At 63.8% G+C, this 114013-nt stretch carries 108 protein-coding genes, 1 other RNA gene, 2 pseudogenes and 1 riboswitch (2 of these 112 only partly in view); of the genes and pseudogenes, 49 read left to right on the top strand and 62 right to left on the bottom strand.

Annotated elements, in window-relative coordinates; translation table 11 throughout:
• The 6 genes in view from cobC to LPA34_RS00760 are tightly spaced (at most 36 nt apart) and all read right to left on the bottom strand, a layout consistent with a single transcriptional unit that may run on beyond the window.
• Window positions 1-133, bottom strand: the 5' end (the start) of a protein-coding gene (cobC, locus tag LPA34_RS00785; RefSeq protein WP_228973887.1) for an alpha-ribazole phosphatase. 452 nt of this gene lie to the left of the window's left edge; 133 of the gene's 585 nt are visible here — the first part of the coding sequence; its start codon is at window positions 131-133; its stop codon lies off the left edge, out of view.
• The gene (locus LPA34_RS00780; RefSeq protein ID WP_228973886.1) at window positions 118-876 is read right to left on the bottom strand and encodes an adenosylcobinamide-GDP ribazoletransferase; all 759 of its coding nucleotides are present in this window, start codon (window positions 874-876) and stop codon (window positions 118-120) included. The genes cobC and LPA34_RS00780 overlap by 16 nt, the downstream gene beginning before the upstream one ends.
• 25 nt (window positions 877-901) lie before the next feature.
• Complete coding sequence (gene cobT / locus LPA34_RS00775; protein WP_228973884.1) at window positions 902-1957, bottom strand: nicotinate-nucleotide--dimethylbenzimidazole phosphoribosyltransferase; 1056 nt, start codon at window positions 1955-1957, stop codon at window positions 902-904.
• Window positions 1954-2793, bottom strand: coding sequence for an ABC transporter ATP-binding protein (locus tag LPA34_RS00770; RefSeq protein ID WP_228973882.1), 840 nt, complete (start codon window positions 2791-2793; stop codon window positions 1954-1956). Before LPA34_RS00770 ends, cobT begins: the two co-directional genes overlap by 4 nt.
• Entirely contained in the window at window positions 2790-3869 is a 1080-nt protein-coding gene (locus LPA34_RS00765; protein WP_228973880.1) for a FecCD family ABC transporter permease, read from the bottom strand. Before LPA34_RS00765 ends, LPA34_RS00770 begins: the two co-directional genes overlap by 4 nt.
• A 36-nt stretch (window positions 3870-3905) precedes the next feature.
• Window positions 3906-5843 carry a TonB-dependent receptor domain-containing protein gene (locus LPA34_RS00760; protein WP_228973879.1) on the bottom strand — a complete coding sequence of 646 codons (1938 nt, stop codon included), beginning with the start codon at window positions 5841-5843 and terminating at the stop codon, window positions 3906-3908.
• Between the two features lie 101 nt (window positions 5844-5944).
• Window positions 5945-6191: riboswitch (cobalamin riboswitch) on the bottom strand.
• A 188-nt stretch (window positions 6192-6379) separates the two neighbouring features.
• Here LPA34_RS00760 and LPA34_RS00755 point away from each other — a divergent pair.
• From LPA34_RS00755 to LPA34_RS00740, 5 genes are all read left to right on the top strand, one after another.
• Window positions 6380-6751, top strand: coding sequence for a coiled-coil domain-containing protein (locus tag LPA34_RS00755; protein ID WP_228973877.1), 372 nt, complete (start codon window positions 6380-6382; stop codon window positions 6749-6751).
• Window positions 6748-7062, top strand: a complete 315-nt coding sequence (locus tag LPA34_RS00750) for a cell division protein ZapA (RefSeq protein ID WP_228874672.1) — start codon at window positions 6748-6750, stop codon at window positions 7060-7062. Before LPA34_RS00755 ends, LPA34_RS00750 begins: the two co-directional genes overlap by 4 nt.
• A gap of 127 nt (window positions 7063-7189) precedes the next feature.
• Window positions 7190-7371: non-coding RNA, 6S RNA (ssrS, locus tag LPA34_RS27130), on the top strand.
• Window positions 7372-7464: 93 nt separating this feature from the next.
• Window positions 7465-7923: an EVE domain-containing protein gene (locus LPA34_RS00745; RefSeq protein WP_228973874.1), complete on the top strand. Its 459-nt coding sequence runs from the start codon at window positions 7465-7467 to the stop codon at window positions 7921-7923.
• 181 nt (window positions 7924-8104) lie between these two features.
• Window positions 8105-8827: an SIMPL domain-containing protein gene (locus tag LPA34_RS00740; RefSeq protein WP_228973872.1), complete on the top strand. Its 723-nt coding sequence runs from the start codon at window positions 8105-8107 to the stop codon at window positions 8825-8827.
• 99 nt (window positions 8828-8926) lie between these two features.
• Here LPA34_RS00740 and lgt read toward each other — a convergent pair whose 3' ends face one another.
• Both lgt and LPA34_RS00730 read right to left on the bottom strand, forming a co-directional pair.
• On the bottom strand, window positions 8927-9826 hold the full coding sequence (gene lgt / locus LPA34_RS00735; protein WP_228973870.1) for a prolipoprotein diacylglyceryl transferase: 900 nt from the start codon (window positions 9824-9826) through the stop codon (window positions 8927-8929).
• Between the two features lie 35 nt (window positions 9827-9861).
• The gene (locus LPA34_RS00730) at window positions 9862-10917 is read right to left on the bottom strand and encodes a LysR family transcriptional regulator (protein ID WP_228973868.1); all 1056 of its coding nucleotides are present in this window, start codon (window positions 10915-10917) and stop codon (window positions 9862-9864) included.
• A 181-nt stretch (window positions 10918-11098) separates the two neighbouring features.
• Between LPA34_RS00730 and ilvD the strand changes: the two genes are divergently transcribed.
• Window positions 11099-12772, top strand: a complete 1674-nt coding sequence (gene ilvD, locus LPA34_RS00725) for a dihydroxy-acid dehydratase (protein ID WP_228973867.1) — start codon at window positions 11099-11101, stop codon at window positions 12770-12772.
• Window positions 12773-12926: 154 nt separating this feature from the next.
• Entirely contained in the window at window positions 12927-13259 is a 333-nt protein-coding gene (locus tag LPA34_RS00720) for a c-type cytochrome (protein ID WP_228973865.1), read from the top strand.
• Between the two features lie 49 nt (window positions 13260-13308).
• On the opposite strand, the gene LPA34_RS00715 is transcribed toward LPA34_RS00720, so the two are convergent.
• The 3 genes from LPA34_RS00715 to LPA34_RS00705 all read right to left on the bottom strand — a co-directional run bounded on the left by LPA34_RS00715 (window position 13309) and on the right by LPA34_RS00705 (window position 15923).
• A complete protein-coding gene (locus LPA34_RS00715) occupies window positions 13309-13866 on the bottom strand; it encodes a DUF2486 family protein (protein ID WP_228973863.1) in 558 nt (185 codons plus the stop codon).
• A 79-nt stretch (window positions 13867-13945) separates the two neighbouring features.
• Window positions 13946-14362, bottom strand: a complete 417-nt coding sequence (locus LPA34_RS00710; RefSeq protein ID WP_228973860.1) for a DNA polymerase III subunit chi — start codon at window positions 14360-14362, stop codon at window positions 13946-13948.
• A 49-nt stretch (window positions 14363-14411) separates the two neighbouring features.
• Window positions 14412-15923 carry a leucyl aminopeptidase gene (locus LPA34_RS00705; protein ID WP_228973858.1) on the bottom strand — a complete coding sequence of 504 codons (1512 nt, stop codon included), beginning with the start codon at window positions 15921-15923 and terminating at the stop codon, window positions 14412-14414.
• Window positions 15924-16060: 137 nt separating this feature from the next.
• Here LPA34_RS00705 and lptF point away from each other — a divergent pair, with 137 nt between their 5' ends.
• From lptF to LPA34_RS00690, 3 genes are read left to right on the top strand one after another with little or no spacing between them, the layout of a single operon-like run.
• Complete coding sequence (gene lptF / locus LPA34_RS00700; RefSeq protein ID WP_228973856.1) at window positions 16061-17161, top strand: LPS export ABC transporter permease LptF; 1101 nt, start codon at window positions 16061-16063, stop codon at window positions 17159-17161.
• Between the two features lie 3 nt (window positions 17162-17164).
• Window positions 17165-18313, top strand: coding sequence for an LPS export ABC transporter permease LptG (lptG, locus tag LPA34_RS00695; RefSeq protein WP_228973853.1), 1149 nt, complete (start codon window positions 17165-17167; stop codon window positions 18311-18313).
• A 29-nt stretch (window positions 18314-18342) separates the two neighbouring features.
• On the top strand, window positions 18343-18717 hold the full coding sequence (locus LPA34_RS00690) for a sirohydrochlorin chelatase (RefSeq protein ID WP_228974171.1): 375 nt from the start codon (window positions 18343-18345) through the stop codon (window positions 18715-18717).
• Window positions 18718-19562: 845 nt separating this feature from the next.
• Here the strand turns inward: LPA34_RS00690 and cobA are convergent.
• From cobA to LPA34_RS00660, 6 genes are all read right to left on the bottom strand, one after another.
• Window positions 19563-20339, bottom strand: coding sequence for a uroporphyrinogen-III C-methyltransferase (cobA, locus tag LPA34_RS00685; RefSeq protein ID WP_228973852.1), 777 nt, complete (start codon window positions 20337-20339; stop codon window positions 19563-19565).
• Window positions 20340-20396: 57 nt separating this feature from the next.
• The gene (locus tag LPA34_RS00680) at window positions 20397-21710 is read right to left on the bottom strand and encodes a sulfate adenylyltransferase subunit 1 (RefSeq protein ID WP_228973850.1); all 1314 of its coding nucleotides are present in this window, start codon (window positions 21708-21710) and stop codon (window positions 20397-20399) included.
• Window positions 21711-21773: 63 nt separating this feature from the next.
• Window positions 21774-22736, bottom strand: a complete 963-nt coding sequence (gene cysD / locus LPA34_RS00675) for a sulfate adenylyltransferase subunit CysD (RefSeq protein WP_228973848.1) — start codon at window positions 22734-22736, stop codon at window positions 21774-21776.
• Window positions 22737-22829: 93 nt separating this feature from the next.
• Window positions 22830-23576: a phosphoadenylyl-sulfate reductase gene (locus LPA34_RS00670; protein ID WP_228973846.1), complete on the bottom strand. Its 747-nt coding sequence runs from the start codon at window positions 23574-23576 to the stop codon at window positions 22830-22832.
• A complete protein-coding gene (locus LPA34_RS00665; protein WP_228973844.1) occupies window positions 23573-24124 on the bottom strand; it encodes a DUF934 domain-containing protein in 552 nt (183 codons plus the stop codon). The genes LPA34_RS00670 and LPA34_RS00665 overlap by 4 nt, the downstream gene beginning before the upstream one ends.
• A gap of 30 nt (window positions 24125-24154) precedes the next feature.
• The gene (locus LPA34_RS00660) at window positions 24155-25834 is read right to left on the bottom strand and encodes a nitrite/sulfite reductase (RefSeq protein ID WP_228973842.1); all 1680 of its coding nucleotides are present in this window, start codon (window positions 25832-25834) and stop codon (window positions 24155-24157) included.
• Between the two features lie 219 nt (window positions 25835-26053).
• Here LPA34_RS00660 and LPA34_RS00655 point away from each other — a divergent pair, with 219 nt between their 5' ends.
• From LPA34_RS00655 to LPA34_RS00645, 3 genes are all read left to right on the top strand, one after another.
• Window positions 26054-26995, top strand: a complete 942-nt coding sequence (locus LPA34_RS00655) for a CysB family HTH-type transcriptional regulator (RefSeq protein ID WP_228973840.1) — start codon at window positions 26054-26056, stop codon at window positions 26993-26995.
• A 46-nt stretch (window positions 26996-27041) separates the two neighbouring features.
• Window positions 27042-28223, top strand: coding sequence for an ABC transporter substrate-binding protein (locus LPA34_RS00650; protein WP_411178723.1), 1182 nt, complete (start codon window positions 27042-27044; stop codon window positions 28221-28223).
• A gap of 96 nt (window positions 28224-28319) precedes the next feature.
• Window positions 28320-28577: a hypothetical protein gene (locus tag LPA34_RS00645; RefSeq protein ID WP_228973837.1), complete on the top strand. Its 258-nt coding sequence runs from the start codon at window positions 28320-28322 to the stop codon at window positions 28575-28577.
• On the opposite strand, the gene LPA34_RS00640 is transcribed toward LPA34_RS00645, so the two are convergent.
• The 9 genes from LPA34_RS00640 to LPA34_RS00600 all read right to left on the bottom strand — a co-directional run bounded on the left by LPA34_RS00640 (window position 28574) and on the right by LPA34_RS00600 (window position 37276).
• Entirely contained in the window at window positions 28574-29296 is a 723-nt protein-coding gene (locus tag LPA34_RS00640) for an NAD(P)H-binding protein (RefSeq protein ID WP_228973835.1), read from the bottom strand. The two genes, LPA34_RS00645 and LPA34_RS00640, sit on opposite strands and share 4 nt — an antisense overlap.
• 241 nt (window positions 29297-29537) lie before the next feature.
• Window positions 29538-29951 (bottom strand): type II toxin-antitoxin system VapC family toxin, encoded by a 414-nt coding sequence (locus LPA34_RS00635; protein ID WP_228974168.1) that lies wholly within the window; start codon window positions 29949-29951, stop codon window positions 29538-29540.
• Window positions 29948-30202, bottom strand: coding sequence for a type II toxin-antitoxin system Phd/YefM family antitoxin (locus LPA34_RS00630; RefSeq protein ID WP_228973834.1), 255 nt, complete (start codon window positions 30200-30202; stop codon window positions 29948-29950). Before LPA34_RS00630 ends, LPA34_RS00635 begins: the two co-directional genes overlap by 4 nt.
• Window positions 30203-30335: 133 nt before the next feature.
• The gene (locus tag LPA34_RS00625) at window positions 30336-31484 is read right to left on the bottom strand and encodes a Gfo/Idh/MocA family protein (protein WP_228973832.1); all 1149 of its coding nucleotides are present in this window, start codon (window positions 31482-31484) and stop codon (window positions 30336-30338) included.
• A 36-nt stretch (window positions 31485-31520) separates the two neighbouring features.
• Window positions 31521-32570, bottom strand: coding sequence for a sugar phosphate isomerase/epimerase family protein (locus LPA34_RS00620; RefSeq protein WP_228973829.1), 1050 nt, complete (start codon window positions 32568-32570; stop codon window positions 31521-31523).
• Between the two features lie 110 nt (window positions 32571-32680).
• Window positions 32681-33643, bottom strand: a complete 963-nt coding sequence (locus tag LPA34_RS00615) for a substrate-binding domain-containing protein (RefSeq protein WP_228973827.1) — start codon at window positions 33641-33643, stop codon at window positions 32681-32683.
• 127 nt (window positions 33644-33770) lie between these two features.
• Window positions 33771-34784, bottom strand: coding sequence for an ABC transporter permease (locus LPA34_RS00610; protein WP_228973825.1), 1014 nt, complete (start codon window positions 34782-34784; stop codon window positions 33771-33773).
• Window positions 34765-36252: a sugar ABC transporter ATP-binding protein gene (locus LPA34_RS00605; RefSeq protein ID WP_228973822.1), complete on the bottom strand. Its 1488-nt coding sequence runs from the start codon at window positions 36250-36252 to the stop codon at window positions 34765-34767. The genes LPA34_RS00610 and LPA34_RS00605 overlap by 20 nt, the downstream gene beginning before the upstream one ends.
• Window positions 36253-36283: 31 nt before the next feature.
• Entirely contained in the window at window positions 36284-37276 is a 993-nt protein-coding gene (locus LPA34_RS00600) for a LacI family DNA-binding transcriptional regulator (RefSeq protein ID WP_228974166.1), read from the bottom strand.
• A 252-nt stretch (window positions 37277-37528) separates the two neighbouring features.
• Here LPA34_RS00600 and LPA34_RS00595 point away from each other — a divergent pair, with 252 nt between their 5' ends.
• The gene (locus LPA34_RS00595) at window positions 37529-38182 is read left to right on the top strand and encodes a protein-L-isoaspartate O-methyltransferase family protein (RefSeq protein ID WP_228973820.1); all 654 of its coding nucleotides are present in this window, start codon (window positions 37529-37531) and stop codon (window positions 38180-38182) included.
• 45 nt (window positions 38183-38227) lie between these two features.
• The gene (locus tag LPA34_RS00590; protein ID WP_228973818.1) at window positions 38228-38551 is read left to right on the top strand and encodes a rhodanese-like domain-containing protein; all 324 of its coding nucleotides are present in this window, start codon (window positions 38228-38230) and stop codon (window positions 38549-38551) included.
• An 82-nt stretch (window positions 38552-38633) separates the two neighbouring features.
• Here LPA34_RS00590 and LPA34_RS00585 read toward each other — a convergent pair.
• A pseudogene (locus tag LPA34_RS00585) lies at window positions 38634-38738 on the bottom strand (aminotransferase class III-fold pyridoxal phosphate-dependent enzyme); the annotation flags it as partial.
• Between the two features lie 436 nt (window positions 38739-39174).
• On the opposite strand from LPA34_RS00585, the gene urtA reads away from it, so the two are divergent.
• The 16 genes from urtA to LPA34_RS00505 all read left to right on the top strand — a co-directional run bounded on the left by urtA (window position 39175) and on the right by LPA34_RS00505 (window position 55354).
• The gene (gene urtA, locus LPA34_RS00580; RefSeq protein ID WP_228973816.1) at window positions 39175-40470 is read left to right on the top strand and encodes an urea ABC transporter substrate-binding protein; all 1296 of its coding nucleotides are present in this window, start codon (window positions 39175-39177) and stop codon (window positions 40468-40470) included.
• 108 nt (window positions 40471-40578) lie between these two features.
• Window positions 40579-42198 (top strand): urea ABC transporter permease subunit UrtB, encoded by a 1620-nt coding sequence (urtB, locus tag LPA34_RS00575; RefSeq protein ID WP_228973815.1) that lies wholly within the window; start codon window positions 40579-40581, stop codon window positions 42196-42198.
• 1 nt (window position 42199) lies between these two features.
• Entirely contained in the window at window positions 42200-43381 is a 1182-nt protein-coding gene (gene urtC, locus LPA34_RS00570; protein ID WP_228973812.1) for an urea ABC transporter permease subunit UrtC, read from the top strand.
• Window positions 43381-44247 (top strand): urea ABC transporter ATP-binding protein UrtD, encoded by an 867-nt coding sequence (gene urtD, locus LPA34_RS00565; protein WP_228973809.1) that lies wholly within the window; start codon window positions 43381-43383, stop codon window positions 44245-44247. The genes urtC and urtD overlap by 1 nt, the downstream gene beginning before the upstream one ends.
• 833 nt (window positions 44248-45080) lie before the next feature.
• Window positions 45081-45773 carry an urea ABC transporter ATP-binding subunit UrtE gene (gene urtE / locus LPA34_RS00560; protein WP_228973806.1) on the top strand — a complete coding sequence of 231 codons (693 nt, stop codon included), beginning with the start codon at window positions 45081-45083 and terminating at the stop codon, window positions 45771-45773.
• Window positions 45774-45979: 206 nt separating this feature from the next.
• A complete protein-coding gene (locus LPA34_RS00555; RefSeq protein WP_228973804.1) occupies window positions 45980-46861 on the top strand; it encodes an urease accessory protein UreD in 882 nt (293 codons plus the stop codon).
• Between the two features lie 236 nt (window positions 46862-47097).
• Window positions 47098-47901, top strand: a complete 804-nt coding sequence (locus LPA34_RS00550; RefSeq protein WP_228973802.1) for a transporter substrate-binding domain-containing protein — start codon at window positions 47098-47100, stop codon at window positions 47899-47901.
• Between the two features lie 97 nt (window positions 47902-47998).
• Window positions 47999-48301: an urease subunit gamma gene (gene ureA, locus LPA34_RS00545; protein WP_228973800.1), complete on the top strand. Its 303-nt coding sequence runs from the start codon at window positions 47999-48001 to the stop codon at window positions 48299-48301.
• A 10-nt stretch (window positions 48302-48311) separates the two neighbouring features.
• Window positions 48312-48617, top strand: coding sequence for an urease subunit beta (locus LPA34_RS00540; protein WP_228973798.1), 306 nt, complete (start codon window positions 48312-48314; stop codon window positions 48615-48617).
• 62 nt (window positions 48618-48679) lie between these two features.
• Window positions 48680-50386, top strand: a complete 1707-nt coding sequence (ureC, locus tag LPA34_RS00535; RefSeq protein ID WP_228973796.1) for an urease subunit alpha — start codon at window positions 48680-48682, stop codon at window positions 50384-50386.
• Window positions 50387-50393: 7 nt separating this feature from the next.
• Window positions 50394-50996 (top strand): urease accessory protein UreE, encoded by a 603-nt coding sequence (ureE, locus tag LPA34_RS00530; protein ID WP_228973794.1) that lies wholly within the window; start codon window positions 50394-50396, stop codon window positions 50994-50996.
• Window positions 50983-51663 (top strand): urease accessory protein UreF, encoded by a 681-nt coding sequence (locus LPA34_RS00525; protein ID WP_228974164.1) that lies wholly within the window; start codon window positions 50983-50985, stop codon window positions 51661-51663. Before ureE ends, LPA34_RS00525 begins: the two co-directional genes overlap by 14 nt.
• Window positions 51664-51674: 11 nt before the next feature.
• The gene (gene ureG / locus LPA34_RS00520) at window positions 51675-52316 is read left to right on the top strand and encodes an urease accessory protein UreG (RefSeq protein WP_228973792.1); all 642 of its coding nucleotides are present in this window, start codon (window positions 51675-51677) and stop codon (window positions 52314-52316) included.
• A 132-nt stretch (window positions 52317-52448) separates the two neighbouring features.
• Window positions 52449-53411: a glycosyltransferase family 2 protein gene (locus LPA34_RS00515; RefSeq protein WP_228973789.1), complete on the top strand. Its 963-nt coding sequence runs from the start codon at window positions 52449-52451 to the stop codon at window positions 53409-53411.
• Window positions 53408-53800 carry a GtrA family protein gene (locus tag LPA34_RS00510; protein WP_228973787.1) on the top strand — a complete coding sequence of 131 codons (393 nt, stop codon included), beginning with the start codon at window positions 53408-53410 and terminating at the stop codon, window positions 53798-53800. The genes LPA34_RS00515 and LPA34_RS00510 overlap by 4 nt, the downstream gene beginning before the upstream one ends.
• Before the next feature lie 33 nt (window positions 53801-53833).
• Window positions 53834-55354 carry a glycosyltransferase family 39 protein gene (locus LPA34_RS00505; protein ID WP_228973785.1) on the top strand — a complete coding sequence of 507 codons (1521 nt, stop codon included), beginning with the start codon at window positions 53834-53836 and terminating at the stop codon, window positions 55352-55354.
• Between the two features lie 28 nt (window positions 55355-55382).
• On the opposite strand, the gene waaA is transcribed toward LPA34_RS00505, so the two are convergent.
• The 4 genes from waaA to LPA34_RS00485 form a co-directional block, all read right to left on the bottom strand.
• Entirely contained in the window at window positions 55383-56708 is a 1326-nt protein-coding gene (waaA, locus tag LPA34_RS00500) for a lipid IV(A) 3-deoxy-D-manno-octulosonic acid transferase (protein WP_228973782.1), read from the bottom strand.
• Window positions 56709-56817: 109 nt separating this feature from the next.
• Complete coding sequence (locus LPA34_RS00495) at window positions 56818-57702, bottom strand: Kdo hydroxylase family protein (RefSeq protein WP_228973780.1); 885 nt, start codon at window positions 57700-57702, stop codon at window positions 56818-56820.
• A gap of 133 nt (window positions 57703-57835) precedes the next feature.
• The gene (waaC, locus tag LPA34_RS00490) at window positions 57836-58852 is read right to left on the bottom strand and encodes a lipopolysaccharide heptosyltransferase I (RefSeq protein ID WP_267478858.1); all 1017 of its coding nucleotides are present in this window, start codon (window positions 58850-58852) and stop codon (window positions 57836-57838) included.
• Window positions 58853-59092: 240 nt separating this feature from the next.
• The gene (locus LPA34_RS00485) at window positions 59093-60487 is read right to left on the bottom strand and encodes a phosphomannomutase/phosphoglucomutase (protein WP_228973778.1); all 1395 of its coding nucleotides are present in this window, start codon (window positions 60485-60487) and stop codon (window positions 59093-59095) included.
• Window positions 60488-60825: 338 nt separating this feature from the next.
• On the opposite strand from LPA34_RS00485, the gene LPA34_RS00480 reads away from it, so the two are divergent.
• The 6 genes from LPA34_RS00480 to LPA34_RS00455 all read left to right on the top strand — a co-directional run bounded on the left by LPA34_RS00480 (window position 60826) and on the right by LPA34_RS00455 (window position 65906).
• Complete coding sequence (locus LPA34_RS00480) at window positions 60826-62088, top strand: oligosaccharide flippase family protein (protein ID WP_228973775.1); 1263 nt, start codon at window positions 60826-60828, stop codon at window positions 62086-62088.
• Window positions 62085-62942 (top strand): glycosyltransferase, encoded by an 858-nt coding sequence (locus LPA34_RS00475; protein ID WP_228973773.1) that lies wholly within the window; start codon window positions 62085-62087, stop codon window positions 62940-62942. The genes LPA34_RS00480 and LPA34_RS00475 overlap by 4 nt, the downstream gene beginning before the upstream one ends.
• 57 nt (window positions 62943-62999) lie before the next feature.
• Entirely contained in the window at window positions 63000-64148 is a 1149-nt protein-coding gene (locus tag LPA34_RS00470) for a glycosyltransferase family 4 protein (RefSeq protein WP_228973772.1), read from the top strand.
• A gap of 11 nt (window positions 64149-64159) precedes the next feature.
• Window positions 64160-65197 (top strand): UDP-glucose 4-epimerase GalE, encoded by a 1038-nt coding sequence (gene galE / locus LPA34_RS00465; RefSeq protein ID WP_228973770.1) that lies wholly within the window; start codon window positions 64160-64162, stop codon window positions 65195-65197.
• A 155-nt stretch (window positions 65198-65352) separates the two neighbouring features.
• Window positions 65353-65610: a type II toxin-antitoxin system ParD family antitoxin gene (locus tag LPA34_RS00460; protein ID WP_228973766.1), complete on the top strand. Its 258-nt coding sequence runs from the start codon at window positions 65353-65355 to the stop codon at window positions 65608-65610.
• Window positions 65607-65906, top strand: a complete 300-nt coding sequence (locus LPA34_RS00455) for a type II toxin-antitoxin system RelE/ParE family toxin (protein WP_228973764.1) — start codon at window positions 65607-65609, stop codon at window positions 65904-65906. The genes LPA34_RS00460 and LPA34_RS00455 overlap by 4 nt, the downstream gene beginning before the upstream one ends.
• 118 nt (window positions 65907-66024) lie before the next feature.
• On the opposite strand, the gene LPA34_RS00450 is transcribed toward LPA34_RS00455, so the two are convergent.
• A complete protein-coding gene (locus tag LPA34_RS00450; RefSeq protein ID WP_228974157.1) occupies window positions 66025-67314 on the bottom strand; it encodes an ABC transporter substrate-binding protein in 1290 nt (429 codons plus the stop codon).
• 301 nt (window positions 67315-67615) lie between these two features.
• Here LPA34_RS00450 and gntR point away from each other — a divergent pair, with 301 nt between their 5' ends.
• Both gntR and LPA34_RS00440 read left to right on the top strand, forming a co-directional pair.
• Window positions 67616-68677 carry an HTH-type transcriptional regulator GntR gene (gntR, locus tag LPA34_RS00445; RefSeq protein ID WP_411178741.1) on the top strand — a complete coding sequence of 354 codons (1062 nt, stop codon included), beginning with the start codon at window positions 67616-67618 and terminating at the stop codon, window positions 68675-68677.
• A 112-nt stretch (window positions 68678-68789) separates the two neighbouring features.
• Window positions 68790-68942 carry a hypothetical protein gene (locus LPA34_RS00440; protein WP_324251697.1) on the top strand — a complete coding sequence of 51 codons (153 nt, stop codon included), beginning with the start codon at window positions 68790-68792 and terminating at the stop codon, window positions 68940-68942.
• A gap of 139 nt (window positions 68943-69081) precedes the next feature.
• Here the strand turns inward: LPA34_RS00440 and LPA34_RS00435 are convergent, their stop codons facing one another.
• Window positions 69082-69969, bottom strand: coding sequence for a nucleotidyl transferase AbiEii/AbiGii toxin family protein (locus LPA34_RS00435; RefSeq protein ID WP_228973760.1), 888 nt, complete (start codon window positions 69967-69969; stop codon window positions 69082-69084).
• Window positions 69959-70975, bottom strand: coding sequence for a type IV toxin-antitoxin system AbiEi family antitoxin (locus tag LPA34_RS00430; protein WP_228973758.1), 1017 nt, complete (start codon window positions 70973-70975; stop codon window positions 69959-69961). The genes LPA34_RS00435 and LPA34_RS00430 overlap by 11 nt, the downstream gene beginning before the upstream one ends.
• Window positions 70976-71326: 351 nt before the next feature.
• Between LPA34_RS00430 and LPA34_RS00425 the strand changes: the two genes are divergently transcribed.
• The 7 genes from LPA34_RS00425 to LPA34_RS00395 all read left to right on the top strand — a co-directional run bounded on the left by LPA34_RS00425 (window position 71327) and on the right by LPA34_RS00395 (window position 78533).
• On the top strand, window positions 71327-72358 hold the full coding sequence (locus LPA34_RS00425; protein ID WP_228973755.1) for a TRAP transporter substrate-binding protein: 1032 nt from the start codon (window positions 71327-71329) through the stop codon (window positions 72356-72358).
• 3 nt (window positions 72359-72361) lie between these two features.
• Window positions 72362-74269: a TRAP transporter large permease gene (locus LPA34_RS00420; protein ID WP_228973752.1), complete on the top strand. Its 1908-nt coding sequence runs from the start codon at window positions 72362-72364 to the stop codon at window positions 74267-74269.
• Between the two features lie 20 nt (window positions 74270-74289).
• Window positions 74290-75375 carry a LacI family DNA-binding transcriptional regulator gene (locus tag LPA34_RS00415; protein ID WP_228973751.1) on the top strand — a complete coding sequence of 362 codons (1086 nt, stop codon included), beginning with the start codon at window positions 74290-74292 and terminating at the stop codon, window positions 75373-75375.
• Complete coding sequence (locus tag LPA34_RS00410) at window positions 75372-76430, top strand: hydroxyacid dehydrogenase (protein WP_228973749.1); 1059 nt, start codon at window positions 75372-75374, stop codon at window positions 76428-76430. The genes LPA34_RS00415 and LPA34_RS00410 overlap by 4 nt, the downstream gene beginning before the upstream one ends.
• An 8-nt stretch (window positions 76431-76438) precedes the next feature.
• Window positions 76439-77302 (top strand): amidohydrolase family protein, encoded by an 864-nt coding sequence (locus LPA34_RS00405; RefSeq protein WP_228973747.1) that lies wholly within the window; start codon window positions 76439-76441, stop codon window positions 77300-77302.
• A gap of 74 nt (window positions 77303-77376) precedes the next feature.
• Window positions 77377-77868 carry a helix-turn-helix domain-containing protein gene (locus tag LPA34_RS00400; protein WP_228973744.1) on the top strand — a complete coding sequence of 164 codons (492 nt, stop codon included), beginning with the start codon at window positions 77377-77379 and terminating at the stop codon, window positions 77866-77868.
• Window positions 77859-78533: a nucleotidyl transferase AbiEii/AbiGii toxin family protein gene (locus LPA34_RS00395; RefSeq protein ID WP_228973742.1), complete on the top strand. Its 675-nt coding sequence runs from the start codon at window positions 77859-77861 to the stop codon at window positions 78531-78533. The genes LPA34_RS00400 and LPA34_RS00395 overlap by 10 nt, the downstream gene beginning before the upstream one ends.
• 48 nt (window positions 78534-78581) lie before the next feature.
• On the opposite strand, the pseudogene LPA34_RS00390 reads toward LPA34_RS00395, so the two are convergent.
• The 6 genes and pseudogenes from LPA34_RS00390 to tauA form a co-directional block, all read right to left on the bottom strand.
• Window positions 78582-79374: pseudogene (locus tag LPA34_RS00390) on the bottom strand (aliphatic sulfonate ABC transporter substrate-binding protein); the annotation flags it as partial.
• A gap of 167 nt (window positions 79375-79541) precedes the next feature.
• Window positions 79542-79874, bottom strand: a complete 333-nt coding sequence (locus LPA34_RS00385; RefSeq protein WP_228973740.1) for a 4Fe-4S dicluster domain-containing protein — start codon at window positions 79872-79874, stop codon at window positions 79542-79544.
• Window positions 79871-81448, bottom strand: coding sequence for an FAD-binding protein (locus tag LPA34_RS00380; RefSeq protein ID WP_228973738.1), 1578 nt, complete (start codon window positions 81446-81448; stop codon window positions 79871-79873). Before LPA34_RS00380 ends, LPA34_RS00385 begins: the two co-directional genes overlap by 4 nt.
• Window positions 81445-82308 (bottom strand): ABC transporter permease subunit, encoded by an 864-nt coding sequence (locus LPA34_RS00375; protein WP_228973736.1) that lies wholly within the window; start codon window positions 82306-82308, stop codon window positions 81445-81447. Before LPA34_RS00375 ends, LPA34_RS00380 begins: the two co-directional genes overlap by 4 nt.
• Entirely contained in the window at window positions 82305-83084 is a 780-nt protein-coding gene (locus tag LPA34_RS00370) for a taurine ABC transporter ATP-binding protein (protein ID WP_228973734.1), read from the bottom strand. Before LPA34_RS00370 ends, LPA34_RS00375 begins: the two co-directional genes overlap by 4 nt.
• A gap of 9 nt (window positions 83085-83093) precedes the next feature.
• Window positions 83094-84098 (bottom strand): taurine ABC transporter substrate-binding protein, encoded by a 1005-nt coding sequence (tauA, locus tag LPA34_RS00365; RefSeq protein WP_228973731.1) that lies wholly within the window; start codon window positions 84096-84098, stop codon window positions 83094-83096.
• Window positions 84099-84410: 312 nt separating this feature from the next.
• Between tauA and LPA34_RS00360 the strand changes: the two genes are divergently transcribed.
• Complete coding sequence (locus tag LPA34_RS00360) at window positions 84411-85172, top strand: GntR family transcriptional regulator (protein WP_228973728.1); 762 nt, start codon at window positions 84411-84413, stop codon at window positions 85170-85172.
• Between the two features lie 101 nt (window positions 85173-85273).
• On the opposite strand, the gene LPA34_RS00355 is transcribed toward LPA34_RS00360, so the two are convergent.
• From LPA34_RS00355 to tssB, 21 genes are all read right to left on the bottom strand, one after another.
• The gene (locus LPA34_RS00355; protein WP_228973725.1) at window positions 85274-86455 is read right to left on the bottom strand and encodes a hypothetical protein; all 1182 of its coding nucleotides are present in this window, start codon (window positions 86453-86455) and stop codon (window positions 85274-85276) included.
• Between the two features lie 14 nt (window positions 86456-86469).
• Window positions 86470-87600 (bottom strand): type VI secretion system protein TssA, encoded by a 1131-nt coding sequence (gene tssA, locus LPA34_RS00350; protein WP_228973723.1) that lies wholly within the window; start codon window positions 87598-87600, stop codon window positions 86470-86472.
• Complete coding sequence (locus LPA34_RS00345; RefSeq protein ID WP_228973721.1) at window positions 87597-91805, bottom strand: type VI secretion system protein; 4209 nt, start codon at window positions 91803-91805, stop codon at window positions 87597-87599. The genes tssA and LPA34_RS00345 overlap by 4 nt, the downstream gene beginning before the upstream one ends.
• 43 nt (window positions 91806-91848) lie before the next feature.
• A complete protein-coding gene (locus LPA34_RS00340) occupies window positions 91849-92601 on the bottom strand; it encodes a DotU family type IV/VI secretion system protein (protein WP_228973719.1) in 753 nt (250 codons plus the stop codon).
• Between the two features lie 104 nt (window positions 92602-92705).
• The gene (gene tssK / locus LPA34_RS00335) at window positions 92706-94034 is read right to left on the bottom strand and encodes a type VI secretion system baseplate subunit TssK (RefSeq protein WP_228973716.1); all 1329 of its coding nucleotides are present in this window, start codon (window positions 94032-94034) and stop codon (window positions 92706-92708) included.
• Between the two features lie 114 nt (window positions 94035-94148).
• On the bottom strand, window positions 94149-94640 hold the full coding sequence (locus tag LPA34_RS00330; protein ID WP_228973713.1) for a hypothetical protein: 492 nt from the start codon (window positions 94638-94640) through the stop codon (window positions 94149-94151).
• A 76-nt stretch (window positions 94641-94716) separates the two neighbouring features.
• Complete coding sequence (locus LPA34_RS00325) at window positions 94717-96141, bottom strand: dicarboxylate/amino acid:cation symporter (RefSeq protein WP_228973711.1); 1425 nt, start codon at window positions 96139-96141, stop codon at window positions 94717-94719.
• Window positions 96141-96839 (bottom strand): cysteate racemase, encoded by a 699-nt coding sequence (gene cuyB / locus LPA34_RS00320; protein WP_228973708.1) that lies wholly within the window; start codon window positions 96837-96839, stop codon window positions 96141-96143. The genes LPA34_RS00325 and cuyB overlap by 1 nt, the downstream gene beginning before the upstream one ends.
• Before the next feature lie 9 nt (window positions 96840-96848).
• Complete coding sequence (locus tag LPA34_RS00315; protein ID WP_228974154.1) at window positions 96849-98123, bottom strand: dicarboxylate/amino acid:cation symporter; 1275 nt, start codon at window positions 98121-98123, stop codon at window positions 96849-96851.
• Window positions 98124-98159: 36 nt separating this feature from the next.
• Window positions 98160-99062 (bottom strand): substrate-binding periplasmic protein, encoded by a 903-nt coding sequence (locus LPA34_RS00310; RefSeq protein ID WP_228973707.1) that lies wholly within the window; start codon window positions 99060-99062, stop codon window positions 98160-98162.
• A gap of 95 nt (window positions 99063-99157) precedes the next feature.
• The gene (locus LPA34_RS00305; protein ID WP_228973705.1) at window positions 99158-99409 is read right to left on the bottom strand and encodes a hypothetical protein; all 252 of its coding nucleotides are present in this window, start codon (window positions 99407-99409) and stop codon (window positions 99158-99160) included.
• Between the two features lie 13 nt (window positions 99410-99422).
• Window positions 99423-99809, bottom strand: coding sequence for a DUF4280 domain-containing protein (locus LPA34_RS00300; RefSeq protein WP_228973704.1), 387 nt, complete (start codon window positions 99807-99809; stop codon window positions 99423-99425).
• Window positions 99810-99812: 3 nt separating this feature from the next.
• Window positions 99813-100520, bottom strand: a complete 708-nt coding sequence (locus LPA34_RS00295) for a toxin-antitoxin system YwqK family antitoxin (RefSeq protein WP_228973699.1) — start codon at window positions 100518-100520, stop codon at window positions 99813-99815.
• A gap of 7 nt (window positions 100521-100527) precedes the next feature.
• On the bottom strand, window positions 100528-102453 hold the full coding sequence (gene tssI, locus LPA34_RS00290) for a type VI secretion system tip protein TssI/VgrG (RefSeq protein WP_228973697.1): 1926 nt from the start codon (window positions 102451-102453) through the stop codon (window positions 100528-100530).
• Window positions 102454-102457: 4 nt separating this feature from the next.
• Window positions 102458-105145, bottom strand: coding sequence for a type VI secretion system ATPase TssH (gene tssH / locus LPA34_RS00285; RefSeq protein ID WP_228973696.1), 2688 nt, complete (start codon window positions 105143-105145; stop codon window positions 102458-102460).
• Window positions 105146-105156: 11 nt separating this feature from the next.
• Window positions 105157-106233 carry a type VI secretion system baseplate subunit TssG gene (gene tssG / locus LPA34_RS00280; protein ID WP_228973691.1) on the bottom strand — a complete coding sequence of 359 codons (1077 nt, stop codon included), beginning with the start codon at window positions 106231-106233 and terminating at the stop codon, window positions 105157-105159.
• Complete coding sequence (gene tssF, locus LPA34_RS00275) at window positions 106188-107951, bottom strand: type VI secretion system baseplate subunit TssF (protein ID WP_228973689.1); 1764 nt, start codon at window positions 107949-107951, stop codon at window positions 106188-106190. The genes tssG and tssF overlap by 46 nt, the downstream gene beginning before the upstream one ends.
• Window positions 107944-108411, bottom strand: coding sequence for a type VI secretion system baseplate subunit TssE (tssE, locus tag LPA34_RS00270; protein WP_228973687.1), 468 nt, complete (start codon window positions 108409-108411; stop codon window positions 107944-107946). The genes tssF and tssE overlap by 8 nt, the downstream gene beginning before the upstream one ends.
• A 53-nt stretch (window positions 108412-108464) precedes the next feature.
• The gene (locus LPA34_RS00265; RefSeq protein WP_228973685.1) at window positions 108465-108947 is read right to left on the bottom strand and encodes an Hcp family type VI secretion system effector; all 483 of its coding nucleotides are present in this window, start codon (window positions 108945-108947) and stop codon (window positions 108465-108467) included.
• Window positions 108948-108995: 48 nt separating this feature from the next.
• Window positions 108996-110507, bottom strand: a complete 1512-nt coding sequence (gene tssC / locus LPA34_RS00260) for a type VI secretion system contractile sheath large subunit (protein WP_228973683.1) — start codon at window positions 110505-110507, stop codon at window positions 108996-108998.
• 64 nt (window positions 110508-110571) lie between these two features.
• Window positions 110572-111132, bottom strand: coding sequence for a type VI secretion system contractile sheath small subunit (gene tssB, locus LPA34_RS00255; RefSeq protein WP_228973680.1), 561 nt, complete (start codon window positions 111130-111132; stop codon window positions 110572-110574).
• Window positions 111133-111751: 619 nt separating this feature from the next.
• On the opposite strand from tssB, the gene LPA34_RS00250 reads away from it, so the two are divergent.
• Window positions 111752-112453 (top strand): response regulator transcription factor, encoded by a 702-nt coding sequence (locus LPA34_RS00250; RefSeq protein WP_228973678.1) that lies wholly within the window; start codon window positions 111752-111754, stop codon window positions 112451-112453.
• 72 nt (window positions 112454-112525) lie between these two features.
• Here the strand turns inward: LPA34_RS00250 and LPA34_RS00245 are convergent, their stop codons facing one another.
• On the bottom strand, window positions 112526-113215 hold the full coding sequence (locus tag LPA34_RS00245; RefSeq protein ID WP_228973676.1) for an HD domain-containing protein: 690 nt from the start codon (window positions 113213-113215) through the stop codon (window positions 112526-112528).
• Window positions 113216-113439: 224 nt separating this feature from the next.
• Here LPA34_RS00245 and LPA34_RS00240 point away from each other — a divergent pair, with 224 nt between their 5' ends.
• Window positions 113440-114013, top strand: the 5' portion of a protein-coding gene (locus tag LPA34_RS00240; protein WP_228973674.1) for a GlxA family transcriptional regulator. It continues 383 nt past the right edge of the window; only the first 574 of its 957 coding nucleotides appear in the window; its start codon is at window positions 113440-113442; its stop codon lies beyond the right edge, outside the window.

The following is a 114013-nucleotide window of genomic DNA, read 5'->3' as shown; positions in this document are numbered from 1 at the left end:
GCAGTTCGAGCCGCCTCGCTTCAAGCGCGGCCACGCTCGCAGGGGGCGCGTCGGCGAGCGCCACATCGCTGCGCCCATAACAGACGCCCGCATCGATCGCGACCGCCGGGTGACGGATCAGAATGAGATCCATGCAAGCCCCGTCAGATAGATCGCGATTTCGAAGATCTGCTGCGCGAACCCGAGGCAATCGCCGGTGTATCCACCGATGCGTCGCACGAAGTAACGGCCGAGCGCGAAGCGCAGCACGAGCAGCACGACCGCCGCGGCACATCCGGCGCGCCAGTCCGGCCAGAAGAGCCACGGCACGCCAAATATGCTCGCCAGCATCAGCGCGAACGCGCTCATGCGCTGCGCGACCGGCTTCGCCTTGCCTTCGGCGCGCACGTAGTCGAGCGTCGCGAGATAGCTGATCGCGCACGTGCGGCTTGCCGCGTGCGCCGCGATCATCAGCCACGCAGCGCGAAGCGGCGGCAACGCGGCGAGCGTCTGCCATTTGAGCGCGAGCGCGACTACCAGCGCAATCGCGCCGAACGCGCCGATGCGCGAGTCGTGCATGATGCGAAGCACGTCGTCGCGCGTATAGCCGCCGCCGAACGCATCAACGCAATCCGCCAGCCCGTCTTCATGGAACGCGCCGGTGACGAAGAGCGTCGCTGCCATCGAAAGCAGCACGGCCACGCTCACCGGAAACACACGCAGCGCCGCCAGATACACCACCGCGCCGAGCGCGCCGACCAGCGCACCCACCAGCGGAAAATAGCGGGCCGCCGCGTTCAGATAGTGCGGTTCGTAGCCGACCCAGCGCGGCACCGGCACGCGCGTGAAATAGCCGAGCGCGGTGAAAAAGTAACGCAGTTCAGCAAGCGGATTCATGTTGGCGTGGCTCAGTGCGTCGGGTTCAGGCGTCGCGGTTCGCGACGCCTGCCGATTCGAAACTCGCCATCTCGTTGACGAACGCCACCGCGGCACGCAACAGCGGCAACGCAAGTGCGGCACCCGTGCCTTCGCCGAGTCGCAGATCGAGCGCGAGTAGCGGCTGCGCATCGAACTGGTCGAGCATGCGCCGATGGCCGGCTTCGTTCGACGCATGCGCGAACACGCAGTAATCGACGACAGCCGGCGCCAGCGCCCGCGCCACCAGCAGCGCCGACGTCGCGATGAAACCGTCGACGAGGATCGTCATGCGTGCCTGCGCCGCCGCCATGAACGCACCGGCCATCATCGCGATTTCGAAACCGCCGAAGGTTGCCAGCACATCGATCGCGGTTTCGGTCTCCGGATGCGCCGCGAGCGCGGCCGCGAGGATGTGGCGCTTTTTCGCGAGGCCGGCGTCGTCGAGCCCCGTGCCGCGCCCGACGCAATCCGCGACCGGCACACCGCTCAGGCGGCTCATGATGCACGCCGCGGCAGACGTATTCGCGATCCCCATCTCGCCGAAGCCGATCACGTTGGTGCCGAGCGCCGCATGCGCGCGCACGCGTCCGGCGCCCGCGTGCAGCGCGGCGAACGCTTCGTCATGGGTCATCGCGGGTTCATGTGCGAAGTTGCGCGTACCGCGTGCAACCGGAATGTCGATGAGCAGGCCGGACGGCGGCAACGGCGTCGCCACACCCGCGTTGACGATCTCGAGCGTGAGACCCGCGACGCGGCTCAACGCATTGATCGCCGCGCCACCCGCGAGGAAATTCGCCACCATTTGCGCCGTCACCGCCTGCGGATACGGGCTTACGCCTTCGTGCGCGATACCGTGATCGCCCGCGAAGACGATCATCGCCGGACGTTCGATTGAAGGGCGCGTCGTACGCTGGATCATGCCCATCTGACGCGCGAGGCCTTCGAGGCGGCCGAGGCTGCCGGGCGGCTTCGTCTTCGTATCGATGATGCGCTGCAGTTCGGCGCGCAACGTCTGTTCGAGCGGTTCGACAACGGGGAGCGCGGGCGTGGATGAAGTCATGGTTGTCTGTTTGAAAAATGAGAGATATCGCGTTGGGTCGACGGGATCAATGCTTCGTGTTCGCCGTCACGGATCAGGACAAGCGGATAGCCGAACGCACGGCTCGCGAGCGCCGGCGTGAGCACGTCGCGGACCGGGCCCGCGTGGGCCGTGCCGTTTCCGTCGAGCAGCAGCGCATGCGTGGCAAAGCGGCGCGCGAGGTTGAGATCGTGACACGAGAAAATCACGCTGCGCGGCGAATGCTTCGATGGCTGTGCCCACGTCGTCAGCGCTTCGAGGCAGTCGATCTGATGATGCAGGTCGAGATGCGAAAGCGGTTCGTCGAGCAGCAGCAGCGGCGCGTCCTGACACAGCACCGCCGCCAGCGCCACACGCTGGCGCTCGCCGCCTGAAAGCGACAGCACGTCGCGCGCCTTGAGCAGCGCGAGGCCAAGCGTGTCGAGTGCGGCATGCGCCGCCGCGCGATCTTCGGCACGCTCCCAGCCCCAGCCATCGAGATGCGGAAAACGGTTGAGCATCACGATCTCGAAGACGCTCGCGCTGAACGCATCGCGCTCGCCTTGCGGCATCAGCGCACGGCGTTGCGCGAGCTTCGCGGGCGACCATGTAGCGACGCGCACGCCATCGAGTTCGACGTGACCACTCGCGGGTTCGAGCAAACCGGCCAGCGCGGAAATCAGCGTGGTCTTTCCAGCGCCGTTCGGACCCGCGATGCACCACACCTCGCCCGGATGAAACGTGTGCGTGAAATCGTCGAGTAACGTGCGTGCGCCGGCACGCAGCGTGACGCGCTGCGCGGACAGTGTCGAAGCGGCAGATGCGTGTGCATTCATCATCGCCGCCTGCGCAACAGCATCCAGAGGAACACCGGCACGCCCGCGAGCGCGGTGATCACGCCGACCGGCAACTGCGCGGGCGCGATGACCGTGCGTGCGACGAGATCGGCGGCCATCACGGCGAGACCGCCTGCAAGCGCGGCGGCCGGCAACAGCATGCGCTGGTCGTTGCCGAACGCGAGCCGCAGCATATGCGGCACGACGAGGCCGACAAAGCCGATCGTGCCGCCCGTCGTCACCGCGGCCGCCGCCGCGAGCGAGGCGACGAGATACACGCGCAGCCGCAGGCGCGTGACCGGCACGCCGAGCGCCTGGGCGGCCGCATCGCCGCGCAGCAGCACGTTCAGCTGCGCCGCGGCCGGCACGATCGCCACCAGGGCGACGACGAGCGCTGCGAGCGCGACCCACGGCATGCCGCCACCGTTCAGGTCGCCGGTCAGCCAGAACAGCATGCCGCGCAATCGACTCTCGGGCGCCACGCTCAGCAGCAACGTGATGACCGCGCCCCAACCCGCCGCGATCACCGCGCCCGTCAGCAGAAGACGCGGCGACGAGTCCTGCGGCTCGCCACGCCACAACTCACGTCGCGCGAGACCGAGCACCAGCAGGATCGACGCGAACGCGCCGGCAAACGCGCTGGCGTCGACGATCCACCACGCGCATCCGGCGATCATCGCGACGAGCGCGAAACTCGCGGCGCCGCCCGATACGCCAAGCACATACGGCTCGGCGAGCGGATTGCGCAGCAACACCTGGAGCAGCGCGCCCGCCATCGCGAGCAACGCGCCGCACGCGAAGCCGGCCAGCGCACGCGGCAGACGCAGCGTGCGCACGATCTCGATAGCCAGATCCGGCGATGACGAACCCAGCGAGGCGGTTACGCCCGGATGCCACGGCACCAATGCGCCAACGACACGCAAGGGCCCGAGCGCGACGCTGCCAAGCGCCAGCGACGCCACGAACACGAGCAACGCGAGCACGGCCAGCCCGCACCAGATCGCGAGGGCGCGCCGCGCGCTCATGCCGGCCGGCGGGCGCATCGAGATGCGGTTCATCGCGGCGCGCTCAGACGACATGCCTGCTTACCCCGCGAACCGGCAACGCAGCGCATCTCACTGCTGCTGCCAGCCGAGCGTGAGATACGCACCGCGTCGCGGCGTGTTGTACGTGTAGGCCAGTTCATAGTCCTTGTCGAAGAGATTCTGGATCTGCGCGGCCACATACCACGACTTCGTGATCGCATAACGCGCCGAGAGATTCACGACGCCATAGCCGGCGAGCGTCGTGCCGCTGTCGTTGCGCTCGCCGCTCACGAGCCACTCGCCGCCCACGCGCCAGCCGCCGATACTGCGATTCGCTGAAAACGAAGCGAAGTGACGCGCGCGCCGGTTCAGATCGGTATTCGTGTCTTCGTCGACGGGATTCTGGAACGTGAGCGCCGCGCGCACGTCCGTTCTGCCGACATGGCCGCTCCATGATCCCTCGACGCCCTGCACTTTCGCGCGCCCCACGTTCTGCGCGACGAACTCGCCCGGACTCATCTGCTGATATTCGATCAGGTTCGTGTAGCGCGTCTCGAACGCCGTGAGCTTCATCACGCCCAGCGCGTCCGACGCATACTGCAACGCCGCCTCGACCGAGTGACTGCGCTCCGGCTGGATCGACGGATTGCCGCTATACGGGTAGTACAGGTCGTTGAAGGTCGGCGCGCGAAACGCGTCCGACCAGCTTGCGGTCACCTTCCAGTGTTCCGTGACATCGTATCCGTAGCCGAGATAGTAACTGTTCGCGCCGCCGAAATCGGAGTACTGGTCGCGCCGCACGTTCGCCTGGAACTGGCTGTTGCCAAAGCGTCCCGTGTAACCCGCAAAGGCCGAGTTCACGTGGCGGTCGGGCGCGCCGTAATCGTTCGAATCGAGGCTCTGGTCGAGATGCTCGTAGCCTGTCTGGAGCTTTTGCTGCGGCGCGAACGTGAAATCGTTCTGCCACGTGTACTGACGGTTGTCGGTATCGAAGTGATCCGTATAGACGCCGTTCAGCGCGGTATTGCTGCGGTCGTTGCCGGCAGCGACGATCACGTGCGTCGTCCACCAGTCGGTCACGCGTCCGTTCGCGAACGCCGAAGCGAGCTGGACCTTGCTGTACAGATTGTTGAGATCGGTCGGCACGCCGTACGGATTGTCGAAGCTGTCGTTGCCGTTCGACTGGAGATAACGCACGCCCACGTCCCACCTGTCGTTGAAGCGGTGACGCAGGGACGCCGAGACGCTCTCGTTCAGATAGCCGTTCGCGTTCGGATTGACCGGCGCGAGCGCGGGGTTGATCGATGAAAAGCCGTCGTCCTTCGCGCGTGCAATCGAAACGCTGAAGGTCGTCTTGCCGTCGCTGTCGAGCGCACCATCGACGCCCGCCTGCTGCCGTTGCGTGTGATAGCTGCCGTATTCGACGGAAAAATTGAAGCGCGGCGGATGGTTGCCGCCAGGCTTCGTGAACACCTGCACGACGCCGCCGACCGCGCCCGATCCGTACAGCGCCGACACGTTACCGTTGACTACTTCGACGTGATCGATCTGGTCGAGCGGAAGCTGCTCGATCTGCGCGTTGCCAAGACTCACGGAATCGACGCGCACGCCGTCGATCAACACGAGCGACTGCTGCGCCGATGCGCCCCGCAAAAAGAGGCTCGCCGACGAACCCGGGCCGCCGTTGCGCACGATCTGCGCGCCCGGCGCGAGTTGCAGCAGGCCTGGCAGATCGCGGGCGGTCGTATCGGCGATGTCCTGCTGGTCGAAGTGCGTGGTCTGGGGAATGGCATCCGCGAGCGACTGCGGTCCGCGCGCGGCGGTGACCACGATGGGCGCGAGCGTCGCCTTCGCCGGGGCGGCCCCGGATGCGGGTGCGGGTGTGGAAGCCGTCGCGTCCTGTGCGGGGGACTGCGCGACCGTGCGCGCGGAGGAAGGTGTGTTGTCCGTCTGCGCGGACTGGGCCAGTGCGACGAGCGGCAAGCCGGTCAGGGCGAGCAGCGCCGCGCGGGCGATGGGCGTGTACATCCGGTGAATTCCTGTAGCTGAGGTGCGCGGCCCGCTTCCCCGCAGACCATTGCGCGACAGGACGACTGTTCGTCGCGAGACAGGCAGCTTGCCGCGCGCGAACGACGCCCTTCCCTCTGGCCGGTATCCGGGCTGGCGACGCGTCGATCCGCCTTCCCACGCATGAATGCGCAGTGGCGCTGCGCGCTTTTTGACGGCGCGTATCGGATCGACTTGCGGGAAATAACGCGGTCGCTTACCGTTGCGGGGGCAGCACAGGTTGACGCGATCGCAATGCCGCGCACCCTGTTTCCCGTTTAACTGCGCGACATGAAAATGCGCGCGGGCACCAAAGTGCCGCAAGTGTAGGAGCGGCCTGCTTTAGCGTCAAGAAAGCGGCACTCACCGCAATTCGCGTGCGCGCCGATTTATTCGATTATCGTGTTTTGCAGGCATAAAACTCGCATAAAGCGAGGTTGTTACGTCTCGAAACGAGACAATTGTCGGAACCTGCGACATTCCGCGCTAGAATGCCGTGTCTTTAGAGGACGCAGCACATGCTCAACGAACTCGAAACACTCTCACAGAACATTGGCCGGCTGATCGAAATCAGCCAGCGTCATCACGAGGCGCGCCGCGCGCTCGAAGATCAGCTCGCCCAGGCACGCGCGGAATGCGAGGCCACACGCGTTGAACTCGAGCAGACCCGCGAAGAGCGCAACGCGCTGCAGGCGGAGCGCGACACGCTCTCGTCGAAGATCGACGACGCACAGGTCCGCCTGAACGCCATCCTCGAAAAACTCCCGCGCGCGCGATCGCATGCCGAGCCGGACAACCAGCTCGACCTGCTCGCAACCCCGCCGCACGAACATGAGGATCATGACGTGGAAGCCGGCCGCGAAGTCACCCGCCACGGAGAAAACGCATGACCACGAAGCAGATCGAAGTCTCGATTCTCGGCCAGCCGTATCGTCTCGCCTGTTCGCCGGAAACCGAAGCCGCGCTGCTCGAAGCCGTGGCACGCGTCGATGCCGAAATGTCGAAGATCCGTTCGGGCAGCAACGTGCGTGGGCAGGACCGTATCGCGGTGATGGCTGCGCTGTCGCTGGCATCGGAACTGCTTAAGCTGCAAGCCAGCGTGCGGCACGGAGAATCTTTTCCCGCTGAGGAAATCCGGCGTACAATGCACTCAATGAACGAACAGCTGGGCGCAGTCATCCAGCAGTACGGCGTGCAGTAAAATTGCAGTGCCGGAGCAGTACAGGTTTTGCAGTCAATGTTTTTAAAGTCCGGTCATGTGACCGCTCTTCGAGTTCGGCGCGATGTACTTCATGAGGTTGTGGCGCGTCTGGATTCACCTCGTTTTACCTTCCCTGCCTGGTTTGCCAAGGTCATATATTCCTTGAACCAATGCCATGTGCACGGTTGTGGAAATTTGCAGCACGGGCGTGCGCGTCACTCTGTCTGATGTACCCGAAGTGCGGCTAACTGCGACCAATTCTGAACCCCCGGTTCAGGATGCCGGCCTAGCGGCTATGGCGGGGATCTATTCGACGGCATCGGACACTCGTCCGGTGCCGTTTTCATTTGCACCCCTGCTTTCCTCTTTTTCCTCTCTCCACTTCAACGTTCATATCGACTCATGCGCTACTGGCTAATGAAGTCCGAACCGGACGAAGCAAGCATCGATCACCTCGCGGAGGCGCCGCATCACACGTTACCGTGGACAGGCGTGCGCAACTATCAGGCACGCAATTTCATGCGCGACACGATGCAGGTCGGCGACGGTGTGCTGTTCTACCATTCGAGTTGCCCTGAGCCCGGCATCGCGGGCATCGCGGCGGTCGCGTCGACGCCCTACCCCGATCCCACGCAGTTCGACAAAAAGAGCCCGTACTACGATCCGAAATCGGATCATGAAACGCCGCGATGGGCGCTCGTCGACGTCGTCTTCAAGAAGAAGATCGCGCTGATCCCGCTCGCGACGCTGCGCGAGCATCCCGAGCTCGCAGGCATGCGCGTGCTGGCAAAAGGCAACCGGCTGTCGATTACGCCCGTCACCGAAGCCGAATGGCAGTTCATCACGAAGCATCTGGTGTGAGTGTGTGCTGGCGCGATTTGTGTAATCGGATCTTGCCTGCGGGAACCGTATCGCCTGACAGACGCCTAACAGTTCCGCAAGCGTCGTGCCCGTTCGTGGCATGACGCGGCCGTGAAGGCACTGGATGGCGCACCGGCGCCAGACCCTTCGCGTGCAACCGGCTCAAGAAGGAATTCATCAAATGACCCGAAAAAACGCACTCGCTTTCGCCTTCGCACTGGCGTCCGTCACGCCGCTCGCACTCTCGCTCGCGCCCACCACTGCCTTTGCCCAGACCGCCGTGCAGAATCCGCCGTCGGGCGTGCTGTCGCTGTCCGCGCAGGCAAGCACCGATGTGCCGCAGGATGTCGTCAACATCACGCTCTTCTACGAGCAGGAAGCGGGCGATCCCGGCTCGCTCACCAGCACGCTGAACCAGCGCGCCGATTCGGCGCTGCAAAAAGCTAAAGGTGTCGCGGGCGTAACGGCGCGCACCGGTTCGTTCTCGATCTACCCTTCAACCGATCGCGACGGACGCATTTCCGCGTGGCGCGGCCGCACGGAGGTACAGCTCGAATCGCACGATTTCGCCGCTGCGTCGAAGCTCGCGGGGCAGTTGTCTTCGGTGATGCAGGTCGGCAACGTGTCGTTTTCGCTGTCGCCGGAAGCGCAGCGCGCCGCGGAAAAGAAGCTGACCGGTGAGGCGATCGCGTCGTTCCGGCAGCAGGCGACATCGGCGGCTGAAGCGTTCGGCTACAGCGGCTACACGATTCGCGAAGTCAACGTCGGGCACAACGGCGTGATGCCGCGTCCGATGATGATGATGAGCGCCCGCGCCGATGCGAAGGCCGCCGCGCCGATGCCGCTCGAAGGCGGTACGTCGACGGTGACGGTCAATGTGTCGGGCTCCGTGCAGATGAAGTAACGCGGCCCGCCCGTCCGCCATGTGAAACACCCCGGCATGCCGGGGTGTTTCAGTTTCAGAAAGGTCAGGCAGGCAGCGCCAGCGATACAGCCGTGCCGGTCAGTTCGTGCCCACTGCCGGCTGGCGGCGGCCGCGACGGTATGCCCACAGCAGCATGAGCACGCCCGCGATCACCATCGGCAGCGACAGCCACTGCCCCATCGAAAGCCCCAGCGCCAGCAATCCGAGGAAATCGTCCGGCTCGCGAGCGAACTCGACGGTGAAGCGCGCGAGGCCATATCCGATCAGAAACACCGCGGACGCCGCACCCACCGGCCGCGGCTTGCGCGTGAAGAACCACAGCACGAAGAACAGCACGACGCCTTCCAGCGCGATCTCGTACAGCTGCGACGGGTGACGCGGCAGCATGTGATATTGCGCGAACACATCGGCGAGGTGCCAGCGCGAAGTGAGGTCCGGATGCGCCGCCATCCAGCCCGCATCTTCGTTGGCCGCGCTCGGGAACAACATCGCCCACGGCGACGTCGGGTCCGTCACGCGCCCCCAGAGTTCGCCGTTGATGAAGTTGCCAAGACGTCCGGCCGCGAGACCCGTCGGCACCATCGGTGCGACGAAGTCGGTCACCTGCAGCCACGTCCGGTTGCGCTGCCACGCGAAGAGCACCATCGCGAGCGTCACGCCGAGAAAACCGCCGTGAAACGACATACCGCCTTCCCAGACCTTGAAGATGTCGAGCGGATGCGCGAAATACCAGCTTGCCTTGTAGAACAGAACATAGCCGATCCGGCCGCCAAGAATCGTACCGAGCACGCCGTAGAACAGCATGTCGTCGATGTCCTTCGCGGTCCAGCCCTGCGCCGCGACGTGCGGCAGACGCAGCCGCAGGCGGCCGACGACGATGGCCGCAACGAACGCCACGAGGTACATCAGGCCGTACCAGCGCACCGCGAGCGGTCCCAGATGAATGGCAACGGGATCGATATTGGGGTGAATGAGCATGTGTTTTTATGGGTGGTTCAACTGCGGGTTCTGTATCAGCGCCTGCGCGCACGGGTTGACACCGGGTTCGCCGGTGACGCGGACGCAGGCTTCGCTTGCGACTGTGCTGGCGACTTCGATTTCGGCTTCGTCCGCTCTGACGCCGCGGACGCGACAAGGTTCGCCACATACGCGCGCACGATGTCGATAAAGCCCGCGAGCACCGGGCTCACCTCGCCCGTGCGCCAGACGAGGCCGGTCTCGATGGCGGGCACCGATTCGCGCAGCGGACGGTAGACGACGCCGGTGCGCCGCAGGTTACGCAGCGATTGCGGCACCAGTGCGACGCCCATGCCGGCCGACACGAGGCTCACGATCGTCTGCATCTGGATGGCTTCCTGCCCAATGCGCGGCGTGAGGCCCGCGACGCCGTAGCAATCCATAATGATGTCATAAAAGCCTGGCGCCAGACGCCTTGGGAAAATCACGAGCGGCACATCGGCGACGTCGCGCAGGCTGACAGGCGCGTCGCGCCAGTCTTCGGCGGGATGTCGGTCGACGCGCGCCGCGACCTCCGACGACATCGCGATCACCAGCGACTCACGCGCGATCGGCAGCCACGACAGCTGCGCGAGGTGGCGCGGCGGCAGGGGCGCGATCACGAGCCCCGCGTCGATCCGGCCCGCGACGAGCTCGTCGATCTGCACGTCGCTCGTCGCTTCGGCGAGTTGCAGACGCACGCGCGGGTGGCGTGCGCCGAAATCGCGCAGCAGCATCGGCAGCAGGCCGTAATCCGCCGTGGACACGAACGCGAGCGACAGCACGCCCGCCTCGCCGCGCGCGAGACCCTGCGCGAGCGGGCGCAGCCCCTCGGCGCTCGCCAGCAGGCGGCGCACCTCCGGCAGCAGATCGGCGCCCACCTGCGTGAGCTCGACGGACCGTTTGGTGCGCGCGAACAGGTCGACGCCGAGCGTGTCTTCCAGCGCGCGGATGGCCTGCGAGAGCGGCGGCTGCGTCATCGACAGGCGCGCGGCCGCGCGCCCAAAGTGCTTCTCTTCGGCGACGGCGATAAAGTAGCGCAACTGGCGCAGATCCGGGGTGACGGCTTGCATCGATTAATACTTTTTCCGACCTGATCAAGCCTGAATAATATATTGGACACGTGCCTCGAGAAACTGCATTCTTGCGCCACGTGCTGGAAACATCCGCCCTGCACCTCCCGGACAGCGGATTTCCCCACCAATACACAGCACTCCGGGCGCGATTCCCGGACAAGACAATACGGAGCTCCCCATGTCGTACAACCGTCGTTCGAAGAACATCACCCAGGGCGTCGCGCGCGCGCCAAACCGGTCGATGTATTACGCGCTCGGCTACGAGAAAGCCGATTTCGACAAGCCGATGATCGGCATTGCAAACGGCCACTCGACCATCACGCCGTGCAATTCCGGCCTGCAGCGTCTCGCCGACGCTGCGGTGAAAGCCGTCAAGCTGTCCGACGCGAACCCGCAGATCTTCGGCACGCCGACCATTTCGGACGGCATGTCGATGGGCACCGAGGGCATGAAGTACTCGCTCGTGTCGCGCGAAGTGATCTCGGACTGCATCGAAACCTGCGTGCAGGGCCAGTGGATGGACGGCGTGGTCGTGATCGGCGGCTGCGACAAGAACATGCCGGGCGGCATGATGGCGCTCGCGCGCCTGAACGTGCCGGGCATCTACGTCTACGGCGGCACGATCCGCCCGGGCAACTGGAAGGGCAAGGATCTGACGATCGTGTCGTCGTTCGAAGCCGTCGGCGAATTCACGGCCGGGCGCATGTCGCAGGAAGATTTCGACGGCGTCGAAAAGAACGCATGCCCGTCGTCGGGCTCGTGCGGCGGCATGTACACCGCCAACACGATGAGCTCGTCGTTCGAGGCACTCGGCATGTCGCTGCTGTATTCGTCGACGATGGCGAACCCGGACGACGAAAAGGTCGATTCGGCCGCCGAATCGGCACGCGTGCTGGTCGAAGCGGTGAAGAAGGACCTGAAGCCGCGCGACATCATCACGAAGAAGTCGATCGAAAACGCCGTGGCCGTGATCATGGCGACCGGTGGTTCGACGAACGCCGTGCTGCACTTCCTCGCGATCGCGCACGCCGCCGAAGTCGAATGGACCATCGACGACTTCGAGCGCATGCGCAAGAAAGTGCCGGTGATCTGCAACCTGAAGCCGTCGGGCCAGTACGTGGCGACGGATCTGCACAAGGCCGGCGGCATTCCGCAGGTCATGAAGATCCTGCTGGACGCGGGTCTGCTGCACGGCGACTGCATGACGATCACGGGCAGGACGATCGGCGAGGAACTGAAAGACGTGCCGTCGAAGCCGCGCGCCGACCAGGACGTGATTTTCCCGATCGACAAGGCGCTCTATAAGGAAGGCCATCTCGCGATCCTGAAGGGCAACCTCGCACCGGAAGGCGCGGTCGCGAAGATCACCGGCCTGAAGAATCCGGTGATCACGGGCCCGGCCCGCGTGTTCGAGGACGAGCAAAGCGCGATGGAAGCAATCCTCGCCGACAGGATCAAGCCGGGCGACGTGCTCGTGCTGCGTTATCTCGGACCGAAGGGCGGCCCCGGCATGCCGGAAATGCTCGCGCCCACTTCCGCGCTGATCGGCAAGGGCCTCGGCGAATCCGTCGGCCTGATCACGGATGGCCGCTTCTCGGGCGGCACGTGGGGCATGGTGGTCGGCCACGTCGCGCCGGAAGCGTTCGTGGGCGGCACGATCGGTCTCGTGCAGGAAGGCGACTCGATCACGATCGATGCGCACAAGCTGCTGCTCGAACTGAACGTCGACGCGGCCGAACTGGAGCGCCGCCGCGCGGCATGGCAGCAACCGAAGCCGCGTTACACGCGCGGCGTGCTGGCGAAATACGCCGCGCTCGCGCTGCCGGCCAACAAGGGCGCGATTACGGGCTGATGCGGGAACGAAGGCTGGCGGCGTGCCGCCAGCCTTGCTGGAAAGGCTTCACGCAGTACAAAGGGGCACACGACGTCGTGTGCCCCTTTGCTTTTATAATGCGTCGACAAGAAGTCAACCCAAAAGTCCGGCACACGCACCGGCGGAGACCAGAATGAATCGGAAGTCGTATGCAGCAATGGCGCTTGCGGGCGCACTGGCAGTCGGCGGAACGGCACATGCACAGGAACCGCCGGGCGACGGGCTCGCCCTCGCGAGAGCGCAGAACTGCATGAGCTGCCATTCGGTGAACCGGCCGCTCATGGGGCCGGCGCTGCACGACGTGGCGACCCGCTACGCGACGCGCAGCAACGCGGTGACCTGGCTGTCCCACAAGATCGTCGAAGGGAGCTCGGGCGTGTGGGGCGCGGTGCCGATGCCCGCCAATACGCAGCTTTCACCCGATCAGGCCGTCGCGCTCGCGACCTGGATCCTTTCGCTGAAGTAACCCAGCCGCGCCTCACGTCCAGCATCGATTCCGGTGACCGCCGCGCAGGTCACGCTCCGGACTGACGCCTGCGCTCTTCTTCCACCGCTTCGCGCACCCAGTTGCTCATCTGCGCTTCGAGCACCGCGCCCACTTCCTTCGCGATCTGGCCGACAAGCCACGTCGCGTGGACCTGCATCGCCGCGCGACAGCGCTCCTCGATCACTTCCTGCCCTGGTCCGCGAAGGTAAGCCGTAAACTTTCCGCGTAGATGGTCGGCGAGCGCATCGGCGTTGGGGACGGTTGTATTGGGCGTGCTGGTCGAGGCTGGCAACGGCGCGGCAACAGCTTCGGCCGGAGTAACGGGATCCGCCGCCGGAACAACCGGTGCGGCATCGGCCGGCGCTGCAGCCACGGCTTCAGGTGCATGCGTGTCCGCTGGCGCCGTGTCCTTCGGCGTAGGCGCTTCAAATACGTCTTCCAGCACCGGCACGTCGTCGAACGTATCGACTGGTGCCGCCGGTGCCGGTACGTGATGGCTCCGCGTGGGACTGCCGGTGACGAGTACTTCGGTCAGAAGCGGAATCGCCTCGTCGTGGCTATCTTTGCTGTCGCTGGAATGGGACACGAATACACTCCGTCGATGGATCGGGCGAGCCGATATGAGTCGAAGCCGTGGCGCCGCGTACCTGCGTCAAACGCAGAACTCAGCCGCCCTGCTTGTAGTTGTTCAGAGGATAGCCGCGATCGCGGTAAAAGCGATAGCGTTCCCGACCGGCCGCGAGTTCATCGGGCGCGTTGCCGACCACTTCGAGCAGCCGTTCGAACCGCGCGAACTGCGCCGGCACGCCGGCGCCCAGGTTCAGCAGCACCTGATGGTGCGGCACATCGTCGAGATCCTCGGTGAGCACGATCGGCGTGGTGGCGGCGAGCGCGCTGCCGGCCATGCAGTGCGGCACGAAGTCGAGCGGCGAGAACGTCCACAACTGTTCGTCGAGGGCGCGCAGCCGCGCGGCGTCGGCCAGCACGACCGTCGGCTGGCCCGCCTGATACGCCTTGCGCAGCAGGCGGCACGCATACAGCAGCGCGTCGCCGACGTTCGAGTGGAAATCGATCCGCGTCATGCCCCGCTCCGCGCTGCCACACGTGTACCCACGCTCGTGCTGCGACGCGTCATTGCGCCGCGCGGTCGATCAGGAACTGCGCGAGGAGCGGCACCGGACGGCCTGTCGCGCCCTTCGCGGCGCCGCTCTTCCATGCGGTGCCGGCGATGTCGAGGTGGGCCCACGGATAGTCGCTGGTGAAGCGCGACAGGAAGCACGCCGCCGTCACGCTACCCGCCGGACGGCCGCCGATGTTCGCGATGTCCGCGAAATTCGACTTCAGCTGGTCCTGGTACTCGTCGTCGAGCGGCAGACGCCATGCAGGGTCGGACGCTTCCTTCGATGCGTCCAGCAGTTCGCCCGCGAGCGCGTCGTCCTTCGAGAAGAGACCGCTGTTGTGATGGCCGAGCGCGATGATGCAGGCGCCCGTCAGCGTGGCGATATCGATCACGGCTGCCGGCTTGAAACGCTTCGCGTACGTCAGCGCGTCGCACAGGATGAGGCGGCCTTCGGCGTCCGTGTTCAGCACTTCGATCGTGAGACCGGACATGCTGGTGACGATGTCGCCCGGCTTCGTCGCCGTCGCCGACGGCATGTTTTCAACGGCCGGAATGATGCCGACGACGTTGATCTTCAGGCCCATTTCCGCGACTGCACGCAATGTGCCGAGCACCGAACCGGCGCCGCACATGTCGTACTTCATTTCGTCCATGCTTTCGCCCGGCTTGAGCGAAATGCCGCCCGTGTCGAACGTCACGCCCTTGCCGACCAGCACGACCGGCGCGGCTTTCGCGGCACCACCCTGGTACTGCAGCACGATGAACTGGGCCGGCTCGACCGAACCACGCGTGACCGACAGGAACGAGCCCATCTTGAGCGCCTCGGCCTGTTTCTCGCCCAGCACCTCGACCTTCAGCTTCCAGTCTTTCGCGAGCTTCTTCGCAGTGTTCGCGAGCCAGGTCGGCGTGCAGACGTTGCTCGGCAGATTGCCGAGGTCGCGCGTGAGGTCCATGCCGCTGGCGAGCGCGGCGCCCTGCTTCGCGGCGAGCTTCGCGGCCTTTTCGTCGACGGTGTCGACGCTGAAGACGATGCGCTTGAGCGCCCGCACGCTGTTGTCGGGCTTGCTCTTCATCTGCGTGAAGCGGTAGGTCTGTTCGCGCAGCGCGAGGATCGCGGCGCGCACGTTCCAGTCGCTCGTGCGTTCCTGCACCGGCAGTTGCGCGAGCGTGAACGTGACCTGCACGACCTTCGTGGTGAGGAGCGCGCGCCATGCGGCGCGCACAGCGTCGCCGTAAGCTTTCTGTGTGAACGCATCCTGTTTGCCGAGACCCACGAGCAGCACGCGGGACGCGCCGATGCCGGAGACTTCGTGCAGGAACAGCGTGGCGCCGCTCTTGCCGTCCATATCGCCCGCCTTGATGATGCGGGTGAGGAGACCTTTGGTTGCCACATCGATTTCGAGAGCGGCACCGGAAAGCGTCTGCGACTCGAACACGCCGATTACGATGCAGTCGGATTTTCCGGTCAGGAACCCGTTTGACGAGCCTTTGCTCCAATCACAGGCTTTTATGCTAAAGTCCATCGCGCTTGTCCTCGGATAAAATCTGGGCTTAGGATGAAAGCCGCAATTATCCGCTATTTTTCCTGCGGCGGCTGCAAGGAAGGCGTTACGGCATACAACCCGGGCGACTTCCTGGGCACGCTCTCTCTTCATCAACAATGATCTTCGAACGCTCCCTCCAGCGCGAACTCGCGTATACGGCTGGTGCCGTGTTCATGGTTCTGCTGACCCTCGTGCTGACGACGATGATGATCCGCATCGTCGGCTTTGCCGCGTCGGGCGAGATCGATCCGCGCGACGTCCTGGTCCTGATCGGCCTCACCGTGATCGGCTACCTGGCGATCATGCTCGTCGCCACGCTTTTCGTGTCGATCCTGTTCGTCCTCACGCGCTGGTACAAAGATTCCGAAATGGTGGTGTGGCACGCGTCGGGCGTGAGCCTCACGCGCCTCATCAAACCGATCGCCGTGTTTTCGACGCCGATCATCATTCTCATCATGTTCTTCGTGTTCGTCGGCTGGCCGTGGTCGAACCAGCAGAGCAAGCTGATCCGCGCGCGTTTCCAGCAGCGCGATGAAGTTTCGATGCTCGCGCCGGGCCAGTTCCGCGAATCGCCGGCAAGCCACCGTGTGTTCTTCATCGAGAAGATGTCGCCCGATCAGGGCCACGTCGAGAACGTCTTTGTGACGAGCACCGAAAACGGCAAGGTCAACGTGATCGTGTCGAAGAACGGCCACACTGAAACGGAGAAGAACGGCGACCGCTTTGTCGTGCTGGAAAACGGCCGGCGTTACGACGGCGAGCCCGGGCATCCGGATTTCCGCATCATGGAATTCGAGCGTTATGGCGTGAAGATCCAGAGCCAGCCCGTGGTGAGCACGCCCACGACAACCGGCACGCCGACGCTCGACCTGTTGCGCAATCCGACGGACGACAACCTGGCGGAATTCGCGTGGCGCGCCGGGTTGCCGCTGATCGCGATCAACCTGATGTTGCTGGCGATTCCGCTTGCGCACCAGAATCCGCGACGCAGTCGCACTATCAATCTGGTGATGGCGGTGCTGATTTATCTGACGTATTCGAATCTGTTGAACGTGGTGCAATCCTGGATCGAGCAGGGCAAGCTTTCGTTTGGTGTCGGGATCATCGGGCTGCACATTATCGTGGCCGCGATTGTCGGCTTCCTGTTCTGGCTGCGCGTGCGCAACCGGCCGCTGTTCACGCGGGCGATGTTCCAGCGTCCGTCGCAGGGGGCCTGACCGATGCGTATTTATGAGCGGTACTTCGCACGGCAGATCTACCTCACGTTCATTTTCATTCTGTTCGCGTTTTCGGGCCTGTTCTTCTTTTTCGACCTGATCAACGAACTGAATTCCGTCGGCCACGGCAACTACAAGTTCAGCTATGCGGTGCTGCGGGTCGCGCTGCAGACGCCCTCCCGCTTCTACGAAATCATTCCGGTTGCCGCGTTGATCAGCGCGATCTACGTGTTTGCGCAGATGGCGGCGAATTCCGAGTACACGATTTTCCGGGTATCCGGCCTCGCGACGAATCAGGCGTTGCGCTCGCTGATGAAGATCGGCATTCCGCTGGTGTTCCTGACCTACCTGATCGGCGAAGTCGTCGGTCCGTACACGGATCAGTTGTCGGAGCGCGTGCGCCTGGAGGCGCTGGGCTCCGCGGTCTCGAGCAACTTCGCATCGGGCGTATGGGTGAAGGACACACTGACTGCGCGCGCGGATGGCGAGCAGGTGACGCGCTTCGTGAACGTCGGCGAATTGCGACCGGACGCGACGATCAGCAACGTGCGCATTTACGAGTTCGATTCGCAGTTTCGCCTGGCCAATGTGCGGATCGCGAAGACGGGCAAATACGCGCCGCCGGGGCACTGGCAACTGACCGACGTCACCGATACGCAGCTGATCGACGTCGTGCCGGCCGGTGCCAAACCCACCGATGCGTTGAACCCCGTGTATCGCGCGAAGCAGGTGACGTTACCTGAGTATTCGCTGCGTTCCGAGCTGACGCCGCAGATTCTCTCGGTGCTACTGGTTTCACCCGAGCGGATGTCGATGTTCAATCTTTTCCGCTACATCCAGCATTTGACGGAGAATCACCAGGACACACAGCGTTACCAGATTGCGTTGTGGCGCAAGCTGCTGTATCCATTTGCGGTGTTCGTGATGCTGGTGCTGTCGTTGCCGTTTGCGTATCTGCATACGCGTGCGGGCGTGGTGGGTGTGAAGGTGTTTGGCGGGATCATGCTTGGGATGAGTTTCCAGCTCTTCAACACGCTTTTCTCGCACATTGGCACATTGAATACATGGCCGGCGCCATTGACGGCGGCGACACCTGGGTTGATTTATCTGGTGCTTGGGTTGGTCGGATTGAAGTGGGTTGATCGACACTAGCGCGGTGGGTTTTTGCCGGAATCTGCATGATGGCACTGCACGGTATTGTTCTGTTCGGGCATGGCGCGCGCGACGCGCGGTGGGCTGAGCCTTTTGAACGCCTCGTGGCGAAGTTGTCCGCTGCGCGCGGAGATGCCGGGCCTGTTTCGCTGGCTTTTCTTGAGTTGATGTCGCCGGATTTGCCTTCTGCTATTGCTTCGCAGGTTGCTGCCGGGTGTGGTGTGATTACTGTCGTGCCTGTGTTTTTTGGGCAAGGTGGGCATGTCAGGCAGGATTTGCCTTCTATTGTTGACCGCTGCCGCGGTGAGTTTCCCTCTGTTGTTATTCGCTGCTCCACAGCGGTGGGGGAGGACGATGCTGTCCTCGATGCTGTTGTTGGGTTTTGCCTTCGGCAGGTTTTTTAGTTTTTCTGTCTTTTTGGCCTTTTTGGTCTTTCTCTGGTCGACGATTTTTTTTTGGCCTTTCCTTGAAACTGTGTTTTTTGGCCTTTCCTTGTATTGGTGTTGGTTTATTAGCGTCGCCCCTGTGCGGGGCGGCACCTACTTTTCTTTGTCTTGCCAAAGAAAAGTAGGCAAAAGAAAGGCGCTTCGAAAACTCATTTCTTCAAGGCGCATCATCGCCGGGGAATGGCAACCCATGAAGTGTCGCCCTCGCACTTCATCCGGCATTGGTCCCCGCGCGATTGCGTCCGTCGCACAGCACCGCCTTTGACACAGCACTCATACATCCGACTCCGCACTGCGTGCGTCGCCGTCCGGCATAACTCCCCGCCACGCGATTTGGTCGCGCCGCTCCAGTACTCCAGCCTGCGCCCTGCATAACCGCCGCCCGGCGGTCTTCATTGTGTGACCCAAGCCTTGCCGCAGTAAATCGGGTAGCGCCTTAATTGAGTAGATCTGGGAGCATCGTTGCAGGCAGGTGAACTACCGCCAGCGCGCGGCCGAGCCTGACCGATCCGCGACGCACGCAGTGCGGAGTGGGGGGGATGAGTGCTTTGTCACGGGCGCTAAACATGCGTGAGATGAAATCGCGCGGGGACCCATGCCGGATGAAGTGCGAGGGCGACACTTCATGGGTTGCCATTCCCCGGGAATGATGCACCTCGAAAAGATGGCCTTTCGAAGCGCCTTTCTTTTGCTTACTTTTCTTTGGAAGACAAAGAAAAGTAAGTGCCGCCCCGCACAGGGGCAACGCTAATAGACCAATACCAATACAAGGAAAGGCCAAAACAAAAGCAAAAGCAAAAAACCTAAGCCGCATGCAATGCAGAAGAAGAAACAGAAGAAGAATCCGGAACCTCATCACGCGGCAACAAGCGCCGCTCAGCAAACGCCTCGCCGATCATCAAAAGGCTGGGCTGGGCCTCATCAAGCCACTGCTGCGCGTCGCCAGCAGCAAGCGCCTCAAGGGTCAAGGTCAACGCCCGTTCCCGAGCCGTGCTGCAAGCTTCAACAATAGCAACAGGCGTAGACCCGACGCGCCCAGCGTCAATCAACCGTTGGGCAATTTCGGGCGCACTGTCCCGCCCCATATAGAACACCAGTGAATCCGCCTTCACCTGCTCGCGGATCTCGTCGGTGTCCGCTGCCCGGCTATGCGTAGCCAGCGCGACACTGCGCGACACCCCTCGCAGCGTCAGCGAACGCTTCAGCGCCGAAGCACCGGCAAGCGCAGCCGTAATCCCCGGCACCACCTCGTATTCAATACCCGCCGCCTCAAGCGCCCGCATTTCCTCATCGGCACGGCCAAACAGCATCGGGTCGCCGCCCTTCAGACGCACCACCACATCGTGCTCCAAAGCCGCATCCACAATCTGCTTGTTAATGAAGTGCTGCGCCGTCGAACGCTGCCCACAACGCTTGCCCACGGCAATCCTGCGCGCGTGCGAAGGCGCGTAATCGAGCATCGACGGCTCAACCAGCGCGTCGTGCAGCACGACATCCGCCATGCCCAGCAAACGGGCGCCGCGCACCGTGATAAGGTCCGCTGCGCCCGGCCCTGCACCAATTAGATACACCTTGCCCATTTGCTCAATCCCATCCGTTCAGTTCGTGCCAGTACAACCGCGCTCAAGCGCGATCACTCAGGCACTAAACGCACGAATCATGCCGGCCGCGACCGTGTGATGCGTCGCCTCGTCAATCAGCACGAACGCGCCCGTTCCAGGGTGCGAATCGTATGCGTCGGCCACGATCGGCTTTTGCAGCGTCAGCGACACGCGACCAATATCGTTCATGGTCAGATCATGCCGGTCGGTAGCCTGCGACAACGTATGCACGTCCAGCACTTCCCGGATCGCGCCAATGCGCGCGAACACCGTATTGGTAGTCTGCTTCAGCAGATACTTGCGCTGCGTCGACAGCGGTGTCTCGTCAAACCAGCACAGGTCGGCTTCCACCTTCTTCGCCGGCACAGGCGCGGCTTCGCGAAGCACGAATGTATCGCCACGCGATACGTCGACGTCTTCCGCCAGGCGGATCGTTACCGTTTGACCCGCGAACGCGCGGTCAACCTGCGCGGTGCCGCCCGGCACCGGCGCGATGATCTCCGAGACCGTCGCTTCACGGTTCGCCGGCAGCACGACGATCGTGTCGCCCAGCTTCACTTCGCCCGCTTCGACGCGCCCCATGTAGCCGCGGAAATCGTCGGCCTGGCTGCCGTCCTGGCGCGCCACCCATTGCACCGGAAAACGCAGTGCCTGACCCGTCGGAATCTCCACCGGCAAGGCCTCAAGCACGTCCAGCAGCGGTTCGCCCGCATACCACGGCATGCGCTCGCTCGCGGTCACGATGTTGTCGCCCTTCAGCGCCGACACCGGCACGAAGCGTACGTCGTTCAAACCCAGTTGACGCGCCAGTTCGACGTACGCATCGCGGATTTCGTTGAAGCGCGTTTCGCTGTAGTCGACGAGATCCATCTTGTTGATCGCGACGATCGCATGCTGCAAGCCCAGCAGCTTCACGATCGCGCTGTGACGCTTGGTCTGCGGCAGCAGTTGCGCCGCGCCATCCACGAACGTGACGCGCGTCGCGTCGACGAGAATGATCGCGGCATGCGCGGTCGATGCGCCCGTCACCATGTTGCGCGTGTACTGCTCGTGGCCCGGCGTATCGGCGATGATGAACTTGCGCTTCGCGGTCGCGAAGTAACGGTACGCGACGTCGATCGTGATGCCCTGCTCGCGCTCGGCTTCGAGGCCGTCGGTCAGGAGCGACAGGTCGATTTCGTCGCCCACGGTGCGCTTGTTCTTCGCGCGCGACAACGCGGAAAGCTGGTCCGACAGCACAGCCTTGCTGTCGTACAGCAGGCGTCCGATCAACGTGCTCTTGCCGTCGTCGACACTGCCTGCAGTAATGAAACGCAGCACGCCGAGGTCTTCTGGTTGACGAATACTCATGATGTTCCTTGTCCCTCTGTCGACGGGAGTTCGCGCTTTAGCGCGTTACTCCCGTCCCATGCCTTAGAAATAACCTTGCTTCTTGCGTGTTTCCATCGCGGCTTCGGATGCCTGGTCGTCCATTCGCGTTGCCCCGCGCTCCGTGATTTCGGTCACGGCCGTTTCAGCGATGATCTTCTCCAGATCGTCGGCGTCGCTTTCCACCGGGCACGTGCAGCTGATGTCGCCCACGGTACGGAAACGCACGAGCGCCGTTTCGCTGGTTTCGCCTTCGCGCATCGGCGTCAGCGGCGTCACCGGCACGAGCAGCCCGTTACGGCGCACGATTTCGCGGTGATGCGCGTAATAGATCGACGGCAGTTCGAGCTTTTCGCGGGCGATGTATTGCCATATGTCGAGTTCGGTCCAGTTCGAGATCGGGAACACGCGCAGATGTTCGCCCTTATGCAGACGCGCATTGAAGAGGCTCCACAGTTCCGGACGTTGTGCCTTCGGATCCCACTGGCCGAATTCGTCACGGAACGAGAAGATGCGCTCTTTCGCGCGCGCCTTTTCCTCGTCGCGGCGCGCGCCGCCGATCATCGCGGTGTAGCCGTATTGCTCGATCGTTTCGAGCAGCGTCACCGCCTGCGCGGCGTTGCGCGAATCGAGTTCGCGACGCAGACGCACCGTGCCGCGTTTGATCGAATCCTCAACGTGGCCCACCACGAGTTGCGCGCCAATCTCTTTAGCGCGACGGTCGCGGAAGTCGATCACTTCGTCGTAGTTGTGGCCGGTGTCGATGTGCACGAGCGGGAATGGCAGCACCGTCTTGCGATTCGCACCGAGGCCGAATGCCTTCAGCGCCAGATGCAGCACGACGACCGAATCCTTGCCGCCCGAAAACAGCAGCGCGGGGTTGCTGCATTCGGCAACCAGTTCACGCAGGATGTGAATCGACTCGGCTTCGAGCCAGTCGAGGTGATCCATCCGGTTCGCGGTGTTGGCGAGCGGAGCGTTCAGTGCGGGATCGAGCGTCGTGCTCATGGTGTGTCCTTCCTTTGTTCCCGTCACAAGTGGTGACTTGCGACGCGATATTCAATCGTTCAATTGATCTGTTTCTGCTGCCCGGGCCGCGCTTCAGATGGCGGAGCTTTGCCCGCTGACCACTGCAACCGGAATCGTCGTGATGTGCAAGCCGCATTCCTTCGTATCGCGCGACTCCCACCACCAGCGCCCTGCCCGGCTGTCTTCACCAGGACGGATGGCGCGTGTGCAGGGTTCGCAGCCGATGCTCGGATAACCGCGCGCATGCAGTGGGTTGACCGGTACGTCGAACGCCTTGAGATACGCCCACACATCGGCCTCGGTCCAGTCCGCGAGCGGATTGAACTTGGCGATATTGCGCGCGCCGTCGTGTTCTTCCTCGTGCAGTTCGGCACGCGTCACCGACTGCTCGCGACGCTGGCCCGTCACCCATGCGCTCACGTCCGACAGCGCGCGGTTGAGCGGTTCGACCTTGCGGATTTCGCAGCAGCGCTTGCGCAGATCGATGCTGTCGTAAAACGCGTTCAGACCATGCTGCACGACGTATTCATCGACCGCATCCGCCTGCGGGTGAAACTGTTCGATATCGTAGCCATAGCGCTCTTTCACGCGATCGAGCATGCCCAGCGTTTCCGCATGCAGACGTCCGGTATTGAGCGAGAAGACGCCGATCTTCACGTTGCGCGAAAGGATCGCGTGCGTGAGCAGCATGTCTTCCGCGGCAAGACTGCTGGCGAGCTTGACGTTCGCATGACGCGCGGCGATCGAATCGAGCAGCGTATCCAGCCGTTCGATCTTCACCGCGAGCTCAGGCGTCACTGAAAGCGTGGCGTCGCTCATGCCGGTGCCTTTTGCGCCGTCGCGGCAGCCGCGGCTTCGCGGCGACGGAACAGCGGCACCGGATCGTCGACCGCGCCCTGATACTGCACGGTGAAATCGTCGAATGCCTTGAACGCGTCGTGGATGTCCTTGTCTTCCCGCACCGCAAATGCGTCGAACCCGCAGCGGTACATGAGGCGCACCTGGTCGCGCAGCACGTCGCCGATCGCGCGAATTTCGCCCTTGTAGCCATGGCGTTCGCGCAGCAGGCGCGCAATGCTGTAGCCGCGGCCGTCGCGGAACACCGGGAAGTCGATCGCGATCAGCGCGAGCCTGTCGAAGTCGGCCACCACGTCGGCCGGTTCGCTGTCCGGCTCGAGCCATACGGCGATTTCGCCGGCGCCACGCGATGCGATCAATGCATCGCGCGAGGCGGTCCACAATGCGAACGGCACGATCACCTTGCCTGCCGGCAGTGCTTCCACCGCGGGCAAGGTGCCGTCTTCCGCCGCACGCACCACCGTCCAGTCATCGCTAACGATCGTGCGGTTCTTGATAATCGAAGCCATCTGCAGAATCCTTTAAGCCTGTATCGCGGGTTAAGCGTGAGCCGGCTGGCGCGATGCGTACACGCGCTCCTTGAACGGCGTGATGCCGATGCGGCCATACGTGTCGATGAAACGTTCGCCGTCGATACGGTTTTCCACGAACGTATCGATCACCTTCGACACTACGTCCGGCATTTCTTCCGCCGAGAACGACGGGCCGATCACGCGGCCCAGATGCGCGCCGGTCGCTCCCGTGCTCTGTTCGCCGCCGAGCGTCACCTGGTACCATTCGGAGCCGTCCTTGTCGACGCCCAGCACGCCGATGTTGCCGACGTGGTGGTGACCGCACGCGTTGATGCAACCCGAGATATTCAGCGAAATGTCGCCGAGATCGTAGACAAAGTCGAGATCGTTGAAGCGTTCCTGGATCGCCATCGCGATCGGAATCGACTTCGCGTTCGCGAGCGAGCAGAAATCGCCGCCCGGGCACGCGATGATGTCGGTCAGCAGGCCGATGTTCGGCGTGGCGAACCCTTGTGCCTTGGCCAGCTCCCACAATTCGAACAGATCGCGCTTCTTCACGTTCGCGAGAATCAGGTTCTGTTCGTGCGACACGCGGATCTCGCCGAACGAGTATTTGTCGGCCCAGTCGGCGACGGCTTCCATCTGCGCATCCGTGGCGTCGCCCGGGGCGATGGTGGCCGGCTTCAGCGAAAGCGTGACCGACGCATAGCCCGCCACCTTGTGCGGACGCACGTTGCGCTCGACCCAGCGCGCGAACGCGCGGTTTTCGAGCAGATGGTTTTCGAATGCGGTATCGGTGTCCGCCAGCTTTTCATACACCGGCGGCACGAAGTATTGCGACACGCGATCGAGTTCAGCCTGCGTGAGCGTCGAAGGACCGTCCTTCAGGTGCTGCCATTCTTCCTCGACCTGCTTCGAGAATTTCTCAGGGCTCAAGGCCTTCACGAGAATCTTGATGCGCGCCTTGTACATGTTGTCGCGACGGCCGTAGCGGTTATACACGCGCAGAACAGCTTCGCAGTAAGTCAGCAGATGCTGCCACGGCAGGTCTTCGCGGATGATCGCGCCAACGATCGGCGTGCGGCCCAGGCCACCGCCGGCCAGGATGCTCGCGACCACTTCGCCCTGCTCGTTCTTCTTCAGATAGACACCCAGATCATGCACCTGCACGGCCGCGCGATCTTCCTTCGAACCCGAGACGGCGATCTTGAACTTGCGCGGCAGCCACGCGAATTCCGGATGGAACGTCGACCACTGACGCAGGATTTCAGCCCATGGACGCGGATCGATGATCTCGTCCGGTGCAACGCCGGCGAACTGGTCCGCGGTGATGTTGCGGATGCAGTTACCCGAGGTCTGGATGGCGTGCATCTGGACAGACGCGAGTTTCGCGAGAATTTCCGGCGTTTCCTCGAGCTTGATCCAGTTGTACTGGATGTTCGAGCGCGTGGAAAAGTGGCCGTAGCCGCGGTCGTGTTCGCGCGCGATGCGGGCAAGCATGCGCAACTGGTCGCTGCGCAGATTGCCGTAAGGAATCGCGATGCGGTGCATGTAGGCATGGCGCTGCATATAGAGGCCGTTCTGCAGACGCAGCGGACGGAACTCTTCTTCGCTCAATTCGCCTGACAGCCGGCGACGAACCTGGTCGGCGTATTGCGCGACGCGTTCGTCAACGATGGTCTGGTCGTACTGATCGTATTGGTACATTCGGGGACCCCATTTTTTCGTAACCGCACGGCGTTCCGGTGGCGCCACGCCCTGTCTACCGGTGTCTGTCAGCGCAAGCGGAAGAAGGTTTTAGACGCATCCTTCATTTGCTTATGACAAATACAGATATCCATATTGGAAAAGTTGGACAAATCGTAATAAACTCCCCTTATATTTCAAACGACTTAAAAATTGTTTTCATATGCTAAGAGGTTATAAATGAACCTGCACCAGTTTCGCTTCGTGCGCGAGGCGGTCCGGCAGAACTTCAACCTCACGGAAGCCGCCAAGGCGCTGTTTACAAGCCAGCCAGGCGTCTCCAAGGCAATTATCGAGCTCGAAGACGAACTGGGCGTCGAAATCTTCACACGGCACGGCAAACGCGTCCGCTCGCTGACCGAGCCGGGCCGGATCATTCTTCAGTCGGTTGAAAAGATCCTGCAGGAAGTGGAAAGCCTCAAGCGCGTTGGTAAAGATTACGCAGCGCAGGATCAGGGCAATCTCGTCATCGCCGCCACGCACACGCAGGCGCGCTATTCGCTGCCGGCCGCCATCGCCGAATTCAAGAAGCGCTTTCCCAAGGTCCACCTTTCGATTCTGCAAGGCAGCCCGACGCAGGTTGCCGAAATGGTCATCCACGACCAGGCGGACCTGGCGATCGCCACCGAGGCGATCGCGGACTATAAGGAACTGGTCTCGCTGCCCTGCTTTTCGTGGCATCACGTCGCCGTCATGCAGCCGGATCACCCGTTGCTGGACCGCAAGCAGCTTTCCCTCGACGACCTTACGCAATATCCGATGATTACGTACGACAACGCGTTCGCGGGCCGCACGAAGATCAACGAGGCGTTCCGTCTGCGCGGCCTGCATCCGGACATCGTGCTCGAGGCGATCGACGCCGACGTGATCAAGACCTACGTCGAGCTGGGTCTTGGCGTCGGGATCATGGCGGATATCGCGTTCAACGCGGAGCGCGACCGTCATCTGCGTGCGATGCCGGTCGGCCATCTGTTCGGCAGCAACGTGACGCGCGTGGCGCTCAAACACGGCGCGTATCTGCGCAGCTATGTGTATACGCTGGTGGAGCTGCTCTCGCCGAGCCTGAACCGCCGGCTGATCGAACAGGCGCTAAAGGGCGAGCACGAATCCTACGAGCTTTGAAACACCCTCTGTCCGGTTTTATAACAATCGCTGTTTCGATTCCGCCATGGAGACCCAACCGATGAGCTTCACGTCGTACAAAAAGAACCTGCGCTACGTCGCCGCTGCCGCGGCACTCGTGGTCAGCACGGTCGCCCACGCCGACATCAAGGTCGGCATCGATCTGTCCAGCACGGGCCCCGCCGCCGCCATCGGCATCACCAGCAAGAACGCGATGCTGATGTGGCCGAAGACGATTGCCGGCCAGAAAGCCGAATACATCATCCTCGACGACGGCTCCGATCCGGGCGTCGCGGTGCGCAACATCCGCAAGCTCATCAGCGAAGACCACGTCGACGTGATCGTCGGCCCGAACGTCACGCCCGCGGCGCTGGCCGCGCTCGATCCCGTCGCGGAAAGCCAGACGCCGATGATCACGCTGATCGGTTCGGCAAGCGTGGTCGAGCCGCAGGAAGGCAAGCGCGTGTGGGCCTTCAAGATGGCGCAGACCGACAGCGCGATGGCTGACGTGATGACGCGCTACATGTCGAACCACAACGTGAGGACGGTGGGCTTCATCGGCTTCGCGGACAGTTACGGCGACAGCTGGCTCAACGAATTCACGAAGTTCGCGACGCTGCGGCACATCCAGGTGGTGGCGACGGAGCGCTTCAACCGGACCGATGCGAGCGTCACCGGCCAGGTGCTGAAGCTGATGGCGGCGAAACCCGATGCGATTCTCGTCGCGGGCGCGGGCACGCCGAGCGTGCTGCCGCAACGCACGCTCGTCGAGCGCGGCTTCAAGGGGCCGATCTACCAGACGCACGGCATCGCCACGCCGGAATTCATCAAGCTCGGCGGCAAGGATGTCGAAGGCACGCTGTTCCCGACGCAGCCGGTCGTCGTCGCGCGCACGCTGCCGGCGGATCATCCCGCGAAGAAGGCCGCGATGGCGTTCGTCGCCGCATATGAAGCGCAATACGGCCCGAATAGCGTCACGCAGTTCGCGGGCGATGCGGCGGGCGTCTATCCGCGCCTCGTCGACGCAGTGACGCGCGCGCTAAAAACGGCGCAGCCGGGCACGCCCGCGTTTCGCGCCGCGCTGCGCAGCGAGCTCGAACACGCGCATGAACTCGTCGTGCCGAACGGTGTGGTCAACACGAGCGTGAAGGACCACGTGGGCCTCGACCAGCGCGCGAGCGTGATGGGCATCATCAAGGATGGCAAGTTCACGTATCTGAGCCAGTAAGGTTCGATGGCGGGCGGTGCGTGCCGTTCGCGCCGCCCGCCGCGCCCGCTACTGAGTTACTGATACAGTGTGCGTCTTCACACCGTAGCTGAAATCATGCGTACTACCCGAGCCATCCATGCCGTCGAGCGGCTGAAAACCCGCACCGGCAACCCGCAATTTTCGGCGATCAGCCTTTCCGGCGGTCTCTTCTATCTCGTCGACAAATCGTCGGGCAGCGACAAGAAAGTCTCCGATCCGCTGACGCTCGACGACTTCGTCAAGTTCGTCGACGCATTCGGCCCGCAAAAGCCGCGCAAGGCAAGCAAGTTCGACCTCGCGCTCGAAGAGCAGATCAAGAACAGCAAGCGCTAAGGCGCAGGAGCGCCGCGATGCAGCGCGTCGTTTTCGATGATCGTGACGCCTTGCGTATCGCTTAACGCAGCGTCAACCAGAGCGCGCGCGACATCGTCGGCGGCAATCGAGCGCCACTTGAGCGGCAGAATCACGCCCAGGCGGCGCGCGATGCTTTCCAGCGGCCGGCTTTCTGCACGCTCCCCCATCAGGAAAGACGGCCGCACGATCGTGACGGCCGGAAAGCCGAGACCCAGCGCACCGGCTTCGACCTCGCCCTTCACCCGACTATAGAACGTGCGTGCCCGCGGACTCGCGCCGATGGCGCTCACGAGCGCATAGCGCGACGCGCCGTGCCGGCGCGCGAGCGCACCGACGCGCAACGGATACTCGTAATCGACCTTGCGAAACGCTGCTTGCGAGCCAGCGGTCCGTATCGTCGTGCCCAATGCGCAGATCACTGCATCGACGGCGAAGAGATCAGCGCTGCTGGCCAGGCTGTCTAGCCGGTCGAAATCGACGGCCTGCTCGATCACACGGTTCGCGTGCCCGGCGATTCCCGCGATGCCCGCGCCCGACGCGCGCCGCACGAGCAGGCGCACTTCGGCGACGCGCGGATCGCGTGCGAGCAGCTTCAGGCATGCACTGCCGACCAGCCCCGTCGCGCCGACCAGCAACACGATGCGTTTGCGCGGGGCGGAACCTTTGACAGGATCGATGGAGGCAATATTGGCCGACATGCGCGCGCCCGTGGAAAGATGAGGTGATGTATCTTACCGTGCGTTGATGGCGCGGGCACGAAGCCCCAAGCTATTGTCAGATCTGGTGTACGAGCGATCGGCGGCATGATCAGGCGGCCAGCGGCAATCCCTCCCGACCTTTCCGCTTGCCTGGCATCGCCCACCCATTCGTGAGGCTGACAACGCTGACCGATTCCGCGAGCCAATTTGCACCAGAGCCGTTTGCTTTTTCCATGCCCTCTCATTTCCACGGATTCAAAAGCGGGACACCGGTCAATATGAAATCATCGGTGTTACGGGTAACGACAGTCATGCCATGCACAAGCGCCGTTGCGGCGATGACTGCGTCACGTTCGGCGCGAGGATCAGGAACGTGTAGCTTTGCACACCGCATTGCCACCGATTGGTCAAATGCCAGCACGCGTCCCGCGAATTGAGGCAGAACCTGCCCATCGAGCCAGGTGCGCAGAGCGGCACCCTGGACGGCATCTTTACGCTCCATCCGCAAGACACCAAGCTCGAGTTCGAGAACGGTAATAGCGGAAAGGAATTGCGCAGCCACGGGCTGAGAAGACGCCCACGCGAGCACGTTTATGTCGGCCCGTTTCGGCACACGCAATTCGGAAACAACGTTTGTGTCGAGGAGGAACATCAGGAAAGGTCTGCTGCCCGATAGAGTCCACCGACGCGCGGCACGTCGAATTCAATATCGACCTCGCCCCGTTGTGCGAGCGCATCGGCTAGCGTTGTCATTCCGCCAGCAAGCTTCCGGTATTCGTCGATGCTCAGAAGTACATGCGAAGGCTTACCGCGATCCGTGATAAACACCGGGCCGTCTAAAGACGCTTTCTTTGCCTCGCTGGCCGACTGGTTAAACTCGCGGCTACTCATGGTGATAACGCTCATCGCACATTGTCCTTTCAATATATGTAGCAATGTTACTACATATGGCTGGGGCGCGCCAGTCTCCCGGTCAGCGGTCATGAAGTGGCTCATCAGCAGTAGGGGCAATCGCAGGCCAGCTTGTCTCCCGAAGCCCTCAACCGTTGCCCACTTCCCGATACTGCGCGTTCATCGCGCTGCTCTTTAGCACGGCTTCGATAAAACGCATGCCTTCAACGCCATCGTCGACCGTCGTCAGCAAACGGCTTTCGGGCGGCACCGGCTGCCCCGCATCGAGCGCCTCGATCTGCAATGCCGCATCGAGATACAACTGCGCGAACGCTTCGAGGTAGCCTTCCGGGTGCCCCGGCGGCACGCGCGTCGCGTGCGCGGCAATCGCGCTTTGGACGCGTCCGCGCGTCAGCCGGCGAGCCGTACCGCCCAGCGGCGTGAACCACAGATCGTTCGGATATTCCTGATCGAACGCGAGCCCTGCCTTCGTGCCGTACACTCGCAGACGCAACGCGTTCTCGGCGCCGCTCGCCACCTGGCTCGCCCACAGCATGCCGCGCGCGCCGCTCGCGTAACGCAGCATCACCTGCACGTGATCGTCAAGCTTCCTGCCCGGCACGAACGTGTGCACTTCCGCTGACAGTTCCTTCGGCACCATGCCCGTCACGAACGCGGCGAGGTGGTACGCGTGCGTGCCGATATCGCCCAGGCATCCGGCGGGTCCCGATTGCGCCGGGTCCGTGCGCCATCCCGCCTGCTTGTTCGTGCCGGTGTTTTCGATCGGCTCGGCCAGCCAGTCCTGCGCGTACTCGACCTGCACGACGCGGATATCGCCCAGTTCGCCCGCGTCGACGAGTTCGCGTGCATGACGCACCATCGGATAACCCGAGTATGTGTGCGTCAGCGCGAACAGCTTTTTCTTCTCGCGCGCGAGCTTCGCGAGCGCTTCACCTTCCGCCAGCGAAATCGCGAGCGGCTTGTCGCAGATCACGTGAATACCGGCTTCGAGAAATGCCGTTGCGACCGGCGCGTGCAAATGATTCGGCGTGACGATCGCGACGGCGTCGATGCCGTCGTCGCGAGCCGCTTCAGCCTTCGCCATCTCGCGCCAGTCCGCATAGCTGCGCGCGATGCCTACTTCCGCGGCGCTTGCCTGCGCGCGCGCCGCGTCGGAAGAAAGCGCGCCCGCCACGAGTTCGAACCGGTCGTCGAGGCGCGCGGCGATCCGGTGCACGGCGCCGATAAAAGCGCCCTGCCCGCCGCCGACCATGCCCAACCGCAATTTACGTGTCATCGGATGCTCCTGGATGCCTGACTGATGCCGCGCCGATCACAGCCCCAGCACCTTTTTGATCTGCGCCTGATCGACGCCGCTGTCCGCGAAGTCGTCGAACGATTTTTCGGCGACGCGAATGATGTGCCGGCGAATGAACTCCGCGCCTTCGCGCGCGCCGTCTTCCGGATGCTTCAGCGCGCATTCCCATTCGAGCACCGCCCAGCCCGGATAGTCGTACTGCGCCATCTTCGAGAAGATCGCGCCGAAGTCGATCTGCCCGTCGCCAAGCGAGCGAAAGCGTCCCGGCCGGTCGATCCAGTCGCTATAGCTGCCATAGACGCCGGCCCTGCCCGTAGGACGAAACTCCGCATCCTTCACGTGAAAAACCTTGATGCGCTCGTGATAGATATCGATGAACGACAGGTAATCGAGCTGCTGCAACACGTAGTGGCTCGGATCGAACAGGATGTTCGCGCGACGATGTCCGTTCACGCGCTCCAGAAAGCGCTCGAACGTCACGCCGTCGTAAAGATCTTCGCCCGGATGCAGTTCGTACGCGACGTCGACACCGACCTCGTCGAACGCATCGAGAATCGGCTGCCAGCGGCGCGCGAGTTCATCGAACGCGGCCTCGACGAGACCGGCTGGCCGCTGCGGCCACGGATACATGTACGGCCATGCGAGCGCGCCCGAGAACGACACGTGCGTGTCGAGCCCGAGACGGCGCGACGCCTGTGCCGCGAGTTTCAGCTGCTGGATCGCCCATTCGGTACGCGCCGCCGGATTGCCGCGCACATGCGGCGCGGCAAACCCGTCGAACAGCTGGTCGTAGGCCGGATGCACGGCCACCAGTTGCCCTTGCAGATGCGTCGCCAGTTCGGTGATCTCGACGCCGGCGTCCGCGACCGTGCCGAGCAGTTCGTCGCAGTACGTCTGGCTCGAGGCGGCCTTTTCGAGGTCGATCAAGCGTGCATCCGCAGGCACCTGGATGCCTTTGTAGCCCAGCTTCGCGGCCCACGTCGCGAGATTGTCGAGGTTATCGAAGGGCGCCTTGTCGCCCAGGAACTGGGCCAGATAGATCGCCGGCCCTTTGATGGTTTTCATCGTGCGGCTCCTCGGAAACGGATAGTGAATTCGTGCGTTCGACATCCTGAGCGCCCCGCGCGTGCGATGCGTTTAACGCACATCGCACGCGCGCGGCAACGCGCAAGCCGTCAGAACGGCGAGTCCGGGAAGTAGTATTCCTTCGCGTTGTCTTTCGTGACGAGCACCGAAGGCACGATCGTCGTCGCCGGCAGCTTTTCGCCCTTCAGGCGCGCTTCGGCGGTGAGCTTGATCGCGTCGTAGATGAATTTCGGCGAGTAAGTCACATCGGCGTTGATGATCTTGTCGCCATCCATCACGCGCTTGATCATGTCCTTCGACCCCGCGCCGCCCAGTACTTCCTTGATGTCGGTGCGCTTCGCCTGATCGATGGCCTTCAGCACGCCAACCGACATGTCGTCATCGGCCGACCACACCGCATCGATGTGCCTGAAGCGCGTCAGGTAATCCTGCATCACCTTGAACGCATCGTCGCGATTCCAGTTCGCGTATTTCGCGTCCAGCACCTTCACGCCCGGACACGCCGACAACGCCTTCGTGAACGCGTTGTAGCGCTCGTTATCCAGCGTGGTCGGAATGCCGCGCAGCGCGACGATGTCGCCCTTGCCGTTGAGCGACTTGCAGAAGTATTCGCCCGCGAGCCGGCCAAACGCGGTGTTGTCGCCCGCGACGTACGCGTCCTGTGCGCTTGTGTCGGTGAGGCCGCGATCGACCACCGTCACGTAGACGCCCTTCTTCTTCACCTGCGCGACCGGCTGCGTGAGCGAAGCCGATTCATGCGGGAAGATCACGAGCGCGTTGATATGGTTGACGGTCACCAGATCCTGCAACTGGTTCGCCTGCTCCGGCGCGCTCGCCGACGACTTCAGGATCACCTTCAGATCCGGATGCGCCTTCTCCATGTCCGTCTTCGCCTTGTTCGCCCACCAGACGATGCCGCCCGTGAAGCCGTGATCGGCCGTCGGAATCGCGACGCCCAATATGACCTTGTCGTCCGCCCGTGCCGCGCCCGCCGTACCGAGAATGCCCAACGCCAGCACGCCGGCACTGATCGCCCGAATGACCTGCTTCATGTTGTGTCTCCTGTCGTAGGGCGCGTCGTACGCCCGGTTTTTGAGGTGCCGGCAATGCGCCGGGTACTGCGGTTCAAGCTGCCTGCTGCCTGCGATTTACCGTTTGCTCTCGTGGTTGCATGTTCGATCAGCGCCGTCCGCGCTGCAGGAACGCGACGATGATGATGACGACGCCTTGCACCGCCGCGTTCAGATACACGCTGATGATGCTCGTGAGGTTGAGAATGTTCGCGATCACCGAAAGCAGCACGGCGCCGATCACCGTGCCGAGCACACGACCTTCGCCACCCTTGAGCGCGGTACCGCCGACGACCACCGAGGCAATCGCCTCCAGTTCCCACAGGAGGCCCGTGGTTGGCGTGGCGGAACCCAGCCGCGGCACATACAGCACCGTCGCCACGCCGACACAGATGCCAAGCAGCATGTACGTGACGATCTTCACGCGATCGACGCGAATGGCCGCATAGCGCGCGACCTGTTCGTTCGAGCCGATCGCCTGCACGTGCCTTCCGAACGCGGTGCGGTTCAGGATCAACGCGCCGCCTGCCGCGACGATCAGGAACACCCAGATCGGTATCGGCACGCCGAACACGCTTGCGTAATACACGGGGCCGTACAGATCGGAGAGCGAGTTGTCGAGCGTAAGCGCGCCGCCGTCCGCGAGCCACGTCAGCACCGCGCGAAAGATGCCGAACGTCCCGAGCGTCACGATGAACGGCTCGATCGGGCCTTTCGTGATCAGCAGGCCGTGCGCGATGCCGAACGCGCCGCCCAGCACGAGCGCCAGCACCATGCCGATCATCACGATCAGGAGCGGCGCGATCATGTGGCCGTCGATCCCGCGGGCGAGCACGTTCATCGTGTAGATCATGCTGCCCGCGATCAGCGCGGCCATCGATCCGACCGACAGGTCGATGCCGCCCGAAATGATCACGAACGTCATGCCGACCGCGATGATGCCGATGAACGACGTGCGCGTGAGCACGTTGGTGAGGTTGTCGATGGTCGCGAAATCGTGGTTGAGCAGCTGGCCGCCCACGCACAGGACGATCAGGCCAAGCAGCGGACCGAGCCCGTGCAGCCGGCGCGCGAGGCGCATCGCACGGCCCGGTTGCCCTGGTTCAGTGTGTGCCGGTTGCATGGGCAATCAACTCCTCTTCGGTTAGCTGGTCGAGCGTGAGCGTCGTTTGAAGCCGGCCCGTGCGCATCACGGCGACGCGATGGCACAGGCCGATCAGCTCGATCAGCTCGGACGAGATCACGATCACCGCCCGCCCCTGCGCGGCGAGCCGGTGAATCAGGAAGTAGATGTCGCGCTTCGCGCCGACGTCGACGCCGCGCGTCGGTTCGTCGAGCACGACGACGTTCGGGTCCGGATGCAGGAACTTCGCGAGCGCGAGCTTTTGCTGGTTGCCGCCCGACAGCATGCGCGCGCGGATCGACGGGTCGCCCGTGCGAATGCCGAATTCGGCGATGCCCGCTTTCAGCGCGGCGCGTTCCGCTTTTGCGTCGAGGAACGGATGCGCGTAGCGATCGAGCGTCATCAGCGTCAGGTTGTCCTGCAGGTTCAGATTGACGTGCAGCGCCTTGTTCTTGCGGTCCTCGCTCAGATACGTGAGGCCATGCCGCATCGCGTCGAGCGGATTGTGAATCCCGACTGCGCGCCCCGCGAGCTCGATGCGCCCCCCCGTGCGTTTGCGCAGGCCGAGCATCGCCTCGAACGCTTCGGTGCGACCCGCGCCGACGAGGCCCGCGAAACCGAGTATTTCGCCCGCACGGACTTCGAATGACAGCGACTCGACCCAGCCAGGCACGACGAGCCCATCCACACGCATCGCAATGGGCGCATCCGGCGCAGGCGGGGTTTTATCGGGAAACATGTCGGAGACGTCGCGCCCCACCATCAGGTTCGCCATCTGCTGCCGCGCGAGGCTCGACGTTTCGCCACGCGCGACGAAGCGGCCGTCGCGCATCACAATGACCTCGTCGGTGATGTGCTCGACTTCGTCGAGCTTGTGCGAGATGTAGACGATCGTCACGCCATCGGCCTTCAGTTTCAGCATCAGCGTGAAGAGCCGCTCCGTTTCCGAGGGCGTGAGCGTCGCGGTCGGTTCGTCCATGATGAGAAAGCGCGCGCGACGCGACAGCGCCTTGGCGATCTCCACCATCTGCTTTTCCGCGACGATCAGGTTGCGCACCTGCGTGTCGGGCGATTTCTTCAGGCCGACCTGTTCGAGATAACGCGCTGCCTCTTTTTTCATCGCGCCTTCATCGAGCAGCCAGCCGCGCTTTTTCTCGTGCCCGAGGTACATGTTCTCGACGATCGACAGATGATCGGCAAGATTGAATTCCTGGTGGATCAGCACGATGCCCGCAGCTTCCGCATCGCGCGAACTGGTGAAGTGCTGCGTTATGCCATCGACGGACAGCGTGCCTTCAGTTGCGTTTTCGTAGCCGGCGAGAATTTTCATCAGCGTCGATTTGCCGGCGCCGTTCTCGCCAAGCAGGCCGTAGATGCGCCCGGGCGCAAGATCGAACGACACGCCGTGCAGGACGCGCACCGGGCCGAAATCCTTGCGGATATCGTCGAAGCGGATCGAGAGACTCATCGCGCGCGTTGCTCCTTTGCCTGGTTGCGCGTTATGCGCTTAGCCGCACCACGAGCCGGTGCGGCAACAACACGCCCGGCACGCTGGCCGCCGGGTCCGCGAGACGCTTGAGCAATAACCGCGCGGCCGTCTCGCCGAGTTCGCGCATCGGCTGCGCGATCGTGGTGAGCGGCGGATCGATCTGCGCGGCCACCGAGATGTCATCGAAGCCGACCACCGCGACATCGGCCGGCGTGCGTTTGCCGACGCTGCGCAGGCCGTTGATCGCACCGATCGCGAGCGTGTCCGACACGGCGAAGATCGCATCGGGCGCGCTTTCACCCGGTTGCCGCGCGAGTTCTGCGGCAGCCACGGCGGCGGCTTCGTAGTCGAGGCTGTAGACGTTGCGACGCCATGCAGGCAGCGGGTTCACGCCGGCCTCGCGCAGTGCGTCGAGATAGCCTTCCTGACGCTGACGTGCATAGAGATAACCGTCATCCGAATTGATGAGACCGATGCGACGGCGTCCGCGCGACAGCAGATGCCGCACCGCGTCGCCGGCCGCGCGATAGTTGTCGATGCCGACCCACGGCACGCCCATGTCGGCGTCGAACTCGCAGCACGCGACCCACGGCAGCGTGCCCGCGTCTTCCACGAGCGCGTGCTGAACCGTGTCGGGATCGAGGCAGATCGCGCCGTCGGCGCGGTGGCGGCGCAGCATGTCGAAGTAGCTGCGCTCGCGGCCGGGATCGGCGCCGGTATCGCAGAGCAGCATGAAATAGCCATGCTGACGCGCGACGGCATCGATACCGCGCACCACTTCCGCGTAAAACGGATTGCCGAAGTCCGGCACCATCGTGAGCAGCAGGCGGCTTTCGGCGGTGCGCAGGTTGCGCGCGAGTTCGTTGACCCGATAACCGCTTGTCTCGACTGCGGCGAGTACCCGGTCACGCGTTTCGGGCCTCACGTTCGAGTGCCCGTTGAGCACGCGTGAGACCGTGGCGACGGAGACGCCGGCCTGCTCGGCGACGCCGGCAATCGACATGTCGTCGGACGGTCGAAGCGATGCAACGTCGCGCTGGCGCGGTCTCGACACGGTGTTCGTCCCCGAAAATGTAATCGATTACATTTTTGGTCGAGATCGTGCGGAATCTCAAGGTCGAATGTGTAGGGATTTATACGGAGGGTGGCGGAGTGCTCTCCGGCCCGCCCCAACACGAAACCCGCCCCCGGTTTGGTACAATCCCGCAGTTCCCCACCCCTTCCGGCTGCATTTCACAACCCGTCGAAAACAATCATGAATATCGAGCAAGCGCGTTTCAACATGATCGAACAGCAGATTCGCCCCTGGGAAGTGCTGGACCAGGACGTGCTGAACCTGCTCTCGATCGTCAAGCGTGAGAACTTCGTCCCCCGGGCCTACGCGAACGTGGCGTTCGTCGACTTCGAAGTGCCGCTGCCCGCCGGCCAGCACATGCTGGCGCCGCGCGTCGAGGCACGCGTGCTGCAGGAACTGGCTGTCCGGAAACACGAAAGCGTGCTGGAAATCGGTGCAGGCGCAGGCTATATGGCCGCGCTGCTCGCGCACCGCGCACATCACGTGCTGACCATCGACATCGAGCCGGAACTCGCCGAACTCGCCCGCACGAATCTCGCGAACAACGGCGTGCTGAACGCCGAAGTCGCCACCGGTGACGCATCGCGAGGCTGGGCCGGCGCCGCGCCTTACGACGTGATCTGCGTGTCGGGCGGCCTGCCGGTTCTGCCGCAGGAAATCCTCGACCAGCTGAAAGTGGGCGGCCGTCTCGCCGCGTTCGTCGGCACGGCGCCCGTCATGAAGGCGCAGATCATCACGCGCATCGACGAGAAGCAGTACCGCATCGCCGACGTGTTCGAAACCTATGTCGAGCCGCTGATCAACGCCGTGCAGCCACCGCGTTTCAAGTTCTGAGCAGCGCTACCCCCGACCCCATCGACGTCACGGACTATTCATCTGATGCAAAACCTGACTGCTCCCGCGCTGGCCGAATGGCTCGCTGATACGTCGCGCGCCGCGCCCGTCCTGCTCGACGTGCGCGAGCCCTGGGAAATCGAAACCGCGAAGATCGCCGGCAGCATGTCGATTCCGATGCGCGAAATCCCGGCGCGCAGCGAAGAACTCGAAGACGACGCGGAAATCGTCTGCGTATGCCACCACGGCGCACGCAGCGCGCAGGTCGCGATGTTCCTCGAATCGCGCGGCCACACGAAGGTGTTCAATCTGCAAGGCGGCATCGACGCCTGGTCGCGTCAGGTCGATCCGTCGGTTCCGACTTACTGAGCCATCACCCGCGTCGCATGTCAAAACGGGCGTCTCCTGAATGGAGACGCCCGTTTTTCATTGCAGCCGCGAAAACGCGCCGCTAGTCGGTCTCGCGCAGCACTTCAGCCACCGTCGTGAAGATCTCGTCGATCTGCGCTTCATCGATGATGAGCGGCGACAACGCCAGGATGTCGCCTGTCCAGCGATCCGGCTGCGCCGCCGGCTGATGGATCAGGCGTTCCAAGGGTTTCGCGCTGATTCCTCGAAGCTGGGTCTTCCGACGGCTCTTCCTGCAAGTCTTCCAGCGGATCTTTCAGCGCAGGCAGCGGCGACGGCATGCACACCGACGCGCGCCCGATGCACCGCCGCCGCCCGCGCCCCAGGGGATGCGCGCGGTTGCAGCGCGGCACGCACCGTCACGATGCGCAACGTCTGGTCGTGCACCACTTTCGTCCCCAAGCCGCATAACGCCGCGAAACGCCTGCCCGCATGACGGCGGCCTTGCGGGGTCTTCAGGAATGATTTACCGCCTGGCATATGCCTTGCAGTAGGAACGGGGCACGAGGCATTTAAAACCGTCGGCGCGATACCGATACCGGCGCCCATATCAGTCACCATCCAGATGGCAAGGGGAAGCACAGATGAAACGTCGCAGTCTGCTGAAATTCGGCTCGATGTCGGGCGCACTCGCGCTCGCGGGCCAGAGTCCTTTCGCAAACGCCCAGAGCAGCGGTCCGATCAAGGTCGGCATCCTGCACTCGCTGTCGGGCACGATGGCGATCTCGGAGACCTCACTGAAAGACACCGCGCTGATGACCATCGCGGAGATCAACAAGAGCGGTGGCGTGATGGGCCGGCAGATCGAACCGGTTATCGTCGATCCGGCATCGAACTGGCCGCTCTTTGCCGAAAAGGCTCGCCAGCTGCTCACGCAGGACAAATGCGCCGTGGTGTTCGGCTGCTGGACATCAGTGTCGCGCAAATCGGTGCTGCCGGTGTTCGAGGAACTGAACGGCCTGCTCTTCTACCCGGTGCAATACGAAGGCGAGGAAATGTCGCGCAACGTGTTCTATACGGGCGCGGCGCCGAACCAGCAGGCCATCCCGGCCACCGAATACCTGATGAGCGCCGAAGGCGGCGGCGCCAGGCGCTTCTTCCTGCTCGGCACCGACTACGTGTACCCGCGTACGACGAACAAGATCCTGCGTGCGTTCCTGAAGGACAAAGGCGTGCAGGAAGCCGACATCCAGGAGGTCTATACGCCGTTCGGCCACAGCGACTATCAGACCATCGTCGCGAACATCAAGACGTTCTCGCAGGGCGGCAAGACGGCCGTGATCTCGACCGTCAACGGCGATTCGAACGTACCGTTCTACAAGGAGCTCGGCAACCAGGGGCTGAAGGCGACGGATGTGCCGGTCGTCGCGTTCTCGGTGGGCGAAGAGGAGTTGCGCGGTATCGATACGAAGCCGCTCGTCGGCAATCTGGCTGCGTGGAACTACTTCATGTCGGTGAAGAGCCCGGCCAACACGAAGTTCAAGGAACAGTGGGCCGCGTGGGTCAAGTCGCAGAACCTGCCAGGCGGCACGAAACGCGTGACCAACGACCCGATGGAAGCCACCTTCGTCGGCATCCATATGTGGAAGCAGGCTGTCGAAAAAGCGAAGAGCACGGATGTCGACAAGGTGCGCGTCGCGATGATCGGCCAGAAGGTGGCGGCGCCCTCGGGCTTCACGCTCGAGATGGACGGCAACCACCATCTGCACAAGCCGGTGATGATCGGCGAAGTGCGCGCCGACGGCCAGTTCAACGTCGTGTGGCGCACGAAAACCACCGTGCGCGCGCAACCGTGGAGCCCGTATATCGCGGGCAACGCCGGCAAGCCGGACGTCGTCTCGTCGATCCCGGCGTTCCTGCGCCGCTCGCGCGTGGCGTGATCGCCGCGCTGGTTTCGGGGTAGCACTGCTATAGCGCTGTAACGACGGCGCGGCACCGTTTCTCGTTCGATGCCGCGCCGCCCTGCCGGTTCATCTTCAAAGGTCACCATGGCGTTTCTTACTTTCAGGTCAGCAGGGCGTGCATGCGTCGGCCTCGCGCTCGTCGCGTTGATGCCGGTGAGCGCTCATGCGCTGAGCGCGGCGGATGTCGCACCGCTCGCCGGCGACGACTTCGATGCGAAGTCCGCCGCCATCGACAGACTGATTGCCAGCCACGACGCGCCTTCGCTGGCGCTGCTGAAGGCGCTGTCTGAAGACAACGCACTCGCGACCGATTCCGGCGAGATGCTGATTCAGGATAACGACACCGCACGCGACGCCGTGACCGGCAAGACCGTTGCCGCCGATGGCGCGCAGCCGGTCACGCTGAACAACATTTTGCGCTCGAAGGTGTCGGGCGCCGTGTCGGGCCTGGCGCTCGACGACGCCGATCCGGCCGCGCGCGGTGCCGCGATCGATGCGTTGCTGAAGAACCCGGATGCTGCGATGAAGCCGATGATCGACCGGGCGCGCGCGAAGGAGACCGACCCTACTCTCAAGAAGCGTCTCGATACGCTCTGGGCGATGACCGCGCTGCACGACAGCGACGCGGCGAAGCGCCTCGAAGCCGTGCAGCTCGTCGCCGCGCGGCACGATCTCGACATGAACGAACTGCTGCGGCCGCTCGTCGTGAAGAAACCCGACGGCACGTTCGTCGAAAGCGATGCCCGCGTGCGCGCGGCCGCGCAAGCCGGTATCGACGAACTCGATTCGATCCAGCGACGCAGCCAGATCGCGGGCACGCTGTTCGCCGGTCTTTCGCTTGGCAGCGTGCTGCTGCTCGCGGCGCTGGGGCTTGCGATCACGTATGGCCTGATCGGCGTGATCAACATGGCGCACGGCGAATTCCTGATGATCGGCGCCTATGCGACTTACGTGGTGCAAAACCTCGTGCAGCGCTTCGCACCCGGCGCGTTCGACTGGTATCCGCTCCTTGCGATTCCCGCTTCGTTTGCCGCCGCCGCGCTGGTCGGCATCGCGCTTGAGCGGCTCGTGCTGAAACATCTGTATGGACGGCCGCTCGAGACGCTGCTTACCACCTTCGGGATCAGCCTGATCCTGATTCAGGCCACGCGCATGCTGTTCGGCGCGCAGAACGTGCAGGTGGTGAATCCTTCGTGGATGAGCGGCGGCGTCACCGCGTTGCCGGGTTTGATCCTGCCGTATAACCGACTGGCGATTCTGGCGTTCTCGATGATCGTCGTCGGCATTGCGTGGGCCGTGCTGACGAAAACCCGTCTGGGTCTCTTTGTGCGCGCCGTCACGCAGAACCGCCGCATGGCTGCGTGCGTCGGCGTGAAGACCGCGCGCGTCGATTCGTATGCGTTCGCGTTCGGCGCCGGCATCGCGGGCCTTGGCGGCTGCGCGCTTTCGCAGATCGGCAACGTCGGTCCCGATCTCGGGCAGAGCTACATCATCGATTCGTTCATGGCGGTGGTGCTGGGCGGCGTCGGACAACTGGCCGGGACGGTCATTGGCGGCTTTGGGCTGGGCCTCGTCAGCAAGGCGATCGAGCCGTTCTGGGGCGCCGTGCTCGCGAAGATCGCCGTGCTCGTGCTGATCGTGCTGTTCATCCAGAAGCGTCCGCAGGGCATGTTTGCCCTGAAGGGCCGCAGCGCGGAGGCATGAGATGACATCCGTGACCTCTTCCGCCCCGGTTTCGCCCGCGCGTACGGATGCGCCGGACGAACGCGCCGCGCTATCCGGCTTCGCACTCGGCTTGCCGCCGCGTCCCGCGCTGCTGTCGCGCCGCGCGTGGCAGGCGCTGATCGCGCTCATCATCGCGATCGGGCTGGGCGTGCCGTTCACCGCGCTCGTGCTGCCTGAGTCGAGCGCCTTCCACCTGTCCGCGTATGCGATGACGCTGGCCGGCAAATTCATGTGTTACGCGATCGCAGCGCTTGCGCTCGATCTCGTGTGGGGCTATTGCGGCATTCTGAGTCTGGGGCACGCGCTCTTCTTCGCGCTTGGCGGCTACGCGATCGGCATGTATCTGATGCGCGCGATTGGCCACGACGGCAAATACGGCAGCGATCTGCCCGACTTCATGGTGTTTCTCGACTGGCACGCGCTGCCCTGGTACTGGCAAGGCACACAGCACTTCTGGTACGCGTTGCTGCTCGTCGTGCTGGTGCCGGCGGTGATTGCATGGGTGTTCGGCTTTTTCACGTTCCGCTCGCGGGTCAAGGGCGTGTATCTGTCGATCATCACGCAGGCGATGACGTTTGCCGCGATGCTGCTGTTTTACCGCAATGAAACCGGCTTCGGCGGCAACAACGGCTTTACCGATTTCAAGCGCATCGCCGGCTTTCCGGTCACGCACCCGGGCACGCGCACGGCCCTGTTGCTGATCACGTTCGCGGTGCTCGTGCTGTCGTTCATCGGTGCGCGTGCGATCGTGACATCGAAGCTTGGACGCGTCGTCACGGCCGTGCGTGACGGCGAGACACGGCTGATGTTCCTTGGCTACAGTCCGCTTGCGTACAAGCTTTTCGTATGGACCCTGTCGGCCGTGCTGTGCGGGATTGCGGGTGCGCTGTATGTGCCGCAGGTCGGCATCATCAATCCGGGCGAGATGTCGCCGGGCAACTCGATCGAAATGGCGATCTGGGTGGCGGTGGGCGGACGCGGCACGTTGATCGGACCGATCATCGGCGCGTTTGCGGTGAACGGCGCGAAGAGTTTTTTCACGGCGAACTTCGCTGAATACTGGCTGTTCTTTCTGGGGGCGATTTTTGTGCTTGTACCGCTCTTTTTGCCGAACGGAATCATGGGGCTGATCGAGCTCGCCATGCGGCGGAGGAAGCCGTGATGAACGAGAACCCGATGGTGCCCGACCTTGCCGTGCCTGACGGATTCGATGGTGGGCGCACGTTGAGCGGCGTTGCTTCGATGGGGAGAGTCGTTACGCCTGGCGAGATCGATGTATCGCACGGCGCGATTCTTTATCTGGAAGACGTCACGGTGAGTTTCGACGGCTTTCGTGCGTTGAATGCGTTGTCGCTGTCGATCGATGTGGGCGAACTGCGCTGCATTATCGGGCCGAACGGCGCGGGCAAGACGACGATGATGGACGTCATCACCGGCAAGACCGCGCCCGATTCGGGCAAGGTGTTTCTGGGTCAGACGATCGACCTGACGCGGATGAACGAGCCTTCGATTGCGCGCGCCGGGATTGGGCGCAAGTTCCAGAAGCCAACTGTATTCGAGCAGCATCCCGTGTGGGAGAACCTTGAACTGGCGATGAAGGCAGACAAGGGCTGGTGGGCTTCTTTGCGGGCGCGGCTGGATCGGGAGGCCCAAGCTCGTATCGAGGAGACGCTGGTGCTGATTCGTCTTGAGAGCGAGGCTCGGAGACTGGCTGGCGAGTTATCGCATGGGCAGAAGCAGCGGCTTGAAATCGGGATGTTGTTGATGCAGCAGCCAGCTCTTTTGTTGCTCGATGAGCCTGCTGCCGGGATGACTGATGATGAGACCATGGAGCTTGCGGTTTTGCTTGATAAATTGCGGGGGACGTGTTCGATGATGGTGGTCGAACATGATATGGAGTTTGTCGCCGCGCTTGCTGGCGACGCCGGGCGGGTCACCGTTATGGCTGAAGGACGTGTTCTGGCTCATGGGTCGCTTGATGAGGTTAAGCAGGACGAAACGGTTATTGAGTCTTATCTTGGCAGATAGGGGGTTTTCGTTTTTCTTGTTTTTTTGGTTTTTCTGGTTTTTTTGGCCTTTCCTTGAATTCGTGTCGGTCTATTAGTGTTGCCCCTGTGCGAGGCGGCATTCTGGTTTTCTCTTGCCGATGCGGGTTTTTGCTTTGGCCTTTCCTTGCATTCATGTCGGTCTATTAGCGTTGCCCCTGTGCGGGGCGGCACCTACTTTTCTTTGTCCCCCAAGGGGACTTCCTTCGGGGCGTCTTGCCAAAGAAAAGTAGGCAAAAGAAAGGCGCTTCGAAAGGCCATCTTTTCCTGGTGCATCATCGCCGGGGAATGGCAACCCGCGAAGTGTCGCCCCCGCACTTCAGCCGGCATGGGTCCCCGCGCGATTCCGTCCCGCGCGCGGTCCGTGCCCGTGACAAGGCAGTCATTCACGCCGCTTCGCACTGCGTGCGTCGCGGTTGGGTCGGACCGATGGGTGCTGGGTGTGGGCGGTGGGTGTTATGCCGAACGGCGACGCACGTAGTGCGGAGTCGGATGGATGAGTGCTTTGTCACTGGCGCTGCTGCGCGAGGGACGAAATCGCGCGGGGGCCTATGTGATGGGAACTACAGGAGTGACACTTCATGGGTTGCCATTCCCCGGAAATGACACACCGGGAAACGGTGAGTTTTCGGAGCGACTTTCTTTTGCCTACTTTTCTTTGGCAAGACGCCCCGAAGGAAGTCCCCTTGGGGGACAAAGAAAAGTAGGTGCCGCCCCGCACAGGGGCGACGCTAATAGACCGACATGAATGCAAGGAAAGGCCAAAGCAAGAACCCTGATCAGAAACCAAAAAACCCAGCAAAGGCAAAACCCAAAATGCTAGAAGTAACAAAACTAAACCAGTACTACGGCGGCAGCCACATCCTCCGCGATGTAAAACTCACCGTGCCGGACGGCAAACTCACCGTACTGCTCGGCCGCAATGGCGTCGGCAAAACAACGCTCCTGCGCTGTCTGATGGGCACCGTCCAGACAAAAAGCGGTTCGATCACCTGGCGTGATACCCCTCTCACCAGACTCCCCACCCACGCGCGCGTCGCGCAAGGCCTCGCCTACGTGCCACAAGGCCGCGATATCTTCCCGCGTCTCACAGTCGAAGAAAATCTCCTCGTCGGCGCAGCCAGCAAAAAAGCCCCATCGAAAATCCCGGACAGGATCTATGAACTCTTCCCGGTCCTGAAAGACATGCGCGCCCGCCGCGGCGGCGACCTCTCCGGCGGTCAGCAGCAACAACTCGCCATCGGCCGTGCCCTCATGAGCGACCCGCAACTCCTCATCCTCGATGAACCCACCGAAGGTATCCAGCCCTCCATCATCCAGGATATCGGCCGGACGCTACGTCAACTCGTCGAGGAAATGAACCTCACCGTCCTCCTCGTCGAACAGTATTACGACTTCGCCAAAGCCATCGCCGACCGCTACTGGGTCATGAGTCGCGGTGAAATCGTCGCCGGCGGCGAAGGCGCCAATATGGACGCAGACGGCGTGCGCACGCTCATCGCCGTCTGATCGCTCAACCCGGCATCAGCCAGCAGGCAACGCGCCGCTATTCGACTCCTCGTCTGCGTCGCCGCACGGCTCCCAATCCGCAGCACAGTAGCCGTCGTCCGGTGACGACGCAGTCCGGCTCATGCGCCGCGCCCGGCAGTACAATCCGTCGACAAGCCGTCGCCCCGCGCGACTACACCGCCGCTCCATTTTCGAACGCCCACCCGATGTCGCTTCACGAAAATCACGCTGCACTCGTCAGCGCGCAATCCGTCGCTCATCGCGAGTGGCGCGCGCGTCTCGAACTCGGCTTCACGCAGCAAGGCGAACGCACCACGCTCTCGCATCGTCTTCATGACGGTCCGTTGCGCGTGCAACGTCCCCTCTATCCGGAAGGTCATGCGATCTGTCACGCCGTGATCGTCCATCCGCCCGGCGGCGTCGCGGGCGGCGACCGGCTCGACGTCGACGTCTCGCTCGGCTCCGCCACGCACGCGGTCCTCACGACGCCCGGCGCCACCAGGTGGTACAAGTCGAACGGTCGAACGGCGCGGCAACGCATCGATATCCGCGTCGGCGAAAACGCAAGACTCGACTGGCTCCCGCAAAACAACATTGTCTTCGATCACGCACACGCAGACCTGGACTTCTCGCTGACGCTGGCGAAAGGCGCAACCGCCCTCGGCTGGGATGCGACGCAGCTCGGTCGCCAGGCTGCCGGTGAACGCTGGTCGGCCGGCACGCTCCATGCGGTGTCGCGTATCGTCGGCAGCGACGGAAAACTGCTGTGGCTCGAACGCGCCCAGCTCACGGCAACCGATCCGCTGCGCGATTCGGCACAAGGCCTCGACGGCTTTCCCGCCTACGGCACGCTATGGGCCGTAGGCCCGGCATGTAGCGACACGCTCGCCGAAACCCTCACCGCGCAACTCCCGTTCGACGATACCCTGCGCGCCGCCGCCTCATGCGTCAGCGAAAATGTGCTGCTGGTGCGCGCCGTATCGCGATCGATGGAAACGCTGCAACGTGCATTGACGCAGTGCTGGCTACACCTGCGCCCGGTGGTTCATGGTGTCGAAGCCGTGCCGCTGCGAATCTGGACGACGTAAGGTCCAAAAGCCACACGCTCGCAAAAGAACCGTACCGGCGCCAAAGCCCGACGCACCAAACCGGCGCAACAATCGCGCGGCGCGCGCCCGGATGTGGTGCCACCCTGCATGCATCTTGCCGCGCGCCCTTGTTGCACAGTCATGGCACACGGCTTGCTGTGGTTAGCGCCTCGACGCTGCCGCATCTTCGACGGCCGTCACCCGGTTCGCCGGACTACACGCCCATGAAAAACAACATGACCCAACCGATCGTCCGCCGTTCGCGCCGCGCATGGCTTGCCGCGCTGCTGGTTTCGCCCGCCCTCGTCTGCTTCGCCGGCACCGCTCACGCCGATGCGCTCGACAACATCGTGAAGTCCGGCACGCTCAAGGTCGCCGTGCCGGAGGACTATCCGCCGTTCGGCTCGGTCGGCCCGGACATGAAGCCGCAAGGCTATGACATCGACACCGCCGCGCTGCTCGCGAAATCGATGCACGTGAAGCTCGAACTCGTGCCGGTGAACAGCGCGAACCGCATTCCCTATCTGCAGACGAACAAGGTCGATCTCGTGATCTCATCGCTCGGCAAAACGCCGGATCGCGAGAAGGTCATCGATTTTTCGACGGCCTACGCGCCGTACTATCAGGGTGTCTTCGGCCCGGCCGACATCAAGGTCAGCAGCCCCGCCGATCTCACCGGCAAAACGGTGGGCGCGACGCGCGGCGCACTTGAAGAAGTCGCCCTCACGCAGATGGCGCCGAACGCGACGATCAAGCGCTTCGAAGACAACAACGCGACGATCGCCGCGTTCCTGTCGGGCCAGGTGCAGTTGATCGCGGCGGGCAACATCGTCGCGGCTTCGATCCTCGCGAAGAATCCGCCGCGCCGTCCGGAGCCGAAGTTCGTCATCAAGAATTCGCCGTGCTTCGTGGGGCTGAACAAGGGCGAAACGCGTCTCTTGCAGAAGGTCGATGCCGCCATCGCCGCCGCGAAGCAGGACGGCACGCTCAATACGATGTCGAAAAAGTGGTTCGGCGCCGCGCTGCCTTCCAGTCTGTAAGCCGCGCACGGGTCGACCTGTTATAGACTGACCTGCCACTGGGTCCGCGCTGCCGCGCGGGCTCAATCACGTACCCACGTAGCCACTCACCCATCCGATGAAGCTGACACCTCGCGAAAAGGACAAGCTCCTGATCTTCACCGCCGCACTGCTCGCCGAGCGGCGTCGCGCACGCGGCCTGAAACTGAACTATCCGGAAGCCGTCGCGTTCATTTCGGCCGCGCTGATGGAAGCGGCGCGCGACGGCAAAACCGTCGCCGAAGCGATGCACTACGGCACCACGCTCCTCACGCGCGACGACGTCATGGAAGGCGTGCCGGAGATGATTCCCGATATCCAGGTCGAAGCGACGTTTCCCGACGGCACGAAGCTCGTGACCGTCCACCATCCGATCCCGTGAAGGAGCCCGCATGATCCCCGGCGAACTGTTCACCGACAATGGCGAACACGAACTGAACGCGGGCCGCACGACGGTGACCGTCACGGTTTCGAATACCGGCGACCGTCCGGTGCAGATCGGCTCGCACTACCATTTTCATGAGGTCAACGCGGCGCTCGCGTTCGAGCGCGAAGCGGCGCGCGGCTTTCGCCTGAACATCGCGGCCGGCACCGCCGTGCGCTTCGAGCCCGGCCAGGAACGCACCGTCGAACTGGTCGAACTGGCGGGTGACCGTGTCGTCTACGGTTTCAACGGCAAGGTGATGGGCAAACTTTAAGCGCTGCACTTCGCGCTATCGAAACCCCTGTTCATCGCGCCGCTCATTTCCGGACTCATACCATGACACTACGCATTGGCCGCCGCGCATACGCGGAGATGTTCGGCCCCACGACCGGCGACCGCGTCCGCCTCGCCGACACTGAACTGCTGATCGAAGTCGAACGCGACTTCACGACCTACGGCGAAGAAGTGACGTTCGGCGGCGGCAAGGTGATCCGCGACGGCATGGGTCAGTCGCAGCGCGTGCACGCCGACGTCGTCGATACGGTCGTCACGAACGCAGTGATCCTCGATCACTGGGGCATCGTGAAGGCCGATATCGGCATCAAGGATGGCCGCATCGCGGCAATCGGCAAGGCGGGCAATCCGGACATCCAGCCAGGCGTGACGATCGCGATCGGCGCGGCCACCGAAGTGATCGCCGGCGAAGGCCTGATCGTGACGGCCGGCGGCATCGACACGCACATCCACTTCATCAGCCCGCAACAGATCGAGGAAGCACTCGCGAGCGGCGTCACCACGATGCTCGGCGGCGGCACGGGTCCGGCGACGGGCACCAACGCCACGACGTGTACGCCCGGCCCCTGGCATCTCGAACGCATGTTGCAGGCCGCCGACGGCTATCCGATGAATCTCGGCTTTCTCGGCAAGGGCAACGTGAGCCAGCCGGCGCCCGCGCTCGAGCAGATCGCCGCCGGCGCGATCGGCCTGAAGCTGCACGAGGACTGGGGCACGACGCCCGCCGCGATCGACAACTGTCTGTCGGTCGCCGACGACACCGACACGCAGGTCGCGATCCACACGGATACGCTGAACGAAGCGGGTTTTGTCGAAACGACGGTTGAGGCGTTCAAGGGCCGCACGATCCACACGTACCACACGGAAGGCGCGGGCGGCGGCCACGCACCCGACATCATCAAGGTTTGCGGCGAAGCCAACGTGCTGCCTTCGTCGACGAATCCGACGCGCCCGTACACCGTCAATACGCTCGAAGAACATCTCGACATGCTGATGGTGTGCCATCACCTGGACCCCTCGATCGCGGAAGACATCGCATTCGCCGAATCGCGCATCCGTCGCGAGACGATCGCGGCCGAGGATATCCTGCACGACCTGGGCGCGCTGTCGATGCTCTCGTCGGATTCGCAGGCAATGGGACGCGTGGGCGAAGTGATCATCCGCACGTGGCAGACCGCGCACAAGATGAAAGTGCAACGCGGCGCGCTCGCTGAAGACACCGCGCGTAACGATAATTTCCGCGCGAAGCGCTACGTCGCGAAGTACACGATCAATCCCGCGATCACGCACGGCATCGCGCACGAAGTCGGTTCGGTCGAGCCGGGCAAGTGGGCCGATCTGGTGTTCTGGGAGCCGGCGTTTTTCGGCATCAAGCCTTCGCTGATTCTCAAGGGCGGCATGATCGCGATGGCGCAGATGGGCGACCCGAACGCGTCGATTCCAACGCCGCAGCCGGTGCATTACCGCGAGATGTTCGCGACGCGCGGCGGCGCACTGGGCCGCACGTCGCTCACATTCGTCTCGCAAATGGCGGCCGATGCCGGCGTCGCGGAACGTTACGGCCTGAACAAGCGGGTCGTCGCGGTCAGGAACTGCCGCAACATCACGAAGGCCGACATGATCCACAATGCGTGGAGGCCGGCGATCACGGTCGATCCGGAAACCTATGAAGTCATCGCGGACGGCCAGTTGCTGACCTGCGAACCGGCTACCGTGCTGCCGATGGCACAACGCTATTTCCTGTTTTAAAGCCCCCATGCGCACGATCGATAAACGCATCGAACCGCACATCAAGCTCGCCGCCGTGCTGGTCAGGCGCGCGCCGCCCCTGACGCTCGCGTTCGATGCTCGCTGTAAAAGCCGGCTCGCGGCAACGCTCGACAACGGCGAGGAAGTCGCGCTGCTGCTGCCGCGCGGCACGGTGCTGCGCGACGGCGACATACTCGTCGCGCAGGACGGCGCGCTGGTGCGCGTCGTCGCGGCTGCCGAAGCCGTGCTCCGCGTGCGCGCGCCGGACCGCATCACGCTCACGCGCGCCGCGTATCACCTCGGCAACCGTCACACGCCGGTCGAAATCGGCGACGATTACCTGAAGCTCGAATTCGATCCGGTGCTCGCCGACATGCTGAAGCGTCTCGGCGCGACGGTCGAGCAGGTTTCGATGCCGTTCCAGCCGGAAACAGGCGCGTACGGCGGCGGCCACAAGCACGGTCACGACGAAACTTTCGCCGAAGACTACGCGATCGCCCAGCAGGTGTTCGATGAACATCATGGGCATGATCACGCGCACGACGACGGCCACGACCACAGCCATTGCGGCGACGCACATCATCAGCATCATCACCATGCGCATCGCTGAACTCACTGCGCTGCTGCATCTCGCGTCACCGGCGCTGCCGATCGGCGCATTCAGCTATTCGCAAGGGCTTGAAGCCGCGATCGAAGCGCAACGCGTCACCGATGCGGACAGCACGCGCGACTGGATCGCAGGCGGCCTCACTACCGTGCTCGCGCGCGGCGAGTTGCCGTTTCTCGCGCATCAGATCGAACGCTGGCGTTCGCACGACGCCGCCGCGCTGGCCGTTGCGAACGAGGAATTTCTCGCGAGCCGCGAATCGGCGGAACTGCGTCGCGAAACGGAACAGATGGGCTGGTCGCTGCGGCAACTGTGCGCATCGCTCGAATGGGGCGACGCAGCGCGCCGCGCGACGCTCGCCGCGATGACACCCGTCGCGCAACCCACGGCATTCGCGTACGCCGCCTGGGCCCACGATGCCGCCACCGATGCCGCCCTCGCCGCTTACGCCTTCAGCTGGGTCGAGAACCAGGCGGCCGCGGCGCTAAAGGCGGTGCCGCTCGGACAGCTCGCGGGCCAGCGCATCATCGTGGCGCTGCGCGAACGCATCGGCGAAGCGGTCGCCCACGCGCTCGCCACGGCGCCTCAAGACATCAACACCTTCGCGCCGCAACTCGGCATTCTGTCGGCGCGCCACGAGTCGCAGTATTCGCGGCTCTTCCGCTCATAAGCTCACCGATCATGAACGCACCTCATCCTGCCCAACGTACGAAGAAACTGCCTGCGCTGCGCGTGGGCGTCGGCGGCCCGGTCGGCTCCGGCAAGACCACGCTGCTCGAAATGCTCTGCAAGGCGATGCGCGAGCGCTACGACCTCGTCGCGATCACGAACGACATCTACACGAAAGAAGACCAGCGCCTCCTGACCGTCGCGGGCGCGCTGCCGGCCGAACGCATCATGGGCGTCGAAACGGGCGGCTGCCCGCACACGGCGATCCGCGAGGACGCGTCGATCAACCTGGAAGCCGTCGACCGCATGCTCACGCGCTTCCCCGACGCCGACATCGTGTTCATCGAATCCGGCGGCGACAACCTGGCCGCGACCTTCAGCCCGGAACTGTCGGACCTGACGATCTACGTGATCGACGTAGCCGGCGGCGAGAAAATTCCGCGCAAGGGCGGCCCCGGCATCACGAAATCCGACCTGCTCGTGATCAACAAGACCGATCTCGCGCCGATGGTCGGGGCGAATCTCGACGTAATGGCCGCCGATGCGAAGAAAATGCGCGGCGAACGGCCGTTCGTGATGTGCAACCTGAAGGCGCTCGACGGACTCGCCGACGTGATTGCGTTTATTGAGAAGAAGGGGTTGCTAGCGGTGTAGGTGCTATACGGAAAGGCAGATTTGTCGCAAATGTTAGAATGCGCGCTGGCTTTCGTTCGCCACGGGGCAACTGGCGGATCGTGTCCGGGAGCCTGACGCCTTGTAACATTACCGCCTTTCCCAAAAGACAAGATGATCCCTCGGAGTCCGGGCGCGAAAGATCTGATTTCGCTCGTCGTGCCCTTTTATAACGAGTCGGAAGTCATCGACGCATTTTTTCGTGAAGTGAGTCCGGTTTTGCGCAATATTGCGGATGCCGATTACGAAATCGTCTGCGTCAACGATGGCAGTACCGACTCGACACTCGATCACCTGCTCGCGGCATGTGCGGTCGACCCGTGCATCAAGGTCATCGACCTGTCCCGCAATTTCGGCAAGGAAGCGGCCATGACGGCCGGGATCGACGCCGCGATGGGCGAGGCCGTCATTCCGTTCGATGCAGACCTGCAGGATCCGCCGGAGGCGATTCCCGCGATGGTCGAGAAATGGCGCGAAGGCTTTGACGTCGTCCTCGCGAAGCGCGCCGAACGGCAGACCGACACGTACGCGAAACGCAGCAGCGCGGCGCTCTTCTACCGCGTGCACAACGCGATCTCCGACATCCAGATTCCCGCGAACGCGGGCGACTTCCGGCTGATGTCGCGGCCGGCCGTCGACGCCCTCAAGCAGTTGCCGGAAAACCGGCGCTTCATGAAAGGCCTTTTCGCATGGATCGGTTTCCGGACCGCGGAGATCGAATATTCGCGCCGCCCGCGCGCGGCCGGCAAGACGAAGTTCTCCGGCTGGAAGCTCTGGAATTTCGCGATCGAGGGGATGACCAGCTTCAGTACGCTGCCGCTGCGCATCTGGACGTATATCGGCGGCGTGACGGCGGCTTTCGCGATGCTCTATTCGGCGTATCTGATCCTGCGCACGCTGATTCGCGGCGTGGACATTCCGGGCTATGCGTCGATCATTACCGCCGTGCTGTTCCTCGGCGGCGTGCAGCTGATCGGCATTGGCGTGATCGGTGAATATGTCGGCCGGATGTATGTGGAGACGAAGCGTCGTCCCATCTACATCATCCGCAAGATCTATCGGCAGGGCGATTCGTGACGCAGCGCAGATGGCTCCGGTTCTGCGCGTACGCCTGTGTCGGCGCGACCGGCACCGGCGTGCAGTACGTCGTGCTGTTCGCGCTCGTCTCGACGAAGATGCTGGGCGCGGTTGCCGCATCGTGCATCGGCGCGGTGTTCGGCGCGATCGTGAACTACGCCCTCAACTATCACCTGACATTCAGAAGCACCGGGCGGCACGCGCATGTCGCGCCGCGGTTTTTCGCCGTGGCCGCGGCAGGCGTCGTGGTGAACAGTGTGTGCATGTTCCTGCTCGCGAATTGCCTGCGCGTGCCTTATCTGCTCGCGCAATGCGCGGCAACCGTCTGCGTCCTCGCGACTACTTATGTCGCGAACTCGATATGGGCGTTCAAAACACATACAGCGTGATGTAAAACGCGCCGCTTTTACCCGGGACTTCGCATGGCCGAACTATTCGCTTCTTCCGACGAGACACGCGCTCGATCTCACCTCACCGCCACGCAATCCAGCAACGTCCGTTTACTCCCGCTGCTGCTCGTGCATGCGCTCGTCTGGACGTTCGCGGCGTGGCTGTCGCGCGGCAACCTCGACTTCCAGGGCGACATGGTCGAGAACTACGCGTGGGGAATCGAATGGCAGGCCGGCTACGCGAAGCATCCACCGCTCTTCGCGTGGATCACGGCCGCGTGGTTCAGCATCGCGCCGCACACGGATCTCGCGTACTTCGCCCTGTCGGCGCTCAATGCGCTGATCGGGCTGCTCGGTATCGTCGCGCTCGCACGGCGGTTCCTGCCGTGGCGGCTCGCGATCGTCGCGGGTCTCGCGATGGCGGTCTCTCTGCTCTACACGAACCTCGCGATCAAGTTCAACGCGAACGCGGTGCTGCTGTCCGTGTGGCCGTGGACGGCGTATTTCTTCGTTCGCTTCATGCAGTCGGGCGCACGGCGCTGGGCGTTCGCGCTCGGCGTGTTCGCGGGGCTCGCGGTGCTCGGCAAGTACTTCTCCATCGTGCTGCTCGTGGCGCTCCTCGGCGCCGCACTCGCACGGCCGGCCTGGCGGGCACGGACGTTGAGCACCGGTTCGCTGTGGGTCGCAGCGGGTGGCGTGGTCACTTTGTTCGCTCACATCCGGTGGCTCGTGGTGAATCACTTTCCGACGTTCGGCTATGCATCGGAGCGCACCGGCGGGATCCTGCTCGACGCCGTCAGCCGCTTTGGCGTCTATACGCTCGCGCAGATCGGCTACCTCATACTGAGCTTCGGGTTCGTGCTGCTGCTGGTTCCCACTGAGCGCCGGCGCGCGGCGAAACTGATGGCGCAGGCTGTCGTCAAGCCGTCGCTGCATCCGGAGTTGTGGTCGCTTGCGATGGGCCCGTGGATCGTCGTCGGTGCGATGGCGGTGCTCGCGAAAACCCAGATGGCTTCGGTGTGGGGCATGGCGCAGTGGTTTGCGATCGTTCCATTGTGGCTCGCGGTTCTGGATCACGCGAGCATTCAACTCAGGCCCGTGCGTGCAGTGCGTGCGCTCTGTATCTACTGGATGCTGGTGCTGGTTGCATCGGCGACTGCCGGTTATCTCGACGCCAGAAAACACGGCGACAGCGCGGTCGATCCGCGTGTCGAACTGGCACACGTCGTTCATGACGCATGGCGCGAACGCACCGGTCACGATCTGCCGATCGTCGGCGGATCAGTGCATGAAGCCCAGTCGATTGCGTTCTACAGCGACGGACATACGCGGTTCTGGGACATCGAGGAACCGCGGACCACACCCTGGCTGAAACCGGCCGATCTGGAGAGCCAGGGCGCAGTGCTCGTGTGCGAAGAGAACGATACCGCGTGCCAGCAGTCGTCAGGCGCGCTGAGCGGCGTGCAGCCGATCACCGTACGGGTGAGCAAGCACGCATGGGGAATGTCGATGCCCGAACACACCTATCAGGTGTTCATGATGCTGCCGCGCTAGCGGCACTCAGTGGCAACCTGGTGGCAACTCAGCTGCGCGAGCGCTCGTGCGGCAGCAGCGTCGTCAGCACATCCACCGTCCGCACCGTCGCGCCGCGATGGCGTGCGGCAAACGCCGACGCCGCGCCGCCCATCGCGATGCGTCGCGAGCGGTCTTCGAAGAGTTCGCGCAACGCGCGCGCGAGCCCAGCCGGATCCTGCACCTGCACCGCCGCGCCGGCGGCGACCGCATCGGCCGTTGCCTGCGTGAAGTTGAACACGTGCGGGCCGATCAGCACCGGCACACCCACCGCGCACGCCTCGATCAGATTCTGTCCGCCGAGCGGCAGCAGACTGCCGCCGATAAACGCCAGATCGGAAGCGGCATAGTAAGCGCCCAGCTCGCCCATCGAGTCGCCGAGCAGCACCGTCACATCCTGAGGTAACGCCGCGATCGTCTGCGCCGAGCCGACGAGACTCGACGCCGCGCCGGCAGGCGCCCACTTCGAACGGCGCTCGAGACGCAGGCCGGTTTTCTCGACGAACGCGGCGACTTCATCGAAACGCTGCGGATGGCGCGGCACGAGAATCAGCAGCGCATCCTCGACGCCGAGCGCCGCGAACGCCTGCAGCACCAGCGCCTCTTCGCCTTCGCGCGTGCTCGCCGCGACCCAGACGGCCCGCGTACCGATTGCCGCACGCCACGCGTGGCCGCGCGCCGCGAGTTCAGGCGGCGTCGTCATATCGAACTTCAGGTTGCCCAGCACAGCCACGTTGCGCGCGCCGAGCGCGGTCAGCCGCTCGGCGTCCGACGGGCTTTGCGCAAGCACGCGCGCGAAACCGCCGAACACCTCGCGCGTCGCGTTGCCGAACTTCGCCGCGCGTTTATACGAACGCGCGGACATTCGCGCATTCGTCAGCACGAGCGGCACATCCGCGCGACGGCATTCGTCGATCAGCGTCGGCCACACTTCGGTTTCCATCACCACGCCGATCGTGGGCCGCCACGCGCGCAGGAAGCGTCGTACGACGTGCGGCATGTCATACGGCAGATAGGCGCGCAGCACGCGGTCGCCGAAAATCTGCTCACCGGTCGCGCGACCGCTCGGTGTCATGTGCGTGAGCAGAATGCGCGCATCCGGACGCGCCTTGATCAACGCTTCGATGAGCGGCTGCGCGGCACGCGTCTCGCCCACCGATACCGCATGCACCCAGATCAGCGGTGCGTCGTCGTCGGGACGACGTCCACGTGCGCGCCCAAAACGCTCGGCGATATGCTCGCGATAGCCGTGCTCGCGACGCGAGCGCACATAGAGCCGGATCACGGCGATGGGCGCGACGATCCACCAGAGCGCGTTATAGATGGCCCTCAGCATCCCGCCTCCGCAAGCGCGGGAACGCAGGAGCCTGTCCCAACGCCATGAAGACGGACACAACGGCGAAACGCCGGGCGCAAATCCAGGCGCGGCGCGCGAAGAGCCGCGCTCAAACCAGCGCCCTGCCCTTCAGGCGTTCGAGGATGCCAAGCGGCGCGCACTCCGGCTGCGCCATGGCCCTGACCGGCAGGAAGAACGTCTGCTCGAGCATGAACTGGCCGGACATCACCGCGTGCGACGTCTGATCCGAAAAGCACACCCAGACGCTACCCGGCGGAAACGGCATGGTCTCCTGCGGGCTGGCCTTCTGATAATCGAGGTCGGCCTTCATGCCGTCGTGCAGGTTCAGCATCAGATGGTCGTATTCGCTGCGCTTCGATTTCGTGACGTGCAGCAGATGCTGCAGCCAGGCCGAACCCGGCATCTGCGGCTTGATCTTCGGCAGGAAGCGTTTTGCCATGTCCTCGAACGGTTCGCCCACGCGCCACACGCGCGGTGCGCCATTCGGATTCACGTTCGTGAAGACGCGCAGAATCCGTTCGCCGTAATTGGGCCGCGACGGGAACGCATCGACGTGCAGGCGGCTGTCGTCCTTGCGCCATGACGTCTGGCGCGTTTCGACCTGATGCAGGCGCAGGCTCGTCGGCGCGACACGCAGCTTGCCGTCGTATTCGGGGAAGAGGCCGTCGACCAGCGAGCGCGCGTTCGCCTGATACCGCGCGATCAACGCACGCACGGCCGTCTGCGTGACCGCGTCGCCGAGCACGCCATGTAGCGCGCCGCCGTTCGGTTCGAGACTGATGTTCTTGCGCTTCGGATCGGCGAGCGCCGGGTCGAGCAGCGCCTGCTCACCGCCTTCAATCGAAAAACGCAGGTTCGGGAAATACAGCACCTTGCCGCGCTCGACGCCGGCAAGCAGCGTCTCGCGCGCGATGGACAGGTTCATGCCCTGCCAGTCGGCGGATGCGACTTCGATGATCTGGGATTCGTTCATGGTCGCCCTTTTTGAAGCGGATGGAGCGTAGCGTGTTCGTCGCCTGTCGCGGTGCCGGCGCGTGCGGCTGCCCGGTTGCCGTCAGGGTGCATATTCAATACGTTTGCGTTCCCTGCAGCAGACCGCTCTGCACTCACAGCAGGCCGAAGCCGGCCAGCGCGGCCTTCACCTGTTGAAGCGTCGGCGGCTGGCCAGCCGTGCCGAGATTGATGACATTCGGCGACCAGTAGCCGCCCGTGCGCCACGCGGTGGCGAAATTGTACAACTCGACTGTCGGCCGTTTCAGGGCCGCCGCGATATGAACAAGACCTGTGTCAACGCCAACCGTCGCCGCTGCGCCGTCGATGAGGCCCACCACCGCCGGCAGCGAGAGCTTCGGCGGCACGACCGCCGCCGCGCCGAATTCGCGTGCGAGCCGCTCGCTCGTCTCGCGTTCGGCGTCGCTGCCCCACGGCAGCACGATCGAGCCGCCGCGCCGCACGAGCGCCTGCCCGAGCTCGATCCACGCGGCGTCGGGCCACTGCTTGTCGGTGCGTGAGGTTGCGTGCACGAACACCACGTACGGCACCGGCAGGTTCAGCCCGAGCGCGGAGACCGCCAGCGCGGCCTGGCGCGTGTCGATGCCGAAGTCGATGTCGTCGGTGGGTTGCGGCGCGGGTGCGCCGAGCGCGGGTGCGCCGAGCGCGGCCGCCACCAGCTGGCGCGTGCGCTCGACCACGTGTGTGCGCGGCGCGATCGGCACGCGCCGGTCGTAAAAGAAGCGCACCGGCCATTCGAAGCCGGCGCCGTCGGTACGGTTCGCGAGGCCCGTGAGCGGCCCGCGCGCCCAGCTCGCGACCCACGCGGTCTTGATAAGCCCCTGGCAGTCGATCACGAGATCGTATTTCTCCGCGGCCAGCGCGCGGCGAAACGCACCGATCTCGCGCCAGTTGTCGGGCGAAAACAGACGCTTGCGCCAGCGACGCAGCGAAAACGGAATCGCACGGCGCACGCCGTGGACGAGCTGCACCAGCTCGATAAAGCTTTCTTCGACGAGCCAGTCGATCTGCGCCTCGGGATAGCGGCGAAGAATATCGGCAATCACCGGCATGTTGTGGACGACGTCGCCCAGCGACGACACCCGCACGATCAGTATCTTTTGTACGCTCAAGTGGCAATTGCCGGCAAACCGGCTCGAAGATGCGTGAATGGGACGGCAATTCTATCGCGACCGGAGCCTTTTCCAGGACAAGTCGCAGGATAAGTCGCATGCGAACGCCCGGGTTGGCGCGCGCCCACGCCGGTAGAACACATAAAAACGCGGCGCAGTGGCTCCCGCCACGCGCCGCGTCCGACGGCGGTGTCATCGCGCAAGGGGTGCAACCCAACCGCGATGCCGCCCGTCTGACCGTCAGAACGGCAATTTTGCATCCGGCTTCGCCGCGAGAATCACGCGACGGAAGTCTTCCTGAATCCGCTTCAATGCCGCGTCGTTGTCCGCCTCGAAGCGCATCACGACGACGGGTGTGGTGTTCGACGAGCGCGCGAGACCGAAGCCGTCCGGATACTCGACGCGCAGGCCGTCGATCTTCACGACGTCGTCGGCGCCCGTGAACCGCGCGTTTTCCTGCAGACGCGCGATGAGTTCGAAGTTCTCACCTTCTTCCAGCTTCAGTTGCAGCTCTGGCGTGGAGTGCGAATTCGGCAGGCTGTTGAGCAGCTTGCTCGGGTCCTTCACGCGCGAGAGGATTTCAAGCAGACGTGCGCCCGTGTACAGGCCGTCGTCGAAACCGTACCAGCGATCCTTGAAGAACACGTGGCCGCTCATTTCGCCCGCGAGCGGCGCGCCCGTTTCGCGCAGCTTCGCCTTCACGAGCGAGTGGCCTGTTTTCCACATCAGCGGCTCGCCGCCCTTCTCACGCACCCACTTCGCGAGATTACGCGTGCACTTCACGTCATAGATGATCTGCGCGCCCTTGTTGCGCGACAGGACTTCTTCGGCGAACAGCATCAGCTGACGGTCCGGATAGATGATCTCGCCGTCTTTCGTGACGACGCCCAGGCGGTCGCCGTCGCCATCGAACGCGAAGCCGATTTCCGCATCCGTTTCCTTCAGGGCGCGGATCACATCCTGCAGGTTTTCCGGGTGCGCCGGGTCCGGGTGATGGTTCGGGAAGTTGCCGTCGATCTCCGTGAACAACTCCACGAGTTCGCAGCCGAGCTTCCTGAAGAGCTTCGGCGCGAGACCTCCCGCGACGCCGTTACCGGTATCGACGACGATCTTCAGCGGACGCGCGAGCTTGATGTCGCTGACGATACGGTCGAGGTACGCGTCGGCAATGTCGTATTCGGCGTAGGTGCCGCTGCCCGCGGCGAAGTTTTCATCGACGATGCGCTGATGCAGCGCGAGAATCTGCTCGCCGTAGATCGCCGCGCCGCGCAGCACCATCTTGAAGCCGTTGTAATCGGGCGGATTGTGGCTGCCGGTCACGACGATGCAGGAATCGACGCGACGCTCGCCGCCCGCGAGCTTGAGCGGCACGCTGGCCGCGAAATAGCCGACGGGCGTCGGCACCATGCCGACGTTCACGACGTCGACGCCGGCCGCACGCAGGCCGTCCGAGAGTGCCGCGATGAGATCCGGGCCGGACAGGCGTCCGTCACGCGCGACCACGACGGCGTCGCCGCCCTGCGCACGCACTTCGCTGCCGAACGCGCGACCGATCGAGCGGGCCGCATCGGTGTCGAGCGTCTTGCCGATCACGCCGCGAATGTCATAGGCCTTGAAAATCGATTTGGAGATCATGAATGGCTCACTTGCGTGCAATGGAGAAATTTGACTGGCTCAAGACTGGCTCAACTCACTCATCACGATGACCTCCATGATGAACGCGTTGCGCCCTTGCCGGAAGCGGTCCGGTTCCAACTTATAATTGCGGTTTTTCAAACACGCCTTCTGGCGCCTATTCTAATGCTTAGACGCGTCTCCCTCATAAAGTTGCCACGGCGAGCGACGAGGCGGGCATGCGCTCACGGTCCGGTTCCTGTCTCCATCGGAGCAGGCATGGTGCGTGCTGAAGGGGTTGCCCGGACGGCGTCACAGGCAACCTCCAGGGCACCCTTGCAGGCACCGTCGGGCGGCGGATGCTGACGCTCAGGCGCTTCGCCAGCCCGGATGTCACCCGGGCGTTCGCCAATATCGTCTGGCTGGGCCTCGAACGGCTCACGCAGATTGCCGTCGCGATCGCCATCAGCGGCGTGCTGGCCCGCTATTTCGGCCCCGATACGTTCGGTAAATGGCAGTACGCCAATACGCTCCTTCTTGTGCTTTCGCCCGTCACATGGGTGTGCGGCGCGGAAATTCTCGTGCCGACCATCGTCCATCGTCCACCCGAACAGCTCGGCACTGTGCTGGGCAGCGCGTTCGTGCTGCGCATCGCGGTTTCCGCCGTCGCGTTGCTGCTGACGTGGGCCGGCAGTGCCGCGGGTCTCACCGATCCGCTCGTCGGCGCGATGCTCGCCGGGCTCGCGGTCACGATGCTGTTTCGCGAGCCGTTTGTCGGCGTGATCAACGCGTGGCTGCAAAGCATGACATACAGCAAGCCGCAGCTGCTCACCAGCATGACGACGGCCCTCTTCAAGGCCGTGCTCGTCTGGGTACTGGTGCGCGCGGCCACGGCGCCCGCGCGCTTCGGCTGGCTGTGGGCGCTGGAGTCGGCGGCGATCGGCGGCGTGCTGCTGGTGTATTACATACGCCGGCATGGCGGCCGGCTCGGCTGGCATCTCGACCGTTCGCTCTTTCGTCACTTCGCGACGGCGGGCACGGTGTTCTGGCTCGGCCTCATCTGCATGTATCTGTTTCTGAAGCTCGACCGGCTGATGCTCGAGCGCACGATCTCGTTTGCCGATCTCGGGCGCTATTCCGCCGCGCAGCAGTTGAACGAAAACTGGATCACGCTTGCGCTGATGCTCGCGCAGACGCTTGCGCCCGCCTTCGTCTATCGCGTGCAGGACGCCGCCCGCCTGCGCCGCAACATGGCCCGGCTGATGGCGATGACCGCGCTCCTGATGGTGGGCGGCGCGCTCGTGCTCGATCTGCTGGCCGGTTTCATCATCAGCCATGTGTTCGGGCCTTCGTATGAAGGCGCGATCGGGATTTTTCGCTGGGCCGTGTGGCTCTCCGTGCCGGCGGGTATCGAAGCGATCGGCAATCTCGTCGTGCTGAAATATCAGGCGAAATTCGTTTTGCTGTCGAAGTGGCTGCTCGCGCTGGCAGTGGCGTTCGCCGTCAATCTGCTGACGATTCCGCGGCTTGGCGCGTATGGCGCGCTCGTCGGCCTCGCGGCCGGCTATCTGGCCGCCGCCGCGGTCAACTTCTACTACATCGGTTTCAAGCTGCGCTCATGAGTTCTTCCGTGCCGTTATCCGCCGACCTGACCGCTGGCACGCCTCGCGTGGGCGCGCTTCGCGACGTCGCGATCCTGATGCCCGCGTACAACGGCCAGGCCGACGTGGAGCGCACGCTCGCATCGTTCGACGAAGACGCGCCCGTCCATGCACTGATCGTCGACGACGGCAGCACACCGCCGATCGTCGCGCCCACGATCGCGAACATGTCGATCGAAGTGCTGCGCATGCCGCAGAACGGCGGCATCGAGCGTGCGTTGCAAACCGGCATCGACGCGCTCGCCGAACGCGGCTTTCGCTACGCCGCGCGTATCGACGCGGGCGATCTCACGGTGCCGGGCAGGCTCGCGAAACAGCGCGCGCATCTCGAAGCGCATCCGCGGGTTGCCGGCCTCGGCATGTGGGCGCAGGTGGTCACGCGCGACGGCACGCCGGTCTTCATGTTGAGGCCGCCCACCGAGCCGCGGGCGATCCGCCGCATCCGTTTTCTGCGCGGCTGTTTCGTGCATCCTTCGATGATGCTGCGTATCGACGCCGTGCGCGCCGTCGGCAACTATCGCGCGGCGTATCGTTCGGCGGAGGATCTCGACCTGTTCCTGCGCCTGATGGAACGTTACGAGTGCGCGAATCTTGCTGAACTGGGCCTCTATTACGAACTGAACGAAGGCGGCATCAGCGCGACGAAACGCCACCAGCAGATCGCTTCGACGCTCCGGCTGCAACTGCATTACTTCAATGTGGCGAACGTGTACGACTGGCTCGGTCTTGCCAAGAACCTGCTGCATTTCCTGATGCCCTATAGCGTCTTGCAGCGAATCAAGCGCACGCTGTTCACCGCGCGCGCGCAAGGCTGAACCGCACTCGAAGCAGTTCCCCTTCAACGACATTCCACGACAGGCCGCGAACCCTGCATGAAGCCTTCCCGACCGCCAGCCAGCACACTGCGCATCAGCCTTGTCTGCAACACAGCGTGGGCGATCCATACGTATCGTCAGGGGCTGATCCGCATGCTTGTGAGCAAGGGTGTCGACGTGACCGTGATCGCGCCGCGCGACCGCACGTTCGAACTGCTCATGCAGATGGGCTGCCGTTGCATCGACCTGCCGGTCGCCTCGAAAGGCACGAGCCCGCTCGACGATCTGCGCACGCTCTGGGCGCTCTATCGCCACTACCGGACGATTCGCCCGGACGTCGTGTTTCACTATACGATCAAGCCGAATATCTACGGATCGATCGCGGCGAAACTGGCGGGCGTGACGTCCGTCGCGGTAACGACCGGACTGGGCTACGTTTTCATCCAGCAAAGCCGCGCGGCACAGGTCGCGAAAAAACTGTACCGTTTCGCTTTTCGCTTCCCGCGCGAAATCTGGTTTCTCAATCGCGACGACGAAGCCGCGTTCCTCGACCAGAAGCTGCTCGTGCATCCTGAGCGTGCGCGTCTGCTGCACGGCGAAGGCGTCGATCTCGAACAGTTTGCGTTCGCGCCGCTCGTGGACCGGGCACAATTCACGTTCGTGCTGATCGGCCGCCTGCTGTGGGACAAGGGCGTCGGCGAATATGTCGAAGCCGCGCGCCAGCTGCGCGTGCGTTACCCGCATGCGCGCTTTTTGCTGCTCGGGCCGGTTGGCGTCGATAATCCCAGCGCGATCACGCGGGCGGAAGTCGACGCGTGGCAGCGCGAAGGCGTGGTGACGTACGCAGGCGAAGCGCACGACGTGCGGCCTTTTATTGTCGATGCCGACTGCGTTGTTTTGCCGTCGTATCGTGAGGGCGTGCCGCGCACGCTGATGGAAGCGTCGGCGATGGGCCGGCCGATCGTCGCGACCGATGTGCCGGGTTGCCGCGAAGTGGTCGCCGACGGCGTCAACGGATTGCTGTGCGAGGTGAAGAGCGCGGAGAGTCTGACCGCGAAACTCGCGCAGATGCTCGATATGAGCGGCGACGAACGCCGCGCGATGGGCGAACGCGGCCGGCAGAAAGTCGCGTCTGAATTCGACGAGCGGGTCGTCGTCGAACGATATAAAGACCTCTTGCACACCTTGACGGGCGTTTCACTTTAACGGAGTAAAGCATGTCTGCAACGAACGCGAAGGGCACGATCCTGGTGACGGGCGGAGCGGGTTTCATCGGCTCCCATACGTGCGTCGAATTGTTGAACGGCGGCTATGACGTCGTGGTCATCGACAACCTCGTGAACAGCAATCCCGAGTCGCTCAGGCGCGTCGAGAAGATTACCGGCAAAAAGCTCGCATTCCACGAAGCCGACGCGCGCGACGAAGCGGCGCTCAGGCGCATTTTCGATGCACATCCCGTTACGGCTGCGATCCACTTCGCGGCGCTGAAATCGGTGGGCGAATCGGTGGCGAAACCGGTCGAGTACTACCGCAACAACGTCGACAGCCTGCTTGTGCTGCTCGATGTGATGCGTGAGCGCGACGTGAAGCAGTTCGTGTTCAGCTCATCGGCGACGGTATATGGCGTGCCGGAAAGCTCGCCGATCGACGAATCGTTTCCGCTTTCCGCGACGAATCCGTATGGGCAATCGAAGTTGATCGCCGAGCAGGTGCTGCGCGATCTTGAGGTTTCAGATCCGACGTGGCGCATCGCGACGCTGCGTTATTTCAATCCGGTCGGCGCGCATGAAAGCGGCTTGATCGGCGAAGATCCCGCCGGTGTTCCGAACAACCTGATGCCGTACGTCGCGCAGGTCGCGGTGGGCAAGCTCGAAAAGCTGCGCGTGTTCGGCGGCGATTACGACACGCCCGATGGCACCGGCGTGCGCGATTACATTCACGTCGTCGATCTCGCTCGCGGGCACCTTGCGGCACTCGATGCCTTAGTGAAGCACGATGCGAGTTTTGTCGTGAATCTTGGTACAGGCCAGGGATATAGCGTGCTGGATGTGGTGCGCTCGTTTGAAAAGGCGTCGGGCAAACCGGTGCCTTATGAGATCGTCGCGCGCCGGCCAGGCGACGTCGCGCAATGCTTCGCCAATCCGGCCGCAGCGGAAAAACTGCTCGGATGGCGCGCGCAGTTCGGTATCGAGCGCATGTGCGCCGACCACTGGCGCTGGCAGTCGACGAATCCGAAGGGGTTCGACGCGGCGTAGGCTTCGCGCGGGCCGGGTTCCTGATCCGGTGCGGCTGCGTGCCCGGTCTTCACGACGAGATAGATAGTCGAATCAAGACCGGGCGTATCGCGCGTTCATTTGATAATAATTGATAAAGAATATGGAATTGGCTTGTTCACCTGGGGGACTCTGCCATGATTAGCGCGGACTTGGGACAGCCACTCGATGGGTATGTCACGAAGCCGGTTGAAACGGGCCGCTATGGCTCGAAAAGCGAAGACTTACGCGAAGGCGTGAGGCGGATTCAGGATCGCGAGACGCAGCTTCTCGCGCTGGATGCCGTGATAGAGCGCAGCATCGCCGATTCAGATGCCGGTCGACGGGAACCAGCCGAGAAAGTGTTCGACGAGCTCGAAGCCAGGTATCAGGCAATGGTGGACCGCAAGGCATGATTGTTCGCATCTTGCCTGTCGCAAGGGCCGAGCCGGAAGCGATCGGCGATTACATAGCCCGGGATAATTCGCGTCGCGCCGTGAGCTTCGTCCGCGAACTGCGCGACAAATGCCTGAGTCTCGCAGACATGCCCTTCGCTTTCCCGCTTGTGCCGCGCTACGAAGATCGAGGCGTGCGGCACCGCGTTCATGGCCGCTATCAAATTTTCTACCGCGTCGTCGGCCAGCCCGAGCGCATCGACGTTCTTCACGTCCTGCACGGCGCGCGCGATTACGCCTCGATCATTTTTCCGTAGCACGGAAAGACTGTATTCAGTTACCTCGATTCCGTCACGGCACAGCGCAGCCCCATCAACCAGAGGCTCGACTCACCCCCTGCGCGTCATCGCGAAGCGCCGCGCTCGCGGCACTGCTTCATCGGGTCCTGGCTGCAACGGCGAGCTTGTCCGCGGCTTCCTGTGCGGTTTCGTTATCGTCGCTCCAGTAGTTGCCGATCACATCATAAAAGGCGCCTTCGACCGCTGGGGTATCGACCATGTCATGCGCCCAGGACGGCACGAGTGTTCCCCTGGCTTGCGAACTGGTGAAATCGGCTGCCGACCGGTGCGCGCAGGCGTCGAACTTCGACAGGTCCATGCCCTGCCGCACCGGAATCGAACCCTTGTTGAGATTGAAGATCTCCTGGAACTTCGGACTCAGAAGCAGGCTCGCAAGATCCTTCTGTCCTTTCTGGACGTCCGGGCTCTTGACCTTGAAGAAAGCGAAGCTGTCGACATTGAACGTATAGGCGTTTTGCGAGCCGGGACCCGGCACGCACAAATAGTCCTTACCCGGGACCTTATTGGCCACGCTGAACTCGCCCTTGGCCCAATCCCCCATGAACTGCATTGCCGCCTTGCCGGTGATCACCATGCCGGTCGCCATGTTCCAGTCACGCCCTGTCTGGCCCTTGTCGGTGTAGGCCTTGATCTTCTTGAATGTTTCGAGCGCCTTGACCATTGTCGGCCCTTTGAGCGTCGCCGGATCGAGTTGCACGAAAGCCTTCTTGTAGAAAGCCGCGCCGCCCACGCCGAGCGCCACGGTTTCGAAGGTTTCGGCTTCCTGCCAGGACTGGCCGCCGATCGCGACCGGGATGATGCCCGCTTTCTGCAGCGCGTCAGCGGTCTTGAAGAACTCGTCCCACGTCGCCGGTGGCTGCGCGCTCACCTTCTTCAGCGCATCCGCATTGATCCACAACCAGTTGACCCGGTGCACATTGACCGGCGCCGCCACATATTGGCCCTTGTATTTCATGATGCTCGAGATCTGCGGCGGGATCAGCTTGTCCCAGCCTTCATGCTTCGCCACATCGTCAATCGATACCAGGACGCCTTCATCGCCCCACTCCTGAATGGCCGGCCCCTTGATCTGGGCGGCAGCAGGTGGGTTCCCGGCGATCACGCGCGTCTTGAGCGCGGTCATCGCGTTGCCGCCGCCGCCGCCCGCGACGGCGAAGTCCTTCCACGTATCACCCTTTTCGTCGAGCATCTGCTTGAGGACCTGCGCGGATTTTGCTTCACCACCGGAGGTCCAGTAATGCAGCACTTCAACCTCCGCGGACCGCGCTACCCCGGCGGCAAGGAGCGCCGCGACGCCAACCGCACAGGCGGTGAGCTTCACAGTGCGGCTGTATGGCTTCGACAGGTTGCTTGATTGGGTTCGCATCCGGCAGTCTCCTTGTATCGTCGTGGTTTTCCCATCCTGGGATGATGCGCATGGTAGCGATACCAGACCACTCCGCCCTATCCGGATGAACCCTGACTCAAGTGCTTTCCCGGGCTTCCTTTCCGGCGTATGCAAGGGCGATACTCGCACGATGAACAGAAAACCGACCGGCGCGACCAGACAGCCCAGACCGCCTCAGCGCCCGCGCAATTCCACCGCTGCAACACCCAATGAGCGAGGCGCACGCTCGCAACTGGCCGATCTTGCAGACGCCGTGGAGCGGGTGGCGCCGTACCACAATGTGCCCGCTTCGCCGGGCGCCCCCCGCGACGTCGACGGGCATCCACGCCGGCCCGCGCGGCGCAGGCCGAGCGGGCGCGCGACGATCACCGATGTCGCCGATCGTGCGCAGGTCAGTCCGATGACCGTGTCCCGCGCGCTTAAAAACCCGGCGCAGGTATTGCCCGAGGCGCGCGCGCGCGTTGAAGCGGCCGTAGCCGAGCTCGGCTACGTGCCGAGCCATGCGGCGCGTACGTTGGCCTCGTCGCGCTCGCGCGTGGTGGGGGTGCTGGTCCCGTCTTTATCGAATGAGGTTTTCGTCGATACGCTCGCCGGCATCCAGGATTGCCTGGGGCCTGCGGGCTATCAATTTTTGATCGGCAATACGAACTATTCTGCCGACAAGCAGGCCGAACTCGTATCGACCTATCTCACGCACGCGCCCGATGGTTTTCTCGTCACGGGCATCGACGGCTCGGGGGCCATCCGTCAGCGTCTTTCGGCCGCGCGCGTGCCTGTGGTTCACATGTACGACCTGAGCCGCACTCCCGACCAATGGTCGGTCGGCTTTTCGCAGCAGCGCGCGGGCTTCACGCTCACGAAATATCTGCTTGAGCGCGGTTATCGGCGGCCGGGATTCATTGCCGCGCAACTGGACCCGCGCACCATGCAGCGCCGCGCCGGCTTTCGCCGCGCGCTACGCGAGGCGGGGCTCGATCCCGATGTGGAGATATTGACCAGCGAGCCATCGAGCGTCGGCCTTGGCTCGAAGCTGCTCGCGCGGATGCTCGAACATGCCCCCGCGTGCGACGCGGTTTTCTGCTGCAACGATGACCTGGCGCTCGGCGCGCTGTTCGAGTGCCAGCGGCGCGGCGTCCTCGTGCCGGGCCAGATGGCGATTGCGGGATTCAACGATCTGCCGCCTTCCGCGTGGGCAACGCCATCGCTCACGACCATCACGACACCGCGCTACCAGATCGGATTCGAGGCCGCCCGACTGTTGCTGCAGATACTGGACGGGCACCCGCCCGAGCGGAACCACATCGATCTGCGGTTTACGCTCACGCCAAGGGAAAGCGCGTAGAAACGGGGCGAGCGCGAACGCGGTGTCTGCAGCAACTCGAGGGGTATGTGACGAAGATGGTTGAAACGGGTCGCTATGGATCGAAAAGCGAAGTCTTACGTGAAGGCGTGGGTTGATTCAGGATCGCGAGACGCAGCTTCTCGCGCTGGATGCCGTGATAGAGCGCAGCATCGCCGATTCCGATGCCGGTCGAGGGGAGCCCGCCGAGAAAGTGTTCGACGAACTCGAAGCCAGGTATCAGGTAATGGTGGACCGCAAGGCATGATCGTTCGCATCTTGCCTGTCGCGTCGGCCAGCGTGAGCACATTGCACGTTATCAACAGGCCGCTTCGCGGCAAATCGCGACCACACCCGGTGAGGTGTAACTCCAGACAGCCACACCGACATTCGAACCTCGCATCCACTCAGGTAGCGGCCGCGAACACTCGCTCGAGGGTCGTTCGAAATGCGTTGAACAAGCGCTCGATCGCACCGGTTCCTTCTCCGTCGAGCTGTAGCATACGGTGTCCCCCGCCCAGCATCTGGTTAAGCAACAGCGGGTAGGCTTGGCCGGGTGCCAACGCCTCCAGAATCAGCGGCCGGATTGCTGGTGCGACGAGAGCCGCCATGTCCCGCGCGAGCAGGGCAGCCCCAGCGACGTCCGGATCGAATCCGTGGGCTTCGAGAAGATCCAGAGCGTCGCCGTCGTAGAGGCGATCGTAGTTACCAGCGTCTGCATATCTCGACATCAGGAACCGCAGATCTGTCGCGTCCCTTGCATGCGCGGTGTGCCTGTCTCGCCACGCGAGGATCTTGAGCATCGCGAGCGCCGGAAGGGACGCAACGAGGACAACGACGTCGTCTGCCAGTTCAACCTCGACGGCCGCTTCCAGCGCTTCGCCAAAGCCTGCGACGTTCATCCGGAATGCGCCACCTGGCCATTCAATCTCGCGATCGCCCTCGCGCTCGAGTCCCCCGAAGGGAACAACATCCAGCCACATCCTTTCGCCTGAGTCGGGCGCGATGTAATAGAGCCGCTGAGCCTCCTCACCGGGCTCGAACCTTCCCGTCCCAATGAGCGCGTCGCGCAGTTCCCTGTCGCCTTGCCAGCTTTCGATGCACACACCAATGTCGACATCGGCGGTCGCCCGCGACTGCTCGATCCCGAAACGGTGCGTGGTCAGGATATCGCGAGCCGTCGCCCCGCCCACAAACCATGCTGCGCCAGCTTGATTCGCCGCGATCGAGACGTCACGCAGGACGGCGACGGACATCTCGGGGAAAGGATGGGCCTCGTGCAGCTTAATTGCCATGCTGGATGTACTGGTCACGAATCAGTTGCGCGGTTTCGAGGTTGCGCGAGTCACCGCTCGCGACGAGATCGGCGTACACGAGCACGGGATAGACGACGTTGTCGACCAACCCCGGGGTGCGGTTCAACTCGAAGGGCGCCTTGAGAAACTCAACGTTTCCCGTAGGGTCCGGGCGCAGCCGCCCGCGACTGATCATCTGGGTGGGGATCCCGTTGGTGCAGTACACCGTCACGACCGCCGGCTTCAGATAATTCGTCATGAGCGCAGCGGCCGACTCACCACCCAACATCCATTCGTCGTTCGGCGCCTGCATGTCGGTCCACCAGTTCGGCTCCGTCGCGCGGTATCGTCCGAGTTTCAGTGATTCCCTCAGGAGCGAGGGATACAGGGTGACCCATTCATCGAGCAACCGGTCGAAGTTGGTGAAAGCCAGCCCGTCCCCGCGCTCGATCAGATCCTTACGCTGCAATAGCGTTTGCACGGTGGTGTGTGCGGTGCCGGTGCTCACGCCGGCGAACATTGCGATCGTGCGTCTGCTTTCGTGAAGTAGCGCTGGCCTGACGAGCAGCGCGAGGATGACCTGAAATGATCGCCTGGACCAGAGGCTGGGTCGACGGAGCTCGGTGGCGCGCGGACGACCGGAAATCAGGACCAGAGTATTACCGTCTTTCACGAATGCGTTGCCAGCCTCGTCGATCGCGTTCACGCCAAGGCTGCGGCAGGCGTTGACAAGGGCGGGTGAAAGATACGATGTCACGAGAAGAACATGCTGGGCGTCGTGCAGGCCGCCGGTGGCAGCCAGAGCGGAGAGCCGCTCCTGGCGGTCGATTGAGGGTACTACGATGGCCACGCGGCGCACCGGTGGATCTAGCTCGAACTCGACTGTGCTGTCGTAGCCGGTACCGGGCGGCGTGGGCATGACCGACGTTGCAACGCCCGCGCTGACGCTGAATGCCTGGGTGGCGGACGTGACGAGTGGATCGGGGGCGACGACTGATGCGCGCATCTGCAACTCCGTTCAAGTTTTTCTAGTGTACACGATGCGTGAACGGCGACGAATATTGAACAACGTCAGGAAGGCGTTCAAACCGGCTAGCCGTTCACGGCGCCTGAACGCGACGTAAAAATGAACGGGGGTCTCAGGCCGTCGGCGAGCCAGGGCCTTTCGATCGGTTCACGCAGCGGAAGGAGCAGCGTGACCGTATCGCCTGGCAATACGCAGTGGTCGACGTCTGTGCTGACAACAGGACATACCTTAACCCGCGTAAAAACCCTGGCTGCTTCCGTTTGGTGTATCGATTTACTATATCGATACACCAAAACCTGTCCGAAGAATACGGACTTCAGGAGACATCCCATGGCTTCGATTTCCCGGCGAAAATTCCTGCAACTCACCTCCGCCGCGTCGGTCGCCGCGGCGGCCGGTTCCTTGCCCGTGATCGCGCGTGCTTCCGCGCCGGTTTCGCTGCGGTTTTCGTCGTCGATGGTGGCGGACCCGAACGCCTCGCACTACGTCTGGTATCAGAATTTCGCGGCGAATCTGAAGGCAAACCTGGGCGACGCGATCCATGTCGACTACTTTCCCAATAACCAGCTCGGCAAGGAAAGCGACGTCGTGCAGCAGGTCAAGATCGGATCGATCGACATGATGGTGACGGGCGTTTCGATATGGGCCACGCTCGCCCCGGAAATCGGCATGCTGGACATGGGTTATCTGTTCGACAGCTTCGCGCATGCGGAGAAGGTGCTGGATGGCCACGTGGGTGCCGCGCTGAACAAGTGCCTGCAGGACCGCTCGGGTTGCCAGATTCTCACGTGGACGTCGCAGTTCGGCGCGCGCAACGTCTTCACCAAAAAGCCCGTGCGTTCGCTGGCCGAGTTCAAGGGCACCAAAATCCGGGTATTGCCGACGCCCGCGTTCATCGAGACGTTCAAGGCAATGGGCGCGGTTCCCACGCCGATTCCGTTTGGCGAGCTCTACATGGCCGCGCAAACGGGCGTCGTCGACGGGCTGGAACACGACTCGGCCACGGTGCTGTCGGGCAAGTTCTACGAGGTCGTGAAGTCATGCTGGAAAACCCAGCACAACTTCAGTCCGCTCGTTGTGGTGATCGGAAAACGATCCATGGACAAGATCCCCGCCGAGCTGCGTCCGGGATTCTTCAAGGCCATCAAGGACGCCAGCCTGAAGCAGCGTCCCATCGCTGACGAAAAAGTCACGCAGGCAGAGCAGGCGCTCAAGGAGCGCGGCATGACGTTCTACCCGATGGCGAGCGCCGAGCGCGATGCGGTGCGCAGTCAACTGCAGGGCACGCTGTATCAGAGCTTCGCAAAACAATATCCGGTGACGGCGCCGCTCTTTTCAGAAATCGCCGCGGCAAAGGCCTGACCGATGAGCGCGCTCCCCACCACCCCGACGCCAGGCGAGAACGCCCACGCCACTGCCACGGCGCTGGCCTTCGACCGTGGCACACCGTGGGGACCGGGCCTCGAACGCCTCGTGCGATGGACCGAATATCTCTCGGCAGCCGTGCTTGCCGCCGACGTGGCCGTGGTATTCATCTCGGTGATCTACCGCTACTTCCTGCACGACCCGGTGGACTGGGCGGAAGAAATCGCATCGGCCCTGATGATCGTTCTGGTCTTCTTCGGCGCCGCGACGGTGCTCGCGCGTAGCCAGCACGTCGGCATCGAACTGTTCCGCAGCCTTTTGCCGAGGCGCTGGCAACCCGCGATGATTCACGCCGGGCACTGGATCATCGCGGGTGTGTCGGCGAGCCTCTTTTTTTCGTCGTGCCTGCTGCTCGTCGATTCGTACGGGCAGACGACGGCGAGTGGCTTGCCCGGCTGGATCAACGTCTATCCGCTCATGACCGGCAGCCTCTTCATGACGCTCTTCGCGGTGGCGAATGCACTCAACGGCGCCGCGCGCGTCGTACTGGGAAGCCTGGCCGGATGCGCGGTCATTGCCCTCGCGCTCGTCGCATGGAACACGTTCGTCCCGGCGCATCCGACCGAACCGGGCCTGCTGCTCGCCGCGGGATTTTTCGGCGGTCTCCTCCTTGGCATACCGATCTGTTTCGTACTGACCTTTTCCGCGCTGCTATTTTTTCTCGCTGAACCGAGCCTGCCCATACTCGTGTACTCGCAGCAGGTCATGGCAGGTGCCAATCACTTTGTTCTGCTCGCGATACCGTTCTTTGTCCTGGCCGGCCTGCTGATGGAGTCCAACGGCATGTCGTCGCGGCTGATCGAGCTGCTGCTGCGCGTATTCGGACGCGTGCGTGGCGGCCTCGGCCTGATCGCCATTACGGCAACCGCGTTCTTTTCAGGCGTGTCCGGCTCCAAGCTCGCCGATATCGCGGCTGTCGGCGGAGTCATCATGCCGGCCGTACGCCAGAGTGGCGAAGACCCCGACGAGATCGCCGCGCTCCTTGCCAGCAGCGCGGTCATGGCGGAAACGATCCCGCCCTGCGTGAACATGATCATCATGGGGTTCGTCGCCAACATTTCGATTGCCGGGCTGTTTCTCGCCGGGATCGTGCCGGCCGTCGTGCTCGCCGTGTCGCTCTGCGTCATGGCCGTGATCTTCGGCCGGCGCATCGATCCCGACCAGGCCTTCAGCGTGCGACGGCCGCTGGTGCCGCTGCTCGGCGGCGCGCTCGTTGCGCTCATCATGATCGGCATGATCGGCAAGGGCGTCACGTCGGGCGTGGCGACTTCGACCGAAGTATCGGCCTTCGCCGTGGTCTATGCGCTCGTCGCGGGATGGATCGCGTTCCGCGAGCTGACGCCCCGTGGTGTAGGACGGCTCTTCGTGCGCGCCGCGTCGATGGCCGGCAGCATTCTGTTCATCGTTGCCGCGGCATCGAGCGTCTCGTTCGCACTCACCCTCGAGCAGATTCCGGCGCTCGTATCCAGCGTGATGATCTCTTTCGGCAGTCACTACGGTGCATCAGGGTTCATGCTGCTGTCCGTACTGGTCATGATCGCGTTCGGTGCAATACTTGAAGGCGCGCCCGCGTTGATCATCTTCGGGCCTCTGCTGACGCCGATTGCGCAGCAGATGGGAATCAACCCGCTACACTTTGGAACGGTTGCGGTGGTGGCGATGGGACTCGGCCTCTTTGCACCGCCTGTAGGGCTGGGCCTGTTCGCCACGTGCGCGATCACGGGCACCCGGGTCGAGCGCGTCGCGCGGCCGATGCTCAAATACCTCGCGGTACTGGCTGTCGTCCTCATCCTGCTGGTGCTTGTACCCGGCTTCTCTCTCTGGCTACCATCCCGCTTTGGGATGTAAGTCACCTTACCGAGGATCTTGTGAGCACGATACAAGACGTCGCCCGACATGCCGCCGTCTCGGCGAGCACCGTGTCGAATGTACTGAACGGCCGCACGGAAAAGATGCGTCAGGAGACGCTCGCACGCGTGGAGGAAGCGATCGTCGCGCTGAAATACCGGCCCAGTACGCTCGCGCGTCAGCTGAAAACCGGTCAGACACCGCTGCTTGGCCTGCTGGTGCCGTCCATCGCCAACCCGATGTACGGCTACATCGCCCGCGAGGTCGAGACCTTCGCGCAGGAAAAGTACGGGCACCGGGTGTTGATCGGGAACACCTATCGGGACAAGGAAAAGGAAGCGTCTTTTTTCGAGGATCTCCTCGCCCATGGTGTACGGCGCGTGATCGTGATCTCTTCGCTTGCCGACGAGAGCCACCTGACGCAGGCCGTGCAGCGCGGCATGATTGTCGTCAGCTACGACCGGCGCGCGACACCGGGCGAACACTCGAAAGTCAACCACATCGCGCCGGATAACTTCGAGGCAGCGCGGATCGCCACCCGGCACCTGATCGCGCATGGCCATACGCACCTCGCGTTCGCGACGGTCGCGGGCATGACGGTTAGCCGCAGCGACAAGATCGACGGTTTCTACGCAGCGGCCAGCGAGGCCGGCTTGCGCGAACACGCACGTGTCATCGAAGGGGGCCCGTCGAACGAATACGGCGATTCCGTCATCGGCGAAGCGGGACACGATCTTGCGCTGCAAATCGTCAAGGATGCCTGCCGCCCAACGGGAATCGTGGCGGTCAACGACCTGATGGCGCTGGGGTTGATGTCCGGCCTGCGCGAGACAGGTCTGAACGTGCCCTCGGACATCTCTGTCGTGGGAATGGATGGCCTCTTTCTGTCCGCGATTTCCAATCCCGGATTGACGACGGTACAACTGCCAGTGACCGAAATGGCTCGCGCGATGGTCGAGCGGGCCATGACCGGCCCCTGCCCGCCCGACGTGGATGCAGACGATCTGGTTTTCAACACGACGTTGCTCGTCGAACGCGAATCCGTTGCGGCGCCCCCCGCACAGACCGCGTCTACCCATGCAAGAAAGCGGAAGACCAGCACATGAATACGGTTTTTGTTACTCACCCCCGAAACATGCTGGAGCGTTACTTCGGCGACAAGGCGCTTGCTGAATTGCGCGCACGGGCCCGGGTAAAACTGAACACCGGGCATCGGGAGCTCACCACCGATGAACTGGCGATCGCGGCGCGCGATTGCGACGTCATCATCGCCTATCGCCAGACGCCGGCGCCGCGGGCTTTATTCACCGCGCTGCCGGGGCTGGCCGCGCTCGTCCGGTGCGCGGTCGACATCCGCACCATCGATGTCGACGCCGCATGCGAGCACGGCGTGCTCGTCACCCAGGCAAGCGCCGGGTTCGTGCCGTCGGTATCGGAATGGGTGATCGGCGTGATGGTCGCGATGGCGCGCGGCATCGATACCTACGCGGCGGCATACCATCGCGGCGTGCCCGCGGAGCCCGCCATGGGACGCCAGTTGCGCGGTGCAACCCTCGGGGTCATCGGATACGGCCAGATATCGCGCTATCTCTGCGACGCAGCGTGCGCATTGGGCATGCGCGTCGTCGTCACCGATCCGTACACCGACGTCGAACGGCACACGCTGGAGCAGGTCACGCTGCCCGCGCTGCTGGGCATGTCCGATTTCGTCGTCTGCCTCGCGCCCGCAACGGCCGAAACCGCTCACCTGATGAATGCGCGAACGTTCGGCTCGATGAAACCCGGGGCGTACTTCATCAATGCCGCGCGCGGGGAACTGGTCGATGAAGCTGCGCTGCGCTGTGCGCTGGATTCCGGCCATCTGGCTGGCTGCGCGCTCGACGTCGGCAGCGAGCCGGACCAGATGCCGTCGCTGCTACTCGCACGGCATCCCAAGGTTATCGCGACCCCTCATATCGGCGGTCTCACGCCGGAGGCTATCGAACACCAGGCGCTCCAGACCGTGTCGCAGGTCGAGGCGATATTCCGCGGAGAAATTCCGGAAGGCGCCGTCAATGCTCCTCATGCGAGCCGCCTGAGCAGATTCGCGCGTGGCGGGTCGGCGGGTACAGACAACGGTGGAATCGCGAACGCTCCGTTTTCCGTACCGGACCGCAACTGACACGGGGTATGGATTCGACTTTGGCTACGGTGTACCCGGGCGCATGTGATTGCCACATTCATATCTATGAAGACGGCTATCCGCTTGCGTCCAGCGCAACGTTTCTCCCGCCGCCCGCGCCCGTAAGCGCATACCTGCGGATGCAAAAGGCGTTGGGCCTGACACGTGTCGTCGTGGTGCAACCCACCGGCTATGGCTTCGACAACAGCTGCACATTGTCGGCACTGGAAAAGTTCGGTGCTAACGCACGCGGCATTGCGATGCTGCCGCCGCAGCACTGTGACGATGAGATTGCCCGTCTGCACGAGGCGGGCATTCGCGGTCTGCGTTACATGATGCTCGCCGGCGGTCTCACCTCATGGAGCAATCTCAAGGCCGACGCTGCCCGCATCGCCCCACTCGGCTGGCATATCGATCTCCAGCTCGATGGGCGCAGCCTGCCGGGCTACGAGTCCGAACTGATGGACTTGCCCTGCAAGCTGGTCATCGACCATACGGGCAAGTTCATCGAGCCGGTGCGCCCGGACAGCGACGCGTTCGGCTCGCTGTGCCGCCTGCTCGATCGCGGACGATGCTGGGTGAAGCTCTCCGCCCCTTATGAAACGTCCCGCCTTGGCGCACCGGACTACGACGACGTGGCGCTGCTCGCGCGCGCGCTGGCTGCGCGCTACCCCGAGCGCTGCCTGTGGGGAAGCAACTGGCCGCATCCTGGCGCGCAGCCACGTCCCGATGACGCACTGCTGCTGGACTGGCTCGTCCGCTGTGCCGGTGATGAAAGCACGGTGGAGAAAATTCTTGTGGGTAATCCTGAAGCGGTTTATGGGTTCTCCGCGTCGCTGGCCTGGGATCGGGGTATCTCCCGCTACTCGTGAGCGGGTCGGCCGCATTGAAATGCCTGATATTTAAGGTATTCTCTCGACTGTACTAGCGTACGGAGGGCGATCAAATGGACATCTTTACTGTGGGTAGGCACGTGCGCGAGCGCCGGGAAGCACTCGGCCTCACCCAGGTGCGCCTCGCCATGCTCGCCGGACTGTCGCGTCAGACGGTTCAGGGACTTGAAGCCGGCACGCTGAAAGATTTGGGATTCGAACGAATTGGAAGGTTGCTGGATGTCCTGGGACTCAGCTTCGACACCCTGTCGCTTGCGGCAAGACTGCGCAAACGTGGGCTATGGATGGCAGCAAAAACGTCCAGCGTCAGCTATGCCGGCGACTTGACCGAAGACATGCTGGAACAAGCGCTCGCAACAGGACAGGTACCGACCGGGTACGAGGCACATATCGGGCATCTGCTGGACGAGGCTCCTGTCAGTCTGATCATCATGGCTGTTGAAGAAGCCGCGACACGCGAACATAAGACGCCCACCGATATCTGGCGCAATGTCACCATGCTGGCACAAACACATTCGGACAGCCGGAGGGCATTTTGGGTTTGAAGAAAACCGGCCTGATACAGGGGCCGTGGCAGCAGTTGCTGCCGCACGCGCTTATTCTGACCGATGAAATATCGAAGCACGGCGGCGTAGCCGAGCCGTTCTTTACGTTCGGTGGCGGCACGGTGCTGATGCTTCGCTATCAGCACCGGTTCAGCAAGGACATCGATATTTTCGTTCCGGATCCGCAAAGCCTGAACTATGTGAACCCACGTCTTAGTGACGTCGCCGAAGAGATATGTAAGGCGCAGTACATCGAAGCAGCCAATTTCGTAAAACTCGTGCTCGATGAAGGGGAAATCGACTTCGTTGCATCGCCAAACCTGCTGCCGGACGACAAGGCCTATGAGCTATGGGACCTATGCGATCGCGAGGTTCGCGTCGAAACAGCTGCGGAAATCGTTGCCAAAAAGATGTACCACCGCGGCGCCATCGCCACAGCCCGGGACCTCTTTGATCTTGCGACGGTCATCGAGCATGAACCCGACGCCCTGATCGATGCGATCCCATTCATGCATCGCCACCTCGATGAATTCCTGAAACACCTCCGCGCTCCGGGCACCAACTTCATCACGCAGTTCAATAGTATTCAGCAGATCAACTACAGCCCGACCTTTCAACATGCGGCCGGGCTGACTATCCGTTATCTCGACCAACTCCCACGCTAACGTCTCCAGCGCACCGGGCCAGCGGGTTCAGGCGAACAACACAGCGGTCTACCCACCCGAAGCAGTAGCCGAAGTAACCGCCGCTTCGGCCCGCTTCGTGGTGAAGTTCCACCGCAACGCCGCAGCCGTATCCACCGGCGCCGGCAGCAGACCCGCGCGATAGAAGGTGTCGGCGATCTTCTGCTGCTCGCCGAAATTCCGCGGCTCGACGGCGCGCATTCGCGCGCCCGGTCGTCGCCGCGTCCAGCCCCCAGATGGGCGCAAGCAGCTTTGCCGCCTCATCGGGATGAGCGCGCACCCATACCCCTGCGGACGTCAATTGCGCAAACACCGTATTGATCACATCAGGATGGGCCGCGGCGAAGCTGCTGGACGCCAGGTAATACCGTTGATACGAAGCGATGCCTTCGCCATTCGCGAGGATGCGTACGTCCGGCACCCGCTCGACCGAAGCAACGTACGGGTCCCAGGTGACCCACGCATCGACGCTGCCACGCCCGAACGCGGCCCGTCCGTCGGCAGGCGCCAGATAGCTGATGCGCACGTCGGCCGGCGTCAGCCCCGCTTTGGAGAGCGCGGCCAGCAGCAGATAATGACTGCCCGCGGCTTTGGTCACCGCGATGCGCTGCCCCTTCAGATCAGCAACCGTATGCAGCGGCCTGTCGCGCTTCACGATGATCGCCTGGGCGTCCGGCGAAGGCGCCTCCTGCGCGATATACACAAAGCGTGCATGCGCGGCCTGGGCGAACACCGGGACCGTATCGGCAATGTCGGCGCTAAAGTCGACTGCGTCGGCATTGAGCGCTTCGGTCAGCGGCAGGCCGCTCGCAAACTCGTTCCACAGGTAATGCCAGACAGCAAGGATAAGCGAGCGTTTTAGCTATGCTTAGCAGGCGAACGCACAATGAAACAGCGCTTGCGTATCAATCGGCAGGCAGCTTCCCCAACCACCGGCCTTGCTACCGTCTCACGCCCGGCGGAGGAACGCACGCGACCAGCCATCGTCGCTCAGGTCACCCCAATTTCAAAAAGACGATGCGTGAGGTCGGCGCCGGTACCTCCCGCTCTCGCCTTCTGCCAGCCCAGCGCACGGCTATAGCCGCCCAGCAGCGCCCGCTCCTCCAGATCACGCTCGCGAACCTCGACATGGCGATCCGCAAACGGATGCACGAACATTGCATCGACCGGGCAATAAAGCTCACACATGAAGCAGGTCTGGCACGCATCGGGACGGGCGATCACGGGGATGCCCGCGTCGACGACATCAAATACATTCGTCGGGCACACGTCCACACAACGGTTACACGACGTGCAACGCGACGCGCTGATGAGTTCGATCAAGGTAGCATCCCTTCCTGGCTGTAAATGGCTTCAACTGCAACAGGTCCGGCTGTAACGCTCAACGCGTCCGTGCCGGCAATGACCTGCCGGTACGCATGGCGGCCGTTACTCTGCGGGTAGTCCGTGCGCTGATGCAGCGCGCGCGACTCGCGCCGCCGCAGGGCTCCGGTGTACGCAAGCCTGGCGACATACAGCATGGCACGGGCCGACCGTGCCTGAAGAAGCGTCGGGCCTTCCGCGACCGGAGCCCGCGATGCAGCGTCGAGTGCCTGCTGCGCGGACACAAGACCTGCTTCACTGCGAAACAGGTTGGTCCGCAATGACCAGACCTCTCGCACGAGGACCTCACGTGCGACGACCGGGTCAGCGATCCGCAGGATGTCCGGCGGCGGCATGGAGAGTGGCGGCGCGCCCCTCAACGACGTGGCGAAACGACTTGCCGCCTCGCCCGCCCATGCGCCCGTCACGATCGCCCAGGCTGCATTCGGCGATCCACCGCCAGTGCGCCCACCGACAATGGGCTCACGCGATGCCGCATCACCCGCTGCATATAGCCCGGCAACACCGGTCGCACAATCCCGGCCCGTCAGACGGATCCCGCCCGTGCCCCGGACCGTCCCCTCGAGCCGCAGCCCCACCGGGAAACGCTCGCGAAACGGATCGATGCCCATGCGATCGTAAGGCAGGAACGCATTGCTCTGACCGCTGCGCAGCCATCGTTCAACATCGCCGCTCGCCCGGTCGAACACGGCGAACACCGGCTCGTCGACCAGCACTCTCGCTACGGATACGAATGCATCTTCGTCCTCGACGGCGATCTCGCTGCCATCCTGCCTCGAGTAACTGGCCCAGATGAACGGCAGCCCCTTGGTCACCGACGAAAACGCCGCTGAGAGGCCGTACTGGTTCGAGAACTCCATCCCCGAGAACGACGCGCCCACCTCACCGGCGGCAAGGTGGCCGTCGCCCGTGCAGACGTTGGTGCCGAGCGCGCCGCCGAGGAAAGCGCATCCCCCTGTCGCGATCACGGTCGCGCCCGCTGCCACGCGCCAGCGAGCGCCATCGCGGGTTATGCCGTGGGCGCCCGTCACCCTGCCCTCGACCTCGTCGAAGATGAGCCCAAGCATCGGCGAGTGGTCGAGAATCGTCACACCGGCACGCCGGATCTGCTGGCGCATGAACCGCATATAGTCCGGCCCGCGCAGCGTCGCGTAGTTCAGCGTCCCGTCTTCCTTGCGGGGAAACGGATAGCCGAGTTCGCCCAGCAGATGGAGCTGCCGCACCGCGCGCTCCAGCACTGCCCCGGTCCAGCCGCGCTCGCTCAGACCGCCGCCCGAGCGGAAGCGCTCGGCGAAATGTCGCCCGTATTCGGCGGGATCCTTCACATACCAGACGTTATTGTTCGACGCGGCGGCCGCGCCCGAGGTGCCGCAGTAACCCTTGTCGGCCAGCACCACCGCCGCGCCCGCCCGCGCGGCGGTGAGCGCCGCCCATGTGGCAGCCGGGCCGCCGCCCAGCACCAGCACGTCGGCGCGAAGCGAAATATCCTGAGTGCTTCCATGGAGCGCGGTCATGCGTGACCCTCCCATGGCACGAGTGCCTTCTGCAGGCGACGCAGGCCCCATTCGAACGCGGCGGCGATCAGTGCGATCACGACGATGCCCATCACGACGACGTCGGTCTCGAGGAATTGCGCCGCCGACTGGATCATGAACCCGAGCCCGCGCGTGGCGGCGATCAGCTCGGCGGCGACCAGCACCGACCAGCCGATGCCAAGGCTGATGCGGATGCCCGTCAGCACGTCGGGCGCGGCGGACGGCACGATGATGTAGCGGACCAGTTGCCAGCGTGTCGCACCCAGCGCCTGCGCGCCACGCAGCCGGCTCGCCTTGACGCGGCGCACGCCCTGCTGCGTCGCGATCGTCAGCGGTGCAAAAATCGCGAGCCAGATCAGAAGAATCTTCGACGGTTCGCCGATGCCGCACCAGATCACGATCAGCGGAAGATACGCAAGCGGCGGCACCGGGCGATAGAACTCGATCAGCGGATCGGCGATGGCCCTCGCTGTGCGGTTCAGGCCCGTGAGCACACCGAGCGGCACGGCCGTGACGATCGCCAGCGCAAGTGCGGCGAACACGCGCCACAGACTCGCCAGCGTATGCTGCAGCAGCGTCGCATTGCTGGAGCCGTCGACGCTGACGGCGATGAATTTTCGCGCGACCGCCAGAGGCGAAGGCATGAAAACCGGGCTGACCAACTGCAACCGTGTCACTACCGCCCATGCAGCGATCAAGACGCCGACCGTCGCGAGGCTGATATGGTGCGGTCGTAGCCGCACGCGACGCGAAGACTCACGTATGTTGCCCGTCGAAGTGTCGTTGCCCGTCAATCGACGACCGGGCACGATGCCCGTCGAACTGTCGGCCGAGTTCATGGCAGTACCTTCTCATCCGCAAAGAATCCGGTTTCGATCTGGTCGCGCAGACGAACGAATTCCGGATCGTTCTTGATCTCCCGCGACGACTCTCCATCGACGAAGCGCTGGTTGAAACCGGGTTGCCGGACCGAGTCGATACGGCCCGGCTCCCCTCTCATCAATACGAGATCCGTCGCCATGAAAAGCGCCTCGGTAATGTCGTGGGTGATCATCAGCATTCCCTTCCTGTATTGCATCCACAACCGCAACAGATACTCCTGCATGCGCACGCGCGTGAGCGCGTCGAGCGCGCCGAGCGGCTCGTCGAGCAGCAGATAGCGCGGATCGACGGCGAGCGCGCGGGCGAGGCCCACCCGCTGGCGCATGCCGCCGGATATGTTCCAGAGCGGATAGTGCGCGTAGCCGGCAAGGCCTGTCAGATCCAGAAGCGCGGCGACTTTCTCGCGGCGCACGGCGGCCGGCACGCCCGCGAGCGTCAGCCCAAAGCCGATGTTTTCCTCGACGTTCTGCCATGGCAGCAGCGCATCGTCCTGGGATACGACGCCCCGATCCGCACTGGGTCCGATAACCGGCGCGCCATCGATCGTCAGCCGGCCTCTCGACGGCGCGATGAAACCGGCAATCACATTCAGGAGGGTCGTCTTGCCGCAACCGGACGCGCCGAGCACAACCGTGAAGCTGCCGTCCCGCAGTTCGAGATCGATGCCGGACAGAACGGTGTGGCGGCCGTGCCCGGTGTCGAAATCAACGCCGACGGAGTCGATGCGGATCATCTGCCGACCCTACTGGCCAATCGCGCGCTGCACGAACGAAGCCGTCACGGTCGGCCGGTAATCGGGCAGCACGTCGTCGAGCCGTTTCTGTTCCTTCAGGAATTGCGACATGCTGGCAAGCGCGGCGGCCGTGCCTCCGCCGAGGAGCGACGGCGCGGCCTGCTCGCCCAGCAACGGATAAGTCGTCCCATGCAGCAGCGGCGGAACGTCCGCGGGCTCGGAGCCGCTGATGCGCGCGATCGCCGCGACCTGCGGCGAACTGGCCGTCCAGGTGGCGCCGTCCTTCCGGTATTGCGCATTGACCGCGCCGGTCACCCTCGCGAACGTCACGAGGAAGTCGGGATGGGCCTGCGAGAAGTCCTTGCGCGCAACCCACGCGAGGAATGTCGGCGAACCCCACTGACGGACATCCGCGGACGAAATCAGTACCTTGCCGGTCTTCGCGACCTTGCCGAGCGCCGGCTCCCATACATACGCTGCATCGATATCGCCACGCTGCCACGCCGCCGCGATTTCCGGCGGCGCGAGGTTGAGGATCGTCACGCGGTCAGCGGGAATATGCCAGTGCTTCAGCGCAGCCAGCAGGCTGTAGTGCGCGGTCGACACGAAAGGCACGGCGACCTTCTTGCCGATCAGATCCTGCGGCGTTCCGATATGGCTGCCGTCGCGCACGACGAGCGCCTCGGCAGAACCGATCTCCGCGGCCACGAAGAACGTCTCGAGCGGCAGGCCGCGCGTGATGCCCGCGGCAAGCGGCGTGCTGCCGACAAACCCGACCTGCACGTCACCCGAAGCCATCGCCGCGACCACATCGGCGCCGCTATTGAACTTGCGCCAGTTGATTTTCCAGCCGCTCGCTTTCTCATACAGCCCTTCGGCCTGAGCGATCTTGGACGGTTCGATATCGGTCTCATAGCCGATGGTCACGGTAGAACCCGCCGCCAGCGCCGATGAGGCCAGCGTCAAACCCATCACGCCGGCCAGGACGCTTTGCGCCAGTTGCCTGAAAATCATTGAAAATCCCCCGAAGATTGAATGGATGACGCGAGCCGCGACGCACCGCAGGCTGTCGCGGCCGGAGCCGACGTCCGTGAAAACAGCCCACGCCCGTTGCGTCGTTGTTATAACAACGACACTATGCGACGAGTATAGGAACGGACGGTGGCGGCGCAAAGCAACGATTTATGACTTGCTTATCGTGGCCAGAGCTTTGAGGATATGGGCGGTCTTCCACGTCACCGGCATCGAGTGCCATGCGTTTGCGCGTGAGCGCGACGGGCGTGATGCTCAAGCATCCATTTCACCGCTATTGCGACAACCCGACACATGAGCAAAACCGCGACCTCGTCCGCCCCGCTGTATGGACGTATCAGGGAAACACTCCACGCGCGCATTCTCGACGGCACCTATCCGCCCGGTGCCCGGCTGCCCACCGAGCAGGTGCTGTGTGAATCGTTTGGCGCAAGCCGGATCACGATCCGCCAGGCACTGGAGCAGTTGCGGCGCGACGGCTTCGTGTACAAGGTGCATGGTCAGGGCACCTTCGTGTCGGCGCCGCGCGCCTCGCAGAACATCAGCGCACTGCACAGTTTCTCGGAAGCGATGATCCCGATGGGACATCACGTGGCAAACCGGCTCGATGGCGTGCGCTATCTGAAAGCCGGCAAGGAACTCGGCGCACGGTTGCGGCTGAACGCAGGCGAGCGTGTGGCGGAAATCACGCGCGTGCGACTGCTCGACGGCGCCGCGGTCTCATTCGAGCGCACGTATCTCGACGAAGCGCTCGGCAGGCGACTGGCGAACGCCGAGCTCGCCACACGCGATATATTTCATGTGATTGAACAGGACTGCGGTATCCGGATCGGCTACGCGAATGTCGCGATCCGTTCGATCCCGGCGAGCGACGCCGTTGCTGACGCGCTCGCCGTCCCCGTGGGGAGCCCTGTGCTGTGCATCGAGCGGCACGTATTCGATAGTGCCGACGCACCGGTCCTTTTTGAATATCTGAATTTCCGCGGCGATGCCTTCCAGTACCAGCTACAGGTCAAGCGGCCAAAGTCCGCGCGTACCAGAACGGTAAAGCGATAGCAGGCCAGACGGGTTCGAACTGCGGCATACAGTGGCCGTGATCCGGCCCAACCCGTCGGCAAACGTGCTGGAACGAACACCCCCACGCCGCCCGCCTCACATCACGTGATCCGGAACGGCCTGCCATTCGGATCGTTCAGGAAGTCGCTGGCGTAATAGCGATGTTCCTGCTTGACACCGTTGACCCACACGTAAAGATTGACGATCGTCCACTGCAGGTTCAGCCCTTCGCTCGAGAGTACTTCGAGACAGTTGTGGAGGTTGTCGCGCGTGGGCTTGTAGTGACCGCTGTTGTTATCGATAGTGCGCAGCGCACCGTCCTTGATGGTGACGATGCCCGCCGAAATCACGTCCTTGCCGGCATTGAACGATGAATGGTTGAAAAACATCGCACCGCCAAGCGGATCGGCATCCTTGGCATAGAGCGTTCCGTAGTTATCCATCGCATACGCCGTCACGTCCCTGTCTTGCGTCGTGATCCTCTGGTCGTTGCAGTCATGCAGCTTCCCGTCAGCACCGACGATCGCGATGTATCGCAAACGCTCCGACTTGTTCAGATAGTTCACGTCGCCGGACGTCATATTTTGCCGGCCAATCTGGTCGAGAATCTGGAAGTCTTCCATCGTCAGGTTGTGCACGTTCTTCGCGGCAGCCGCCTGTATCGCCTGACGCGCGCCGGGGTCTCGTGGAAGGCCGATGTCCTGGTTGGTGGCGATTCCCCTGCTGACGTAGGTATGAGTGGCGTGCACACCGCTGCCGGAGATCGCCTGCGTTTTACCCGACATCAGATAAGACGTGCGCTCGTTCTGATAATCGGCGCCCATCGGCTGCAACGCCTTGACGTTATTCGCGCGTGCGCCCACCATCGCGCCGGACCCAAGCACGGCCAGTTTGTGCGAGTCGAAATGAATCCGCCCGCGCAAATCTGCCGTCAGAATGCCGAGTGCCTGCAGGCGCGTGTAGAGTTCGCGCAGCGCCTCGGTACCCAGATTGGTGATCGCGGTCCTGCGCGCGATGAACAGCGTTCTGACTTCTTCCGTGCGGGTAAAGGTCGTCGTGCGGAACTCCGACTTGCCCTGTTTCAGCTTGAGCCAGTCCTTGCACGCGAGAACGATCTCGTTGAGGCACGCGATTTCGCGCGTTGCATCGGCCGCACCGTTCATTTCGTCCCAGTACGCCTTCAATGCGGTATCCACCGCCCGGATATTGTTGCCACGCGCCTTGAACCTGGCAAAATTTTTGGCCGTTGCGGTTTTAAAGGTCGGGTATTGCGTGTTCAGCATTTTCTGGATCTCCGTTAATCGAGTCCGAGCATCGACAGGTAGCGCCCAAGGCCGCCCTCTTCGCGCGCCACTTCGCGCATCAGTTCCGGGAGCGGCATGCGCCCCCACACCACGGCACGCCTGAGCAGATAAGGCGTCGGGCTATGCGGTTCCTGCAGCGCCAGATAGTCGGCGATCGTCGCCAGCATCTGGTAAGCGTGATCGCGGCTTGCGATCGTTGTGCCAGCAGCAGCCGTCCTTGCACTCGCAACCGGCGAACCCGGCACGGCAACCGGTGCGTCTGCACCGGATAACGGCACTAAGGCAGTGGCAACCTGCGATGCCGGCGCATCATCTGACTCGTGCATACCTTGCACCCCCTGCGGTCCAAGCAAAACGGTCACCGCACGCCGCAGGCGTTCAAGCGCCGTCGACACCCGCCCAAGGCTTGGCGCTTCGTCACCGAACAGCACATCGACCTGTGCCACCAGCGCGGCCCACTGCCCGCTCGCCTCGTCCAGTTGCCGGTACATATGGATCAGCGCCGCGCGCGCCGGCCGCTGCGCCGCTGCACTGACGATCAGATCACGCGTGAGAACGGCGGCGCCCTCATCGTCCTCCGCGGACGCGGATGCAATCGCGCTGCGCTCCCAGCGATCGAGACTGATCGTCTCAGGCTCGTTCGCGTCGATCACGAGCAACGGCACATGCAATGTCAGCACCTGGGGAAACACCTCGTTTGCCCATGCGAACGGCGCGCAGCGCGGCTCCGTATCGCCATCCTCGATACGCGGATGCGCGCTGTCCCAATAGTGCTGCGCGAACGCCGCCAGCAACCGCGTGCCGGCGAGAAAGCCGTCGATGCCATGCAGGTACGTCCATGCTTCGCACAGCCACGCGGCCAGCTGAAAGTCCTTGCTGCGGTGCTGCAGCGCGTCGCTGCACAGCAACGCGACGCGCTTCCAGTCGGCCTTGACGAGCGGCCGTTCCCAGTCGCCCATCGGCAGTGTGTGGTCGTCTTCCTCGCGCGCCGTGCGGATCGACTGATACAGCGGGTCGTAGCGCAAGGCGACGCCGCCAGGGTCATCACCGGGCAACGGTTCCAGCAGCGCATCGAGATCGACCGGCGAGGTCTCACCCAGGTCCATCGTGGGAATCGCGTTCATAGGGCACTCCATTCGGGCGCTCGTGTCGGAAAACTGCGCGGCCACGGCAGTGGCGTCTTGCGACCGGCGGGCATCAGCGTGAGGCGCAGAAAAACGCGTCCCCGCGAAGCTTTCGGCAGCATCGGCGCATCGGTGGGACTGGCCGTGCCAAGCGGAAATTCGAGCTGCAGCAACTGCGATGCGGCGTCCGCGCGCAGGCTCGAATCCGCCACGCGCTGGCGTGCGATCGCCGTGATCAGTGCCCACGGGTCGTCGAACTGCCACGTCAGCGTGCGGCCATCGGTCGACAGCGCGTGCTGCTTCGCATCGTTGAGCGCGATCAGCGGCGAGTCCTTGGCGAAGCGCAGCGTCAGCACCACCGGCGTGCCGTAGTCCCAATGCAGCGGATGCGGCGCATCGCGCAACGACACGCTTTGAGCGCCGAACGTCACCGTCCAGTCGATCACCTGGTTGCCGGCAATTTCGCCGTCGCGGCTCGCACGGAACTCGACACCGACGTCATAGCCGGTCGGCGCTCCGCTGTCCGACGGATAGAGCGGCGCGAGCAGCGTCTTCACCTGGTTGAAGTTATCGACGAACTGACGCACCGGCACCCCCGCAACGTTGCTCCGCGCGCCTGTCGTACCGCGCGCCTCGGCGAACGTCGTCGAGATCCGCTGATAGCGTTTCAGCACGCCGCCGAGTTCGCCGAAGTCGGCACTGGCGGAGCCGTCCGCGCGGGCGGGTATCGCGCCGCCGAACGGTTGCCGCCCGGCGACGGTCTGGTTGAACGCCGTCGAAAAATCGCCCCATTGTTGCCGCAGGTCGAACGTGTAGCCCCGGCTGCAGGTGGCCAGCAGTTTGTCGTAGAGCTGCGCATGCCGCTGCGCGAAGTAGTCGTCGCCGCCGCTCGCGGAAGGGCGCGCGACGAACTTCTCCATGCAACCGCCGGCGCCCGGCTCCGCCGCGACCGTCTGCACGAACTGCTCGAGACCCAGCAGGCTGCTGTTGGGATTTTTCAGCTGGTAACGCTCCAGATCGCGATTGATGGCCTGCCAGCGCTGGGCAAGCGGTGTCGCGAGATCGGTTGCGTCGAGCGCGGCCAGATAAAGCGATGCTTCATGACCGAGCGCCAGCGCGCGTGCCGACTGCTGCGCGAGGTACGGCGCGAGTCCCGCTACATCGGGCACGCCGAAGGCGGCAAGCACCAGCGAATGCGCCGGCCGCACGCTGTCGTACACCGCTGGCCGCGTTGCGTAGAGCTCGGATTGCGTCAACGCATCGTCGACCGCGCGCAGATGCGCGAGCGCGTCGTGCGAGACGAGCGTGTCCAGATCCTCGATGCGCGCGTTCGCGCCCATCTCGGCCAGCATCGCCTTGATCTTGACGAGCCGCGCATTGGCCGCGTCGAAACTCGCGCTGTCCGGATCGCCCTGCACGGGCGTAACGGTCGCCGCGGCAGCGATGGCGTCGGTCGCGAGGCGCGCGAACTGCGTATCGAGCGCCTGCCCGATCGCCGGCTGTGCGGATGCCGGCAAACCGGTGAGCCCCTCCGCGAGGAAGCGCTTGCGCATGTCGCCGAGCGTCAGCGCCTTGTCGAGTTGCGCGCGGTCCCACACGATCATCGAACCATCAGGCAGGAGCGGCAATGCGAGATCGCGCGGCGCGGCCATGAACGGCTGGTTCAGGAGTGCCGTCAAACCGTCGCGAAGTGCAACGCGGCCGGGTGCGAGCGCGTAGCGGCCATCCTTGTCGAGCCACACCACTCCGCTATCCGGTCCGCCGAAGCGCTGCGCCAGCTCGCTTCTGAACACCTGGAACGCTGTCGCCGAGCGCTCTCGATCCTGCGCGACGATATCGGCGCCGATCAGGCGGTTCTGCGCAGCCTGTGCGAACGTGCGCTCGTAGACCGGACCTGGCGAGAACTGCTCGCGCCGCATCCATGCGCCCTTGCCGGAGGCGAGCAGATCCTGCTGCGCATTGATCCCCGCGACGATGGAACGGTAATCCGCCGTGATCTGGCCAAAATCGCCGCCAGCCGTATCGGCGAGCGACAGGTTGCCGAGATGGTCCGTCACCGCGCGCTCCGCGACGAGCAGCGCATTGTTCTTGAAGAGCCGGTCGTCGAGTCGTTGCATGCCCTTCTCGAACGTGCAGCGCAACGGCGGTTGCAGGATCGCCAGCCCGACACCGGCCGAGGTGGCGGCGTCGCCCGCGTAGGCCCGGCCGCCATCGGAATCGCGATAGAAGAACGGCAGGCTGCCCGACACGTTGCCCTGCAGTTCCGCGCCGAGCGTATAGCGCACGACGAGCCGCAGTGCATCGGCATTGCGCGGGTCGGGACGTTGCAGCCTTTGCAGCGCCCGCAATGCCGCGTCGAGCTGATCGAGCGAGCCGACGTATCGCTGCATGGCCCGCAAGTCGGGCAGATCGTCGACGGAAAGACTGCCTGCCGATCGCTGAACGGCGTCCATGCCGTCCGGCGCGGCGCAGTCGTCCCCGGTGATCAGCTGTCCGGTGGACGGGTCGCGACCGACGCCCGTGAGCTGGCTGACGCGCGCCAGCAGTTCACGCTGGATCGCCGTGACGGCGACGTCGCCGAACGCATGCTCGAAGCGGTCCCGAACGCGAAGGTCGAGATCGTCGAACATGCTCCACGAACCTGGCATGAAGAAGGACGACGACGTCTCGGCCGCGAGCCGCTGGTTCATCGCAATCAGCGAGAGCGCTTCGCGCCGGTACCAGTCGGGCGACAGGTCCTGCGCGTGCTGCGCGGCCATCGCGCGCTGCTGCCCGACAGTGTGCAGCTCGTCCAGTGCCGTCACCAGTTCCGCGTTACGGTGGTTCAACTGCCAGGTCGCCGCGATCAGGCCGATGCCCCAGCCGCCGAGCAGCACGATACCGCCCCAGCGCAAGGCCCGATGCACCATCGGACGCGACAGATGTTGCGAACGCGACGGCCGGGTGAGCCCATATTCAGCGAAAATCTTCTTTTCGAACAGATCGCGCAGAAACGCCGGCTGAAGCATCAACTCGTCGAGGATGTCGCCCGCCGCGTCACGCTCGCCGTCTGCCCTGAATCGCGGTTCGGCGTGATCCGCGCGCTCGCCGTACAGAACCACGGCATCGCGGCTCTGCGGATCCTGTGCGCCGCTGTCGTCGCCATAAGGCACGAGGCCAGCGCCGGGACCTTGGACGACACCGGCTGCCCCGCCCGGAACCGTGGCCCCGCCCTGCGCGATTTCGCTGCTGTCACCGGTGAGATAGATACCGCGAAAGAAGAACGGCTCGTGATACGCGCTCGGACGCAGCAGTTCTTCCACATACCGTTGCAGCTGCGCGCGCAAGCCTTCGATGCGCGACGGCAGCATCAGAAACTGGCGTGCATCCTGATCGCCCGGTGCGAGCGCGAACAGTTCGGCGGTCGCATCCGATACCGCGCCCGTCATGCAGGCCATCGCGGTGTCGATCCAGTCCGGCTGATACGTGGTGGACAGATCGTATGGCGACGACCAGCCGAGCATGCTGGAGCGCATCGACTCGGGCAGCGCCCGCGCGAACGCCGCGAAACCGGGCAACGCTTCACAGCCGGTCACCACGACGTACACCGCGAAGCGGACCGCAAAGCGGTTTTGCGCGAGCCACAGCCGGCGGTGCGCGAGCTTCGCGCGCCGCACCAGTTCGAGCTGCGCATCGGTATCGCCGGCCAGCAGCATATCCGCCGGCACGGTCACGACGACGCTGTCGAACGGCCGTTGCGGACGATAGTTGCGGCAGAGACCGAGGAACTCATCCCACGGTTTTTCGTCGCCGTCGTCGTCGGGCGATCCCAGCCACGCGGCCTTGATGTCGATCACCACGCCGCGATCAAAGAAGTTCCACGCGATGCCCTGCGTCGACGCCGCGTTGGCCGCATCGGAACCCAGCGCGCTCGCCACGCCGGATTGCGCGATCGGCAGCGGCTGCCGCTCGTCGTCTTCGTTGAGCACCATGATCCACGGCACGTTGTAGCGCTCGGCGCGCGACGCGATATTGCCCTCGATCAGTTCGACTGCCTGACGGAACGCCGTGCGCAGCGAATCCGATCGCAGGCGCACGATCTTGCGTTCGCCCTCCGGTTTGGTTCGCGCGCCATGCGCGGCGAAGTAAAGCACCGCGCCCAGCACGATGCAGACGACCAGCGTCAGAACGCCGATCGATAACAGGAAGAGATTGCTCGTCAGCATCGCCGGCCTCCGGCATGCCTTGCGTCACAGATGTGCATCACGATCACGGTGCGCCTCCGACCAGCGTATCGGCATGCAGTGCTTCGCGCACCGGCCACGATTGCCACAGCCACAGCACCTCCGAGATCGCCAGCAGCGACACGGCGGTGAGCAGGAAGATGACTGTCCAGCGCGTGACCGTCGGCAGCTTGCGCGGCGCGATATGCGACAGGGTGTTCGAATAAGCCTCGTCGACCAGCACGCGATCGCGGCCACCGAGATCCGGCCTGCGCTGATAGACGAATTCGTATAGCTCCTCACGAAAGCCGCGCAGGCGCGGGTCGGTCTCCATGCCGCGAAACCTGCCGTGAAAACCGAGCGCGAGGGCGAACAGATAAAGCCGCGCGATGTTGCGGCGTGACGGCTCGCGATCCGAGAGCAGCTGCTCGATGCGCGTGAACACGAGATCGCCCGCCACGTTGGTGCGAAAGAGCGTCGATTCGAGCAGATACGCACCCCAGTGCGAGCGCCCCGTCCACGGTGTGTTCAAGAGGATTTCGTCGGCGAGCACGGCCTTCAGATAGCGTGCATCCGCGACGTTCTCCATTTCGAAGCGCGTGCTGTCGCGCCGCGACTGCAGCGTCTGGATTTCCAGCAGATTCAGCAGATGCCGGTGCAGCCCCTGGGCGGCGGCCTCGGGGTCCGTATCGTGCGCGTCGGCAAGACGTGTCTGCACGTTCATCAGTTCGCCGATAAACGCGCGGAACTGGCCGGCGATGAGATCGTCTTCCTGATTGTCGGGTCGGTAGCGTGCCATGCGTGTGTGACCTTCCTGTTACCTGTTTATTGCCCGTGTTTTAACTTCGACCTGGCTGCGGGTTGCCGGTGAACCACGGCGGCGAACGACGGCCGCGACCGGGATCAACCCTTCACGAACAGCAGCATTTCCTGCGGTCGCTGCGCGTTCGCGCCCTCGTTCGGATTACCGATCACCAGCAGTTCATCGCCGCAAATCAGCGCGGGGTCGACTGCGATCTCGAACAGCAGATAGCCCGTTCCAGAGCGCACGCCCAGATCGTCCGCATGCTCGACGCCGCGCCGCGCCGCGCCCAGCACACGCCGGCTGCGCAGCGACGCATAAACCGGCTGCGAGCCGATCACCGCGCCCGCCATCCACGCCAGCAGATCGCGATCGGACTGACCGCGCAGACCGATCACGAGACGCTCGCCGATCCATTCCGTCTGCAGACCGATTTCGAACGCGCCGTGGCTGAAGAGGAATTTGTGCTCGCGATATTTCTCGCTTACTTCAGAGACCGACTCGCGCAGCGCGCGCAGCAGCGGCGTGAAGACCGCCTGCGGATCGGCGTGATCGTAGTCTTGCGGCACGGGCGGCATGCCGCCAGGCCGCAACATGCTGAGCGAGCCGAGCAGCGACGTCAGCGCGAGATACAGCGTCAGCGGATGCAGATGCGGCGTGCGCAGCACGGCTTCCACGAACGGCAGATCGCTCAGCAGACAGCGCAGCCGCTCTTTCAGCTCCAGCTGGGTCAACCGGTCGTCGGCCTTCGATGAAGGAATCGTCATCTGCCGCGCGACGAACGCCGCCTTGCCGCGCAACTGGCCAAGGAGCGCGGCGACGCCGGTCCACAACGGGTTGTCGCGGCTCACTTCGAGCAGCGGCGGCAGACGCTCGCCGAGCCTCACGACCTCGTTATCCTTGTAGACAGAACCGACGCACATCGACACATGAAGCGCCGAAGGCCGTTCGCCCGCGACCAGCGACAGATTCGGCAGTTGTCGCGGGATATCGGCGGGCGGCGCGTCGGACACTTCGTCTTCGACGGGCGCGCCACGCGACGAGCGGAACCGCCTGACCTGCGCGTCGCGGCGCATCGTGCCGGCCACCGGCAGCGCGAGATACAGATCGAGCGGACCGCCGGCGATCTGCTCCGCAAACGGCGCCAGCGAGAGTTCGAGCGGGCCGTGCCCGTTCGCCTCGGCGGCGTAGGCGACCGCGGTGCCGTCCGGCATGATGGCTTCGAGTTCGAGCACGCGCACGAGACCGGTCGGCAGCAGTCCGTTGTCGAGTACGAGCCGGCGCACGCCCCAGCTAAAAGGCGAAGCCGCGAGCGTCTGCCACGCGACCAGCGAATCGAAGCGCGCCGACATCAACTGGAAATGCTGTGGCGCGAGCAGCAGCCCTTCATGCCACTCGACGCGATCTACGACGTTCATCGCTTCATGCATGGGAAATCGTCCTGGGCAAAGCCCGATGGGTTTGACGCAACATGGGCGATTCGCCGCAGGGCCGGCCGGATGTGGCCGTGCAAAAGGCAGCGAGGGAAAGACATCGCGACATGTTCACTTTGTGTCCGAGACAGAAAAAGCCGTGCTGTCCAGCTGCACGACGAGCGTGCCGCTGAACTGCTGGATCCGCACGCGATGGGCGCCGGCCTGTGGGTAATCCGCGAAGACGAAGGCGCCCGCCACGCGCGTGCCGTCGAACGTGTCGCCGGACACCTCCAGACGTTGCCCCGGCACCAGTTCCCAGCTTTGATAACGCAGCCCCTTCGGGAACGACGCCGCCAGGTCCGCGCGGCCGTCGAACCACTTCGACGCGGGCAGCGCGGTGAGCCGGTCGACGAGCGCATCGTCGGTCACGAGGACCACGTCGACCGCGACCGGGCTGTTGCCGTTGACGTCGTCGCTGGCGATCAGCGTTACCTGTTTCCACTTCACCTTGTCGCCCTTGAAGCTCAGGAACGACGGCGCCGCGCAGCCGGCAAGCGCGCAGGCGGCGAACAGCGCGAGCAGGCAGGCGGCCGTCGTGCGCCACGTGTACAAACCCTTCATCGAAAATCTCCCCATCCGCCGGCCTGCGTGGCGGCGTTTTTAAACCATGCGTATTCCACGGCTGTGCGATCTGATCTCATCTCGCCCCCACGCCGATGCCCATCAGCACGATGAGCGACGCGGCCATCAACGCGCAGCCCGTGGCCAGCGCCAGTTGCGCGCGCGAAAACGAAAACTTCAGTACGGCGCCGTGCGGATCGAGCGGCATCAAATCCGCTGGCACGACCCGCTCGGACGGCAACCCCGCTGACACCAGCGCGGCCACCGCGCAGGTCGAAACGAGGCTCAGCACGTTGCGCGGGCCGTCGCAGATCAGATCGATCGCGATAAACAGCGCGCCGGCCGCTTCGACCGGCAATTGCAGCGCGGACAGCACGACGGCCGCATAGCCGACGGTGCCGAGCCCGTTCTGCCCCGACGAGAGAATCGCCGCGACGGTCGAGCCCACCGCGATGAGCACGATGTCGGACGGGCCGATCGGCCGGTTGTAAAGGTTCGCGACGAACACGGTCGCCAGCGCGAAATACAGCGCGGAACCCGCCCGCACGAACACGGAGCCGAGCGGCACGACGAGTTCCACCACGCCGCGCGAGAAGCCGAGACGCACGCTCATCGCCTCGATCGTGTGCGGGATCGGCGCAGTGGCGCTGCCCGAGGTCAGTCCGACCAGCAGCGGCGCTTTCAGATTGGCCAGCACGCTCAGGAACGGCAGACGCGCGATCCTGGCCATGACCGCGATCGCCACCACGCAAAGCAGGAGCGCGAGCCCGATGAAGTCCAGCAGAAAGCTGCCCATGGCGAAAACGGTCGCGCGCTGCGTGTGCATCGTCAGATGCGCGGCCGTGCCGAACGCGAGCACGGGGATCAGCAGGTTCGCGTATTCGATGACGTGTTCGAGCGCACGGTAGATGCCCTCGAACACGTTGGTCAGCATGCCCGACTGTTCGCGCGAGAGCGCCGCGAACGCCATGCCGAACATGATCGTGCCGGTCAGGATGCCAAGCGTGTGCCCTTGCGCGAGCACGCGGTAGAAGTTGTCCGGCACGATGTCGTTCAGCGCGAAGCCGATCCGCGACGGCAGCGCGTCGGCGATCGAGCCGGCGAACAGCCTCATCGGCACCTCGCCGCCGCTGCCCGTGCTGTTGAGCACCAGGGTGCCGAGCTGACTGCGCGCTTCGTGCGAAAGCTGCGCGCCCGGTGTGGCGAGCAACCCCAGCATCGTGCCGCCAGCTGCGGACAACGCGACCAGCACCACCGCGACCGCGAGGATCGTGCCGACGCGCACCGCCGGGCGCGGCAGCGCGAGCACCTGGCGCAGCCCGAAAAAGGTGGCGACCACCAGCAGCGGAACCGCCGCCATGTTCACCACGGCAAGATAAAGCTGACCGACGACCCATGCGAACGTCGAGGGCGCTTCGGAAACCGCGCCCGTGACGCCGCCCGCGACGAGGCATAGCAGGAGCCCCGGCGCGCTGTTGGAGAGCTTTTTCAGCGCGTTCATCAGAACCTGTTCCAGCCGCGCGTGGTGGCATACATCATCGTCGCGCGGGCAAGTTCCAGCGTGCTGTCGATCAGCGGGAACGCCGTCGCGCCGATCTGCCGCGCCGCCACCGGAATTTCGGTGCAGCCCATGATCGCCGCCTGCACGCCGCCATCGGCCAGCGTGGCGAGCACGTCGGCGAGCGCCGCGGACCCTTCGGCAAGCCGCCCTGCCTTGATGTCGCGAATGCAGGTGTCGAGAGTGTGCTGCGTCGCGTCGTCGGGTACGACGGGTTCGATATCGCGCGCCGCGAGCGAGCGCTGATAGAACCCCGACGCCAGTGCGCCGCGCGTCGCCAGCACCGCCGTGCGCGACACGCCGGCGGGGACCGCGGCCACGCAGGTCTCGGCGATATGCAGCACCGGGGCCGCACTGCGCGCGCACATCTGCGCGTACCAGTGATGCGAGGAATTGCACGGGATTGCGATCAGGCCGACTTCGTTACGGTTGAGCAGATCGATGCCCTTCAGCAGATATGGCAGCGGCGCTTCGTCGCCGCTCAGGATCGAGCGTGAGCGATCCGGAATCTGCGGCAGATTCGCCACCATCATGGGCAGATGCTGCTGGTCGCTTTCGGCGCGGGTGAGGTTGATCACCTTCTCCATGAAGTCCACCGTTGCAAGCGGGCCCATGCCGCCGAGCACTCCGATCATTGTCATGGCGCGCTCCTAGATCTTCAGCGGGCGCGGGCAGATCATCGACACGGCCGCCGCATTGCCGATCACGAGGATCAGCGTGCGCAACATGTCGCAGACCGGATCGACCGCGAGAAAGAGGATGAACGCCGCCTCGAACGGCAACTGCAGATACGCGCAGGTCATGCCGACCAGCGACACGGTCACGAGGCCGGTCATGCCCGCCGATGCAAAACCTGCCAGCACCGAGGCGAGCAGTACCGTGCAAACCTCGACCACGCCGAGCGTGTGGCCGTAAAGCTGGGCGATGAAGAGCGTCGCGCACACGTAGTACACCATCGGGCCGACACGCAGCAGCGACACGGCGAGCGGCACCAGCAGCTCGACCCGCGAGCGCGCGAAGCCGAGCCCGTCGACGAGCGTTTCGATCATGCTCGGCATGCAGGCCGCGCTATTGCGCGTGGCGAGCGCGAGCGCGAACGGCGCGCGCAGCGCGTCGAGCGTCGCGCCCAGGCCCTGATTCGAACGCTTCCAGATCACGACGACCGCGAATACCAGCAGCAGCACCGCCACCAGGAAGAACGCGATGACGAACTGCAGCATCGCGTGCAGCGGCCCGACACCCGACTTGCCGAGTTGCGCCGCGCTCATGCAGAAGAGGATCAGCGGCAGCGGATAGCTCAACCAGTGCATCAGTTTCTGGCAGGCGTGATAGATCGTCTCCAGCGACTGGCTCAGGCCGACGGAAATGCGCTCCGGCACGCGGCCCACGGCGAGGCCGAACAGCAGCGCGAACACCAGCGCCTTGAGTGCGTCGCCATTGGCGAGCGCGGCGAAAATGTTGGTCGGCACAAGGCTCGTCAGCACATCCGCGAAGCTGAGCGACTTCGGCGGAATGTCGGTGCCGTACAGGCTCATCACCGTATCGCTGGACGTTGAATCGCCGCCCACCATCATGCCGAACGTATGCATGGTGCTGCTCGACAGGTTCGCGCCCGGGTTGAGCAACAGCAGCACGATCGCGCCGACCACCGCGACGATCACCGATGCACCCGCGAATACCGTCACCACGCGCAACAGCAGCCGCGAAGCGCCGCCATCGCGGAACAGCCGCTGCAGACTGAAGATGACCGCCGAGATCATGAACGGCAGCGTGGTCATCTTCAGCAGATCGACGTAGATGTCGCTCAGCACGACGAGGTGCTGCGATTCGGCGGGAAAGAGCAGACCCGTCGTGCCGCCGAGCACGAGGCTGCCGATCACGACCCACGGGTTGAGCACCAGAGCGTAGATCTTGCTGGAATTAATTGTCATGTGCCGGATCCGGTTGGCGAGATCAGTAAATCAGTAACTGGGTGCCTGCAGAACGGCAGCGACGTCGAGCCGCTTCGCACGATCCGCGAGGAACTGGTTGACGAACGCGAGCAGCGCGGGCTCGGAAATATTGACGGCGACGGCGAGCGTGTCCTCGAGGTCTTTCAGCGTCACCACGCGCAGACGCAGCGACGCAGTCGGATCGGCTTTCAGCACGCGCTTGACCTCGAACTCGTCGCGAAACGCGGCGGTGATCTCGCCGTCGTTCAGCGCCTTGAGCACGCCGTCCCACGTCGGGTAGCTCATCAGCTTCGCGTGCGGGAAGTTACTCAGCGCGTACTCGGCATACGACGACTTCGCCACCACGCCGAGCGTGCCGTCATAGGTGCGGATCACTTCCGGCACCTCACGCCCGTGCGCGAGCTGCGCGAACTTCACGCGGTTGAGCAGCAGCGCGCGATTCAGGCGCAGATAGGGCTCGCTGAAGCTGATGATTTCGGTGCGCGGCAAGGTGCGCGACAGCTTGCTGACCGCGATATCGGCCTGCCCTTTCGCGAGCAGGCTGACCACGCCGTCGAACGTCATCGCGTCGCGGTTGAAGCGCACTTTCACGTTGAGCTTCTGGGCGAGTTCTTTCGCCAGATCGATGTCGAGACCGACGAGCTGTCCGTTGTGCTCTTCGAAGAACGGCGGCTGGTCGACGCCCAGCACCGCGACCACCAGTTCGCCCCGGTTGACGATGCGCGCGAACTCCGGCGCGAGAAGGCGACCGTCGGGCATCTGGACGAGACCTGTCGACGTCACGACCGGTGCCGCCCCGGATGCAGGCGCGGGAGCGCTCGCCGGTACGCGCGCGGCCGGCGCGGCATCGGCGGCGAACGCGGGCACGCCGGACGTCGCGAGGAGGAGCGCCGTACATGCCGCGCACGTCATCGTGACGTGGGATCGAACGACAGCGGCAACGCGCCGCTGGCAGAGTGAAGCAATGTCTGAGATGAATTTCGCAAACGACATAGAGGCAGCCGGTATCAGTTAGTCGAGGAAGAAGCGGGAAGCGGCACCATGTCGCCCGTGTCGGCTGGTTGCGTCGGTGCGGGCGCGGCAGCAGGCGTTACAGTGGGCGTGGCGGAGACAACGGCAGCCGGTTGCGCGGACAGGCTGGGCGCCGCGTAACGCACGCCAATCTCGACGCCCAGCAGGAAAAGGAGTCCGCATAACAGCACGGCACAGGTGACGGCAATCGTCACCATGCGCGAAGTCATCGAAAAGGCGTATTGCATCGTGTGTCTTTCCTCAGGGAACCATGGTGTCGACCTGCGCGGGCATCACGATCTGGATCACACCGCCCCATGCGCACATCAGCTTCGACGCGTTCTGCAACGCCGGCTGGCCGCCGATCAAAACCGTGGGCGAGCCGGGTGCCCACGGCGCGGATGTCATCGGCACGCACGGCATCGGCGTGAGCACGCCGAGCGCGGCGGCCGTCGCGGCGGCCACCTGCGGGTTGCCCGGGCAATTGCACATGCCGAACGGCGCGACGTTGACGATCGGCGCGTGATCCATCACGCAGGCAAGCGGTGTCTGTCCCATCACGCCGCTCACCGGCAGCACCGACAGCACGCCGGGCGCCACGCCGAAGCTGCATTGCAGGCCGCTGCCGGCGGTGATCTGGATGCCCATGGCCTACCCCCTCACCCAGCGTTCGAGACGCTCGGTCAGGCGCGGCGCGGCGGCGGCATCTCCGGTCGCGGAGATCGCGCGCCAGGCGCCCTGCGGCTTGCCCCGCACATAGCGGCGTTCCTGCATCACCTGACCGTCCGGCCCGTAGCGGCGCACGGTTCCATCCAGCAGATCCGCGCGATACGGCGAGACCTGCGACAGCGCGCCGTCTTCGGCGTATTCGAGCGACTCGCCTTCGAGCACACCCAGGCGATACCGCACGCGACGCACCACCACGCCGTCGTGCATGAAGAGCGCCTCGCCGTCCGGCACGCCCTTCACATACTTCACGCGCGACGTAACGAGGCCGCCGGGCGCATAGCTCAGGCTCTCACCGTTCAGCACTCCGAGCACGTAATGCTGGCGGCTGGCAAGCACGCCTTTTTGCCATGTAGTGACGAGGCCGTGCAGCTTGCCATCCACGTAGTGCGCCTCGATAAGCGGTACGCCGGACGCATCGAACGCGCGCAACGGCCCGGACAGCGCGCCAAGCGCGAACATCGCGTTCAGCAGCACCGTGCCACCCGCGCCGTAGCGCACCATCTCGCCATGCTGCACGTCGCCCGCGAACGACATCCGCGTAACGAGGTGTCCCGCGTCGTCGTGTACATCGACGACGCGCGTCGCGCTGGCGGGCGAACCGGAATCGACGGGAAGAGTGGCGGCGTTCATCGTCGTTCTAGTTGAGCTTGATGAGCGAGCCTTTCAGCTCGAGGATGCCGCCGCTTTGCACCGTGTGCGTCGCACTGGCCTTCTGCTGCACTTCAGGCGCATCGTTGGTCAGCGTGGCGCCCGCCTTGTTCGTGAGCGTCGTGCCTGCCTTGTTGTCGAGCGATGTGCCCGCCTGGCAGAGCAGCGCCGCGCCCGACTTGATCGTGACCGAACCGGTCACGTCGATCACCAGATCGCCGCTCACCTTCAACTGATAGTCGCCCGTCACGTTCTGCGTAAACGCTGCGTGATTGGTGTGCGTTTCGTCGCCCGTCACGTCCAGCGTGCGGGTGCCCTTCACGTTGTGCGTCTCCTTGCCCGCCTGTACGTCGACGGTGCGATCGCCCTTTTGCAGCACATGCGATTCGGCGCCCGCTTTCACCGTCGTCGAAAGCGCGTTCTCGATCTCGACGGTCATGTCTTTCTGCGCGTGGAAATACAGCTCTTCCGAGCCGGCCTTGTCCTCCATCCGCATTTCATTGCCCGCAGTGCCATCCTTCGATGAACGCGAGCGCATGACGCTCTGGGTCTGCATGCCGGGCAACGCGACAGGCAGGGTCGACTGCAGGTTGTAGACGCTGCCGGTGACGAGCGGGCGGTCCGGATCGCCGTCGACATAACTCACGACGACCTCATGTCCGACGCGCGGCAGGAACAGATGTCCCCACCCCTGTCCGGCCGACGACTGCACCACCCGCACCCAGCACGAACTGTTCTGGTCGGCCGTGGTGGAGCGGTCCCAATGAAACTTCACCTTCACGCGGCCGTAGGCGTCGGTCCAGATTTCCTCGCCGCTCGAACCGACCACCGTCGCCGTGTGCGTGCCGGCCACGACCGGTCGCGGCGTGACCAGCGGCGCACGGAACGGCACCGCCTGCGGGAAGACCTCGAATTCGTTGCTGTACGCATCGTTCGACGCGGAGTGCGTCACCGAGCGCACCACGTACATCACGTTCAGCGCGCTGTTGGAATGGCCGGCGAGTGTGAACGTCGTGCCCGCGGTGAGGCTGTAGCAGACGCTGCTGCCCGCGCCCGTCTGCTGCTCGACGGTTTGCGCGGCCGCGCGTACGCCGGCCTTACGGGTTGCTTCGTCCGCATCGGCGTATTTGCCCGGATAGACGTACTGCTCGCCCGCGGTAGTCGCCGCCGCGGTGTTCAATGCGGCGTTCGAAGTCTGCGCCGTCAGGTAGTCGTAGTCGGCGAACACCTGCGCGGACGCGCCCAGTCCCTGCGCCAGTTCAAGATGGGTGACGGGCTGAACCGTGGCATCGCCCATCGCGCCCGTGTTGACGTGCAGTGTCGCGCTGTCCGCCGCGCCCGCGTGATGCGCCGACGAACTGTCCGCCAGCACCATCGTGTGCACGCCGTCGGCGAACGTGAAGAAGTAGAAAATCCCTTCTTCCTCCATCAGCCGCGAGATGAACTGGAACGGGCTTTCGTCGATCTGCACGCAGTATTCGCGCACCGCGTAGGTACCCGACAGGCGCGGTTCGCAGGTAATGCTGAAGGCGCCGAGAATCTGCTCGATGATCGCGAGCGCGCTCAGGTTCTGATAGATCGCGCGGTTGCGGCCGAGCGTCAGCAGCACCAGCGAAGGCGCGAGTTCAGCCGTGTAGTAGCCGTATTTCAGATCGGCACCGGCGTTCACAAAACGCGTGACGATGCCGTTGAACCAGCGTTGCGGACCGGTGGGTTGCTGCAACGTCACCGTGACCTTCTTGCCGACGATGGTTTGCGCGTCGAGCGCCATGTTCGACGAGCGCATGCGCAACTGGAAGCGAAACAGTTCGGAGATCGCTTCCCGACCGGCGAAGCCGTCCAGCAGCAACACGTCGGTGCCGAATGGCGTGCTGATCGACGCGAGACATCCCGTCTGACTGGCTCTGGAATACATCTGCTCAGGCCTCGTCCGTCGACAGGAAGTGGAAGTCGACATTCCCGGATGCATCGAGCGACAGATGCACGCCGCCGAACGGCGACTCCGTCGAAATGCGTTCGAGCACCTGGCGTGCCAGTTCCGGCAGCACTGACTGCGTGAGAATATGATCGACGTTGCGCGCGCCGCTGTCGACTTCGGTGCAGCGCTGCGCGATCGCGCGCGCGAGCGCGTCGTCCCACGTGAGGCGTGCATGATGATTGCGCTCGAAGCGCTCAGCGAGCCGCGCCAGCTTGAGCGCGACGATCGAGCTGATCTGCGCGTCGCCCAGATGGTAGTAAGGCACGAGCGTCAGACGGCCGAGAAAGGCCGGACTGAAACGCGCGAGCAGCGCCGGACGCAACCGCTCCACCAGCTCGGCCGGCGGCGGACGGCGGCCGCCCTGGCTCGCCTCCGTGATGACGTCCTGCGCCGCGTTCGACGTGAGCAGGATCACCGTGTTGCGGAAATCGATCGGCACGCCTTCGCCGTCTTCCATCACGCCCTTGTCGAACACCTGGAAGAACAGTTCCAGCACATCGGGATGCGCCTTTTCCATCTCGTCGAGCAGCACGACGCTATAGGGGCGACGGCGCACGGCTTCGGTCAGCGTGCCGCCGCGTCCATAGCCGACGTATCCGGGCGGCGCACCCTTCAGGCCTGAAACGCTGTGCGCCTCCTGGAACTCCGACATGTTCACGGTAATCATGTTGCGCTCGCCGCCGTACAGCAGATCGGCCAGCGCGCAGGCGGTTTCGGTTTTGCCGACGCCGCTCGGTCCCACCAGCAGGAACACGCCGACCGGCTTGCCCGGATCGTCGAGATCCGCGCGAAACGTGCGGATGCGGCGTGCGATCGCGTCGAGCGCCTCGTCCTGGCCGACCACGCGTTCCGCGAGCTTTTCCTGCAGATACAGCACCGTGTGCAGTTCGTCGGCGAGCATCCGGCCGACCGGGATGCCGGTCCAGTCGGAGATCACTTTCGCCACCACCGCCGAGCTCACGCACACCGGCACCATCGGCTCGTCGTTCTGCACCGCTTCGAGGCCTTTTTCCAGGCGTGCGAGATTCGCGCCGAGCGACTCGCCGTCCTCGTCCTCGCCGATGCTGTCCGCGTCGTCGAGAAAGCGCGCGATGCGGCTGCGCCACGCGATGATTTCGCCGACCGCGCGCTTTTCGGTGACCAGCTTTTCAGCCAGACGCAGATGCCGGTTACGTGCATCGTCAAGCTGACGGCCAGTCGCCGCGATCGCATCGGCGCGATCGATGCCGGTCGCCGCTTCGTGACGCAGGATGCGCAACTGGTGCGTCGCGCCGTCGATCGTGCGCTGGAGCGCCTCGATTTCCTCCGGCACGCCGTTCTGCGCGATCGAGACGCGCGCGCACGCCGTGTCGAGCACGCTGATGGCCTTGTCCGGCAACTGCCGGCCGCTGATGTACCGATGCGACAGCTTGACGGCATCGCGCACCGCGTCGTCGAGAATCTCGACATGGTGATGATGTTCGAGCTTTTGCACCACGCCGCGCAGCATGTCGACGGCGACCGCTTCCGATGGCTCCTCGACCTTCACGACCTGGAAGCGCCGCGCGAGCGCCGGGTCGCGCTCGATGTACTTCTTGTATTCGGCCCACGTGGTGGCGGCGATCGTGCGCAGCTCGCCACGCGCGAGCGCCGGCTTCAGCAGGTTCGCCGCGTCGCCCTGCCCTTCGCTGCCGCCCGCGCCGATCAGCTGGTGCGCCTCGTCGATGAAGAGGATCACCGGCGTGGGCGAAGCCGCCACTTCGGCGATCACCGACTTCAGCCGGTTCTCGAACTCACCCTTCACGCCGGCGCCTGCCTGCAGCAACGCCAGATCGAGCGAACGCACCGACACGTTGACGAGCGCCGGCGGCACCTCGCCGCTGACCACGCGCTGCGCGAAGCCTTCGACCACCGCCGTCTTGCCGACACCCGCCTCACCGGTGAGGATCGGATTGTTCTGGCGACGCCGCAGCAGCACATCGATCAGTTGACGGATTTCGCCGTCGCGCCCCTGAATCGGATCGATCGCGCCTTCCCGCGCCAGCGCGGTCATGTCGACCGTGTACTGTTCGAGCGCCGAGTTCCTTGCGCCCGTCGGCATGGCGGCCGGCATGCCGGATGCCGCGCGTGGCGAAGCCGCCGTGCCCGACGCTGCGGCGGGTTCGTACGCACCGGCTTCCGCGGTGCCGGCGAGCAGCATCGGCAGCGCGTCGCGCAGCGCCGCGCGCGGGATCTTCAGCAGCGCGGGCACCGACTCCAGCAGCAGACCGCGCAACGCCTCGACTTCGAGCAGCGCGAGCACCAGCGTGCCAGAGCGGACCTGCTGTTCGCCAAGCAGCATCGAACTGAGCAGCCACGCTTCCTGAAAGAGCTGCGAGAAGTTCGGCGAGAGCGCGGGCGTGCGGCCGTTGCCACGCTTGAAGTGGTCGATCGCCGCCTGCAACTGCACGACGAGCGTGTCCGCCGCGACATCGAAATGCGCGAGAATCGCCTGCAGGTCGGGGGCATTCGACTCCAGCAACTGAAGGAGCAGATGCTCGACGTCGACGTTGTAATGCGTCTGCCGCACGCAGAGTTGCGCGGCCTGCTCCATCGCCCGCCGGCATTCCGGATTGAGTCTGCCCAGCAGGGTTCGAATATCGATGTCCATGTGTCTTGCCGTCAGGAGGTTGGCATGGCCGCGGGACGTGCCGCGCGCAGCGCGAAGCGCACCGGCGCCGGCTGTCGCGCGCCCGCGAGCCACGAAGTCCAGCCGAGCCGCGCTGCCGCGGCGCCGCCTGCCGCCGCGCCGTCCAGCCGGGACGCGCCGCGTCTTACGTTCAGTACGATTTGCACGTCGAGATCCTGCTGCACGTAGCCATGCACGAGCCAGGCCGCGAGTTCGTGGTCGCGGCCGCCGGGCAGGAGGCCGGCAATCCGCTCAGCCGGCAGGTCGTCGAACTGGATCTGGATACCCGCGGCCTGATCCCATGTGCGCCGCCCCAGTACGTGCATGCCGCCAAGCCGCGTCGGCGCCTGCGTGCGGTGGCCGGCGAGGCATGCGGTGTCCGCTTCGTCCATCGCGCGCCAGGCGCCCGCGAACTGGACGCCGCGCGCCGTCAGACCGAGACGCTCGGATAGCATCATCAGCAGTCCCGCCATCGAACGCGGCGCACCGCCAAGGACACCGGCGTGCCGCATCCATAGCTGCGCGCCGTGCGGGCCTCGCGCGCCGCTGCGCAAGCCGAGACTCGCGAGCGCATCGAGACACGTGCCTGGTGCGCTGGTTCGCGGTGCGTCGCCGTGCAGTCCCGGCGCATGCTTTCTGCGACCGCGATGCAGGAACGACAGAAACCGGTGATTGAAAATGTCGAGCAGGTCGGCCATTGCATGGTCGCGCGCGGCACGGCTCGCCAGCAGCATCTCGGTGTAGGCGATCGGCAGCGGGCCATTCGCGCCGGCCAGCGTGAAGGCCGGCGTCGACAGCGTGTACGCGCGTGCTTGCGCGTCTGCTTCGCCATCCTCCGCGCCCCGCGCGCGTACCGAGCGCACGTCCGCGCCCTGGAACGCCATCGTCACGAAGCCGGTGAGACGCACCGCTTCGCCCGCGCCGTTGCCGTGGCCGAGCGGCTCCGCGCCCGGCACCGCGCGTTCGAGCAGACTGATCGCCTGGAACAGGTCGAAGCTATGAGGGCGCGCAATCAGCGTGGCGATCAAAGCAGCGACTGGTAGCCTGTCATCGGCTCCCATTGCTTCCATGTCTCGTCTCCACGGCGCACCACGAGCCGCACAAATGAATTGACCGTCGTATAGAGGGCGAAGAACCGTGCGAGCACGGCGCCCATCAGCAGCGGCGAGCCACCGACAAACGCGTCCGCATCGAATTCGACGGCGACCTCCGTGCCACGGCAGTAGCCGCGCCATGCGTCGCCGCCGACGTACGCGGTGACGCTGCGTGCCTGCACGCTCTTCAGCCCGCGAATCTGGTCATGCTCGCGGGCGCTACCGGACGCGAAGAGGCGCAACATCTGCTGCAACTGCGCGCGCCCGGTCGCACCGCTGACGAGCGCGCCGTGATTGAGCGTCAGGAGCGACACGAGCTGCCACAGCGACTCGCCATCGAGCGGCGGCGTACGCTGCACCGTCGGTTCGTACAGGCAGCGCACATGGGCGGTGTTCGACACATGCTCGACGCTCACGCGCGCGCCGACAGGCACCTGCTCCGCGAGACGCCGGTTCGTACACAGCACCTGTGCATAGACCACCGGCTGGGCGAAGCGGCTGGACACGCCGCCGGTGTCGGCAAGACTCAGATACATGTCCGTGCCGGACAGATTCGCGCGCATGCTGCGCTCGCGCCGCGCCGACCAGAACATGCCCACGTCTTCGGACGCCACATCGCCAGCGGCGGAAAACGGCGGCACCGTAACCGAGCGGTCGGCGGAAGGATCGGACAGCGTCACCGAGTCGATCGAATGAATCTCCGTCATCGGTTCACGCCGCTGGTCCGCCACCAGCCGATGTTCGTAATGCCGGCGATCGAGCACCACCGGCTCGGTCGTCTGCGAAAAGAGGTTGATGGCCGGTGTGCAGCCCAGCGCGAAATGGCCGGCTTTCAGCATGCCGAGGCCGCGCTGCGCACGCTTCAGATGCAGCACGAGTTCGCAGGTACGCGTGCGGCCGAGACTCCCGCGCGGTAACGTCAGATCGAAGAAGTGGAACTTGCGCGGAAAGGCAAAATATTCCTGCATCAAGCCGTACGCCGGCTGGGCGTTCGCTGGGCGCGGCAATACGTTGTCTTCCTCGCCGCAACCGACCTCGCGCCAGGCCGTGGCCGGCAGCGTGCGCTCAGCCGCGTCCGGCGGACGCACCGATACGCCGGTCACGCCCACCACCAGCAACTCGTAGAGCGGCATCGTCACCATCCAGTCGCCATGCAGATGGATGCGCAACGTGGTGAGTTCGAGTTCGGAAAAATCCACGCCTTCCTCGCACTCGAGCGTGAGGGCGAGCATCGTGTCGTCCGTGAATCGCGCACGCGTGATCGACACGGGCCACAACGTGGTGTCCCACGCCGTGCGGAAACGGCAGGCTTCGCCGCTTTCCGTGCGCACCTGCAGACCCGTGTGCCGCGGCACGCGAAAACCCGCCGTCACCTTGCCCTGGGCGGGATCGAGATCGAACTGCACGACGGTCATCGCGGGCACGGGCTGCACGAGCGACGGACACACGTTGTCGAGCAGCAGCGATGCGACCTGCGGAAACGTCTGATCCAGATCGCGATGCACGCGCGCGGCGAGAAAGGCCGTTGCCTCGATCAGCCGTTCCGTGTGCGGATCGAGCGACTCGGTGCCATGCAACGCAAGACGTGAAGCGACCTTCGGATAGCGCTGCGCGAACTCGGCGCCCTGCGTGCGCAGGTACGACAGTTCGCGTTTGTAGTAATGCAGGATGTCGTCGGACGCGGCATCAGTCATGGTCCGTCCCGTGCGAATCAGGCGACGGCTCGCCGTCCGCCGAGAGTTCGAACGCCACGCGGCCGATACCCGTACCCATGCGCAGTTCACCGCTAACGATGACGACAGGCCGCCCCGACTGCACCGCCTTCGGTGCGAAGCGAACCGTCACGCCCGCAAGCCTCGGTTCGAACAGCGTGATCGCACGCTGGATGGCCCCGGCAATCGCGTCGCGATCGGCACCCGACTGGAGCGAGCGCGCCGAGAAATCGGGCACGCCGTAGTCGATCACGGTGCCGTCGCTGGTTGCGAACTCATCGAACGCCAGGCGCGAACGTGTGCCCAGCAGACGGCCCAGTTCGCGGGCAACGGATTCGCGCAGCGCGTCGCCTTCCAGCAACTGCTCATGCGAAGGCGCAGCGTCGCCGGCAACGAGGCGCTCGAACAGAGGCATCGGTGAACCGTTGATGATTGCCAGCATGACGCAGAACTCCCCGCTACGCTTTCGTTGCCCAGCCCGCTGCAACTGCTGTCTTAAGATGAAATCGCTTCGTTCTTGGAGAGGTCCCAGCCGAACGACGCCGTGCCCTTCTTCGACGAATCGACGTTCTGCTGCGTGTATTCCGCGGTGACGCCGGTGAAATGGATCGAGAAGCTGTCCTGCATTTCACCGCCACCCGACGAGTTGATGTTCGAGATCATCGCGTTTTTCATCACGTACTTCATCTGCGGCATGAACTCGCCGTTCTCGTTACGGCCGATCAGCAACGTGGCATCGCCAAGCTTGGTGCCTTGGGTGCATGCCGAATACAGCGCGGTCGTCGACTGGTCGCTGAACTTGGAGAAACTGAACTCGCTGAAATTCGGGCGGCCCATGGTCCGCTCCGTATTCGCCACATCAAGGCCGATCGGCAACGAGATGCCCAATGAAAAACTCATCAGGATGATCTTGTCCTCATATCCCTTGATGGTTGAATTGCCTTTGATGTCCTTGATATCAAGAATGATCGTATCCATGAATTCCGTACCTCAGTGCTGCGGGTTATAGGGGGCAAACGGCGGGCGTCAGGCCGCGGCCGCGGGCAGTTCGGCGACGAGCCGAAGCGAGGCCGTCAATTCTTCCATCTGGAAGTGCGGCTTCAGGAAACAGGTTGCGCGGTACGCACCCGGCTTGCCCGGCACTTCGGTCACGTCCACGCGCGCTTCGCTCAGCGGAAAGCGCGCCTTGGAGGCTTGCGACGCCGCCGGGTTGATCAGCACGTAGTCGGCAATCCAGTTGTTCAGGTAGTTTTCGACCTGGCCGCGTGTCTGGAAGCTGCCCACCTTGTCGCGCATCATCACCTTCAGGTAATGCGCAAAACGCGACGCCGCGAGCACGTACGGCAGACGCGCCGACAGTTGCGCGTTCGCGTTGGCCGTATCCTTGTTGAAGAGCTTCGGCTTGTTAGCCGTCTGGCTGCCGAAGAACGTCGCCGTATTGGAACCCTTCGAATTGACGATCGCGATGAAGCCCAGATCGTTCAGTTCCTTTTCGCGGCGATCGGTGATCGTCACCTCGGTGGGGCACTTCAGCGCGACGTCGCCTTCATCGGTGCGGTACGTGTGTGCCACGAGATCGTCGACCTTGCCACCGCCTTCGACACCGCGGATCGCCGTCGACCAGCTATACATCGCGAACGCGTTCGTGATGCGCAGGCCGAGCTGATACGCGGAGTTCGCCCACAGATACTTGCTGTGATCGGTGCCGTCCACGTCTTCTTCGAAGTTAAAGTTATCGACCGGCTTCGTGTTCGCGCCGTACGGCAGGCGCGCCGCGTACGACGGCAGCACCAGCGACACATAGCGCGAATCCTCGGCTTCGCGGAAGCTGCGCCACGTCGTCAGCTCGGCGCTTTCGAATACCTTCGACAGGTCGCGCGTGACGCCCAGTTCGGTAAACGACTTGATATCGAAAAGGCTCGGCGCGGCCGACGCGATGAACGGCGCGTGGGCGGCCGCGGCCACCTTCGAAATGCGTTCGAGCAACGCGATGTCCTGCGGGTGACGACCGAACGCGTAATCGCCGATCAGCAACGAATACGGGTAGCCGCCGAACGTGCCGTACTCCTCCTCATAGACCTTCTTGAAGAGCACGCTCATGTCGTGATCCACCGCCGATTCGAGATCCTTCAGCAGTTCCTTCTTCGTGACGTTGAGCAGGCGCAGCTTCAGGTGCTGGCCCGTCTCAGTGCCTTGCACCATGTCGTGCAGGCCGGTCCACGACGCTTCGAGCGCCTGGAAAGCCGGATCGTGCATGATCGCGTTCAACTGGTCCGACAGGAGACGGTCGATCTCCGCCACACGTTCGTTGATGGTTGCAACGAGACTCTTGTCGGGGCTCGTGCGCATGCCTTCGTCGAGAACCTGCGAGGCGAGCTGGCCGATGAGCTGCTTCGCGTAGCCGCGCTGCGACGGCTCGATCGCCATGTTGCCTTCCTCGACAATGCGTTCGAGCAGGCTCAGTTCGCTGTGGGTCGTGACGACCGCACCCGTGGTCGTTTCGGTGGCCGCGCTGTTGGCGGCAGGCTTCGTTGCCATTCTGATCACCCTGGTGGAATATGTTTGCGTTTGCGCGTGCGGCAAAGGCGGGGGAAAGACCGGGTCACTCGGACGCGGCGTCTTCCTGTACGGGTTGCTGTGCCGGCTGTGCCTGCTGCGGCTGTGACGCGTCGCCGGCATACGCCTGGCTTTGCACCTTTTTCAGCTCGTCGGCGTCCTTGACGATGCGCTCGAGGATCGAGTCCAGCTCGTCGTTACCATCGAGCTTGCCGAGCAGATCGCGCAGTTGCTGACGCGCTTCGAGCAGCTTCGCGAGACGCGGCACCTGACCCACCAGGCTCTCGGGGTGAAAATCCGCGAACTGATTGAAGTTCAGTTCGATCTTGAGATTGCCTTCGCCCTTCATCGTGTCCGGCACCGAAAGATCGAGGCGCGGACGAATCTTGCCCATGATTTCATCGAAGTTATCGCAATCGATCTCGACGAAACGGCGCTCTTTCAGCTTCGGCAGCGGCTCGGCCGGCTGCCCCGACAGATCCGCGAGCAGACCGACAACCATCGGTAGCTCGCGCTTTTCCACCGCATCGCCCACCTCGACGTCGTACGTAATCTGAACGCGCGGCGGCCGGTTGCGACCCACCCATTTTTGCAGGCTGTTCGACATAAAAACTCTCCGGAAAAAGCTCTAAAACGTCTGATGAATAGCCGGACTCCGTATATACCCTGTATTCAATCAGGCACGCAGAAATCCGTCATTAAAACGTAATTAAAAAGGCAAACAAAAGCACGCCGGCCATAAACCGGGAAGGTAAATGGCGCTCGCTGTTTATTTGCAATATCAGGTAATGCGGCTACCCTTCCGAAGGGTTCCGCGGACCTGTCACGAGATGACAGACCGCACTGTCGAGCGCCGGTAGCGTACCGCTTGCACTCGCCCCCGCGATTTTTCCCTGTCCGATAACTGCCGTGGTCAGCGGCAACGGTTCATCAGGGGAAAACCGGAACTATTTTCAAAAATTATTTCAAAATGGCACTGCCATCTCTTCTTTCAGTTCTGGAACTGTGCAGACTTTAAACGTATCGCGGAATGGCCGGCAATACCTGATATCAGGTATTTGGTTACCCTTTTTCACAAAAAATGCCGCGTATAAACCCGAACTACCTGTTTTCAGGTATTTGCTTTCCGGGGTATCTGTGTATAGTGGCGTCGAACCTGCTGCCGGAGGCGCAACCTTGCGTCGTACCCCCAAAAAAAGCAGTGAGACCTGCCCAGACGCCTCTCCATGATTGCAGATCCCACCGAGTCGCGGTTGCGACGGCTGCTTATCGTCGGACATGATCCCGTCACACAGACAAGGCTGCGTGCCATCCTCGCGAGCCTCGGCTACGCACATCAGGACGCGCTGTTCTTTGCGGATAGCATCGCTGAAACCACCATGCTGCCGGTCGACGATACGTTCGTGCTGGCGCTGATCGAAGGGGAATTGCCCGACGGCACCAGTATCGATCTGATCCACAGCCTGCACGATCGCCAGCGCGGACTGCCAATCGTCGTGATTACCGAACAACGCAATGAACTCGAGATTCTGGGGATGCTGCGTGCGGGCGCGGCGGGTTACGTGCTCAAGAGCCGGGACGACGTGGAGATGGCTCTGTACATCCGCAGCGCGTTGTGTGGCGGGACGCCCATCGACCCGTTCGTCGCGAAGCGGCTTCTCGACCTGCTCAACCGCTCGCGTCTGGATCCGGAGCCACCCGCCGTGCCGTGTGACCCTGCCGTCGTGTCGAAAAACAGCCTTAGCGTGCGGGAAACGGAGATTCTTGATTTTGTCGGCAGAGGGCTGAGTAACCGCGAGATTTCCTGCCTGTTGTCGCTTTCCACCTTGACGGTGGAATCCCACCTTAAGAACATCTTCCGGAAACTGGCGGTCAAGCGGCGCACGCAGGCCATCCTCGAAGCGCGTACGCGCGGGTTGTTGCCTTAGCGGCAGCAAATTACAGATGCCGGTTCAGCCACGTCGCGACATGTCCAGATGCCGCGACGCGACCCCGTGCAATCACTTATGCCCGTGCGAAGGATCGTCGCAATGCAGGCATTGCCGCCCGTCGTCGACCCATGATGAACCGAGGATCAGGCTGCAGAAATTCACGCGCTTGTAGCCCGGTTCCTTCAAGGCGAGTACATCGGCCTTGACGTTGCCGAAGGTCGTTTCCGGCTTGTGCCGCGTACCTTTCGCGAACGCGTCGATGATGCCTTCCTTGAAGTTCGTTTCGCGCGGATGCGCGGCGACCACCTGGTTGCGCTGGTCATCGGAAAACTCATCGTAGGCGAGACCCAGTACATCCATCTCCACACCGGCCGTCACCAGCGCGACAACCGGCTTCTTGTGCTGCGGAATGCCCGGCGTCGTATGCAGCGCGATCGAGTCCCACACCATCTCGACTTCAGCTTCCGGAATGCCGTACTGATTCAGGAAATCGCGGGCCGCGTTCGCGCCGTCCACTTCGAAACGTTCGGTCTTGCTGCTGTATGCCGGCACGAGCCCCATGTCATGGAACATGGCGCCGATGTAGAGCAGCTCCGCGTCATACTTCAGCTGCTTGCGCTCGCCGGTGAGCGCGCCGAACAGAAAGACGCGCGTCGAGTGATTGAAGAGCAGATCGGGTTCGGTATCGCGAACCAGTTGCGTTGCGTCGCGGGCCATCTTGCTGTCGGGGATCCTGATCCCGGCGATTGCGTTGCTCATGTGATTCTCCGTTGATTGACAGGCCCGGTCGGACCCGACCCGATTCACCGGCGTGAGTTGAGTTGCTAGAATGCGGCGAAAAGGTGCGGGTAACCGTGGCATTCAGTCTGGCCGCCAGCGCGCTCCCGAGCAACGCGATCCATCCGTCTAACCCTGCCAGTCAGACGCGATCTTCTGCCAGCCGGCCCGATCGCGCCCAATTCGAACCTGCGGAGTCTCTGTTGATGCACACCGTCGCCATCGCGATTTTTCAGGACGTGCAGGCTCTCGACGTCGCAGGGCCCGCCGATGTGTTCGCCGAAGCCAACTCATTTCTGCCGCGCGATTTCCACTACGTACTCGAACTGGTCAGCACCAGCGAGGCGCACATCCGCGCTTCGAACGGCACGCATCTCTTCGCCGACCGTGTGTGGGACGGATCGGCCGACCGCTATCATACGGCGCTCGTCGCGGGCGGGCCGTTGCTGCCGTCGCAACCCGCCGATGCACGGCTTTGCGCGTGGCTCGTCGAGGTGGCGTCGCAGAGCGAGCGCTACGGCTCGATTTGTACGGGTGCGTTCGCGCTGGGTCATGCGGGTCTGCTCGATAACCGGAACGTCACGACGCACTGGCAGAACGCGCGGCAACTCGCGCAGCAGTTTCCGCTTTCACGCGTCGACTTCGACCGGATCTATATCCGCGATGAACGCCTGCTGACGTCCGCCGGCGTGACCGCGGGCATCGACCTCGCCCTTGCGCTGATCGCCGAAGATCACGGCGCGGCGCTTGCGCTTCAGGTGGCGAAGCGGCTTGTGGTCT

The organism is Paraburkholderia gardini (assembly GCF_907164575.1).
Lineage (GTDB): Bacteria > Pseudomonadota > Gammaproteobacteria > Burkholderiales > Burkholderiaceae > Paraburkholderia > Paraburkholderia gardini.
This window is presented reverse-complemented; position numbering and strand designations above follow the sequence as displayed.

Excerpts from the sequence above, each read along its gene's own strand:
- LPA34_RS00780 (WP_228973886.1), bottom strand. The coding sequence starts at position 876 with ATGAATCCGCTTGCTGAACTGCGTTACTTTTTCACCGCGCTCGGCTAT.
- cobT (WP_228973884.1), bottom strand. The coding sequence starts at position 1,957 with ATGACTTCATCCACGCCCGCGCTCCCCGTTGTCGAACCGCTCGAACAG.
- LPA34_RS00770 (WP_228973882.1), bottom strand. The coding sequence starts at position 2,793 with ATGATGAATGCACACGCATCTGCCGCTTCGACACTGTCCGCGCAGCGC.
- LPA34_RS00765 (WP_228973880.1), bottom strand. The coding sequence starts at position 3,869 with ATGTCGTCTGAGCGCGCCGCGATGAACCGCATCTCGATGCGCCCGCCG.
- LPA34_RS00760 (WP_228973879.1), bottom strand. The coding sequence starts at position 5,843 with ATGTACACGCCCATCGCCCGCGCGGCGCTGCTCGCCCTGACCGGCTTG.
- LPA34_RS00755 (WP_228973877.1), top strand. The coding sequence starts at position 6,380 with ATGCTCAACGAACTCGAAACACTCTCACAGAACATTGGCCGGCTGATC.
- LPA34_RS00750 (WP_228874672.1), top strand. The coding sequence starts at position 6,748 with ATGACCACGAAGCAGATCGAAGTCTCGATTCTCGGCCAGCCGTATCGT.
- LPA34_RS00745 (WP_228973874.1), top strand. The coding sequence starts at position 7,465 with ATGCGCTACTGGCTAATGAAGTCCGAACCGGACGAAGCAAGCATCGAT.
- LPA34_RS00740 (WP_228973872.1), top strand. The coding sequence starts at position 8,105 with ATGACCCGAAAAAACGCACTCGCTTTCGCCTTCGCACTGGCGTCCGTC.
- lgt (WP_228973870.1), bottom strand. The coding sequence starts at position 9,826 with ATGCTCATTCACCCCAATATCGATCCCGTTGCCATTCATCTGGGACCG.
- LPA34_RS00730 (WP_228973868.1), bottom strand. The coding sequence starts at position 10,917 with ATGCAAGCCGTCACCCCGGATCTGCGCCAGTTGCGCTACTTTATCGCC.
- ilvD (WP_228973867.1), top strand. The coding sequence starts at position 11,099 with ATGTCGTACAACCGTCGTTCGAAGAACATCACCCAGGGCGTCGCGCGC.
- LPA34_RS00720 (WP_228973865.1), top strand. The coding sequence starts at position 12,927 with ATGAATCGGAAGTCGTATGCAGCAATGGCGCTTGCGGGCGCACTGGCA.
- LPA34_RS00710 (WP_228973860.1), bottom strand. The coding sequence starts at position 14,362 with ATGACGCGGATCGATTTCCACTCGAACGTCGGCGACGCGCTGCTGTAT.
- LPA34_RS00705 (WP_228973858.1), bottom strand. The coding sequence starts at position 15,923 with ATGGACTTTAGCATAAAAGCCTGTGATTGGAGCAAAGGCTCGTCAAAC.
- lptF (WP_228973856.1), top strand. The coding sequence starts at position 16,061 with ATGATCTTCGAACGCTCCCTCCAGCGCGAACTCGCGTATACGGCTGGT.
- lptG (WP_228973853.1), top strand. The coding sequence starts at position 17,165 with ATGCGTATTTATGAGCGGTACTTCGCACGGCAGATCTACCTCACGTTC.
- LPA34_RS00690 (WP_228974171.1), top strand. The coding sequence starts at position 18,343 with ATGGCACTGCACGGTATTGTTCTGTTCGGGCATGGCGCGCGCGACGCG.
- cobA (WP_228973852.1), bottom strand. The coding sequence starts at position 20,339 with ATGGGCAAGGTGTATCTAATTGGTGCAGGGCCGGGCGCAGCGGACCTT.
- LPA34_RS00680 (WP_228973850.1), bottom strand. The coding sequence starts at position 21,710 with ATGAGTATTCGTCAACCAGAAGACCTCGGCGTGCTGCGTTTCATTACT.
- cysD (WP_228973848.1), bottom strand. The coding sequence starts at position 22,736 with ATGAGCACGACGCTCGATCCCGCACTGAACGCTCCGCTCGCCAACACC.
- LPA34_RS00670 (WP_228973846.1), bottom strand. The coding sequence starts at position 23,576 with ATGAGCGACGCCACGCTTTCAGTGACGCCTGAGCTCGCGGTGAAGATC.
- LPA34_RS00665 (WP_228973844.1), bottom strand. The coding sequence starts at position 24,124 with ATGGCTTCGATTATCAAGAACCGCACGATCGTTAGCGATGACTGGACG.
- LPA34_RS00660 (WP_228973842.1), bottom strand. The coding sequence starts at position 25,834 with ATGTACCAATACGATCAGTACGACCAGACCATCGTTGACGAACGCGTC.
- LPA34_RS00655 (WP_228973840.1), top strand. The coding sequence starts at position 26,054 with ATGAACCTGCACCAGTTTCGCTTCGTGCGCGAGGCGGTCCGGCAGAAC.
- LPA34_RS00650 (WP_411178723.1), top strand. The coding sequence starts at position 27,042 with ATGGAGACCCAACCGATGAGCTTCACGTCGTACAAAAAGAACCTGCGC.
- LPA34_RS00645 (WP_228973837.1), top strand. The coding sequence starts at position 28,320 with ATGCGTACTACCCGAGCCATCCATGCCGTCGAGCGGCTGAAAACCCGC.
- LPA34_RS00640 (WP_228973835.1), bottom strand. The coding sequence starts at position 29,296 with ATGTCGGCCAATATTGCCTCCATCGATCCTGTCAAAGGTTCCGCCCCG.
- LPA34_RS00630 (WP_228973834.1), bottom strand. The coding sequence starts at position 30,202 with ATGAGCGTTATCACCATGAGTAGCCGCGAGTTTAACCAGTCGGCCAGC.
- LPA34_RS00625 (WP_228973832.1), bottom strand. The coding sequence starts at position 31,484 with ATGACACGTAAATTGCGGTTGGGCATGGTCGGCGGCGGGCAGGGCGCT.
- LPA34_RS00620 (WP_228973829.1), bottom strand. The coding sequence starts at position 32,570 with ATGAAAACCATCAAAGGGCCGGCGATCTATCTGGCCCAGTTCCTGGGC.
- LPA34_RS00615 (WP_228973827.1), bottom strand. The coding sequence starts at position 33,643 with ATGAAGCAGGTCATTCGGGCGATCAGTGCCGGCGTGCTGGCGTTGGGC.
- LPA34_RS00610 (WP_228973825.1), bottom strand. The coding sequence starts at position 34,784 with ATGCAACCGGCACACACTGAACCAGGGCAACCGGGCCGTGCGATGCGC.
- LPA34_RS00605 (WP_228973822.1), bottom strand. The coding sequence starts at position 36,252 with ATGAGTCTCTCGATCCGCTTCGACGATATCCGCAAGGATTTCGGCCCG.
- LPA34_RS00600 (WP_228974166.1), bottom strand. The coding sequence starts at position 37,276 with ATGTCGATTGCCGGCGTCGCCGAGCAGGCCGGCGTCTCCGTCGCCACG.
- LPA34_RS00595 (WP_228973820.1), top strand. The coding sequence starts at position 37,529 with ATGAATATCGAGCAAGCGCGTTTCAACATGATCGAACAGCAGATTCGC.
- LPA34_RS00590 (WP_228973818.1), top strand. The coding sequence starts at position 38,228 with ATGCAAAACCTGACTGCTCCCGCGCTGGCCGAATGGCTCGCTGATACG.
- urtA (WP_228973816.1), top strand. The coding sequence starts at position 39,175 with ATGAAACGTCGCAGTCTGCTGAAATTCGGCTCGATGTCGGGCGCACTC.
- urtB (WP_228973815.1), top strand. The coding sequence starts at position 40,579 with ATGGCGTTTCTTACTTTCAGGTCAGCAGGGCGTGCATGCGTCGGCCTC.
- urtC (WP_228973812.1), top strand. The coding sequence starts at position 42,200 with ATGACATCCGTGACCTCTTCCGCCCCGGTTTCGCCCGCGCGTACGGAT.
- urtD (WP_228973809.1), top strand. The coding sequence starts at position 43,381 with ATGAACGAGAACCCGATGGTGCCCGACCTTGCCGTGCCTGACGGATTC.
- urtE (WP_228973806.1), top strand. The coding sequence starts at position 45,081 with ATGCTAGAAGTAACAAAACTAAACCAGTACTACGGCGGCAGCCACATC.
- LPA34_RS00555 (WP_228973804.1), top strand. The coding sequence starts at position 45,980 with ATGTCGCTTCACGAAAATCACGCTGCACTCGTCAGCGCGCAATCCGTC.
- LPA34_RS00550 (WP_228973802.1), top strand. The coding sequence starts at position 47,098 with ATGACCCAACCGATCGTCCGCCGTTCGCGCCGCGCATGGCTTGCCGCG.
- ureA (WP_228973800.1), top strand. The coding sequence starts at position 47,999 with ATGAAGCTGACACCTCGCGAAAAGGACAAGCTCCTGATCTTCACCGCC.
- LPA34_RS00540 (WP_228973798.1), top strand. The coding sequence starts at position 48,312 with ATGATCCCCGGCGAACTGTTCACCGACAATGGCGAACACGAACTGAAC.
- ureC (WP_228973796.1), top strand. The coding sequence starts at position 48,680 with ATGACACTACGCATTGGCCGCCGCGCATACGCGGAGATGTTCGGCCCC.
- ureE (WP_228973794.1), top strand. The coding sequence starts at position 50,394 with ATGCGCACGATCGATAAACGCATCGAACCGCACATCAAGCTCGCCGCC.
- LPA34_RS00525 (WP_228974164.1), top strand. The coding sequence starts at position 50,983 with ATGCGCATCGCTGAACTCACTGCGCTGCTGCATCTCGCGTCACCGGCG.
- ureG (WP_228973792.1), top strand. The coding sequence starts at position 51,675 with ATGAACGCACCTCATCCTGCCCAACGTACGAAGAAACTGCCTGCGCTG.
- LPA34_RS00515 (WP_228973789.1), top strand. The coding sequence starts at position 52,449 with ATGATCCCTCGGAGTCCGGGCGCGAAAGATCTGATTTCGCTCGTCGTG.
- LPA34_RS00505 (WP_228973785.1), top strand. The coding sequence starts at position 53,834 with ATGGCCGAACTATTCGCTTCTTCCGACGAGACACGCGCTCGATCTCAC.
- waaA (WP_228973782.1), bottom strand. The coding sequence starts at position 56,708 with ATGCTGAGGGCCATCTATAACGCGCTCTGGTGGATCGTCGCGCCCATC.
- LPA34_RS00495 (WP_228973780.1), bottom strand. The coding sequence starts at position 57,702 with ATGAACGAATCCCAGATCATCGAAGTCGCATCCGCCGACTGGCAGGGC.
- LPA34_RS00485 (WP_228973778.1), bottom strand. The coding sequence starts at position 60,487 with ATGATCTCCAAATCGATTTTCAAGGCCTATGACATTCGCGGCGTGATC.
- LPA34_RS00480 (WP_228973775.1), top strand. The coding sequence starts at position 60,826 with ATGCTGACGCTCAGGCGCTTCGCCAGCCCGGATGTCACCCGGGCGTTC.
- LPA34_RS00475 (WP_228973773.1), top strand. The coding sequence starts at position 62,085 with ATGAGTTCTTCCGTGCCGTTATCCGCCGACCTGACCGCTGGCACGCCT.
- LPA34_RS00470 (WP_228973772.1), top strand. The coding sequence starts at position 63,000 with ATGAAGCCTTCCCGACCGCCAGCCAGCACACTGCGCATCAGCCTTGTC.
- galE (WP_228973770.1), top strand. The coding sequence starts at position 64,160 with ATGTCTGCAACGAACGCGAAGGGCACGATCCTGGTGACGGGCGGAGCG.
- LPA34_RS00460 (WP_228973766.1), top strand. The coding sequence starts at position 65,353 with ATGATTAGCGCGGACTTGGGACAGCCACTCGATGGGTATGTCACGAAG.
- LPA34_RS00455 (WP_228973764.1), top strand. The coding sequence starts at position 65,607 with ATGATTGTTCGCATCTTGCCTGTCGCAAGGGCCGAGCCGGAAGCGATC.
- LPA34_RS00450 (WP_228974157.1), bottom strand. The coding sequence starts at position 67,314 with ATGCGAACCCAATCAAGCAACCTGTCGAAGCCATACAGCCGCACTGTG.
- LPA34_RS00435 (WP_228973760.1), bottom strand. The coding sequence starts at position 69,969 with ATGGCAATTAAGCTGCACGAGGCCCATCCTTTCCCCGAGATGTCCGTC.
- LPA34_RS00430 (WP_228973758.1), bottom strand. The coding sequence starts at position 70,975 with ATGCGCGCATCAGTCGTCGCCCCCGATCCACTCGTCACGTCCGCCACC.
- LPA34_RS00425 (WP_228973755.1), top strand. The coding sequence starts at position 71,327 with ATGGCTTCGATTTCCCGGCGAAAATTCCTGCAACTCACCTCCGCCGCG.
- LPA34_RS00420 (WP_228973752.1), top strand. The coding sequence starts at position 72,362 with ATGAGCGCGCTCCCCACCACCCCGACGCCAGGCGAGAACGCCCACGCC.
- LPA34_RS00410 (WP_228973749.1), top strand. The coding sequence starts at position 75,372 with ATGAATACGGTTTTTGTTACTCACCCCCGAAACATGCTGGAGCGTTAC.
- LPA34_RS00405 (WP_228973747.1), top strand. The coding sequence starts at position 76,439 with ATGGATTCGACTTTGGCTACGGTGTACCCGGGCGCATGTGATTGCCAC.
- LPA34_RS00400 (WP_228973744.1), top strand. The coding sequence starts at position 77,377 with ATGGACATCTTTACTGTGGGTAGGCACGTGCGCGAGCGCCGGGAAGCA.
- LPA34_RS00380 (WP_228973738.1), bottom strand. The coding sequence starts at position 81,448 with ATGACCGCGCTCCATGGAAGCACTCAGGATATTTCGCTTCGCGCCGAC.
- LPA34_RS00375 (WP_228973736.1), bottom strand. The coding sequence starts at position 82,308 with ATGAACTCGGCCGACAGTTCGACGGGCATCGTGCCCGGTCGTCGATTG.
- LPA34_RS00370 (WP_228973734.1), bottom strand. The coding sequence starts at position 83,084 with ATGATCCGCATCGACTCCGTCGGCGTTGATTTCGACACCGGGCACGGC.
- tauA (WP_228973731.1), bottom strand. The coding sequence starts at position 84,098 with ATGATTTTCAGGCAACTGGCGCAAAGCGTCCTGGCCGGCGTGATGGGT.
- LPA34_RS00360 (WP_228973728.1), top strand. The coding sequence starts at position 84,411 with ATGAGCAAAACCGCGACCTCGTCCGCCCCGCTGTATGGACGTATCAGG.
- LPA34_RS00355 (WP_228973725.1), bottom strand. The coding sequence starts at position 86,455 with ATGCTGAACACGCAATACCCGACCTTTAAAACCGCAACGGCCAAAAAT.
- tssA (WP_228973723.1), bottom strand. The coding sequence starts at position 87,600 with ATGAACGCGATTCCCACGATGGACCTGGGTGAGACCTCGCCGGTCGAT.
- LPA34_RS00345 (WP_228973721.1), bottom strand. The coding sequence starts at position 91,805 with ATGCTGACGAGCAATCTCTTCCTGTTATCGATCGGCGTTCTGACGCTG.
- LPA34_RS00340 (WP_228973719.1), bottom strand. The coding sequence starts at position 92,601 with ATGGCACGCTACCGACCCGACAATCAGGAAGACGATCTCATCGCCGGC.
- tssK (WP_228973716.1), bottom strand. The coding sequence starts at position 94,034 with ATGCATGAAGCGATGAACGTCGTAGATCGCGTCGAGTGGCATGAAGGG.
- LPA34_RS00330 (WP_228973713.1), bottom strand. The coding sequence starts at position 94,640 with ATGAAGGGTTTGTACACGTGGCGCACGACGGCCGCCTGCCTGCTCGCG.
- LPA34_RS00325 (WP_228973711.1), bottom strand. The coding sequence starts at position 96,141 with ATGAACGCGCTGAAAAAGCTCTCCAACAGCGCGCCGGGGCTCCTGCTA.
- cuyB (WP_228973708.1), bottom strand. The coding sequence starts at position 96,839 with ATGACAATGATCGGAGTGCTCGGCGGCATGGGCCCGCTTGCAACGGTG.
- LPA34_RS00310 (WP_228973707.1), bottom strand. The coding sequence starts at position 99,062 with ATGACGTGCGCGGCATGTACGGCGCTCCTCCTCGCGACGTCCGGCGTG.
- LPA34_RS00305 (WP_228973705.1), bottom strand. The coding sequence starts at position 99,409 with ATGCAATACGCCTTTTCGATGACTTCGCGCATGGTGACGATTGCCGTC.
- LPA34_RS00300 (WP_228973704.1), bottom strand. The coding sequence starts at position 99,809 with ATGGGCATCCAGATCACCGCCGGCAGCGGCCTGCAATGCAGCTTCGGC.
- LPA34_RS00295 (WP_228973699.1), bottom strand. The coding sequence starts at position 100,520 with ATGAACGCCGCCACTCTTCCCGTCGATTCCGGTTCGCCCGCCAGCGCG.
- tssI (WP_228973697.1), bottom strand. The coding sequence starts at position 102,453 with ATGTATTCCAGAGCCAGTCAGACGGGATGTCTCGCGTCGATCAGCACG.
- tssH (WP_228973696.1), bottom strand. The coding sequence starts at position 105,145 with ATGGACATCGATATTCGAACCCTGCTGGGCAGACTCAATCCGGAATGC.
- tssG (WP_228973691.1), bottom strand. The coding sequence starts at position 106,233 with ATGGAAGCAATGGGAGCCGATGACAGGCTACCAGTCGCTGCTTTGATC.
- tssF (WP_228973689.1), bottom strand. The coding sequence starts at position 107,951 with ATGACTGATGCCGCGTCCGACGACATCCTGCATTACTACAAACGCGAA.
- tssE (WP_228973687.1), bottom strand. The coding sequence starts at position 108,411 with ATGCTGGCAATCATCAACGGTTCACCGATGCCTCTGTTCGAGCGCCTC.
- LPA34_RS00265 (WP_228973685.1), bottom strand. The coding sequence starts at position 108,947 with ATGGATACGATCATTCTTGATATCAAGGACATCAAAGGCAATTCAACC.
- tssC (WP_228973683.1), bottom strand. The coding sequence starts at position 110,507 with ATGGCAACGAAGCCTGCCGCCAACAGCGCGGCCACCGAAACGACCACG.
- tssB (WP_228973680.1), bottom strand. The coding sequence starts at position 111,132 with ATGTCGAACAGCCTGCAAAAATGGGTGGGTCGCAACCGGCCGCCGCGC.
- LPA34_RS00250 (WP_228973678.1), top strand. The coding sequence starts at position 111,752 with ATGATTGCAGATCCCACCGAGTCGCGGTTGCGACGGCTGCTTATCGTC.
- LPA34_RS00245 (WP_228973676.1), bottom strand. The coding sequence starts at position 113,215 with ATGAGCAACGCAATCGCCGGGATCAGGATCCCCGACAGCAAGATGGCC.